This window comes from Pseudomonas gregormendelii (assembly GCF_017114825.1).
Taxonomy (GTDB): Bacteria; Pseudomonadota; Gammaproteobacteria; order Pseudomonadales; family Pseudomonadaceae; genus Aquipseudomonas; species Aquipseudomonas gregormendelii.
Map to the genome: position 1 here is coordinate 114,462 of NZ_JADEVO010000005.1, position 93,795 is coordinate 208,256.

At 60.3% G+C, this 93,795-nt stretch carries 81 protein-coding genes and 3 pseudogenes; 40 read left to right on the forward strand and 44 right to left on the reverse strand.

All coding sequences use genetic code 11. From position 1 onward, the window contains the following. Window positions 1–333 precede the first annotated feature (333 nt). Window positions 334–1,879: pseudogene (locus IMW75_RS05670) on the forward strand (BCCT family transporter). Window positions 1,880–1,923: 44 nt separating this feature from the next. Next, complete coding sequence (locus IMW75_RS27305; RefSeq protein WP_205940125.1) at window positions 1,924–2,283, forward strand: hypothetical protein; 360 nt, start codon at window positions 1,924–1,926, stop codon at window positions 2,281–2,283. Window positions 2,284–2,481: 198 nt separating this feature from the next. On the opposite strand, the gene choV is transcribed toward IMW75_RS27305, so the two are convergent. The 3 genes from choV to IMW75_RS05685 form a co-directional block, all read right to left on the reverse strand. Next, window positions 2,482–3,660, reverse strand: coding sequence for a choline ABC transporter ATP-binding protein (gene choV, locus IMW75_RS05675; protein ID WP_122841189.1), 1,179 nt, complete (start codon window positions 3,658–3,660; stop codon window positions 2,482–2,484). Continuing rightward, window positions 3,657–4,502, reverse strand: a complete 846-nt coding sequence (choW, locus tag IMW75_RS05680) for a choline ABC transporter permease subunit (RefSeq protein ID WP_045060006.1) — start codon at window positions 4,500–4,502, stop codon at window positions 3,657–3,659. Before choW ends, choV begins: the two co-directional genes overlap by 4 nt. 76 nt (window positions 4,503–4,578) lie before the next feature. Further along, window positions 4,579–5,529 carry a choline ABC transporter substrate-binding protein gene (locus tag IMW75_RS05685; RefSeq protein WP_205892071.1) on the reverse strand — a complete coding sequence of 317 codons (951 nt, stop codon included), beginning with the start codon at window positions 5,527–5,529 and terminating at the stop codon, window positions 4,579–4,581. A gap of 435 nt (window positions 5,530–5,964) precedes the next feature. On the opposite strand from IMW75_RS05685, the gene IMW75_RS05690 reads away from it, so the two are divergent. Both IMW75_RS05690 and gbdR read left to right on the forward strand, forming a co-directional pair. After that, on the forward strand, window positions 5,965–7,341 hold the full coding sequence (locus tag IMW75_RS05690; RefSeq protein ID WP_045059886.1) for an L-serine ammonia-lyase: 1,377 nt from the start codon (window positions 5,965–5,967) through the stop codon (window positions 7,339–7,341). 540 nt (window positions 7,342–7,881) lie between these two features. Next, window positions 7,882–8,985 carry a choline metabolism transcriptional regulator GbdR gene (gene gbdR / locus IMW75_RS05695; RefSeq protein WP_045059887.1) on the forward strand — a complete coding sequence of 368 codons (1,104 nt, stop codon included), beginning with the start codon at window positions 7,882–7,884 and terminating at the stop codon, window positions 8,983–8,985. An 89-nt stretch (window positions 8,986–9,074) separates the two neighbouring features. On the opposite strand, the gene IMW75_RS05700 is transcribed toward gbdR, so the two are convergent. From IMW75_RS05700 to choX, 5 genes are all read right to left on the reverse strand, one after another. Beyond that, the gene (locus IMW75_RS05700; RefSeq protein WP_045059888.1) at window positions 9,075–9,338 is read right to left on the reverse strand and encodes a hypothetical protein; all 264 of its coding nucleotides are present in this window, start codon (window positions 9,336–9,338) and stop codon (window positions 9,075–9,077) included. A gap of 466 nt (window positions 9,339–9,804) precedes the next feature. Then, window positions 9,805–10,281 (reverse strand): thioesterase family protein, encoded by a 477-nt coding sequence (locus tag IMW75_RS05705; RefSeq protein WP_205892072.1) that lies wholly within the window; start codon window positions 10,279–10,281, stop codon window positions 9,805–9,807. 147 nt (window positions 10,282–10,428) lie between these two features. Continuing rightward, window positions 10,429–11,394 (reverse strand): L-carnitine dehydrogenase, encoded by a 966-nt coding sequence (locus IMW75_RS05710; protein ID WP_045059890.1) that lies wholly within the window; start codon window positions 11,392–11,394, stop codon window positions 10,429–10,431. Window positions 11,395–11,534: 140 nt separating this feature from the next. Next, complete coding sequence (gene cdhC, locus IMW75_RS05715) at window positions 11,535–12,422, reverse strand: 3-dehydrocarnitine:acetyl-CoA trimethylamine transferase CdhC (RefSeq protein WP_205892073.1); 888 nt, start codon at window positions 12,420–12,422, stop codon at window positions 11,535–11,537. Between the two features lie 90 nt (window positions 12,423–12,512). After that, entirely contained in the window at window positions 12,513–13,457 is a 945-nt protein-coding gene (choX, locus tag IMW75_RS05720; RefSeq protein WP_045059892.1) for a choline ABC transporter substrate-binding protein, read from the reverse strand. Between the two features lie 207 nt (window positions 13,458–13,664). Here choX and IMW75_RS05725 point away from each other — a divergent pair, with 207 nt between their 5' ends. Next, entirely contained in the window at window positions 13,665–14,609 is a 945-nt protein-coding gene (locus IMW75_RS05725; RefSeq protein WP_205892074.1) for a GlxA family transcriptional regulator, read from the forward strand. Window positions 14,610–14,639: 30 nt separating this feature from the next. Here IMW75_RS05725 and IMW75_RS05730 read toward each other — a convergent pair whose 3' ends face one another. After that, window positions 14,640–15,056 (reverse strand): DUF3010 family protein, encoded by a 417-nt coding sequence (locus IMW75_RS05730; protein WP_045059894.1) that lies wholly within the window; start codon window positions 15,054–15,056, stop codon window positions 14,640–14,642. A 68-nt stretch (window positions 15,057–15,124) separates the two neighbouring features. After that, a complete protein-coding gene (locus tag IMW75_RS05735; protein ID WP_205892075.1) occupies window positions 15,125–16,039 on the reverse strand; it encodes a LysR family transcriptional regulator in 915 nt (304 codons plus the stop codon). A 182-nt stretch (window positions 16,040–16,221) separates the two neighbouring features. Between IMW75_RS05735 and IMW75_RS05740 the strand changes: the two genes are divergently transcribed. Next, on the forward strand, window positions 16,222–17,556 hold the full coding sequence (locus tag IMW75_RS05740; RefSeq protein WP_205892076.1) for a nucleobase:cation symporter-2 family protein: 1,335 nt from the start codon (window positions 16,222–16,224) through the stop codon (window positions 17,554–17,556). Window positions 17,557–17,618: 62 nt separating this feature from the next. Then, on the forward strand, window positions 17,619–18,128 hold the full coding sequence (locus IMW75_RS05745; RefSeq protein WP_045059897.1) for a nucleoside deaminase: 510 nt from the start codon (window positions 17,619–17,621) through the stop codon (window positions 18,126–18,128). Window positions 18,129–18,279: 151 nt separating this feature from the next. Here the strand turns inward: IMW75_RS05745 and IMW75_RS05750 are convergent, their stop codons facing one another. From IMW75_RS05750 to IMW75_RS05760, 3 genes are all read right to left on the reverse strand, one after another. Beyond that, on the reverse strand, window positions 18,280–18,603 hold the full coding sequence (locus IMW75_RS05750) for a helix-turn-helix domain-containing protein (RefSeq protein WP_045059898.1): 324 nt from the start codon (window positions 18,601–18,603) through the stop codon (window positions 18,280–18,282). Further along, window positions 18,587–18,841 carry a type II toxin-antitoxin system RelE family toxin gene (locus IMW75_RS05755; protein ID WP_045059899.1) on the reverse strand — a complete coding sequence of 85 codons (255 nt, stop codon included), beginning with the start codon at window positions 18,839–18,841 and terminating at the stop codon, window positions 18,587–18,589. Before IMW75_RS05755 ends, IMW75_RS05750 begins: the two co-directional genes overlap by 17 nt. Before the next feature lie 99 nt (window positions 18,842–18,940). Next, a complete protein-coding gene (locus IMW75_RS05760; protein WP_045059900.1) occupies window positions 18,941–19,342 on the reverse strand; it encodes a lysozyme inhibitor LprI family protein in 402 nt (133 codons plus the stop codon). A 247-nt stretch (window positions 19,343–19,589) separates the two neighbouring features. On the opposite strand from IMW75_RS05760, the gene IMW75_RS05765 reads away from it, so the two are divergent. From IMW75_RS05765 to etfB, 6 genes are all read left to right on the forward strand, one after another. Further along, window positions 19,590–20,567, forward strand: coding sequence for a dipeptidase (locus tag IMW75_RS05765; protein ID WP_008033250.1), 978 nt, complete (start codon window positions 19,590–19,592; stop codon window positions 20,565–20,567). Window positions 20,568–20,645: 78 nt separating this feature from the next. Continuing rightward, window positions 20,646–21,176 (forward strand): DUF5943 domain-containing protein, encoded by a 531-nt coding sequence (locus IMW75_RS05770; RefSeq protein WP_034116150.1) that lies wholly within the window; start codon window positions 20,646–20,648, stop codon window positions 21,174–21,176. Window positions 21,177–21,191: 15 nt separating this feature from the next. After that, entirely contained in the window at window positions 21,192–23,252 is a 2,061-nt protein-coding gene (gene dgcA / locus IMW75_RS05775) for a dimethylglycine demethylation protein DgcA (protein WP_045059901.1), read from the forward strand. Between the two features lie 142 nt (window positions 23,253–23,394). After that, a complete protein-coding gene (gene dgcB / locus IMW75_RS05780; RefSeq protein WP_205892077.1) occupies window positions 23,395–25,347 on the forward strand; it encodes a (Fe-S)-binding protein in 1,953 nt (650 codons plus the stop codon). Next, window positions 25,347–26,567, forward strand: coding sequence for an electron transfer flavoprotein subunit alpha (gene etfA, locus IMW75_RS05785; protein WP_205892078.1), 1,221 nt, complete (start codon window positions 25,347–25,349; stop codon window positions 26,565–26,567). Before dgcB ends, etfA begins: the two co-directional genes overlap by 1 nt. A gap of 15 nt (window positions 26,568–26,582) precedes the next feature. Continuing rightward, a complete protein-coding gene (gene etfB, locus IMW75_RS05790; RefSeq protein WP_205892079.1) occupies window positions 26,583–27,353 on the forward strand; it encodes an electron transfer flavoprotein subunit beta in 771 nt (256 codons plus the stop codon). A 695-nt stretch (window positions 27,354–28,048) separates the two neighbouring features. Here the strand turns inward: etfB and gbcA are convergent. Next, complete coding sequence (gene gbcA / locus IMW75_RS05795; RefSeq protein WP_045059905.1) at window positions 28,049–29,344, reverse strand: glycine-betaine demethylase subunit GbcA; 1,296 nt, start codon at window positions 29,342–29,344, stop codon at window positions 28,049–28,051. Window positions 29,345–29,639: 295 nt separating this feature from the next. Here gbcA and gbcB point away from each other — a divergent pair, with 295 nt between their 5' ends. Then, window positions 29,640–30,740, forward strand: a complete 1,101-nt coding sequence (gene gbcB, locus IMW75_RS05800) for a glycine-betaine demethylase subunit GbcB (RefSeq protein WP_045059906.1) — start codon at window positions 29,640–29,642, stop codon at window positions 30,738–30,740. Window positions 30,741–30,977: 237 nt separating this feature from the next. On the opposite strand, the gene IMW75_RS05805 is transcribed toward gbcB, so the two are convergent. Further along, window positions 30,978–32,018: a threonine aldolase family protein gene (locus IMW75_RS05805; RefSeq protein WP_045059907.1), complete on the reverse strand. Its 1,041-nt coding sequence runs from the start codon at window positions 32,016–32,018 to the stop codon at window positions 30,978–30,980. Between the two features lie 132 nt (window positions 32,019–32,150). On the opposite strand from IMW75_RS05805, the gene IMW75_RS05810 reads away from it, so the two are divergent. The 8 genes from IMW75_RS05810 (at window position 32,151) to fdhA (ending at window position 42,236) form a co-directional block, all read left to right on the forward strand. After that, window positions 32,151–32,867: a TraX family protein gene (locus IMW75_RS05810; RefSeq protein WP_205892080.1), complete on the forward strand. Its 717-nt coding sequence runs from the start codon at window positions 32,151–32,153 to the stop codon at window positions 32,865–32,867. A 282-nt stretch (window positions 32,868–33,149) separates the two neighbouring features. Then, window positions 33,150–34,403, forward strand: coding sequence for a serine hydroxymethyltransferase (glyA, locus tag IMW75_RS05815; RefSeq protein ID WP_045059909.1), 1,254 nt, complete (start codon window positions 33,150–33,152; stop codon window positions 34,401–34,403). A gap of 23 nt (window positions 34,404–34,426) precedes the next feature. Continuing rightward, entirely contained in the window at window positions 34,427–35,677 is a 1,251-nt protein-coding gene (locus IMW75_RS05820) for a sarcosine oxidase subunit beta (protein WP_007947735.1), read from the forward strand. A 14-nt stretch (window positions 35,678–35,691) separates the two neighbouring features. Then, window positions 35,692–36,021, forward strand: coding sequence for a sarcosine oxidase subunit delta (locus IMW75_RS05825; protein ID WP_192306643.1), 330 nt, complete (start codon window positions 35,692–35,694; stop codon window positions 36,019–36,021). Continuing rightward, window positions 36,018–39,035 carry a sarcosine oxidase subunit alpha gene (locus IMW75_RS05830; protein ID WP_205892081.1) on the forward strand — a complete coding sequence of 1,006 codons (3,018 nt, stop codon included), beginning with the start codon at window positions 36,018–36,020 and terminating at the stop codon, window positions 39,033–39,035. The genes IMW75_RS05825 and IMW75_RS05830 overlap by 4 nt, the downstream gene beginning before the upstream one ends. Before the next feature lie 145 nt (window positions 39,036–39,180). After that, window positions 39,181–39,813 (forward strand): sarcosine oxidase subunit gamma, encoded by a 633-nt coding sequence (locus tag IMW75_RS05835; protein ID WP_205892082.1) that lies wholly within the window; start codon window positions 39,181–39,183, stop codon window positions 39,811–39,813. Window positions 39,814–39,969: 156 nt separating this feature from the next. After that, on the forward strand, window positions 39,970–40,827 hold the full coding sequence (gene purU / locus IMW75_RS05840) for a formyltetrahydrofolate deformylase (protein ID WP_122841212.1): 858 nt from the start codon (window positions 39,970–39,972) through the stop codon (window positions 40,825–40,827). A 209-nt stretch (window positions 40,828–41,036) separates the two neighbouring features. After that, the gene (gene fdhA / locus IMW75_RS05845; protein WP_045059914.1) at window positions 41,037–42,236 is read left to right on the forward strand and encodes a formaldehyde dehydrogenase, glutathione-independent; all 1,200 of its coding nucleotides are present in this window, start codon (window positions 41,037–41,039) and stop codon (window positions 42,234–42,236) included. Between the two features lie 139 nt (window positions 42,237–42,375). Here fdhA and IMW75_RS05850 read toward each other — a convergent pair whose 3' ends face one another. Genes IMW75_RS05850 through IMW75_RS05860 form a run of 3 tightly spaced genes read right to left on the reverse strand, consistent with a single transcriptional unit; the run spans window position 42,376 to window position 44,341 of the window. Then, window positions 42,376–43,050, reverse strand: a complete 675-nt coding sequence (locus IMW75_RS05850) for an anti-sigma factor (RefSeq protein WP_205892083.1) — start codon at window positions 43,048–43,050, stop codon at window positions 42,376–42,378. Then, window positions 43,047–43,691, reverse strand: coding sequence for a sigma-70 family RNA polymerase sigma factor (locus tag IMW75_RS05855; RefSeq protein ID WP_045059916.1), 645 nt, complete (start codon window positions 43,689–43,691; stop codon window positions 43,047–43,049). Before IMW75_RS05855 ends, IMW75_RS05850 begins: the two co-directional genes overlap by 4 nt. 56 nt (window positions 43,692–43,747) lie before the next feature. Further along, window positions 43,748–44,341, reverse strand: a complete 594-nt coding sequence (locus IMW75_RS05860; RefSeq protein ID WP_082069185.1) for a fasciclin domain-containing protein — start codon at window positions 44,339–44,341, stop codon at window positions 43,748–43,750. 328 nt (window positions 44,342–44,669) lie between these two features. Between IMW75_RS05860 and IMW75_RS05865 the strand changes: the two genes are divergently transcribed. After that, window positions 44,670–45,227 carry a DUF2780 domain-containing protein gene (locus IMW75_RS05865; RefSeq protein ID WP_205892084.1) on the forward strand — a complete coding sequence of 186 codons (558 nt, stop codon included), beginning with the start codon at window positions 44,670–44,672 and terminating at the stop codon, window positions 45,225–45,227. Between the two features lies 1 nt (window position 45,228). On the opposite strand, the gene IMW75_RS05870 is transcribed toward IMW75_RS05865, so the two are convergent. Further along, the gene (locus tag IMW75_RS05870; RefSeq protein WP_045059917.1) at window positions 45,229–46,116 is read right to left on the reverse strand and encodes an acyltransferase; all 888 of its coding nucleotides are present in this window, start codon (window positions 46,114–46,116) and stop codon (window positions 45,229–45,231) included. Between the two features lie 311 nt (window positions 46,117–46,427). Between IMW75_RS05870 and rloA2 the strand changes: the two genes are divergently transcribed. Together rloA2 and IMW75_RS05880 are read left to right on the forward strand one after the other, a co-directional pair. Further along, window positions 46,428–46,934 carry a retropepsin-like aspartic peptidase RloA2 gene (gene rloA2, locus IMW75_RS05875; protein WP_045059918.1) on the forward strand — a complete coding sequence of 169 codons (507 nt, stop codon included), beginning with the start codon at window positions 46,428–46,430 and terminating at the stop codon, window positions 46,932–46,934. A 73-nt stretch (window positions 46,935–47,007) separates the two neighbouring features. Next, a pseudogene (locus IMW75_RS05880) lies at window positions 47,008–47,138 on the forward strand (two-component system response regulator CreB); the annotation flags it as partial. An 83-nt stretch (window positions 47,139–47,221) separates the two neighbouring features. Here the strand turns inward: IMW75_RS05880 and IMW75_RS05885 are convergent. The 8 genes from IMW75_RS05885 to IMW75_RS05920 form a co-directional block, all read right to left on the reverse strand. Beyond that, window positions 47,222–47,851 (reverse strand): glutathione S-transferase, encoded by a 630-nt coding sequence (locus IMW75_RS05885; RefSeq protein ID WP_205892085.1) that lies wholly within the window; start codon window positions 47,849–47,851, stop codon window positions 47,222–47,224. Window positions 47,852–48,236: 385 nt separating this feature from the next. Further along, on the reverse strand, window positions 48,237–48,416 hold the full coding sequence (locus IMW75_RS05890) for a hypothetical protein (protein ID WP_045059919.1): 180 nt from the start codon (window positions 48,414–48,416) through the stop codon (window positions 48,237–48,239). Further along, the gene (locus IMW75_RS05895) at window positions 48,413–49,543 is read right to left on the reverse strand and encodes a PepSY-associated TM helix domain-containing protein (RefSeq protein ID WP_205892086.1); all 1,131 of its coding nucleotides are present in this window, start codon (window positions 49,541–49,543) and stop codon (window positions 48,413–48,415) included. The genes IMW75_RS05890 and IMW75_RS05895 overlap by 4 nt, the downstream gene beginning before the upstream one ends. A gap of 71 nt (window positions 49,544–49,614) precedes the next feature. Further along, window positions 49,615–52,044 (reverse strand): TonB-dependent siderophore receptor, encoded by a 2,430-nt coding sequence (locus tag IMW75_RS05900; RefSeq protein WP_205892087.1) that lies wholly within the window; start codon window positions 52,042–52,044, stop codon window positions 49,615–49,617. A 148-nt stretch (window positions 52,045–52,192) separates the two neighbouring features. Then, the gene (locus tag IMW75_RS05905; protein WP_205892088.1) at window positions 52,193–53,158 is read right to left on the reverse strand and encodes a FecR domain-containing protein; all 966 of its coding nucleotides are present in this window, start codon (window positions 53,156–53,158) and stop codon (window positions 52,193–52,195) included. Beyond that, on the reverse strand, window positions 53,155–53,673 hold the full coding sequence (locus IMW75_RS05910; RefSeq protein ID WP_122841221.1) for an RNA polymerase sigma factor: 519 nt from the start codon (window positions 53,671–53,673) through the stop codon (window positions 53,155–53,157). The genes IMW75_RS05905 and IMW75_RS05910 overlap by 4 nt, the downstream gene beginning before the upstream one ends. A gap of 112 nt (window positions 53,674–53,785) precedes the next feature. Beyond that, on the reverse strand, window positions 53,786–54,493 hold the full coding sequence (locus IMW75_RS05915; protein WP_045059924.1) for a 3'-5' exonuclease: 708 nt from the start codon (window positions 54,491–54,493) through the stop codon (window positions 53,786–53,788). Next, complete coding sequence (locus IMW75_RS05920) at window positions 54,490–56,430, reverse strand: putative nucleotidyltransferase substrate binding domain-containing protein (RefSeq protein WP_205892089.1); 1,941 nt, start codon at window positions 56,428–56,430, stop codon at window positions 54,490–54,492. Before IMW75_RS05920 ends, IMW75_RS05915 begins: the two co-directional genes overlap by 4 nt. A gap of 249 nt (window positions 56,431–56,679) precedes the next feature. On the opposite strand from IMW75_RS05920, the gene IMW75_RS05925 reads away from it, so the two are divergent. After that, a complete protein-coding gene (locus IMW75_RS05925; RefSeq protein WP_045059926.1) occupies window positions 56,680–57,126 on the forward strand; it encodes a response regulator in 447 nt (148 codons plus the stop codon). A gap of 86 nt (window positions 57,127–57,212) precedes the next feature. On the opposite strand, the gene IMW75_RS05930 is transcribed toward IMW75_RS05925, so the two are convergent. Continuing rightward, window positions 57,213–59,390: a malate synthase G gene (locus tag IMW75_RS05930; protein ID WP_205892090.1), complete on the reverse strand. Its 2,178-nt coding sequence runs from the start codon at window positions 59,388–59,390 to the stop codon at window positions 57,213–57,215. A gap of 531 nt (window positions 59,391–59,921) precedes the next feature. Here IMW75_RS05930 and IMW75_RS05935 point away from each other — a divergent pair. Next, window positions 59,922–60,440, forward strand: coding sequence for a glycine cleavage system transcriptional repressor (locus tag IMW75_RS05935; protein WP_045059928.1), 519 nt, complete (start codon window positions 59,922–59,924; stop codon window positions 60,438–60,440). A gap of 215 nt (window positions 60,441–60,655) precedes the next feature. On the opposite strand, the gene rarD is transcribed toward IMW75_RS05935, so the two are convergent. The 5 genes from rarD to IMW75_RS05960 all read right to left on the reverse strand — a co-directional run bounded on the left by rarD (window position 60,656) and on the right by IMW75_RS05960 (window position 66,468). Continuing rightward, window positions 60,656–61,543 carry an EamA family transporter RarD gene (rarD, locus tag IMW75_RS05940; protein WP_045059929.1) on the reverse strand — a complete coding sequence of 296 codons (888 nt, stop codon included), beginning with the start codon at window positions 61,541–61,543 and terminating at the stop codon, window positions 60,656–60,658. 132 nt (window positions 61,544–61,675) lie between these two features. Next, a complete protein-coding gene (locus IMW75_RS05945) occupies window positions 61,676–62,650 on the reverse strand; it encodes a serine/threonine protein kinase (protein ID WP_045059930.1) in 975 nt (324 codons plus the stop codon). 213 nt (window positions 62,651–62,863) lie between these two features. Next, window positions 62,864–64,765 carry an alkaline phosphatase PhoX gene (locus IMW75_RS05950; RefSeq protein WP_205892091.1) on the reverse strand — a complete coding sequence of 634 codons (1,902 nt, stop codon included), beginning with the start codon at window positions 64,763–64,765 and terminating at the stop codon, window positions 62,864–62,866. A 58-nt stretch (window positions 64,766–64,823) separates the two neighbouring features. Then, the gene (locus IMW75_RS05955; RefSeq protein WP_045059932.1) at window positions 64,824–65,588 is read right to left on the reverse strand and encodes a TOBE domain-containing protein; all 765 of its coding nucleotides are present in this window, start codon (window positions 65,586–65,588) and stop codon (window positions 64,824–64,826) included. 136 nt (window positions 65,589–65,724) lie between these two features. Further along, window positions 65,725–66,468: a ComF family protein gene (locus IMW75_RS05960; protein ID WP_205892092.1), complete on the reverse strand. Its 744-nt coding sequence runs from the start codon at window positions 66,466–66,468 to the stop codon at window positions 65,725–65,727. A gap of 89 nt (window positions 66,469–66,557) precedes the next feature. On the opposite strand from IMW75_RS05960, the gene bioB reads away from it, so the two are divergent. The 10 genes from bioB (at window position 66,558) to IMW75_RS06010 (ending at window position 79,027) form a co-directional block, all read left to right on the forward strand. Next, window positions 66,558–67,613: a biotin synthase BioB gene (gene bioB / locus IMW75_RS05965; protein WP_045059934.1), complete on the forward strand. Its 1,056-nt coding sequence runs from the start codon at window positions 66,558–66,560 to the stop codon at window positions 67,611–67,613. Window positions 67,614–67,782: 169 nt separating this feature from the next. Next, window positions 67,783–68,961 (forward strand): 8-amino-7-oxononanoate synthase, encoded by a 1,179-nt coding sequence (gene bioF, locus IMW75_RS05970; protein WP_045059935.1) that lies wholly within the window; start codon window positions 67,783–67,785, stop codon window positions 68,959–68,961. Beyond that, window positions 68,954–69,685 carry an alpha/beta fold hydrolase gene (locus IMW75_RS05975; RefSeq protein WP_045059936.1) on the forward strand — a complete coding sequence of 244 codons (732 nt, stop codon included), beginning with the start codon at window positions 68,954–68,956 and terminating at the stop codon, window positions 69,683–69,685. Before bioF ends, IMW75_RS05975 begins: the two co-directional genes overlap by 8 nt. Next, window positions 69,678–70,490, forward strand: a complete 813-nt coding sequence (gene bioC, locus IMW75_RS05980) for a malonyl-ACP O-methyltransferase BioC (protein WP_045059937.1) — start codon at window positions 69,678–69,680, stop codon at window positions 70,488–70,490. The genes IMW75_RS05975 and bioC overlap by 8 nt, the downstream gene beginning before the upstream one ends. Further along, window positions 70,487–71,167, forward strand: coding sequence for a dethiobiotin synthase (gene bioD, locus IMW75_RS05985; RefSeq protein WP_045059938.1), 681 nt, complete (start codon window positions 70,487–70,489; stop codon window positions 71,165–71,167). Before bioC ends, bioD begins: the two co-directional genes overlap by 4 nt. 107 nt (window positions 71,168–71,274) lie before the next feature. After that, complete coding sequence (locus IMW75_RS05990) at window positions 71,275–71,571, forward strand: pyrroloquinoline quinone biosynthesis protein PqqE (RefSeq protein WP_205892093.1); 297 nt, start codon at window positions 71,275–71,277, stop codon at window positions 71,569–71,571. A 276-nt stretch (window positions 71,572–71,847) separates the two neighbouring features. Beyond that, a complete protein-coding gene (locus IMW75_RS05995; RefSeq protein WP_045059940.1) occupies window positions 71,848–73,653 on the forward strand; it encodes a phenylacyl-CoA dehydrogenase in 1,806 nt (601 codons plus the stop codon). A 230-nt stretch (window positions 73,654–73,883) separates the two neighbouring features. Further along, entirely contained in the window at window positions 73,884–75,173 is a 1,290-nt protein-coding gene (locus IMW75_RS06000) for a GGDEF domain-containing protein (protein ID WP_205892094.1), read from the forward strand. Window positions 75,174–75,263: 90 nt separating this feature from the next. Beyond that, a complete protein-coding gene (locus IMW75_RS06005) occupies window positions 75,264–77,060 on the forward strand; it encodes an acyl-CoA dehydrogenase C-terminal domain-containing protein (RefSeq protein WP_205892095.1) in 1,797 nt (598 codons plus the stop codon). 188 nt (window positions 77,061–77,248) lie between these two features. Further along, window positions 77,249–79,027, forward strand: a complete 1,779-nt coding sequence (locus tag IMW75_RS06010; RefSeq protein ID WP_205892096.1) for an acyl-CoA dehydrogenase C-terminal domain-containing protein — start codon at window positions 77,249–77,251, stop codon at window positions 79,025–79,027. Between the two features lie 238 nt (window positions 79,028–79,265). On the opposite strand, the gene IMW75_RS06015 is transcribed toward IMW75_RS06010, so the two are convergent. Then, the gene (locus tag IMW75_RS06015) at window positions 79,266–80,162 is read right to left on the reverse strand and encodes a LysR family transcriptional regulator (protein WP_045059944.1); all 897 of its coding nucleotides are present in this window, start codon (window positions 80,160–80,162) and stop codon (window positions 79,266–79,268) included. Window positions 80,163–80,331: 169 nt separating this feature from the next. Here IMW75_RS06015 and IMW75_RS06020 point away from each other — a divergent pair, with 169 nt between their 5' ends. Both IMW75_RS06020 and IMW75_RS06025 read left to right on the forward strand, forming a co-directional pair. Further along, window positions 80,332–81,615: an aspartate aminotransferase family protein gene (locus IMW75_RS06020; RefSeq protein ID WP_045059945.1), complete on the forward strand. Its 1,284-nt coding sequence runs from the start codon at window positions 80,332–80,334 to the stop codon at window positions 81,613–81,615. A 194-nt stretch (window positions 81,616–81,809) separates the two neighbouring features. Continuing rightward, complete coding sequence (locus tag IMW75_RS06025) at window positions 81,810–81,968, forward strand: YqaE/Pmp3 family membrane protein (RefSeq protein WP_033050408.1); 159 nt, start codon at window positions 81,810–81,812, stop codon at window positions 81,966–81,968. A 90-nt stretch (window positions 81,969–82,058) separates the two neighbouring features. Here the strand turns inward: IMW75_RS06025 and IMW75_RS06030 are convergent, their stop codons facing one another. The 10 genes from IMW75_RS06030 to IMW75_RS06075 form a co-directional block, all read right to left on the reverse strand. Next, a complete protein-coding gene (locus IMW75_RS06030) occupies window positions 82,059–83,888 on the reverse strand; it encodes a S9 family peptidase (protein WP_205892097.1) in 1,830 nt (609 codons plus the stop codon). Next, window positions 83,854–84,996 carry a pyrroloquinoline quinone biosynthesis protein PqqE gene (gene pqqE, locus IMW75_RS06035; RefSeq protein ID WP_163019526.1) on the reverse strand — a complete coding sequence of 381 codons (1,143 nt, stop codon included), beginning with the start codon at window positions 84,994–84,996 and terminating at the stop codon, window positions 83,854–83,856. The genes IMW75_RS06030 and pqqE overlap by 35 nt, the downstream gene beginning before the upstream one ends. A 4-nt stretch (window positions 84,997–85,000) precedes the next feature. After that, entirely contained in the window at window positions 85,001–85,276 is a 276-nt protein-coding gene (pqqD, locus tag IMW75_RS06040) for a pyrroloquinoline quinone biosynthesis peptide chaperone PqqD (protein WP_045059948.1), read from the reverse strand. Beyond that, window positions 85,273–86,025 carry a pyrroloquinoline-quinone synthase PqqC gene (pqqC, locus tag IMW75_RS06045; protein ID WP_045059949.1) on the reverse strand — a complete coding sequence of 251 codons (753 nt, stop codon included), beginning with the start codon at window positions 86,023–86,025 and terminating at the stop codon, window positions 85,273–85,275. Before pqqC ends, pqqD begins: the two co-directional genes overlap by 4 nt. Window positions 86,026–86,079: 54 nt before the next feature. Continuing rightward, complete coding sequence (gene pqqB, locus IMW75_RS06050; RefSeq protein ID WP_205892098.1) at window positions 86,080–86,991, reverse strand: pyrroloquinoline quinone biosynthesis protein PqqB; 912 nt, start codon at window positions 86,989–86,991, stop codon at window positions 86,080–86,082. Between the two features lie 76 nt (window positions 86,992–87,067). Next, window positions 87,068–87,142: a pyrroloquinoline quinone precursor peptide PqqA gene (gene pqqA / locus IMW75_RS06055; protein WP_009045898.1), complete on the reverse strand. Its 75-nt coding sequence runs from the start codon at window positions 87,140–87,142 to the stop codon at window positions 87,068–87,070. A gap of 156 nt (window positions 87,143–87,298) precedes the next feature. Beyond that, complete coding sequence (gene pqqF, locus IMW75_RS06060) at window positions 87,299–89,725, reverse strand: pyrroloquinoline quinone biosynthesis protein PqqF (protein ID WP_205892099.1); 2,427 nt, start codon at window positions 89,723–89,725, stop codon at window positions 87,299–87,301. Window positions 89,726–89,773: 48 nt separating this feature from the next. Then, on the reverse strand, window positions 89,774–90,568 hold the full coding sequence (locus IMW75_RS06065) for a carbon-nitrogen hydrolase family protein (protein ID WP_045059952.1): 795 nt from the start codon (window positions 90,566–90,568) through the stop codon (window positions 89,774–89,776). 11 nt (window positions 90,569–90,579) lie between these two features. Continuing rightward, the gene (locus IMW75_RS06070; protein WP_205892100.1) at window positions 90,580–92,277 is read right to left on the reverse strand and encodes a flavin monoamine oxidase family protein; all 1,698 of its coding nucleotides are present in this window, start codon (window positions 92,275–92,277) and stop codon (window positions 90,580–90,582) included. A gap of 214 nt (window positions 92,278–92,491) precedes the next feature. Next, window positions 92,492–92,953, reverse strand: coding sequence for an Lrp/AsnC family transcriptional regulator (locus IMW75_RS06075; protein ID WP_045059954.1), 462 nt, complete (start codon window positions 92,951–92,953; stop codon window positions 92,492–92,494). Window positions 92,954–93,212: 259 nt separating this feature from the next. On the opposite strand from IMW75_RS06075, the pseudogene IMW75_RS06080 reads away from it, so the two are divergent. Then, window positions 93,213–93,668 (forward strand): annotated as a pseudogene (locus tag IMW75_RS06080) (peptidase M41); the annotation flags it as partial. Window positions 93,669–93,795 lie beyond the last annotated feature (127 nt).

The following is a 93,795-nucleotide window of genomic DNA, read 5'->3' on the forward strand; positions in this document are numbered from 1 at the left end:
ATTGAAGGCCAGTCTATTTTGTTTTGATTGAACGTTCAATCAATAAAGAATAAGCTCTGCGACAAATCGTCGCTATTTACAGTTTTTTGCCTGCGTGTAAATGGCGATAAACCGACATCCAAAATCGCTCGAAACCTGTGCGCCCCGGTGCTTGGGGACTTTCAGGCATTTTCGGGGTGTCTTTATATCACCCGCTGGTCGGCTGCCAACTAACCGATTGGTCGGGTACCGCTTTGCCTTGTGTTCTTCTCTCGCACTGCCCGGAGCATCTGTGCCATGAGTTCTGCCTCTCTTATAAAGACCCCACCCGAGAAGGTGACGGTCAACGGTTGGGTGTTCTACACCTCTACCGCGCTGATCCTGTTGTTGACCGCCATTCTGATCATTGCCCCGCAAGAGGCCGGCAGAGTGCTCGGCGTCGCCCAGGCCTGGTTGTCCCGCAGCTTCGGCTGGTACTACATGGTGGTGATTGCCGCTTACCTGGTGTTTGTCATCGGCCTGGCGTTCTCGTCCTACGGCAAACTCAAACTGGGCAGCAAGGACGACACCCCGGACTTCAGCTATGGCGCCTGGGCGGGCATGCTGTTCTCGTCGGGTATCGGCATCTCGCTGTTGTACTTCGGTGCATCCGAACCGCTGGATCACTACTTCAACCCGCCGGAAGGCGTGGCCGGCAGCAACATGGCTGCACGTCAGGCGGTACAGCTGACGTTCCTGCACTGGGGCCTGCATGGCTGGGCGATTTATGCGCTGGTCGGCCTTGCCGTGGCGTATTTTGCCTACCGTCATAACCAGCCGCTGGCGCTGCGTTCGGCGCTGTATCCACTGGTGGGCGAGCGCTGGGTCAAGGGCGCGGCCGGTCATGCGGTGGATGGCTTCGGGATGTTCGTGACCCTGCTGGGCCTGGTGACCAATCTGGGGATCGGGTCTCTGCAAGTGTCGTCGGGCCTGGAAAACCTGTTCGGCATGGAGCACAGCAACACCAACCTGCTGATTGTGATCATCGTGATGAGCACCGTGGCGACCATTGCTGCCGTGTCGGGTGTGGAGAATGGCATTCGTCGGCTGTCCAACCTGAACATCATCCTTTTCAGCGGCCTGTTGATCTTCGTCCTGCTGTTCGGCCCGACGCTGCATCTGCTCAACGGTTTTGTGCAGAACATTGGCGACTACCTCAACGGCGTGGTGCTGAAAACCTTCGACCTCTATGTGTATGAAGGCGACGCTGACAAGACCGAGCGCTGGATGGGCCTGTGGACCCTGTTCTATTGGGCCTGGTGGATCTCCTGGGCACCGTTCGTGGGCATGTTCATCGCGCGTATTTCCCGTGGGCGCACGGTGCGTGAACTGGTGGCCGGCGTGTTGCTGATTCCCCTGGGCTTCACCCTGGCGTGGCTGTCGATCTTCGGTAACTCGGCCCTGGACCTGGTGATGAACCATGGTGCAGTGGAGCTCGGCAAGACCGCTCTGGAACAGCCGTCCATGGCGATCTACCAGCTTCTCGAGCACTACCCGGCGTCGAAAGTGGTGATCGGCGTGTCGATCTTCGTGGGTTTCGTGCTGTTCCTGACGCCGGCGGATTCCGGCGCGGTGATGATGGCGAACCTGTCGTGCAAGGGTGGCAACGTTGATGAAGATGCGCCGCACTGGTTGCGGATCTTCTGGTCTGCGGTGATCACGCTGGTGACCATCGGCCTGCTGTTCGCCGGTAACTTCGAAGCCATGCAAACCATGGTGGTGCTGGCTGGCCTGCCGTTCTCGGTGGTGCTGGTGTTCTTCATGTTCGGCTTGCACAAGGCCATGCGCCAGGACGTGCAAATCGAACAGGAGCAGGCGGAGCTCGCAGCCCGTGGGCGGCGCGGTTTCAGCGAGCGCCTGACCCAGCTGGACCTGCAACCGAACCAGTCGATCGTTCAACGTTTCATGGACAAACAGGTGACGCCGGCGCTGGAAGAGGCGGCGGTTCTGTTGCGTGGCCAAGGCCTGGATGTGCAGACATTGCTGGGCAAGGCCAAGCGCTGCATGGGCCTGCGGATCGAGATGGAAGAGGGTAACCCGTTTGTCTACGAAGTGAGCCTGGATGGCTACCTGGCGGCGGCAAGCGAGACGGTCTCGGCTGAAAGTGTCGATGAACCCCGGGCACGCTACTACCGCGCCGAGGTTTACCTGCACAATGGCAGCCAGGATTACGATCTGATGGGTTTCACTCAGGATCAGATCACCCGTGACGTGCTCGATCAGTTTGAAAGCCATCGGCAGCTCCTTGGCCGGGTCTATAGCTGAGTAGTCAAGTAAGCGGTGTTGCTGTCTGAAGCACCGCATCGGCTTTATCGCCAGCAGGCTGGCTCCCACAAGAGCATGCATTCCAATGTGGGAGCCAGCCTGCTGGCGATGGGCGCTTCTACTTCAACGACTGCATCACCCGATATCCCATAAACGAAAACGCCGCGATCCTCTCGCGGCGTTTTTGTGTCTGTTGTGTTACCCCAGGTTCTTGCCGAGCAGCGCGTGGTATAGCTCGCTGTCACCGAGGATCCCTACCACCTGGTTGTTGTCATGCAGCACCAGTTTGTTGCCGGTCTGGTAGCGAATCTGCAGCGCATCGCGCATGCCGATATTGGAGTCCACCAGGGTCGGCCGACGACCCAGGCCGTCCACTGCCTGCCCCGGTGCCCAGTTCTGCAGATCCAGGCTCGCACCGTTCTGGCGGGCGCCCTTGATGGTGTTGCCTTCGGCCAGGTCCAGCCATGAATCGCCGCCCGGGTCGAGGCATACCGAACCGTTTATGCGTTTGCACTTGTCCAGGGTGCGCATGAGGCTGCGGCCGCACAGCACGTTCAACGGGTTGGTGTGGGCGACGAAGGTGCGCACGTAATCGTCCGCAGGGTTCAACACGATCTCTTCCGGCTTGCTGTACTGGATGATCCGGCCGTCTTTCATGATCGCGATGCGACTGCCCAGCTTCAGGGCCTCATCAAGGTCATGACTCACGAAGACGATGGTCTTGCTGAGCTTGCTCTGCAGTTCCAGCAATTCATCTTGCAGGCCCTGGCGAATCAGCGGGTCGAGGGCCGAGAACGGTTCGTCCATCAGCAGAATGTCGGCGTCCATCGCCAGCGCACGGGCCAGGCCGACGCGTTGCTGCATGCCGCCGGATAGCTCGTCGGGCTTTTTATTGCGCCACTGGGTCAGGCCGACCAGCTCGAGTTTTTCATCGACCAGCTTCTTGCGCTCCTTCTCCGGACGCCCCTGCATTTCCAGGCCGAAGCTGATGTTTTCCCGCACCGTCAGCCAAGGCATCAGGGCGAACTTCTGGAACACCATGGCGATGCGCTTGGTGCGCATCATCTTCAGCTCTGCCGGGGTACAGGAAGCGATGTCGATCTGCTTGCCTTCGTGTTCAACGAACAGCTTGCCACGACTCACGGTATTGAGGCCGTTGATGCAGCGCAGCAGGCTGGATTTGCCGGAACCGGACAGGCCCATCAGTACGCAGATTTCACCTTTATCGACATCCAGGCTGGCTTTTTCCACGCCGACGATTTGCCCGGTTTTTTTCAGGATCTGGTCGCGGGTCATGCCCTGATCGAGCAGCTTGAGCGCCTCGCGCGGGTCCTTGGAAAAGATTACGTCGACGTCTTCGAAGCGTATAATGCTCATGCGTCACCCCCTACTTTAGCGTCGGGTTGTTTGCAGATACGGTCGAGCATGATCGCCAGCAGTACGATCGCCAGGCCCGCTTCGAAGCCCAGGGCGATATCAGCAGTGTTCAGTGCGTTGACCACGGGTTTGCCCAGGCCATCGGCGCCCACCAGTGCGGCAATCACCACCATCGACAACGACAGCATGATGCACTGGGTGATACCGGCCGCAATGCTTGGCATCGCGTGGGGCAGTTCAATCCGTGAGAGCAATTGACGACGCGAGCAGCCGAAGGCTTTGCCGGCGTCCATCAGTTCCTGTGGAACATCCCGGATACCGAGGTAAGTCAGGCGGATGGGCGCGGCGATCGCGAACACCACCGTGGAGATCAGCCCCGGCACCACGCCCAGCCCGAAGAGGGTCAGGGTAGGAATGAGGTAGACGAAGGTCGGCACGGTCTGCATCAGATCGAGCACCGGACGCATCATGGTGTAGAACATCGGCTTATGCGCGGCAACGATGCCCAGCGGCACGCCGATGACCACGCAGACCAGGGTGGCGAACAACACCTGGGCGAGGGTTTCCATGGTTTCCTGCCAGTATCCCAGGTTGAGGATCAGCAGGAAGGAGGCGATGACGAAAACTGTCAGTCCCCACTTTCGTTGAATGAAATGCGCAAGTAGTGCGATAAGGCCGATCAATGCCAGCGGGTTGAACCAGGTCAGCGCAAAAGTCACGCCGTGGATCATCGTTTCCAGAGACACGGCGATGGCGTCGAAGGTGTTGGCGCCATGTTGCGTCAACCATTCGACGAAGCTCGCAATGTACTGGCCTAGAGGGATTTTCTGATCAATCAGCATGGTATTGAACGTCCGCATGCAAGGAAATAACAGCCCGGGTGAGCACGCTCACCCGGCATAAACGATGCTCCTGAATTCAAGGCTGCGCGAGTTTGGCTTTCACGGCCTCCAGGCCTGGTTTACCGTCAATGGTGGTTACGCCAGCGAGCCAGGTATCGAGCACCTGTGGATTCTTTTTCAGCCAGGCCTTGGCAGCCGCGTCAGGCTTCATCTTGTCGTCCAGGACGTTGCCCATCAGCGTGCTTTCCATGTCGAGGGTGAACGCCAGGTTCTTGAGCAGCTGACCAACGTTGCTGCATTCCTGGGCGTAGCCCTTGCGGGTGTTGGTGAAGATGGTCGCCTGGCCGAAGTTGGGGCCGAAGAAATCATCGCCGCCGGTCAGGTACTTCATCTTGAAGCGCGTGTTCATCGGGTGTGGCTCCCAGCCCAGGAATATCACGGCGGTATTGCGCCGCTGCGCGCGATCAACTTGCGAGAGCATGCCTGCCTCGCTGGACTCGACGACCTTGAAGCCGGCTTCCTTGAGGCCGAAGGCGTTCTTGTCGATCATGCTCTGGATCAGACGATTGCCGTCGTTGCCAGGTTCGATGCCGTAGATCTTGCCATCGAGCTCTTTCTTGAACTTGGCGATGTCGGCGAAATCCTTCAGCCCCTTGTTATACAACTCTTCGGGAACGGCGAGGGTGTATTTCGCGTTTTCCAAGTTGGCGCGCAGGGTCTCCACGGTACCGGCATCACGATAGGCCTTGATGTCGTTCTCCATGGTTGGCATCCAGTTGCCCAGGAACACGTCCATGTTCTTGCCATCTGCCAGCGACTTGTAGGTCACCGGCACGGAGATCATTGTAGTTTTGGTCTTGTACCCCAGTGCGTCGAGCACGACGCTGGTGGTAGCGGTGGTGACGGTGATGTCGGTCCAGCCGACATCGGAGAAGTTTACGGTGCTGCACTGGGCCGGTTCTGCAGCTTGCGCCAGAACCGGCAGACTAAGCATGGCGGCCAACAACAACGACGGGGAACCTTTCATTGACTGACTCCTTGGTGTTTTTTTTGGCAGTGTTCCGACTGGACCACCGCACTTATAGGTTGCGGTTGGATGGCGTTTTCAGACAGCTCTACCTCGGCGCCTTGCAATCGAGTCGATACGATCATGTACCAGTGAAAATCTGACGCCTACAGGGTGCGTCGTAACCAGTACAGGGATGGTCGCATCCAGTGTCGGTGACGTCGTTTACAGCTTTTTTCTGCCCTGTTTGTACCTCTGCGCCGTAAAAAAACGGCGGAACCATAGCGTTGGCGACTCGCGGCGTTGGTGGACAAGAGTGCGTCGGTTCGAGACGTCGAACGACCGGGTAAAAGCCTGATGATGCAGCCACATCGGCGGATTGCAGCTTGAGCGTAGCAGCTCCGTCACTGGGCGCTTTTGCGTCTGGAGTTGGGCATATCCAGGAGTTCGGCAGTAATGGCTATCAGCGTTTTCGACCTGTTCAAAATCGGCATCGGCCCTTCCAGTTCGCACACGGTGGGGCCTATGCGCGCCGCCGCACTGTTCGTGCAGGGCCTGCGTGAGAAGGGGCTGCTGGATCAGGTCCGGCGCGTCGAAGTGCAGCTGTATGGTTCGCTGTCGGCCACCGGCATCGGTCACGGTAGCGACAATGCGGTGATCATGGGCCTGATGGGTGAGTGGCCGGACGCGATCGATCCGTCGCAAATCGGCATTCGTATCGCCACCCTGCGCGAAACCGACGAGTTATTGCTCGATGGTCATCTGCCGGTGCCGTTCATCTGGGCCCGGGACATGCGCCTGATCGATGAAAACCTGCCGTTCCATCCCAATGCCATGACGTTGGTGGTTGAAGGTGATACGGGAGAACTGCACCGCGATACCTACTATTCAGTGGGTGGCGGTTTTGTCGTGGATCAGGCACAGGCCAGTAGCGGCGTGGTGGATATGGACCGCACCGAGTTGCCTTACGATTTTTCCAGCGCGGTCGAGTTGTTGAGCTTGTGCCAGAAGCACAACCTGCGAGTTGCCGAACTGATGATGGCCAACGAAAAGGTCTGGCGCAGTGAAGACGAAATTCGTGCCGGCCTGATGAAGCTCTGGCGAGCCATGCAGGAGTGCGTCGAGCAAGGCCTCAAGCATGAAGGCATCCTGCCCGGTGGCCTGAATGTGCGACGTCGCGCCGCCAGGTTGCACCGCAGCTTGCAGGAGCTGGGCAAGCCGAATGTGATCGGCTCGACGCTGAGTGCCATGGAATGGGTCAACCTGTTCGCCCTGGCCGTCAACGAAGAGAATGCGGCGGGTGGGCGCATGGTCACGGCGCCGACCAACGGCGCGGCGGGGATCATTCCTGCGGTGCTGCATTACTTCATGAAGTTCAGCGAAGCGGTGACTGACGCCAATGTCGTCGACTATTTCCTGAGCGCGGCGGCTGTGGGGATCCTGTGCAAGAAGAACGCTTCCATCTCCGGGGCTGAAGTCGGCTGCCAGGGTGAGGTCGGTTCGGCCTGCGCCATGGCGGCGGCGGGGTTGGCGGAGATCCTCGGTGCCACGCCGGAGCAGCTGTGCAACGCGGCTGAGATTGGACTTGAACACAACCTGGGGCTGACGTGTGACCCCGTGGGCGGACTGGTGCAGGTGCCTTGCATCGAGCGTAATGCAATTGCCGCGGTGAAGGCGATCAATGCGGCGCAGATGGCGTTGCGCGGTGACGGGCAGCACTTTATCTCGCTGGACCGGGTGATCCGGACTATGCGTGATACCGGGGCGGACATGCATGACAAATATAAGGAAACCTCGCGCGGTGGATTAGCGGTCAGTGCGGTGGAGTGCTGATATCGGGTTGAACCCATCGCGGGCAAGCCCGCTCCCACAGGATTTGCTGTGCAACCAAGAAGTGGGGCACACCACAGATCCCTGTGGGAGCGGGCTTGCCCGCGATGTTGCCAGATCAGTCAAAACCGCGCGCAAAGTGAACACACCATCCTTGATACGCCACCTTTTAGCGCGTCGCTTACAGATAAGCGACTTCGACAGGATCAGGGATCCCAATCGTCGCTGACCGCCTGTCACCTGTGCTTGTGGTGACACTCTTTCAATACACGCCGCAGCGCTGTTCCCACAAGTGCTACCGATTTGCTCACACGCTAAGGGACAGAGCGCTTGATGCGATTGATGGCACTTATATCCCCCCACTCTACGTGGTCATATACAGACACATTCCGACGTCGTTTTCAGGAGTTATTGAACGCGCATTCAATTTTAGGCATGGCAATTGCTCTGTCATTACAAAGCCCGTCTCCCACGCGAGAATGATGGCAATAACAAGAGCCTCCGCCTGAGGCCATCACCCGCTTTGTGTGAGGAGATATTGCGATGACGACGTTCAACTCCGGGACTCAACCCCAGAACCGTGCGCCTCAATCCATCGGCTTTTTGCTGCTGGACAATTTCACGCTGATTTCTCTGGCGTCCGCAGTGGAACCACTGCGCATGGCCAACCAGTTGTCCGGTCGCGAGCTGTATCGCTGGACTACACTCACCGTCGATGGCGGGCAGGTCTGGGCCAGTGACGGCCTGCAGATCACCCCCGATTGCTCCATGCACAAGGCTCCCGCGCTGGACACCATCATTGTCTGCGGTGGTATCGGTATCCAGCGCACGGTCACCCGCGAACACGTTTCATGGCTACAGAGCCAGGCGCGCCAGTCGCGTCGTCTCGGCGCAGTGTGCACGGGTAGCTGGGCCCTGGCGTGCGCCGGGCTGCTGGACGGTTTTGATTGCAGCGTGCACTGGGAATGCCTGGCATCGATGCAGGAAGCTTTCCCGCGCGTGGCCATGAGCACCCGGTTGTTCACCCTCGACCGTAATCGCTTCACCAGCTCTGGTGGCACTGCGCCGCTGGACATGATGCTGCACCTGATCAGCCGTGATCACGGACGCGAACTGTCGGCCGCGATCTCGGAAATGTTCGTCTACGAGCGCATCCGCAATGAGCAGGATCACCAGCGTGTGCCGCTCAAGCACATGCTTGGTACCAACCAGCCGAAGTTGCAGGAAATCGTCGCGCTGATGGAGGCCAATCTGGAAGAGCCGATCGACCTGGATGAGCTGGCGGTATACGTCGCGGTGTCGCGTCGTCAGCTGGAGCGGTTGTTCCAGAAGTACCTGCATTGTTCGCCGTCGCGCTACTACCTGAAACTGCGCCTGATCCGCGCCCGGCAGTTGCTCAAGCAAACACCGATGTCGATTATCGAAGTGGCGTCGGTATGTGGCTTCGTGTCCACTCCGCATTTTTCCAAGTGCTATCGCGAATACTTCGGTATTCCGCCGCGTGACGAGCGTGTGGGTTCCAACACCACGCAGCAGGTAGCAATGATGCCGCTGCCGCAGGCACTGGTGCTGTCGCCATTGTCGGGGCCGTTGTCGGCATTGAGTCAGGCGCGTAATGAGTCGACTTTTGCCAGCGTAAGGCTCTAAACCGAGTCGCCTTCATCGCGGGCAAGCCTTGCTCCCACAGATTGCTGCTGTTATCTGTCGGAGCAAGGCTTGCCCGCGATGGCTTCCTATCAGGCGCTACGGCTCTGCTGATACGCCGCCAATGCTGGCAGCAATTGCCTGTCGATCGCCTGGCGCACAGCCGGCAGGATGGTAGCGCTGCTGGTATACATCTGCTTGACCATGGTCCGTAGCGTTATCGCCCGTTCATCGTTCAAACCGCGCACCGCGCATTCGCAAGCCTGCTCGGCTGTAGAGCCGCTGGGTACTTGAAAGCCCAATGACTTCAGCTGGCCCAACAGGTCTTCCTGGTCAATCAAATCGGCGTGCATCATGACGCAATCCTTCTTCAGGGAACGGTGTCGTATCTCGATTCTCATCGGGGGGCGCGGTGGCGGCAAGGGCGATTTTTCGTAATGGCCGCGATACCTATGAACAGGTCGTTTTCGGCTAATTGCGTTAAGAGAGGAGTCGGCACACTGGTTACAGCTGGCTTCACGAAGGTTGGTCACCCTCGCGCAACGGCTCCTCAACAGTACCCACCTCTGCCTCGATCCTGTCACGGCTTGATCGGGGTTTTTTTTGCCTGTGGATCAGCGAAGGATGTTGTGCCTGGGCTGATGCCTTCGCGGGCAAGTCGAACCGCCGCTCCCCAGGTTAAGAGTCGGCGCTCAAGTTTGTGGTCTCCGCGATCCTGTGGGAGCAAGGCTTGCCCGCGATGAACGATGACGCGGTTTCAGCGCTGCAATACTTCATTTCGGAAGTCGGCAAAAACGGCGTCGTTCAACGGCGATCTCCTGGTTATTTTTTTGCGGGTAATGCGATCACTCGACCAATGTACTGGGGCGGCGGCACGTCGGTTTGCCCGGCGACGAGGGCTTGAAGCCTGGCCAGGGTGTCTTCGCCGAAGGGCGCCGATCGGGGGCCAGCGAGGTCGACGTGCAGCAGCATTTGCTCATTACCCGCCAGCTCCTTGACATCACCCACTAGGTGCAGGCTGTGATAAAGGTGCAAGCGCTTGCTGTCGTGGCCGATGATCCGGGTGTGTACTTCGACCTCGGCGTCGAGCTTCACTTCGTGCAGGTAATTGAGGTGCAGTTCGAGGGTGAAGAGCGAGTTGCCGCTGGCTTCTCGGTGGCTGCTGTCCATGCCGAGGCGATCCATCAGGGCGTCGGTGGCGTAGCTGAAGATCAGCAGGTAGAACGCGTCTCGCAGGTGGCCGTTGTAGTCGACCCAGTCGGGGATGATTGTGGTTTGGTAGGTGGTGAGGGTAGGCATTGTTTCTGGTTCCGATGATGAGGGAGGCTGGGCTGGCCCCATCGCGAGCAGGCTCGCTCCCACACTAGGGGTTGCTCCCATAGCTGGCCAACCTGCAATCAGTGTGGAAGCGAACCTGCTCGCGATAGGGCCAGGCCTGCTGATGCTCTACTCGCTAAAAGCCATCCCGTGCTTCTGCTTGGTGGTTTTCACCGCTTCCAGCACCGCCAACAGGCAATCATCACGATAGCGCTCCAGCGCTGAAATGCTGTGGGTACCCAATTGATCACTGGTCCCGTCGACCACATCGTCAATCAACTTGTCGGTCAGTTCCGGCGCCGGCAGGTAGGTCCACGGCAACTGCAACGCCGGGCCAAACTGCGCCATGAAATGCCGCATGCCGGCATCGCCGCCTGCGAGGGTATAGGTCAGGAAAGTACCCATGAACGACCAGCGCAGACCCGCGCCAAAGCGAATGGCATCATCGATTTCACCGGTGGTCGCCACACCATCGTTCACCAGGTGCAGCGCCTCACGCCACAGCGCTTCGAGCAATCGGTCGGCGATAAAGCCGGGTACTTCCTTGCGCACATGCAGCGGACGCATGCCCAGGGATTCGTAGACTTTCATCGCCGCTTGAACAGCTTCCGGAGCCGTGTTTTTACCGCCCACCACTTCCACCAGGGGCAGCAGGTAAACCGGGTTGAACGGGTGGCCAACGACGCAGCGTTCCGGGTGGGTCGAACTCTCGTAGAACTCGCTGGGTAACAGGCCCGAAGTGCTGGAGCCGATCAAGGCGTCGGGTTTGGCTGCTGCACTGATCTTGCTGTGCAATTCGAGTTTCAGGTCCAGGCGCTCGGGGGCGCTTTCCTGAATGAAATCGGCATCGCGCACACACTCTTCGATGGTCGCGACAAAGCGCAGGCGATCCTGCGAAGCGCCGGGGGCCAGGCCTTGTTTTTCCAGGGCGCCCCAAGCGTTGGCGACGCGTTTGCGCAGGGCGGCTTCAGCACCAGGCGCGGGGTCCCAGGCCACTACGTTGAGGCCGTGGGCGAGGGCGCGGGACACCCAGCCGCTGCCGATGACACCGCTGCCCAGGGCGGCGAAGGTTTTGATTTCGGTGATGAACGTCATGGCGACTTCCTAAAAGAATTCGGTGATCCCTGCGGGAGCGGGCTTGCCCGCGATGACGGTATTCCTGCCGAAGAAAATGTATCGGTAGTACCGGCGCTATCGCGGGCAAGCCCGCTCCCACAGGTGAGGTGTGATTCGGCTCAGCCGCGCTTGGTCAGGCCCATTTTTGCCCGGCCTTCGGCTGGGGTCAGGACACGGGCGCCGAGGCGGCTGAGGATTTCGCTGGCGCGCTCCACCAACTGGCCATTGGTGGCCAACACGCCCTTGTCCAGCCAGATGTTGTCTTCCAGGCCGACCCGCACGTTGCCGCCGAGCAGTACCGCTTGCGCAGCCATCGGCATCTGCATGCGTCCGATGCCAAAGCCGGCCCAGACGGCGTTGGCTGGAAGGTTGTCGACCATGGCTTTCATGGTGGTGGTATCGGCCGGTGCGCCCCACGGAATGCCCAGGCACAGCTGGAACAGCGGATCATCGAGCAAGCCTTCCTTGATCATCTGCTTGGCAAACCACAGGTGCCCGGTGTCGAAGATTTCCAGCTCGGCCTTAACGCCCAACTCTTGTATGCGCTTGGCGCCCGCGCGCAGTTGCGCCGGTGTGGATACGTAAATGGTGTCGCCATCGCCGAAGTTCAGCGTGCCGCAATCCAGGGTACAGATTTCCGGCAGCAGCTCTTCGACGTGGGCCAGGCGTGTCAGGGGGCCGACCAGGTCAGTGTTGGGGCCGAATTCCATCGGGTTTTCGCCAGCGCCGATTTCCAGGTCGCCGCCCATGCCGGCGGTCAGGTTGACGATGATGTCGACGTCCGCTTCGCGGATGCGCTCCATCACTTCGCGGTACAGCGCCACATCCCGGCTGAACTTGCCGGTTTCGGGACTGCGCACATGGCAATGCACCACGGTGGCGCCCGCCTTGGCGGCTTCCACGGCCGCCGCTGCGATTTGCTTCGGGGTGACCGGTATGTGCGGGCTCTTGGCGGTCGTGTCGCCAGCACCGGTAAGTGCGCAGGTGATGATGACGTCGTGGTTCATGAGGCAGGTTCCTGTTCTTTAGGGGAATGGCGGGCGTGATGAGTCCGTTAGCAGCCCGTTGGGGGTTGCAATTGGGCGTTCAGTCAGGGTTTATTTACTGGTCAGTTTCAGGTTTTCAGCGGCCGGTTTGCCGTCGAAGGTGGTCACGCCTTCGAGCCAGCGCTGTTTGTCCTGGGGGTGATCATTGAGCCACTGTTTGGCCGATTCGAATGCGTCCTTGTGATCCAGCAGCGGCTGCATCATCCGGCTCTCGTCTTCGGCGGAGTAGGTCAGGTTACTGAGCAGGCGGCCGATGTTCGGGCATTGCTGGGCATAGTTCGGCGAGGTAACGGTCCAGACGGTGGCCATGCCTTCGTTCGGGCCGAGCGCATCGTCGCTGCCGGTGAGATAGGTCATCTGCACATTAACGTTCATTGGATGCGGCGCCCAGCCGAAGAACACCACGGCTTCCTTGCGCCGCACGGCACGATCCACTGCCGCGAGCATACCGGCCTCACTGGACTCGACCAGCTGGAATTTGCCCAGGCCGAACTGGTTCTTGGCGATCATCGCCTTGATCTGGGTATTGGCACCCGAGCCTGGCTCGATCCCGTAGATCTTGCCGCCCAGTTCTTTCTCGAACCTGGCGATGTCGGCGAAAGTCTTCAGGCCTTTGTCTGCCAGGTAGGTCGGCACGGCAAGGGTCGCGCGGGCGTCTTTAAGGCTTGGCGCATCAAGCACCTTGACCTGTTTCGCGTCGACGAAAGGAGTGATGGTCTGGGTCATCAGCGGGTTCCAGTACCCCAGGAACAAGTCCAGGCGCTGGTCGCGGATCCCGGCGAAGATGATTTGCTGGGACGCGCTGGTTTGTTTGGTGTTGTAGCCGAGGCCGTCTAGCAGCACCTGAGTCATGGCGCTGGTGGCGATCACGTCGGTCCAGTTCACCACGCCCATGCGTACGTTCTGGCAAGAAGCGGGTTCGGCCGCCATGACACTGGCGCTCAGGAAAGCGGTACCGCTCAGTGCAAGAACACAGCTGCTGATGAGTCGTTTCATGTCGGGTTCCTCGGCAGACGTTATTGTGGGTTCCGATGTCTATGTGCACCGGTGATGCCAAGTTACGCAGCTAAGACCCCGTCAACACGCACTACGGCGACCAGCTCTTGCACTGGAGCGACCTGCCCCTTGAATGCCGCTTGCAACTGGCGTATCAACGTCCACACGCTTCCCGCCCTCTCGTTACCTGCCAGTCGAGTGCGCTCCATGTCCCAGGATTTCTACTTCTTGTTGATGCCGGGTTTTTCGGCCATAGGGTTTATCTCGGCCATCGAGCCGCTGCGGGTGGCCAATCGCTTTCGCGGTGAACTTTATCGCTGGCATGTGCTGAGCGCAGATGGCGGTGCTGTTCTGGCCAGTAACGGCATGTCGGTCAACGCCGATGCCGCGCTGGAGCCGCTCGCAAAAGGGGCGACGTTGCTGGTAGTCGCCGGCTTCGAACCGCTGAAATTCGCCACGCCCGCGCTTGAGCACTGGCTGCGCCGGCTGGACAGCGACGGCGTGACCCTGGGCGCCATCGACACCGGCAGCTTCGTCCTCGCCGAGGCAGGGTTGCTTGAGGGCCATCGCCTGACCCTGCACTGGGAAGCCATCGACGCGTTCAAGGAGTCCTATCCGCTGCTCAGCGTCACCCAGGAGCTTTTCGAGATCGACCGCAGGCGCATTACCTCGGCGGGCGGCACGGCGTCAATTGACCTGATGCTCGATCTCATCGGCCAGGCCCACGGTCCGGAACTGGCGATTCAGGTCAGCGAACAATTCGTACTCGGTCGCATCCGCCCGCGCAAGGATCACCAGCGCATGGAAGTAGCCAGTCGGTACGGCATTCGCAACAAGAAACTGGTGCAGGTGATCGGCGAGATGGAACAGCACAGTGAGCCGCCGTTGAGTACGCTGGCCCTGGCCGAATCGATCAAAGTGACGCGGCGCCAGCTGGAGCGCCTGTTTCGCTTGCACTTGAATGACACGCCGAGCAATTTCTATCTGCGATTACGACTGGAAAAGGCCCGGCAACTGCTGCGGCAGACGGACATGAGTGTGCTGGAAGTGAGCATTGCGTGCGGGTTTGAATCGCCGTCGTATTTCACCCGCAGTTATCGGGCGAAGTTTGAGCGGTGCCCGCGGGAAGACCGACGTACCGCAAAAGCATGAACACAGAAAATGTAGGATCTGCGTGGGCTATTACTTCTTCATCAGCGCAGAACACGCCGCCTTGTACGCCTCATGCTGATATTTGTTCAGCGTCCCCGGCAGTTCAAAATTGTGCTTCTTGGCCTGGGCATTGATCGTCTGTGGCGACAGCAGCGTCACCTCACAACTGTCCAGCAACTGAAAAACTCCCTCGATCTTGAAGGTGGTCGGCCCACCGGCAAACTCGCCTTTCTTACTGCGCTTCTTGATCACGATCCGGTCGATTGAGTTCTCCCGAATGAACGATGCCACCTGTGCGGCAAACACTTTGACGTTGGCCGCTTCGTCGTCATCGTCCAGGGCAATTTTCTTGGTGGCCAGGGGCAGGTGGCTGAGCGCCTGATTGTCGAGGGACGCGACGGCGATGATGGCTTCACTGCCTTTGATTTCAATGCCGCAGATTTTCATTTCGTGCCCTTCTAAGTCGGTGAAGTGTGATGGTGGCGCAGCCTTGAGGTGAAGTCACGGCATGAGTGTTACAGGGTGGTGGACTGCCCCCGACGATCCAGTTCAAACACTTTGTTCTGTTGCAGGCGCGTCTTCAGCCAGCGTTCGGCTTTGCCCATCTTGCGTGTACGGGCCCAGAGCAGGTCAACACCCACATGCCAGTCGGTGTGGGGATACGCACCCAACTGCAGTTCGACCAGTTCGCCATTGGCCAGTTCACGCTGGATCAACTGGCGCGGCAACGTGGCCCAACCGAGGCCGGCACGGACCATTTCCAGCAGCGCCAGGTAGTTTTCGGCCTGCCAGATCCGAGTGGAACGCAGGTACTCGCTGCTGGGCAGCTTTTCGGCGTGTGCGCTAAACGCCAGGCGGCGGTGCACGTGCAGGTCTTCGAAGGTCACGCTGCTCAATTTCGCCAGCGCATGTGCGGGGTGACAGACGTGCAGCATGATCAGCTTGCCCATCTGCTGGAATTCGAGCTGCGGCGGGTACTGCGGCTGGGAGAAGGCGATCCCCAGCACGGCCTGGCCCTGGGCTACGAGTTCGCTGACATCCCCATATACAGGGTGCCTGATCACCAGATCGACATAGGGGAAAGCCTCTTCGAACTCCAGCAGCACCGGCATGACGGCGTTGTAGGGCGTTTCAATGGCCAGTGACACGTTGGGTTCGATCGCGTCGGACAGGCAATCCGCATGGGCCTGGAGGGTCAGGCAACGTTCCAGCACCGACTGCGCCTGCAACAACATTTTCTGGCCGGCCTGGGTCAGCACCGGGTTGCGATTCGAGCGATCGAACAGTTCCACGCCCAGGTCCTGTTCCAGATTGGAAATCGCCACGCTCACGGTTGATTGAGTCTTGCCCAGCTTGCGCGCGGCCGCCGAGAACGACCCGCTGTGCACGGCCTGGACGAATGTTTGCAACTGGTCCAGAGAGAACTGCATGGGCGTGACCTCAAGCGAATATATCTATCGTTAAAAACGATGGTTGCTCATTTGCTCCATCGTTTACAAGCAGAGAATATCGGACCTGAAACGACCTCTTCTGCTGCATCGATTTGCGCTGTGCCTGGCCTGTGGACGCCTCCCAGGACTACAAGAAAAAAGCACTTCAGGAGACATTCGATATGAGCAATTCACAGGTTCATCCGGTGGACGAAATCCTGCCGGTTCGCCAGTTGGTGACATTCGGTTTGCAGCATGTACTGGTGATGTATGCAGGTGCGGTGGCGGTACCACTCATACTGGGCAGCGCACTGGGGCTGACATCGGCGCAGATAGTGACGTTGATCAATGCGAATCTGCTGACGTCGGGCATCGCCACGATGATTCAGACCCTCGGCTTCTGGAAGTTCGGGGCGCGCCTGCCGCTGATACAGGGCTGTTCATTCATTGCGCTGGCACCAATGATCATGATCGGCAAGGAGTTCGGGCTCACTGAAGTGTTCGGCGCGGTGATCGCGGCGGGGGCGATCACCATTGCCATGGCGCCCGTGTTCAGTAGGTTGCTGCGGTTCTTTCCGCCCGTGGTGATCGGCAGCCTGATCACCATCATCGGCATTTCCCTGATGCCTGCCGCGGCAATCTGGCTAGGTGGCGGCAATCCTGATTCCGCAGATTTCGGTGCGCCATCGAACCTGCTGCTGGGGCTGGCCACGGTCATCGTTACATTGGTGATCTATGCCAGGTTTTCCGGCTTCATTGGCAACCTAAGCGTATTGATCGGCTTGTTCGTGGGCAGCCTGATCGCGGCAGCGTTCGGCATGACGCACTTCGGGCAGGTGAGCAGCGCAGCCTGGTTCGAGCTGAGCCCGCCCATGGCCTTCGGCATGCCGCAGTTTTCACCGATGCCGATACTGGTCATGACGTTGGCGATGTTGGTGATCATGGCCGAAACCACCGGTAACTGCCTGGCGATCGGCAAATTGACCGGCAAGACCACCACGCAAACAACTCTTGGCAATGCATTCCGTGCCGATGGGCTATCAACAATGCTCGGCGGGTTGTTCAACAGCTTCCCCTACAACGCCTTCACCCAAAACACCGGCCTAATTGCGCTCTCCAACGTCAAGAGCCGGTATGTCGTGGCTTCGGCGGGGGCAATCATGGTGCTGATGGGCCTGTTTCCCAAACTGGGTGCGCTGATCGCAGCGGTGCCGACGCCGGTGTTGGGCGGTTGCGCCGTGGTGATGTTCGGCATGACCACGGTGGCCGGTATCCAGGAGCTCTCACGGGTGACATTCGAGGGGACTCGCAACGCAATCATCGTTGCCGTATCGATAAGCGTCGGTGTGCTGCCGATGTCGTTCCCGGCGCTGTTCGAACACGCCAGCGGCACTCTCAAACTGGTACTGGAAAGCGGAATCTTCCTCGGTGCGATCACCGCGATTGTGCTCAATATCCTGCTCAATCCGCAGAGCAGGCGCGAGCCGGTGGCACCCGCCGCCGAGCTGGCCGACTGACAGGTGTTTAGCCCCTGGCCGACGCAGTCAGGGGCACAGTTGAACATAATAAGGAGTTTCACATGACAAGCTTCACTTGCGCTGTACCTGCCGGCATCACCGAGCTTGATCTGCAACTGCTGCGCCGCTCTCTCGAACTGGCAGAGGACTCGAAGGCCCGTGGTCGTCATCCGTTTGCTGCACTGGTCGCCGATGGGGCCGGTAACATCATTGCGGCGGCGGGCAATAATTCCATGCCGCCGGAAGGCGATCCCACCCAGCATGCCGAACTCGCTGCAGCCGCGCAGGCGGCCAAGCTGCTAAGCCCGGCAGACCTGGCACAATGCACGCTCTACACCAGTGCCGAACCCTGCTGCATGTGTGCGGGGGCGATTTACTGGACGGGCATTGGCCGAGTGGTCTACGCGCTGTCCGAGCATGCCTTGCTGGGGCTCACGGGTGGCCACCCGGAAAACCCGACGTTCTCGTTGCCGTGCCGGGAAGTGTTCGCGCGCGGCCAGCGACAGATTCCGACATTCGGGCCGATGTTGGAAGCAGAGGCTGCGCGCGCGCATGAAGGGTTCTGGACGTGACTGGGTAGGGCGGTTTTTGCTGAGTGGAGGCGGGGCTGCCTCCCTTGGCTTTGGGGTTTGATGCTGGGGTTTAATGGTGGAAAAGATCGCAGCCTCGTTGCACTCGACAGCTCCTACACAGCTCCTGCACCGCTTCTACGGAGGCAATTTCCTACAGTTCGAGTTGATCGGCGCCTATTCCAAATGCAGCGGCAATCTTTTCCCGGGTCGCCTTTCGAGGCTTGGCAACTGTCTCCTGCTGGGCGAAGGCCGGCTGAGAAATACCCATACGTTTGGCGACTTCGTCCTGGGTGAGGTTAAGGTGTTCACGCCAGGCGCGAATAGGCGTCGCTCCGTCAACGATACGACTGACTACCTCGTGAGGAATCAGATCGGGTTCAATTTTGCGTGCGACGTACTGGGCATAGGGAATGACGACGAAAGCGGGATTGCCATCCGCATCGTTGATGATTTGAACGTCAGTAGGTGCGTTCATCGCGTTTCTTGACCTCTTGAATACTGACCACTTTGATGACGCCATCCCAGTCGAACATGACGCGATAGCTACCCACTCGTAGTCGGTAGGCGTAGTCATGTCCCACCAGTGCTTTGACATTGTTCACGTCCGGCATGCAAGTCAGTAGCGTGACAGCATCACGGACTTTAACCTGATGGATGGAGTGCAATTTCAACAGCTGCTTAACGGCTTTGCGTGTCCAGTGGATGCTGTTCATTGGAAGAATATAAGTCTTTTATAAGACTATCAATCTTTACTTATACTCTCGCGAAGGCAAAGGCATCAACCGTGTCTGAATATTGCTCGGATTTCTAACTCACTCCTGCCCGATCGACTCCAAAAACTCCGACCTTTCATCACTCATGCGTGCAATGCAGTCATTTTGCGCAATGGTGAACGCCTTGCTGCCACTCGTCGCCGGGAACGCTTCGACTGCGCAATCGGCGTCTCGCGTCTTCAGCCATTGTTGCTGCGCCGCTTTGATTTTTGCGGTGATGTCTGCCAGCTGGGTCGGGTTCTTGCCGTAGAGTATTTGCATGCGCTCGGCCAGGGTCTGGTAGTTGTCCTTGAGCAGGTCTTCGGCGGCGGTTCGGCCATAGACCGAGCATTCGAGGGTCTGGACGTCGTTTTCGACAGCGTCGCAGGGGGTGGTCTCGGACTCTTCTTCCGCGTGTACGGCCGTGGCGATCAATGCCAGAACCAGAAAGATCATTTTCATTGCGCTGCCGTCCCTCATTCCAGTTGAGCCTCAGTGAAGCATCCAGTCGTGCAGCGGATTCTGGCTCAACCTGACGGGCTTGAACAGGCGGGCGAGCAGGGGTGGCGACGACCCTTTGTCGCGGATTGACGCTTTCGGCAATTCCCCTGTCGTTTTTGCACCCGGCTGTCCCGGTGCTCAGGCATATGCTGGCTCCAAAGCGCCGGCACACGATTCGGCGCATGAATCGACAATAGGGGACAGCCTGATGAGCCCAGCCGAACTGCACGCCGACAGCATCGTTATCGACGGGCTGATTATCGCCAAGTGGAACCGTGAGCTGTTCGAGGACATGCGCAAAGGCGGCCTGACGGCGGCCAACTGCACCGTGTCGGTGTGGGAGGGCTTCCAGGCCACCGTCAACAACATCGCCGCGAGTCAGAAGCTGATTCGTGAAAACAGCGACCTGGTCATTCCGGTTCGCACCACCGCCGACATCCGCAAGGCCAAGGAGCAGGGCAAGACCGGTATCCTCTTCGGCTTCCAGAATGCCCACGCCTTTGAAGACCAGATCGGCTATGTCGAGGTGTTCAAGCAGCTCGGCGTCGGTATTGTGCAGATGTGCTACAACACCCAGAACCTGGTCGGTACCGGTTGCTACGAGCGCGATGGTGGCCTGTCCGGTTTCGGTCGTGAAATCGTCGCCGAGATGAACCGAGTTGGCGTGATGTGCGACCTGTCCCACGTCGGTTCGAAAACTTCTGAAGAGGTGATTCTCGAATCGAAGAAACCCGTCTGCTACTCCCACTGCCTGCCGTCGGGCCTGAAGATTCACCCGCGCAACAAATCCGATGAAGAACTCAAGTTCATTGCGGATCACGGTGGCTTTGTCGGCGTGACCATGTTCGCGCCGTTCCTCGCCAAGGGCATCGATTCGACTATCGACGACTACGCCGAAGCCATCGAATACACCATGAACATCGTCGGCGAAGACGCCATCGGCATCGGCACCGACTTTACCCAGGGTCACGGCCAGGACTTCTTCGAGTACCTGACCCATGACAAGGGTTACGCCCGCCGCCTGACCAGCTTCGGCAAGATCATCAACCCGCTGGGCATCCGCACCGTCGGCGAGTTCCCGAACCTCACCGAAACCCTGCTCAAGCGCGGCCATAGCGAGCGCGTGGTGCGCAAGATCATGGGCGAGAACTGGGTCAACGTGCTCAAAGACGTCTGGGGCGAATAAGCCGCCGCACTTCTGAATCCTTACCTGCGGCCATCCGCGCCGCAGGCAACACCCCAATTTTTCTGGAGTTATGTTTCCATGGCCAAGATCGCCCCGCAATTGCCTATCGAAGTCGACAGCGAGACCGGTGTCTGGACCTCCGATGCCCTGCCGATGCTGTACGTGCCACGTCATTTCTTCGTCAACAACCACATGGGCATCGAGGAAGTGCTGGGCGCCGACGCCTATGCCGAAATCCTCTACAAGGCCGGCTACAAGTCCGCCTGGCACTGGTGCGAAAAAGAAGCCGAATGCCACGGCCTTGAAGGCGTCGCGGTGTTCGAGCACTACATGAAGCGCCTGTCACAACGCGGCTGGGGCCTGTTCAAGATCCAGGACATCGACCTCGATAAAGGCACCGCCAGCGTCAAGCTCGAGCACTCCGCATTCGTCTACGTGTACGGCAAGGTCGGGCGCAAGGTCGACTACATGTTCACCGGCTGGTTTGCCGGTGCCATGGATCAGATTCTGCAAGCCCGCGGCAGCCAGATCCGCACGGTTGCCGAGCAAGTCTACGGTGGCTCCGAAGAAGGCCACGACGACGGTTTGTTCACCGTCAAGCCGTTGTAAGTCGAGGAACCCGCCATGGCTTTCGAAGCAATGTTCCAGCCGATCCAGATCGGCAAACTGACCATCCGCAACCGCGTGCTCAGCACCGCACACGCGGAGGTCTACGCGACCGACGGCGGCATGACCACCGACCGGTACGTCAAGTATTACGAAGAGAAAGCCAAGGGCGGGATCGGCCTGGCCATTTGCGGTGGTTCTTCGGTGGTGGCCATCGACAGCCCGCAGGAGTGGTGGAGCTCGGTGAACCTGTCCACCGACCGGATCATTCCGCATTTCCAGAATCTTGCTGACGCCATGCACAAGCACGGCGCCAAGATCATGATCCAGATTACCCACATGGGCCGGCGTTCGCGCTGGGACGGCTTCAACTGGCCGACACTGATGTCGCCGTCCGGGGTGCGCGAGCCGGTGCACCGTGCTACTTGCAAAACCATCGAGCCGGAAGAAATCTGGCGGGTTATCGGCAACTACGCGCAAGCGGCACGCCGTGCCAAGGCCGGTGGCCTGGACGGCGTCGAATTGTCCGCCGTGCACCAGCATATGATCGACCAGTTCTGGAGCCCGCGCGTCAACAAGCGGACCGATGAGTGGGGTGGCAGCTTCGAGAACCGTATGCGTTTCGGCCTGGAAGTATTAAAAGCCGTGCGCGCCGAAGTCGGTCCCGATTTCTGCGTCGGCATCCGCTTGTGCGGCGATGAATTCCATCCGGATGGTTTGTCCCACGAGGACATGAAGCAGATCGCCAAGTACTACGACGACACCGGCATGCTGGACTTCATTGGCGTGGTGGGCTCGGGTTGCGACACCCACAACACCCTGGCCAACGTGATCCCGAACATGAGTTATCCGCCGGAGCCGTTTCTGCACCTGGCAGCCGGTATCAAGGAAGTGGTCAAGGCCCCGGTTCTGCACGCGCAGAACATCAAGGATCCGAACCAGGCGACGCGCATTCTCGAAGGCGGTTACGTCGACATGGTCGGCATGACCCGAGCGCACATCGCCGACCCGCACCTGATCGCCAAGATCAAGATGGGCCAGATCGACCAGATCAAACAGTGCGTCGGTGCCAACTACTGCATCGACCGGCAATACCAGGGCCTGGATGTGCTGTGCATCCAGAACGCAGCGACTTCCCGTGAATACATGGGCGTGCCGCACATCATCGAAAAGACTACCGGGGTCAAACGCAAGGTCGTAGTAGTGGGTGCCGGGCCTGCCGGTATGGAGGCAGCGCGCGTGGCCGCCGAACGTGGCCACGACGTGACCCTGTTCGAGAAGAAGGAATTCATCGGTGGGCAAATCACCACGGCGTCGAAAGCGCCGCAGCGCGACCAGATCGCCGGTATCACCCGCTGGTATCAGCTGGAACTGGCGCGTTTGAAAGTCGACCTGCGCCTGGGTGTGGCGGCCGATGCGCCGACCATTATGGATTTGCGCCCGGACGTCGTCGTGCTCGCCGTCGGCGGTCATCCCTTCCTGGAGCAGAATGAGCACTGGGGCGCGGCTGAAGGCCTCGTGGTCAGTAGCTGGGACATCCTTGATGGCAAAGTTGCGCCGGGCAAGAACGTGCTGGTGTACGACACTATTTGCGAGTTTACCGGCATGTCGACCGCCGACTTCCTCGCGGACAAAGGCAGCCAGGTCGAGATCGTTACCGACGACATCAAGCCAGGCGTGGCAATTGGCGGCACATCGTTCCCGACCTATTACCGCAGCATGTACCCCAAAGAAGTGATCATGACCGGGGACATGATGCTGGAGAAGGTCTACCGCGAAGGCGACAAGCTGGTGGCGGTGCTGGAGAACGAATACACCGGCGCCAAGGAGGAGCGGGTGGTGGATCAGGTAGTCGTGGAAAACGGCGTGCGCCCGGACGAAGAAATCTATTACGCGATGAAAGAAGGCTCGCGCAACAAGGGCCAGATCGACGTGGAAGCCCTGTTCGCGATCAAGCCGCAGCCTTGCCTGGAACAGAGCGGCGACGGCTACTTGCTGTTTCGCATCGGCGACTGCGTAGCCCAGCGCAACGTGCACGCGGCGATCTATGACGCGTTGCGGCTGTGCAAGGATTTCTAAGTTTTTGACGTCACCTGTGTAGGAGCTGCCGGAGGCTGCGATCTTTTGATCCTGTTTTCAAGATCAAGATCAAAAGATCGCAGCCTGCGGCAGCTCCTACGCCGAACGCGTTTCTCCAAGATGTACTGGTGGGAGCTTCACCATGTTGAACACCCTTCTTCCAATCCTGTTGTTTGCCGCCCTGGGCCTGGCTGTCCTTGGCGCGTTGCGGCGGGTGGCCATGTGGCGTCGGGGCCGGGCTTCGAAAGTTGACCTGATCGGCGGCCTGCTTGCCATGCCAAAGCGCTACATGGTCGACTTGCACCACGTGGTGGCGCGGGACAAATACATCGCCAATACCCACGTCGCCACCGCCGGTGGTGCGGTGGCTTCCGCCGTGCTGGCGATCCTGGTTCACGGTTTCGGCCTGCATAACCGCTTCCTCGGGTATGCACTGCTGCTGATGACTGCCGTGATGTTCGTGGGGGCAATTTTCGTCTACCTGCGCCGACGCAATCCTCCGGCCCGTTTGTCCAAAGGCCCGTGGATGCGCCTGCCGAAAAGTCTCCTGGCGTTCTCCGCTTCGTTCTTCCTGGTGACCCTGCCAGTAGCAGGCATCCTCCCGGAAAACTTTGGCGGTTGGATACTGGCGGCAATCCTGTTTGTCGGCGTGTTGTGGGGCGTCTGCGAGTTGTTCTTAGGCATGACTTGGGGCGGCCCGATGAAGCACGCCTTTGCCGGTGCTCTGCACCTGGCCTGGCACCGTCGCGCCGAGCGCTTTGGCGGCGGTCGCTCCACCGGGTTGAAACCGCTGGATCTGAACGATCCTACTGCGCCGCTGGGTGTGGAAAAGCCCAAGGATTTCACCTGGAACCAGTTGCTTGGCTTCGACGCTTGCGTACAGTGTGGCAAGTGCGAGGCCGCGTGCCCGGCATTTGCCGCCGGCCAGCCGTTGAACCCGAAAAAACTGATTCAGGACATGGTCGTTGGCCTGGCCGGTGGCACCGATGCCAATTTTGCCGGAAGCCCATACCCAGGCAAGCCCATCGGTGAGCACGCCGGCAATCCGCATCAGCCGATCGTCAACGGTCTGGTGGACGCCGAAACCCTATGGTCCTGTACCACTTGCCGCGCCTGCGTTGAAGAGTGCCCGATGATGATCGAGCACGTCGATGCCATCGTTGACATGCGCCGCCACCTCACCCTGGAAAAAGGCGCGACCCCGAACAAGGGCGCCGAAGTCCTGGAAAACCTGATCGCCACCGACAATCCCGGCGGCTTCGCCCCGGGAGGGCGGATGAACTGGGCAGCGGACTTGAACCTCAATCTGATGAGCGAGAAAAAATCCGTCGACGTGCTGTTCTGGGTCGGCGACGGTGCTTTCGACATGCGCAACCAGCGCACTCTGCGTGCGTTTGTCAAAGTGCTGAAAGCGGCCAAGGTCGACTTCGCCGTTTTGGGCCTTGAAGAACGCGACAGCGGTGACGTGGCACGGCGACTGGGCGACGAAGCGACTTTCCAGCTGTTGGCCAATCGCAATATCCAGACCCTGGCCAGGTACAGCTTCAACCGCATCGTCACCTGTGACCCCCACAGCTTCCACGTGTTGAAGAACGAGTACGGCGCCTTCGACGGCAACTACCTTGTGCAGCACCACAGCACCTACATGGCAGAAATCATTGGTGCCGGCGCCCTCAGCCTCGGCCAGCACAAAGGCAGCAGCGTCACCTATCACGACCCGTGCTACCTCGGTCGTTACAACGGCGAGTACGAGGCACCCCGTGAAGTGCTGCGTGCCCTTGGCATCGAAGTCAAAGAGATGCAGCGTTCAGGTTTCCGTTCCCGTTGCTGCGGCGGTGGTGGCGGTGCGCCGATCACCGACATCCCGGGCAAGCAACGAATCCCCGACATGCGCATGGAAGACATCCGCGAAACCGGCGCCGAGCTGGTGGCAGTCGGTTGTCCACAGTGCACCGCGATGCTTGAGGGCGTGGTCGAACCGCGACCGCTGATCAAGGACATCGCTGAACTGGTGGCCGACGCGCTGCTCGAAGAGGCGGCGCCGAACAAGCCCAATGCACCGGTGCAACATGAAGAACCTGCGGAGGCCCACTGATGAGCGACATTATCCGCCGCGATCCGCGCGCCGAATGGATCGCCCGCAACCGCTTGCACCCGCTGCACGCGGCCATGCAACCGGCGCAACACAGCTGGATGGGGCCTAACGGGGTCATCCGCAAGAACCCCCACGGCGTCGGCTTTATCGGGCCCAACGGGCTGAAGCGCATCGACCGCAGCGGGGCCCAGCAAGGTGGGGCGACCAAGCGTACCGCCGCTGTAGAAGTACAATTGCCGCTGCATCAGGTGCCTGCGCCGGCGTTCTATATTTGCGTGGTCCCGGACATGGTCGGTGGCCGCCTGAGCAGTCACGACCGTGACTTGCTGGGGCTGGCTCATCAATTGGCTGGCTCGGACGGCGCGGTGTTGGCGGTGGTGTTCGGTGAACACAAGGAAAGCACATTTGCCACCGCTGGCGTGGATCGCCTGTTGGTGCTGGACGGCGAGGAATTCAGCGGTTATGCACCGGAACAACGAGTGCAGGGCCTGCGGGCTGTGGATAACCAGTTCAATCCGCGTCACTGGTTGCTGCCTGACAGCCGTACCGGCGGCGGCGAACTAGGCCGTCGGTTTGCCGCAACCTTGGGTGAACGCCCGGCAACACGGGTGTGGCAGGTCAAGGATCAGGAGTGTATCGGCCGTGCCGGTGCTGGCCTGCAGGATCTTGCCCGGCCGGTTGCGCGCCTGATTCTGGCTGCCGTCGAATGCGCCGAGCCGGTCAGTGAAAGCCGTCATGAAGCCTTGCCGGTGGAGTTATCCACAGCCGTGGCGCGCAGCCTTTCGCGCATCGAAGATCTGGGCGCAGTGGCAGTCGACCCGGCAGCGATTCCCATGGCCGAAGCGGAATTCATCTTCTCTGGCGGTAACGGCGTCAAGGACTGGGGACTTTTCCACAGTACCGCCCAAGCGTTGGGCGCTACCGAAGGCGCATCGCGGGTAGCGGTGGACGACGGCTTCATGGCGCGCGACCGTCAGGTCGGTGCGTCCGGCACCTGGGTCACCGCACGGGTCTATGTAGCGGTGGGGATTTCCGGGGCGATCCAGCACCTGCAAGGCATCGGTGCCTGTGACAAGGTGGTGGCGATCAATCTCGACCCCGGTTGCGACATGATCAAACGGGCCGACCTGTCGGTGATCGGCGAGAGTGCCGAGATTCTACAAGCCTTGATCGATGCGGTAGCGGCTTACCGGAACGACGCCAAGCGCGATGCGGCTTAAGGGAAGGAAAAGGTCATGAGCACGAAAATCATCAGCCTGGTGTCCATCGGCGCCCACCCAACCTCCGGCCGGCCACGTCGCGCTGAGCAGGATGCGCGCGCGGTAGAACTGGGCTTGCAACTGGCTGGGGATAACTTGCAAGTCCTGCACGCAGGCGACGTCGCCGAGCCTGCCTTACGTGCCTATCTGGGTATGGGCCTTGAGCAACTGCATGTACTGGAACAACCGCAGGGCGCCGATGCATTGCCCGCATTGACCGCCTACTTGCGTGAAGCCGGCGCCCAGGTGGTACTCACCGGCAGCCAGGCGGAAACCGGCGAAGGGTCGGGCATGCTGCCGTTCCTGCTGGCGGAGAGTCTCGGCTGGCCGCTAGTCGTGGGGCTGGCGCAGGTTGAATCCATCGACGGTAATTGCGCAATGGTGCTGCAGGCATTACCGCGAGGCCAGCGTCGTCGCCTTAAAGTACGGCTGCCGTTTCTGGCCACTGTGGATAACGCTGCACCCAAGCCTCGCCAGAGCGCCTACGGCCCGGCGCGACGCGGCTTGTTGCAGGCGGACGAAGTCGAGGTATTCGACGATGAGTTACTCGCGGTAGCGACCCTGCAACCGGCCAAGCCACGGCCGAAACGCTTGAAGGTGATCAAGGCCAAAAGTGGCGCTGATCGCATGAAGGCCGCGACGGCCAAGGCCAGTGGCGGGGGCGGGCAGGTTTTGAAGGGATTGACTGCGCAAGCCGGCGCCGACGCGATCCTCAAGTTGTTGATCGAAGAAGGCGTCGTTCGCTAATGCTTGGCAGCCACTGCACCCGAGCCGTGAGCTCTGGGCCGGAGGATGCTGTGGCTTCAATACGTCAAACGATCCAGTTATTCCTGTGCTTTCAACTTGCCCACAATCGCTGTTGGTGCTTTTGTGGATAAGTTGTTTGCTGTCGGCTACAGGCCCCATAAATCGGGGTTCTCAAGAGTTTGATTAAAAAATAGCCAATCTCTCATTATCTACATGAATATCCTTCGAAATCCCTGATTTAGCGTGGTTTCCCCTGGTTTTCCACAGATCTCCAATAGTTGTCCCCGAAGTCTGTTGGCGCTTCTGTGGATAAGGTGTTTGCGATCCGCTGCGAGCCAGGCAGGGCGTGGCTTTGAAGCATTAGATCAAAAAATGATCAGTTGCTTCGATAAACGCATGTTTCGGATAAGTCACGGATTTTATTTAGTTTATACGGAAATGATTTCCGCCTATCCACAGTTGTCCCCAATTGCTGTGGGTGGAGATGTGGATAACTTGTTGGCGGAAGGCCACGAGCTGCGCACTGTATAGCTCTGAACGCAATTGATCATATTTCGTACAGTTATAACTTGAATCGGGTGTTGTCGTTAAAAGATCGCAGCCTGCGGCAGCTCCTACAGTTTGTTGTGTCCGATAAATTATCGGTGCACGCGTCACTGTAGGAGCTGGTGCAGGCTGCGATCTTTTGACTTTGATCAACCTTGAACGGGAACGCCTTTGAGATACGGCGCAGGCTCAGCCCCCAGATTGTTCAGCAGGCGTTCGCTGTACCAGTCCACAAAGTTCACCACACCGAACTCATAGGTCTTGGAATACGGCCCAGGCTGGTAAGCCGTGGAATTGATCCCGCGCTGGTTCTCTTCCGCCAGGCGACGGTCCTGGTCGTTGGTGGCATCCCAGACCTGGCGCATGCGATCAACGTCGTAGTCCACGCCTTCAACGGCGTCCTTGTGCACGATCCACTTGGTGGTGACCACGGTTTCCTGGGCACTGATCGGCCACACGGTGAACACAATGATGTGATCGCCCATGCAGTGGTTCCATGAGTGCGGCAGGTGCAGGATGCGCATCGAGCCCAGATCGGGGTTCTTGATGCGCCCCATGAGTTTTGCGCAGCCCTGTTTGCCGTCCAGGGTCATCGAGACGGTGCCCTTGAGCAGCGGCATGCGCACGATGCGGTTACGCAGGCCGAAGCTGGCATGCGCGTAAGGGATCTTCTCGGCTTCCCAGGCAGCGGCCGAGGCGGCCACGTGGTCCTTGAACCCCTGGTCGGCTCGCGGGTCGGTGACGTCGTCCCATTCCAGCAGGGTTTTGAGCAGTTCCGGGTGCGAGGCGTTGCAGTGGTAGCACTCGCGATTGTTTTCCAGTACCAGCTTCCAGTTGGCTTTTTCAACCAGGGTGGTGGTAATCGCCACCTTGGTGTTCTCCATGTCGTAGGGTTCCATGTAGTGGTTCAGCGTCGACAGGAAGTCATCGATGGCCGGCGGATTTTCCGCCAGGCTGATAAAGATGTAGCCGCCCGCAGTCTTCACGTTCACCGGCTTGAGGCCGTACTGCTTCATGTCGAAGTCGGCACCCATTTCGGTGCCCGCGAACAGCAGGCGGCCGTCCAGCTCGTAGGTCCACTGGTGGTAGTGACAGACCAGCTTGGCGACCTTGCCTTTTTCGCTGGTGCACAAACGCGAACCCCGGTGACGGCAGACGTTGTGGAACGCATGCACCACACCTTCGGCACCGCGGATCACGATGATCGGGTTCTTGCCGATCTGCAGGGTCAGGTAGTTGCCCTTGGTCGGGATCTCGCAGGTCATGCCGGCGATCAACCACTCCTTCTGGAAAATTTCCTGCATGTCGATATCAAACAGCCGCTCGTCAGAGTAAAACGGCTGCGGCAGCGAGAAAGTGCGCTCGCGCTCTTGCAGCATCTGTGCGGTGGCCTTGCGTGCGGGTTCCAGCGGATCGCCCAGGCTGATTTTTGCGGTGACGTCCATCAATTTGATCCTCAAGGCCATTCTGTGTGGCCGGCGAAAGTGGCTATGTGGCCGGTTTAGCGGGTTTGCTACGCAAGGTGTAAAGAATCTGTCTTTGTGTGGAGCGAGTGTGGGGCCGGCGCTGCCCAGAACCTTATCCATGGGCGACATGGCCCAATCTGTTCCCGACGCGCAACCCCCGGTAACCAAGGGCTGGTCGCGATAAGTATGTGAATGTCGCAGATAGGTAAATGGGTGGTTCGCGCTATACGCAGAATCGCCAACATAAGGCCGACCATCGGCGGTGGAGAACAGCATGTCCAACAGCTTCCTGAATCCGGTAACCACCCAGACCTGGGCCAATGGTCGACACATCGTCCGTTGCGTCAAAGTCATCCAGGAAACCTGGGACGTGCGCACTTTCTGCTTTATGGCAGACCAGCCGATCCTGTTCTTTTTCAAGCCGGGGCAGTTCGTTACCCTGGAGCTGGAAATCGAAGGCGTGCCGATCATGCGTTCTTACACCATTTCCAGCTCGCCCTCTGTGCCGTACAGCTTCTCCGTGACCATCAAGCGCGTGCCGGGGGGCAAGGTCTCGAACTGGTTGCACGACACTCTGCACGAAGGCCAGGAGCTGGCGGTGCACGGGCCGGTCGGGCTGTTCAACGCCATGGACTTTACCGCGCCAAAGGTCTTGTACCTCAGCGGTGGGGTCGGCATCACGCCAGTGATGTCCATGGCGCGCTGGTTCTACGACACCAACGGCAACGTCGACATGGTGTTCATTCACAGCGCCCGTTCACCCAAGGACATCATCTACCACCGTGAGCTCGAACACATGGCGTCGCGGATCGACAACTTCAGCCTGCACCTGATATGCGAGAAGCATGGTCTGGGTGAGCCTTGGGCGGGGTATCGCGGTTACCTGAACCACAAGATGCTGGAGCTGATGGCACCCGACTTCATGGAGCGCGAAGTGTTCTGCTGCGGCCCGACGCCGTACATGAATGCGGTCAAGCGCATGCTTGAAGCGGTCGGCTTCGACATGTCGCGTTATCACGAAGAATCCTTCGGTGCGACGCCACCGGAAGCCCGGGCGGATGCGGTGGAGCAGGCGGAAATTGCTGCCGACGCGCCGGAAGTTGATTTGGCGGATCTGCATCAGGTCGAATTTATCTCGTCCGGCAAGAGCATTCGTGTGGCACCCGGTGAAACCGTGCATGCGGCGGCGGCCAAGCTCGGTTTGCTGATTCCGAAGGCCTGCGGGATGGGTATTTGCGGTACGTGCAAGGTGTTGAAATTGGGGGGCGAGGTGGAAATGGACCACAACGGCGGAATTACCGAAGAGGACGAAGCGGAAGGGTTCATCCTGTCGTGCTGCAGCGTGCCGAAAGGGGACGTGCGCATTGAGTTTTAATCGGCGTTGGTGATGACTGCTGATTGACCCTGCGGAACATGGATGACGAAATCTGTAGGAGCTGCCGAGTGCAACGAGGCTGCAATCTTTTGATCTTGACTTTAAAATCAAAATCAAAAGATCGCAGCCTCGTTGCACTCGACAGCTCCTACGGCTCCTACGGCTCCTACGGCTCCTACGGCTCCTACGGCTCCTACAGGTGCGCAGGTCCACAAGCAGGTACTGCAGAGGGAAAGCTTAGCGGGACATGACCTCGCGAATGTCCGCCGCCAATTCACGTACCCGTTCCTCCTCGGTGTCCCACGAGCACATGAAGCGCGCGCCGCCGTTGCCGATGAAGGTGTAGAAGCGCCAGCCCTTGGCGGTCAGTGCGGCGATGGCTGGTTCCGACAGTTGCAGGAACACGCCGTTGGCCTGCACCGGGAACATCAGTTCCACTCCTGGAATATCGCTGACCAGCTCGGCCAGCAATTGCGCGCAATGGTTGGCGTGGCGGGCGTATTTGAGCCAGGCGTCGTTTTCCAGGATCCCGACCCAGGGGGCCGAGAGGAAGCGCATTTTCGAGGCCAACTGCCCGGCCTGCTTGCAGCGGTAGTCGAAGTCTTCGGCCAGTTTGTGGTTGAAAAACAGGATCGCTTCACCCACCGCCATGCCGTTTTTCGTACCGCCAAAGCACAGCACGTCGACACCGGCCTTCCAGGTCAGGTCCGCTGGAGAGCAGCCTAGAAAGGCGCAGGCGTTGGAGAATCGCGCGCCGTCCATGTGCAGGTTCAGGCCGAGCTCCTTGCAGGTGGCGCTGATGGCACGGATTTCTTCAGGGGTGTAGATGCTGCCGACTTCGGTGGCCTGGGTCAGGGTCACTACGCGGGGTTTTGGGTAGTGAATATCCTGGCGCTTGAGAGCGACTTCACGAATGGATGCCGGGGTCAGCTTGCCATTTTCGGTGCGCGCAACCAGCAGCTTGGAGCCGTTGGAGAAGAATTCGGGCGCGCCGCATTCGTCGGTCTCGACGTGGGCGGTTTCCGAGCAGATCACGCTGTGGTAACTCTGGCACAGCGACGACAGGGCCAGGGAGTTGGCAGCGGTGCCGTTGAAGGCGAAGAACACTTCGCAGTCGGTTTCGAACAGTTTGCGGAATTGATCGGACGCGCGTGCGGTCCATTCATCGTCGCCATAAGCGCGCTGGTGGCCGTGGTTGGCCTGCTCCATGGCAGCCCAGGCTTCAGGGCAGATACCGGAATAGTTGTCGCTGGCGAATTGTTGGCTCTTGTCGGTCATGGCCGGCTTCCGTGATCGAAGCTCTTATGGTGAAGAGCATTCGTGGTCAATGATGGTGCGCACTTTACCGAAGATCGTCCGGGGAGCACACGGGATGTTGCTTTCGAAAAAATACAGCGTTGGCGGACAATTATGCACATGACTCAGCGCGATGGTGCACTCGATCTGCTCAAGTGGCTGGCGCTTTTGAGCATGGTGCTCGATCACCTGCGATATGTCGGCGATTCCATTGATATCCTGTTTGCGCCGGGGCGATTGGCGTTCCCATGGTTCTGCCTGGCAATGGCTGCGAACCTGGCGCGGATGGGCGCATCCCGCGCCGGCACTCCGTGGCGGTATCTGTCGTGGTTGGTGGTGTTCAGCGCCATCAGCGAGATCCCGTATCGGCTCTTCATGCCGGCGCCCGACACGCTGAACGTGCTGCCCACGCTGGTACTAGGGTTGTTGGTGGCGCGCGGCTGGCAGCAGCAAACGCTGGAATCGCGTCTACTCGCGCTGGGTGCATTGGTACTGGCTGCATTGTTCCCGGAACGACTGATGTTCGGGTTCTTCGGCGTGCTGTTGCCGCTGGCGATGCTGCTGGTGATCAGGCGGCCCTGGTATTACAGCCTGTTGCCTGGGGTGGTGGGCCTGGCGGCGAATCAATGGCAGGTGCTGTATCCGGCGGCGCAGTTTGGCAATGTCGCCGCCATCTGGGGCATTGTCACTTGTCTGATCGCGCCATGGCTGGGGATGGTCTTGTTGCGACATGCCAAACATCTCAAGCCTGCGCCGATGCGACGCTGGGCGTATGCGTTGTATCCGCTGCATTTCCTTGTGCTGTTACTCGTCCGCGAAATCATCGCTTAACCCTGTGGGAGCTGGCTTGCCAGCGATAGCGGCGTCACATCCGGCATTGATGGTGGCTGACCCACCGCCATCGCTGGCAAGCCAGCTCCCACAGGGTTTTTCGTTGATTTGAGGATCGTGTTCGGCATGCCATTTCCGCCCATGTCGTAAACGCACCTTTGCGTGGCGTCCGTAGGCATTTGGCCTGTCTGCGCCGGTCATACCATCGCATCAAAGGGCACTGTCGCAACACCAGTGCCTCACCGAGACGAATGGCGCATAGATGCCGCTGGGAGAGACGCGATGTTCAGCAAGCAAGACCAGATCCAGGGTTACGACGATGCACTGCTGGCGGCGATGAATGCCGAGGAGCAACGTCAGGAAGATCATATCGAGCTGATCGCGTCCGAAAACTACACCAGCAAACGCGTGATGGAAGCGCAAGGCAGCGGCCTGACCAACAAATACGCCGAAGGCTACCCGGGCAAGCGCTACTACGGTGGCTGCGAGCACGTCGACAAGGTTGAAGCGCTGGCCATCGAGCGCGCCAAGCAACTGTTCGGTGCCGATTACGCCAACGTCCAGCCGCATTCCGGCAGCCAGGCTAACGCCGCTGTCTATCTGGCCTTGTTGAACGCAGGCGATACCGTGCTGGGCATGAGCCTGGCCCACGGCGGTCACCTCACTCACGGCGCCAAGGTCAGCTTCTCCGGCAAGCTCTACAACGCCGTGCAGTACGGCATCGACACCACCACCGGCCTGATCGATTATGACGAAGTCGAGCGCCTGGCGGTCGAGCACAAGCCGAAAATGATCATCGCCGGGTTCTCCGCCTACTCCAAGACTCTGGACTTCCCGCGCTTCCGGCAGATAGCTGACAAAGTCGGTGCCTATTTCTTCGTCGACATGGCGCACGTCGCCGGCCTGGTCGCTGCCGGGCTGTACCCGAACCCTCTGCCATACGCCGACGTCGTCACCACCACCACCCACAAGACCCTGCGCGGTCCACGGGGTGGCTTGATCCTGGCCAAGGCCAACGAAGAGCTGGAAAAGAAATTCAACGCTGCCGTGTTCCCCGGCGGCCAGGGCGGCCCGCTGATGCACGTGATAGCCGGCAAGGCCGTGTGCTTCAAGGAAGCGCTGGAGCCAGGTTTCAAGGCGTACCAGCAGCAAGTGATCGACAACGCCCAGGCCATGGCCGGCGTATTTATCAATCGCGGCTACGATGTAGTGTCCGGCGGCACCGATAACCACCTGTTCCTGGTCAGCCTGATTCGTCAGGGCCTTACCGGCAAAGAAGCGGATGCAGCACTCGGTCGCGCTCACATCACCGTGAACAAGAACGCTGTCCCGAACGATCCACAGTCGCCGTTCGTGACCTCTGGCCTGCGCATCGGCACTCCGGCGGTGACGACTCGCGGCTTCAAGGTGACGCAGTGCGTCACGCTGGCCGGCTGGATCTGCGACATCCTCGACAACCTCGGCGACGCCGACGTAGAAGCAAATGTTGCCCAGCAAGTGACGGCCCTGTGCGCGGACTTCCCGGTTTATCGCTGAGCGCGGTTTTGGAGTAAATGACTATGCAACGGTATTCGGGCTTCGGCCTCTTCAAACACTCCCTCAGCCATCACGAAAACTGGCAGAAAATGTGGCGCACGCCGACCCCTAAAAAGGTCTATGACGTGGTCATCGTCGGTGGTGGCGGGCATGGTCTCGCGACCGCCTACTACCTCGCCAAGGAACACGGCATCACCAATGTGGCCGTGGTCGAGAAAGGCTGGCTGGGCGGCGGTAACACCGCGCGCAACACCACCATCGTTCGTTCCAACTACCTGTGGGACGAGTCGGCGCACCTGTACGAACACGCGATGAAACTGTGGGAAGGCCTGTCACAGGACCTGAACTACAACGTGATGTTCTCCCAGCGCGGCGTCTACAACCTGTGCCACACCCTGCAGGACATCCGTGATTCCGAGCGTCGGGTCAGCGCCAACCGCCTCAACGGCGTGGACGGTGAACTGCTCGATGCCAAGCAAGTGGCCGACGAGATTCCATACCTCGACTGCTCGAAAAACACTCGCTACCCGGTGATGGGCGCCACTGTCCAGCGTCGCGGCGGCGTGGCCCGTCACGATGCCGTGGCCTGGGGCTTTGCCCGTGCCGCCGATGCACTGGGTGTGGACCTGATCCAGCAGACCGAAGTGATCGGCTTCCGCAAGGAAAACGGCGTGTGCATCGGCGTGGAAACCAACAAGGGCTTCATCGGCGCCAAGCGCGTCGGCGTGGTGACAGCCGGTAACTCCGGGCACATGGCAAAGCTGGCGGGTTTCCGTCTGCCGATCGAATCCCACCCGCTGCAAGCGCTGGTGTCCGAGCCGATCAAGCCGATTATCGACAGCGTGATCATGTCCAACGCCGTACACGGTTACATCAGCCAGTCCGACAAGGGCGACCTGGTGATCGGCGCCGGTATCGACGGCTACAACGGCTACGGCCAGCGCGGTTCGTACCCGGTGATCGAGCACACCATCCAGGCCATCGTCGAGATGTTCCCGGTGTTGTCCCGCGTGCGCATGAACCGGCAGTGGGGTGGCATCGTCGACACCACGCCGGACGCCTGCCCGATCATTTCAAAAACCCCGGTGCCGAACATGTTCTTCAACTGCGGTTGGGGCACCGGTGGCTTCAAGGCAACACCTGGCTCGGGCAACGTATTTGCCGCGAGCCTGGCCAAGGGTGAAATGCACCCATTGGCTGCACCTTTCTCCATCGACCGTTTCCACAACGGTGCGTTGATCGATGAACACGGCGCTGCTGCGGTTGCCCACTAACAGGAGAAATCCCCATGTTGCATATCTTCTGTCCTCACTGCGGCGAGCTGCGCTCCGAAGAGGAATTTCACGCATCCGGCCAGGCGCACATCCCGCGTCCACTGGACCCGAACTCCTGCACCGACGAGGAGTGGGGAGACTATATGTTCTTCCGCGATAACCCTCGCGGCCTGCACCACGAGCTGTGGATTCATGCCGCCGGTTGCCGTCAGTACTTCAACGCCACCCGCGACACCGTGACCTACGAAATTCTCGAAACCTACAAGATCGGCACCAAGCCACAATTCACCGACAAGACCGACAGCCCGAAAGCGGCCGCCACGGCTCTGGGAGAGAAGGTATGAGCCAGATCAATCGCCTGTCCAACGGCGGACGCATCGACCGCAACAAAGTGCTGAGCTTCACGTTCAACGGCCAGAGCTACAAGGGCTATGAAGGTGACTCCCTGGCCGCCGCGCTGATCGCCAACGGCGTGGATATCATCGGTCGCAGCTTCAAGTATTCCCGCCCACGCGGCATCTTCGCCGCAGGCGCTGAAGAGCCGAACGCAGTGCTGCAGATCGGCGCGACCGAAGCCACGCAGATACCTAACGTACGCGCCACGCAACAGGCCCTGTATCAAGGCCTGGTCGCCACCAGCACCAACGGCTGGCCAAGCGTGAACAACGACATGATGGGCATTCTCGGCAAGGTCGGCGGCAAGCTGATGCCGCCGGGCTTTTACTACAAAACCTTCATGTACCCGCAATCGTTCTGGATGACCTACGAGAAGTACATTCGTAAGGCCGCAGGTCTTGGTCGATCGCCGACCGAGAACGATCCGGACACCTACGACTACATGAACCAGCACTGTGACGTGCTGATCGTTGGCGGTGGCCCTGCTGGCCTGGCCGCGGCACTGGCGGCTGCGCGCAGCGGTGCCCGGGTGATCCTGGCCGATGAACAGGAAGAGTTCGGCGGCAGCCTGCTCGATTCCCGCGAAAGCCTCGACGGCAAGCCTGCCGTGGAATGGATCGCCAGCGTCATCGACGAACTGAAGAACACCCCTGACGTGCTGCTGTTGCCGCGTGCCACGGTCAACGGTTACCACGACCATAACTTCCTGACCATTCACGAGCGTCTCACCGATCACCTCGGCGACCGCGCTCCGATCGGCCAGGTGCGTCAACGCATTCACCGCGTCCGCGCCAAGCGCGTGGTGCTGGCGACCGGTGCTCACGAGCGTCCGCTGGTCTACGGCAACAACGACGTGCCGGGCAACATGCTTGCCGGTGCCGTCTCGACTTACGTTCGCCGGTATGGCGTCGCACCCGGCAAAAAGCTGGTCCTGAGCACCAACAACGACCACGCCTATCGCGTGGCGCTGGATTGGCTCGATGCCAGCCTGCAAGTCGTGGCTATCGCTGACGCGCGCAGCAATCCGCGCGGCGCGCTGGTGGAAGAGGCGCGCGCCAAAGGCATTCGCATCCTGACCGGCAGTGCCGTGATCGAGTCTCGCGGCACCAAGCGCGTGACTGGCGCGCGCATTGCTGCCATTGACGTCAAAGGGCACAAGGTCACCAGCCCCGGCGAATGGCTGGACTGCGACCTGGTGGTCAGCTCCGGCGGCTACAGCCCGGTGGTGCACCTGGCGTCGCACCTGGGAGGCAAGCCGACCTGGCGTGAAGACATCCTCGGTTTTGTACCGGGCGAGGCACCGCAAAAGCGCGTCTGCGTGGGCGGTATCAATGGCGTCTACGGTCTGGGTGATTCCCTGGCCGATGGTTTTGAAGGTGGCGCCCGTGCCGCCAGCGAAGCCGGTTTCGGGGTGGTCGAAGGTACTTTGCCTAAAGCCCTGAGCCGCCTCGAAGAGCCAACCCTGGCGCTGTTCCAGGTGCCCCACGAGAAGAATTCGGCCCGTGCACCCAAGCAATTTGTCGACTTCCAGAACGACGTCACCGCCGGTGGCATCGAACTGGCGACCCGCGAAGGTTTCGAGTCGGTTGAGCACGTCAAACGCTACACCGCACTGGGCTTCGGCACCGATCAGGGCAAGCTGGGTAACGTCAACGGCCTGGCCATCGCCGCCCGCTCGCTGAACGTCACCATCCCGCAGATGGGCACCACGATGTTCCGTCCCAACTACACGCCGGTGACTTTCGGTGCCGTAGCCGGTCGTCACTGTGGGCACATCTTCGAGCCTGTGCGTTTCACTGCATTGCATCACTGGCACGTGAAAAACGGCGCCGAGTTTGAAGACGTCGGCCAATGGAAACGCCCATGGTATTTCCCGAAAAACGGTGAAGACCTGCATGCCGCGGTCAAGCGCGAATGCAAGGCCGTGCGCGACAGCGTCGGTCTGCTGGATGCTTCGACCCTGGGCAAGATCGACATCCAGGGCCCGGACGCCCGCGAATTCCTCAACCGCATCTACACCAACGCCTGGACCAAGCTCGATGTGGGCAAGGCGCGTTACGGCCTGATGTGCAAAGAAGACGGCATGGTTTTCGACGATGGCGTGACCGCTTGCCTGGCCGACAACCATTTTGTGATGACCACCACCACCGGCGGCGCCGCTCGGGTACTGCAGTGGCTGGAAATTTACCAGCAGACCGAATGGCCAGGCCTGAAGGTGTACTTCACTTCAGTGACTGACCATTGGGCAACCATGACCCTGTCCGGCCCGAACAGCCGCAAGCTGCTCAGCCAGGTCACGGACATCGACTTGAGCAACGAAGCCTTCCCGTTCATGACCTGGAAAGAAGGCCTGGTCGGTGGCGTCCCGGCGCGGGTGTTCCGGATTTCGTTTACCGGCGAGCTGTCGTATGAAGTCAACGTGCAAGCCGACTACGCGATGGGCGTGCTGGAGAAAATCGTCGAGGCGGGCAAGCAGTACAACCTGACCCCGTATGGCACTGAAACCATGCACGTTCTGCGGGCCGAGAAGGGCTTCATTATCGTCGGCCAGGACACCGACGGTTCGATGACCCCGGATGACCTGAACATGGGCTGGTGTGTCGGTCGCACCAAACCGTTCTCGTGGATCGGCTGGCGCGGCATGAACCGCGAGGATTGTGTGCGCGATCAACGCAAACAGCTGGTTGGCCTGAAGCCGATCGATCCGACCAAATGGCTCCCTGAGGGTGCGCAGCTGGTGTTCAACACCAAGCAGGCGATCCCGATGAGCATGGTCGGCCACGTGACCTCCAGCTACGCGCACAACTCCCTGGGCTATTCGTTTGCCATGGGCGTGGTCAAGGGCGGCCTGAACCGCATGGGCGAGCGAGTGTTCGCCCCGCTGGCGGATGGCAGCGTGATCGAGGCGGAAATCGTTTCTTCGGTGTTCTTTGATCCGAAGGGCGAGCGCCAGAACATTTGATGACCTCGAGATCTGTGGGCGGGCTACCAATCGCTAGCAGGCTAGCTCCCACAGGGGAACGCGGTTGAATGTGGGAGCTAGCCTGCTGGCGATGACGGCAGTGCAGCCACCACAGGAACCAACAGAATTCAGGAACAGGTGCTTTATGACCGCAGCCAATGTGTACCAACAACGCCCAACCACCGGCGCCAAGGCCGAGTCGTCGTTGCATCATGCCGACCTCGCCAGCCTGGTAGGCAAGGGTCGCAAGAATGCCGGCGTGATCGTGCGTGAGAAGAAACTCCTCGGCCACCTGACCATCCGTGGCGATGGCCACGATGCCGCGTTTTCCGAAGGGGTGCACAAGGCCCTCGGCATTGAATTGCCGGGCGCTCTGAGCGTGATCGTCAAGGGCGAGACCAGCCTGCAGTGGATGGGGCCGGATGAGTGGCTGCTGATCGTGCCGACCGGTGAAGAATTTGCCGCCGAGCAAAAGCTGCGTGAAGCGCTGGGTGATTTGCACATCCAGATCGTCAACGTCAGCAGCGGCCAGCAGATCCTCGAACTGAGCGGCCCGAATGTGCGCCAGGTCCTGATGAAATCGACCAGCTACGACGTGCACCCCAACAGCTTCCCGGTGGGCAAGGCCGTGGGCACGGTGTTCGCCAAGTCGCAACTGGTGATCCGCCATACCGCCGAAGACACCTGGGAGCTGCTGATCCGTCGCAGCTTCTCTGATTACTGGTGGTTGTGGTTGCAGGATGCCGCAGCCGAGTACGGCCTTAGCGTCCAGGCTTGATCACAACCGCTCACCTGTAGGAGCGAGCGTGCTCGCGATGGACTTGAGGACGACGCGTTAACCCAGGCAGTACGCGTTATCGTTGGCGCCCATCGCGAGCAAGCTCGCTCCTACAGAGGTAGCGTCGTTTACCGATACCTCAGGAGTCACTGCACTATGAGCCGCGCCCCAGACACATGGATTCTGACCGCCGACTGCCCTAGCGTCCTCGGCACCGTGGACGCGGTGACGCGGTTTCTTTTCGAGCAGGGCTGCTACGTCACCGAGCACCACTCCTTCGATGATCGGCTCTCGGGACGGTTTTTCATCCGGGTGGAATTCCGTCAGCCTGACGGGTTCGATGAACAGTCATTCCGCGCCGGCTTGCAGGAGCGCGGTGAAGCGTTCGGCATGATCTTCGAACTGACTGCGCCGAACTATCGGCCAAAAGTGGTGATCATGGTGTCCAAGGCCGATCACTGCCTCAACGATCTGCTCTATCGCCAACGCATTGGCCAACTGTCCATGGACGTGGCCGCAGTGGTCTCCAATCACCCGGACCTCAAGCCGCTGGCCGACTGGCACCAGATTCCTTACTACCACTTCCCGCTCGACCCGAACGACAAGCCATCGCAAGAGCGTCAGGTGTGGCAAGTGATCGAAGAGTGCGGTGCGGAGTTGGTGATTCTTGCGCGCTACATGCAGGTCCTGTCACCGGAGCTGTGCCGCAAGCTCGATGGCAAGGCGATCAATATCCATCACTCCCTGTTGCCCGGTTTCAAGGGCGCCAAGCCGTATCACCAGGCCTACAACAAGGGTGTGAAACTGGTGGGCGCCACGGCGCACTACATCAACAACGACCTGGACGAAGGGCCGATCATTGCCCAGGGCGTGGAGGCCGTGGATCACAGTCACTACCCGGAAGACCTGATCGCCAAGGGGCGGGATATCGAAGGGCTGACCTTGGCGCGAGCGGTGGGTTATCACATTGAGCGGCGGGTGTTCCTGAACGCCAATCGCACCGTCGTTCTTTAAATCGCTATCGCTGGCAAGCCAGCTCGCACAGGGCTGAGGTCGCTCAGAAAATGTGCACAACCCTAACCTTGTGGGAGCGGGCTTGCCCGCGATGAGGCCCTCAAACACAACACAAGACACAAGACCCACAGGCAATAACCCGAGCAATCAACGCGCCGCCGCTACAAGGCGACGTGAGTGCTACATAAAAACAACAGCGAGGTGAAAGCATGTCTGGCAATCGTGGTGTGGTGTATCTCGGCGCTGGCAAGGTCGAAGTACAGAAAATTGACTATCCGAAAATGCAGGACCCGCGCGGCAGGAAGATCAACCACGCTGTGATCCTGCGCGTAGTGTCCACCAACATCTGTGGTTCCGACCAGCACATGGTACGCGGTCGTACCACCGCTCAAACCGGCCTGGTGCTGGGGCACGAAATCACCGGTGAAGTGATTGAGAAGGGCAGCGACGTCGAGAACCTGCAAATCGGTGACCTGGTGTCCGTGCCGTTCAACGTGGCTTGCGGGCGCTGCCGTTCCTGCAAGGAAATGCACACCGGTGTCTGCCTCAGCGTTAACCCGGCACGTCCGGGCGGTGCTTACGGTTATGTCGACATGGGCGACTGGACCGGCGGCCAGGCTGAATACGCCTTGGTGCCTTACGCCGACTTCAACCTGTTGAAACTGCCTGACCGCGATCGCGCGATGGAAAAAATCCGTGACCTGACCTGCCTCTCCGACATCCTGCCGACCGGTTACCACGGCGCAGTCACTGCCGGCGTTGGCCCGGGCAGCACCGTATACATTGCAGGCGCGGGTCCAGTCGGCCTGGCCGCTGCAGCTTCCGCTCGTCTACTGGGCGCCGCTGTGGTCATCATCGGCGACGTCAACACCGTGCGCCTGGCACACGCCAAGGCCCAGGGCTTCGAAATTGCCGACCTGTCCCTGGACACCCCGCTGCACGAACAGATCGCCGCATTGCTGGGCGAGCCTGAAGTAGACTGCGCCGTAGACGCCGTCGGCTTCGAAGCGCGCGGTCATGGCCACGATGGTGCGAAACACGAGGCTCCGGCCACGGTGCTCAACTCGTTGATGGGCGTGGTTCGTGTTGCCGGCAAAATCGGCATCCCGGGCCTTTACGTGACCGAAGATCCAGGTGCAGTGGATGCCGCAGCAAAAATGGGCAGCCTGAGCATTCGCTTTGGTCTGGGCTGGGCTAAATCCCACAGCTTCCACACCGGCCAGACACCTGTGATGAAGTACAACCGCCAGCTGATGCAGGCGATCATGTGGGACCGTATCAACATTGCCGAAGTGGTGGGCGTGCAGGTGATCAGCCTGGATCAGGCACCGGAAGGTTACGGCGAGTTTGATGCAGGTGTACCGAAGAAGTTTGTGATTGATCCGCACAAGTTGTTCAGCGCGGCGTAAACGGTTACGCAAAACAAAACGGCGACCTCAGGGTCGCCGTTTTTACATCAGAAGATCGCAGCCTTCGGCGGCTCCTATGCCGAACGCGTAACCCTGTAGGAGCTGCCGAAGGCTGCGATCTTTTGATCTTTTCGTTTGCTCACAACACCGCCAACGACCCTTGATACAACACCGGCCCCGTCGGCTGTCCGGTCGGCGAGCCCCCCTTGGGCTCCAGGCTCACCGCCAACGCAATCGGCTTGCCGATCAGCACCTTTTGCGCATCGCTCAGCTCAACCTTGCCCTTGCCACCCGCCGGAATCACGCCGAGGGAAATCGGTTTGCCATTCGCCGGTATCGCCCACAACTCCAGGCTGCGTCCCGGATCAACCGCAGCCAACGCCAGCGGCTCCACTTGCAGATAGTTGTCGTGGGCCTGAACCCTTAGCGCCGGTTGCGAATCGGCCGTCAGCAATGTCGCGCTGTACCGCGCTTCATCACGGTTGTAGAGCACGCTCAGGAACACGACGACCACCAGCGAACACAACGCCGCCGTCACCCGCATCCAGTTCCAGAAGGAACGCTTCTGTGGCACATGCAGTTTTTGTGGGTCGATGCGCGCCGTGAAGCCTTGCCACACGCGTTCCGGCACCGGTTGCTCGGGCAATGCTTCGGTCAGGCTGGCGAGACTGTCCTGCCAGTGCGCCAGTTCTGCGCGTAATGCCGCGTCTTCCAGCAGCAACTGTTCAAAGCGCCGACGAGCTGCTGCGGGCATCAAGCCAATGGCGTAGTCGGCGGCGAGGGCTCGGCGCAGGCTCGGGGTTTGATAGTTCATGATTCAAGGCACCTGCGCAGGCGCTCCATACCACGGCGGATCCAGGATTTGACCGAGCCCAGCGGCGCGGCCAGGTGTTCCGCCAGTTCCGAGCAGGACAGCCCTTGAAAGTAGGCGACGGTGATCGATTGACGCTGCATGCCGTCGAGGCTTTCCAGGCAGCGGTTCAAGGCATTGGCCTCGCGTGCGGTGTTTAATAATTCGTGGGCGGATGGACTTTCATCCACCAGCGCCTGTTCTTCGAGATCGGTCAACGGTCGGTCGCGGTGTTTGCGCAGCTGGTCGATGGCTTGATTGCGGGTGATGTTGACCATCCAGGTCAGCGGCGCCGACAGATGTGCCTCATAGCGCGAAGCGTTGTTCCAGATGCGCACGAAGCTTTCCTGCAGCACTTCTTCGGCCAGGTCTTGACGCCCCATGAACCGCAGGGCAATACCGTGCAAACGCGGGCCGACACTGCGGTAAAGCGTCTCGAATGCGCGGCGGTCACCCAGCGAACACTGGGCCAGAAGCTGCCTGAGCTGATCGGTGTCGGCAATGGAAATAACGGTTCTCCAATCAGTCGAGGTGGTGAGGTGAGGTTGCGTGCGGTGCCGGTTGCAGGCAGAGGTTAGTTCACAGCGCGCAGTTGTTCCATTCACGGGCAGACACCTCGGAAAAATCCGCCGACCCCGATGCGCAGGGCCGGCGGTACAACTCAACCTTTCGGCATCAGCACTTTGTCGATGACCTGAATCACGCCGTTTGACTGGTACACGTCGTAGGTGGTGATATCGGCGACATCACCTTTTTCATCTTTGATGGTGATGTTGTGCGGGCCGTTCATCATCGCCCAGAGCTTGCCGCCAGCGACGGTGGTGAGTTCGGTCTTGCCGCCACCGGCCTTGATCTTCTCGGTCAGGGTCATCATGTCGAGTTTTCCGGCGACGACGTGGTAGGTGAGGATTTTGGTCAGGGTGGCCTTGTTTTCAGGTTTGAGCAGCGTATCGACGGTGCCGGCGGGCAGGGCGGTAAAGGCCGAATTGACCGGTGCGAACACGGTGAATGGGCCTTTGCCTTTGAGCGTGTCGACGAGGCCGGCGGCTTTCACGGCGGCGACCAGCGTGGTGTGGTCTGAGGAGTTCACCGCGTTGTCGACGATGTCTTTGCTCGGCAGCATGCTTTGGCCGCCGACCATCACCGCGTCATGGCTCATGGTTGCCGCTTGCACGGTGTTCAGGACGGATCCGCCGCCAAGGGCCAGGGTCAGCAGGCTGGCAATCAACGGCGTTTTCATCGAAGTGCGTTTCATGGTAGTGATCCTTGAGGAGGGAATCGGCCAGGAATGTCTGTCCGTGCTTGATATACGCGGCCGGGTCTAGACTGGATGCACCACGAAGAAACTCTTTTTACGGGTCACAACGCCGGACCTTGTAGGAGCTGGCAAAGCCTGCGATCTTTTGATCTTGATTTTGGGCGGGCTTGAATGCGCTGAAGATCAAAAGATCGCAGCCTTCGGCAGCTACTACAGAAGCTGCGACAGGCTTACAGATGCGGGAACAATCCTCCGGGAAACCAGTCGAACGCACAGCTTTTCGCCGCTCATGGGTGGGCGGTTTATGCCTAAAGAGGTTGTCTCGATGAAGATTTCACGCGGTTTTGCACTGGCTTCGCTCATGACCCTGGCGGCCAGCCCGGTGTTCGCCGGGTTCACCCTGGACGATCTGACCAAAGCGGCGTCGAGCATGCAGGGCGGTGATGCGGCCACTAAAGCGGCGCCGACCTCGGAAACGGCGGGTCTGCTCGGCGCGCTGACTTCGCAGTTGAATGTAAAACCCGAGCAAGCCGTCGGTGGCGCCGCGGCGATGCTGGGCCTGGCGAAGAATCAGCTGAGTTCGACCGACTATTCCGAACTGGCCAAAAGCGTTCCGGGGATCGACAAGTTGTCGGGCGGTGGTGAGCTGGGCGCGTTGGCCGGTTTGCTCGGCTCGAACGGCAAGGCGGCAGGGCTGGACAATGCCTTGGGCACCGTCAAGGACACCAACGACCTGAACAATGCGTTCAGCGCCCTGGGCATGGACACCGGCATGATCGGCCAGTTTGCCCCCTTGATCCTGCAATACCTCGGTCAACAGGGCGTTGGTGGTTCGCTGCTGCAAAGCCTCGGCAGCATCTGGGGCGCAGGTACCGGCACCTGATTCAGCGGCGCCCGGCGCGCAAGGCGTCGATGCGCTGATCTTTTTCGATCCAGAGCTGGTTGACCCAGTTTTGGATTTTTTCGCGAAAAACCGGATCGTTTTCGTAATCGCCCTGCCACAGCGCGGGGTCGAGTTCGCGGGTGTTGATGTCGATGATGACCCTCGGCAAGTTGCCGCTGATCAGGTCCCGGAAGCCCGGGATTTTCTGCTGCGGATAGACCACGGTGACGTCGAGAATCGCATCCAGCTGCTCGCCCATCGCCGCCAGCACAAACGCCACACCGCCCGCCTTGGGTTTGAGCAGGTGGGTGAAGGGTGATTGCTGATGGGCGCTTTTCGCGGCAGTGAACCGGGTACCTTCCAGGTAATTGACCACCGTCACCGGCTGGCGCTTGAACAGCTCGCAGGCCGCCTTGGTGATTTTCAGATCCTGGCCGGCAAGCTCCGGGTTCTTTGCCAGGAAGGCTTTGGTGTAGCGCTTCATGAACGGGTAATCCAGTGCCCACCACGCCAGCCCCAGGAAGGGCACCCAGATCAGTTCTTTCTTGAGGAAAAACTTGAAGAACGGCGTGCGCCGGTTCAGCGTCTGAATCAGCGCCGGAATATCGACCCAGGATTGATGATTGCTGATCACCAGATAGGACGTGTCAGTGCGCAAGTTATCGCCGCCACGGATGTCCCATTGCGTGGGGATGCACAGCCGGAAGATCAGCTTGTCGACTTCCGCCCAGGTCTCGGCGATCCACATCACCGCCCCCGACGCGTAGTCGCGCAGGCGCCCGGGCAGCACCAGCTTGAGCAAGGCAAACACCATCAGCGGCCCGAACAGGACCAAGGTGTTGAGCAACAGCAGCAGGGTAACGAAACAGCCGGTGAGCAGTCGGCGCATAAGTCACTCTTGAAATCATTTGGGCGCGTCATGATAAGCAGCTTCGGGCGCGAGGCCAAATCGGTGATGACGAATGTTTCACCTGGCTGGCGGTATGCTTGACCTCATTAACGGTCCTCAGGTCTTGTGGTGATTGATCCGACCTCTTCTCGGGCAATCCCGCTTCCACAGTAGATTGAGGTGTGCAAGATTTTTTGAACCACCCAAAACCCTGTGGGAACGGGCTTGCCCGCGACGCGATCGTAAGAACGAACGAATTACCCACTGGCTGTCTAAAATTGCGCTGCCCACTTTTCAAGGATGCCCACTACGTGAAATCCCTCTTCGCCCTGCTGACCTTGGTGGCCCTGCCAGTGATGGCCGCCGAGCCGACCCTGTACGGTCGCTACGAATACATCGCGCTGCCGGAAATCGGCGGCGAAGTGCTCAAGGCCAAAATGGACACCGGCGCCCTGACCGCGTCGCTGTCGGCCAAAGACATCGAGACCTTCACCCGTGACGGTGATGAGTGGGTGCGTTTCCGCCTTGCGACCAAGGATGCGAGCAATAAGGTCTACGAGCACAAGATTGCGCGGATCAGCAAGATCAAGACCCGCTCGGAAGAGGATGCGGACGATGATGAGTCGGCGGCGCCGACCAAGCGTCCGGTGGTGGATCTGGAGCTGTGCCTGGGTAACGTCAAACGCACGGTCGAGGTCAATTTGACGGATCGCAGCAGTTTTAACTATCCGTTGTTGATTGGGGCAAAGGCGCTGCGTGAGTTTGGTGCGGCGGTGAATCCGGCTCGGCGTTTTACCGCGGATAAGCCTGATTGCTGAGCATTGGCTGCCGATTGACGTCGCATCAACCTGGTTCACCGTTCCCCCCACTTAACTGACGGGCCCGCACGCCATGCCCCATATCCTGATGGTCGAAGACGAAGCCGCCATTGCCGATACCCTGATATTCGCCTTGCAGGGCGAGGGCTTTATCTGATTTTCCTCTGCGCCCGAGATGCGGAAATCGATCGCGTGGTAGGGCTGTAAATCGGTGCCGACGATTACGTAGTCAAACCGTTCAGCCCCCAATCGGACCATCTTTTGAGGCCATTGCTTTGAACTGAAATTCAAACCTTGGGCATTGTGGCCAACATCGAAGGCCGCTGGCTCACCTCGAAATACCACGCCGCCAGCTGCGGATTAGGCTCGCGCCAAGCCAGGTCCGGATGGCGCAGATCCAGATAACCAAGGGCACAAGCCACACTGATCGCCGCCACATCAAAATGACTGGTCAGCTCGGCGATGGCCTCTGCTTCAAGCAATGCGAGCGCGCGGCGGATTTTGTCGCGCTGGCCGTCAAGCCAGGCATCCCAGTGTTTTTCCGGGGCGCGCAGGGCGACTTCGTAACGTGTGAGCACGGCGGCGTCCATGATGCCGTCGGCCATGGAGGCGAGCGTCAGGCGGCGCCAGCGGGCCGAGCCTTCGCGGGGGATCAGCGGATTGCCAACGTGCTGGTGATCGAGGTAATCGAGGATCACCCGGCTGTCGTGGATGAAGTTGCCGTCGGCCAGGCGCAGGGCGGGGATTTTGCTCAGGGGGTTGTCGTTGATCAGGCTCGGGTCTGGGTCGACTGGGGAGAGCACGCAGTTTTGCAGGGCGACTCGGTCCTGTTGACCGGTTTCGTGCAGCAGCACCATGACTTTGCGTACGAAAGGCGAGAGGGAGTTGTGGTAGAGGGTCATGGTCGGGGTGGACATGGCGGCGTCTCGGTCAGTGGTGGTGGCAGGCAGCGGTGGGAGCAAGGCTTGCCCGCGATGACGGTAGCACATCTGAAATTGATGTAACTGACGCACCGCCATCGGTATATCAGCCGAAACAGATGTCGACTGATATACCGCTTTCGCGAGCAAGTCCGCTCCCACAGGTTTTGCATTTTCAGGTGGCGGGCAACGAGGGGACCGTAGGAGCTGCCGCAGGCTGCGATCTTTTGATCTTGAAAATCAAAAGATCAAAAGATCAAAAGATCAAAAGATCAAAAGATCAAAAGATCAAAAGATCAAAAGATCAAAAGATCAAAAGATCGCAGCCTGCGGCAGCTCCTACGGGGACGTCGCGTTATCGGCATTATTGACGTTACCGGCGTTACCGGCGTTGCAGGAGGCCTCGCAGGGCGAAGGCGGCGGGAATGCCCAGGCCCAGCCAGCTCAAAGCATCCCACACGCCATCGCCCAGCAACGCCGCGAACAACCCGGCGGCGGTGAACAGGCCGATGACCGTGGGAATGGCAAAGACTTTCCAGAAATTCGACTGGCGCGGCCTCATGCTTGAGCCTCCGCAGTTTCAAGCACAGGCTTTGCCGCTTTGCGCCGCACGACCCACAGGTACACCCCGCTGCCGAGCACGATGATGGTCAGCACATCCAGGGTCGCCCACAGGATTTTCATCGGCATGCCGCCGTAATCACCAAAGTGCAACGGCTGCGACATGCCCATGACGTCCATGTACCACGGCCGCTCCGCCACGGCAGTGACTTGCAGGGTGCTGGCGTCAATCAGCACTGGCGTCAGCAGGTGGGAGGTCAGGTGCGTGTTGCCTTTCATGAATACGGCGTAATGATGCTCGCTGGAGAACCGCGTGCCGGGGAAGGCGATGAAGTCGGGTTGCATGTCCGGTGCGACCTCGCTGGCGATGTCCAGCAGGCGAGTCGGTGGCGCGAGCTGCGTCAGCACGGGTGCGTCGGCATAGGGCGCGATCATCGCGCCCAAGGCCTCATTGCGCCATGCCGCGATCAGCAGGTCGGCACAGGCGCTGATCACTCCGGTGACACCGACCACCAGCATCCAGGTCAGGGCCACGACGCCGATCAGGTTATGCAGGTCGAGCCAGCGCAGGCGTGTGGATTTATCCTGGCGCACGGTGGCGAATTTCAACCGGCGCATGAATGGCAGGTACAGCACTGTCCCGGACACGATGGCTACCACGAACAGAATGCCCATGAACGCCAGCAACAGCTTGCCCGGCAGGCCGGCGAACATGTCCACGTGCAGTCGCAGCATGATCATCATGAAACCGCCGTTCGCCGAAGGCATTTCCAGTGCTTCACCGGTGCGGGCGTCGAGCATGAAGGTATGGGACGAATTCGGCTCGGTTCCGGCAGTGGCCGCCATGATCGCGAACGCGGCATTGGGGTCTTCTTCGTCGAAACCGAAGTACTGCATGACTTCGCCCGGCCGATGTTTTTCCGCCGCCAGCACCAGTTGCTGCAAGTTCAGCCGCGCAGTGCCGGCGGGCATTTCCTTGAGCTCGGGTGCATCGCCCAGGAGATGGTCGATCTCGTGGTGAAAAATCAATGGCAAGCCGGTTACCGCCAGCATCAGCAGGAACACGGTGCAAATCAGGCTGGTCCAGGTATGGACGAAGGACCAGCGGCGGATCGTTTTACTCTTCATTTGCAGCCCTTCAGAAATACCAAAGCCGTCCTCGAAGGACGGCCCGGTGTTGGGTGTGTCAGGTCAAGCGTTTACCACTTGTAGGTCGCACTGGCGACGACACTGCGCTGGTCGCCGTAGTAGCAATAGAAACTGTCACAGGTGGAGATGTAATCCTTGTCGAACAAGTTGGTGGCGTTCAGTGCCAGGGACGCGCCTTTGAGGCTGTTGTCCAGGCGGCCGAGATCGTAGTGGACAGCGGCGTCGAACACGGTGAAAGCGTCCGCCTTGCCCAGCTCGGTGTTGGCCTGGTCGCCATAGGTATTACCGGTGTAGCGAACGCCGCCGCCTACGCCGAAGCCGTCGAGCACACCGGTGTGCCAGGTGTAGTCGGTCCACAGCGAAGCCTGCTGGTTGGGCATCAGTTGCAGGCGATTGCCCTTGAACGCGCCGTCCTGTACCTCGGATTTGGCCAGGGTGTAGGCCGCGATGACCTTGAGGTTTTCGGTCACGTCGGAGACGGCTTCCAGTTCCAGCCCTTTGACTTTCACTTCGCCGGTCTGGCTGGTGATCGAGACATTATTGGAGTTGGTGGTGGTGACGGAGACGTTCTTCTGCGTCAGGGTATACACCGCAGCGGTCAGCAGGGTGTTGCTCCCAGGCGGTTGATACTTGATACCCAACTCCCATTGCTCGCCTTCGGTAGGCTTGAACGAATCGGTGGGCGAGGCCGTGGCGTTGCTGGTCGGCTGGAACGATTCGGCGTAGGACAGGTAGGGCACGATGCCGTTGTCGAACACGTAGCTGATGGCCGCATTGGCGCTGAATTTCTTGTCGCGCTCGGTGTTGGTGGCATCACCTTTGTTGAAAAAATTGGTACCGGTGTGCACCCAGTCTTCACGACCGCCCAGCGTCAGTCGCCATTGATCGATGTACATCTGGTCCTGCACATACAGGCCGGTCTGGTAGGTCTTCTGATCGTAGTCGTAGAACGCATCGGAACGCGGCGGGCGCACGATGGGCAGTCCATAGACGGGATTGTTGACGTTGGTGGTCAGGCCATCACCGAAAATCGAGGTGTAGTTGGTGTTGGTGCGCTGGTGATCGAGGCCGATCAACAAGGTGTGACCTACATCACCCGTGGCGAAATCGGCCTGGAAGTTGTTGTCCACGGCGAACTGGCTGATGTCCTCGTCGACGCTGGTGCTCGAACGGCCGACGTTGCCTTGGGCGTCCACCTGGGTGAACGGGTAGGCGCCGGGGGTGAGCGCCTGGAACGACAGGTCCGATTTGGTGTAGCGCAGGTTCTGTTTGAACTGCCAGACATCGTTCAGGCGATGCTCGAAGGCATAACCCAAGGCGTAGTAGGTGCGGTCGTAGTATTCCCAGTCTGGATCACCGAGGTTCTTGTGATGGGAAATGTCACCCAGTGGCGAGTGGATTTTGGTGCCCTGAATCGGCAGGAACTGGCTGGTGATGCCGGTATCGTCGCGGGTGAACTGCGTCAGCAGGGTGAATTTGGTGTCATCGTCGATGTTCCAGGTCAGGCTGGGCGCAATGTTGTAGCGCTTGTTATCGACGTGGTCGATCTGCGTGCCACTGTCGCGGACCACTGCGCTTAGGCCGTAGAGGAACCGACCGTCTTCGTCGATCTTGCCGGTGCTGGCAAAGTTGATCTGGCGATGATTGTCACTCCCATATTCCACCTGGATTTCACTGCTCGACTCGGCGCTGGGGCGGCGGCTGACCATGTCCAGCATGCCGCCCGGTGGGGTCTGGCCATACACGGAGGAGGCCGGACCGCGCAGCAGGGCGAGTCGATCGAGGTTCCAGGTTTCCTGTTTCGGGTTGGCGTATACGCCTTTTGGCAGCGGCAGGCCGTCGAGGAACTGGGTCGGTTCGAAGCCGCGTACACGCAACCAGTCGGCACGGGTGTCGCTGCCGTAGCTGCTGGCGACGATGCCGGGCATGTAGCGCACGGCGTCATCAATATTCTGTACGTTGCGGTCGTCCATCTGCTGGCGAGTGACGACCGAGATCGAGCGCGGTGCTTCCACCAGGGCAGTGTCGGTCTTGGTGCCGGCAGCAGTGCGAGTGGCGAGGTAGCCGCCAACCGGGCCCCAGGCGCTCTCGGTGTTTTCCACTCCTGTCACATTGGTCGTCGGCAGGGCCATCACGCCCTCAGGCACGGCCACCAGGCTGAACGTGCCCGCGCTGCTTTGCTCCAGTTGCAAGCCGGTGCCACGCAACGCTTCGCGCAAGGCGCCGGTGGCGTCGAACTGGCCCTGGACGGGTGCAGAGGTTTTACCGGCGGCAAGCGAGGGGTTCAGCGACAGCGCAAGGCCCGCCTGGCTGGCGATCTGGTTCAAGGTGCTGGCCAGGGGAGCCGCCGGCAAGTTGTAGGCGCGCACGCTGGAGGCCTGCTCGGCGGCCAATAGCGGGCCGCTGGCCAGCGGGGCGCTGAGGGCAATGGCCACGGCCAACAGGCTGGGGCGCAACAAGGTGTCTAGCGTACGGGACATAAAGCGGCTCCTGAAAGGGAATACTTCTCAATTGCCTAGGTGCCGAACGAAATTCCAAAAGTGATAGGGCCAGGTGAAAATAATTTTGATTCAGGTTTTGCAGTGAATCTCCTGGCCTCCTCGCGAGCAAGCCTTGCTCCCACAGGTTTCAAGGCTCAGCCTTCGCCACCGTCACCCACCACTGCGTGTGCTGCTCAATCTGCACTGGCAGTGTTGGCAGCAATGCGCGCAAGGCCTTGTCGGTATCCTTCAACGGGAAACTGCCGGTGATCCGCAGGTCTGCAATTTCGGGCGCTACGCCCAGATAACCCGGCCGGTAACGACTCAGTTCATGCACCAGGTCTTCCAGGCGCGCGTTGTCCACCACCAGCATGCCGCGAGTCCAGGCGTCGGCGCCGGGCTTGAGCGCGACGACCGGGCCCAGGCCGTTGTTGCGCATCAGCACCTGCTGGCCTTCGCGCAGAATCTGTTCGTCGCGACTCGCCTGCGGGTGGGCGGCCACTGCGGATTTCAACACGCTAAGGCGTGTGCCATCCTCTTCGCGCTTGACCAGGAACCGCGTTCCCAGTGCGCGCAGGCTGCCTTCGCGGGTTTCGACGATAAACGGCCGGGCATCGCCGTGGCCGGTTTCAACGAGGATTTCGCCGTCCTGAAGAATCACCCGACGCTGCGTCTCGTCAAACCGCACGTCCACGGCGCTATGGGTGTTCAGGTTGATCACGGTGCCGTCGCTCAGGCGCAAGGTGCGCTGCTCGCCAGTGGCCGTGCGCTGATCGGCCAGCCAATAGTCGAGCGGCAAGTAACGCTCTCCCGCAAACAATGCCAGGCCAATCACCGCCACGATGCTGGCCAGGCCGCTGCCCAGCTTGCGCACGCGTCGGCGGATGCCCTCACGCGATTGCAGCAACGCGGCGCGGGCCGGGCCACTGGCGACACTGAAACGCTGGTCAAGCATGCCCAACTGACGCCAGGCGCGCGCGTGCTCTTCGTGGGCGGCGTGCCATTTGGCGAACTCTTCGCGCTCCACCGGGTTGGCGCAATCCAGTGACAGCTGCCAGGCAATCGCCGCGTCCAGTACCTGGGCCGAGACCGGTTTGGAGCTCACGGGGCTCATGCTGGCTCACCGTACAGCGCGATGTAGCACTGGCGAATGCCCTGGGCCAGGTATTGCCTGACCCGGGGTACCGACACCCCGAGACGCTGGGCGATTTCTGCGTGGCTGAGGCCGTCGAGACGGTTATACAGAAACGCCGCACGCGCCTTGCTCGACAGTTTGCCGAGCAGGCGATCGATGTTTTTCAGGTCTTCGAGAATGAGTTGCTGCTCTTCCACCGAGGGGTGTTCGCCCTCGGGAATGAGCATCAGCTCGGTCAGGTAGGCTTGCTCCAGGGCGGCGCGGCGGAAGTAGTCGAACAGCAGACCCTTGGCGATTGCCACCAGAAACGCCCGGGGTTCGCGGGGCTCGTGCAGTTCGCCACGCCCCAGCAGTCGTACGAACGTGTCCTGACTGAGGTCTTCGGCCCGTTGCGGGCAGGCAACGTTGCGGCGCAGCCAAGCCAATAGCCAGCTGCGGTGGTCGCGATATAGCGCACCGACGAGCTCACTGTGAGGGCTTTGGACTGACGGCACGCAGCATCACCGATTGGGAAGAGTTAACTAACGAGAATTGTTCGCGATTGTGGCAGAGGCGGGGGAGGTAAGCAATTGGCGCTGGTCGGGTGGTTTAGTCAGGCGCCGTCTATCAGAAGGAGGGAGACTGCTGCCGCCGCTTCCACTGACTCAGCCGCTGCTGCAGATTCAACGGGCTGTGAATCTGCTGCTGCCGTGCCCGGCTGAACAGGATCAGTGCCAGTTCGGCGGTGGCCAGTGCGTCGGCACTGGCGTTATGGCGCTCGAACACTTCGAGTTTGAACCAGTCTATCCACTCGTCCAGTCCGGCCTCGCGGATAGGCGCCTGGGGGCACAACAGCGGGGCGATGTCTGCCACATCGAGAAAGGTATTCTGCAACTTGTACCCCAGATGATCCTTCAGTGCCCGGCCGAGCATGTGCTGATCGAAGGGGGCATGAAAAGCCAGCACCGGGCTGTCCCCCAGGAACTCCATGAACTCCAGCAACGCCTGCGCCGGATCGCTGCCCGCCGCAATGGCGCTTGGGCCAAGGCCATGGATCAGCACACTGGGGGCCAGTTTCATGTCGGCGCATTGCAGGGTTCGTTCGAACTGCTGACTGAAGTCGATGGCCCCGTCCTCGATCACTACCGCACCAATCGACAACACCCGATCCTTGTTCAGGTTAAGCCCCGTGGTTTCCAGGTCCAGCACCACCCAGCGTTGTTCGCGAAGGCTGCATTCGCTCAGCCCTATCGCCGGCGGCAAGCGACCCAGACGTTGCAATATTTCGCCAGACAGCGCGGGGCCGGCGGGGCGCAACCAGGAAAACAGGCTCACAACTGATACCTCACTGTGAGGCTGCTTTGCAGACGCTGGGCCTGGCGCAGGGATTCACGCAGGATTCGCCGATCCAGCTGATTGAGGCTGTCGGGGTCGACCCGGTTGGAGTAGGGCAGGTTCTCCCGGGTCTGTAGCTGATGCTGCTGCATGCGGGTTTGCTGGATGAAATGATAGGCCTCTTCGTAGGCCGCGCCGTCCAGCCGGTCGATGACCTCTTTATCAACCAGTTGGCGAAAGCGTTCCAGGGTGTTGTTGGTCTCGATTCCGTTGGCCAGCGCCAGCAATCGGGCGCCGTCGACGAAGGGCGTAAGGCCCTGGACTTTCAAATCCATCGTGGCTTTCTCGCCATGTTTGCGTGCCAGCACGAATTCGCGGAAGCGTCCTACAGGTGGGCGGTTGCGCAGGGCATTGTCGGCCATCATGCGCTGGAACAAACGATTGTCGGCGACCTGGTCGAGAATGCCCCTGCGCAATTGTTCACAGCCTTGCTCATCGCCCCAGACCACGCGCAGGTCGAAATAGATACTCGAGCCCAGCAGGTTTTCCGGCGTGGCCTCGCGGATGAACGCCGAGAAACGTCGCGCCCATTCAGCCCGGGACAAACACAGCTCGGGGTTGCCGGCCATGATGTTGCCCTTGCACAGGGTAAAACCGCACAGCGCCAGGCTCTGGTTGATCTGTTGGGCGATGGGTAGCAATTTGCCGCGAATTTCTGCCGCATGGGCGGCGTCCCTCGCCTCGAACAGAATGCCGTTGTCCTGGTCGGTGTGCAGCGTCTGCTCGCGACGGCCTTCGCTGCCGAAACATAGCCAGCTGAATGGCACGCCCGGGTCGCCTTTCTCGGCCAGTGTCAGTTCGATCACCCTGCACACCGTGTGATCGTTAAGCAGGGTGATGATATGGGTGATCTGGGTGGAAGACGCGCCGTGGGCCAGCATGCGCTCCACCAGTTGGCCGATCTCGCCGCGCAGCGCCACCAGGCTTTCCACGCGCTGGGCACTGCGGATAGTCCGCGCCAGGTGCACCAGATCGACCCGCTGCAGGGAAAACAGGTCACGTTCCGACACCACACCGCACAGGCGGTGGTCCTTGACCAGGCAGACGTGGGCAATGTGCCGCTCGGTCATGGCGATCGCTGCATCAAATGCACTGTGGTCCGGGGTTAAAAAGAATGGTGCGCGGGTCATGTGCCGTTCTATGGCTTCATTGAAGTCGTTGGTGCCGCCTGCCACCACGTGCCGCAAGTCGCGCAGGGTGAAAATCCCCAGCGGCGCCTTATCGCCATCGACCACCACAATGCTGCCGACCTGTTGTTCATGCATCAGGGTCACGGCTTCGCGCAGTGGCGTGACCGGGCTGCAGGTCACTGGATGACGCATGGCCAACTCGCCCAGGCGGGTATTGAGCGAGTATTGGGTGCCCAGGGTTTCCACGGCTTTTTGCTGGACTTGCTGGTTGACCTGATCCAGCAGGCTGCTGACGCCACGCAGGGCGAAATCGCGAAAGGTGTGGGAAAGCGCGAACAGTTTGATGAACGCCAGCTTGTTCAGTTGCAGGCAGAAGGTGTCTTCAGCCGCCAGGTGCTCGGTACGAGTGGCCCGCTCACCCAGCAACGCTGCGAGAGGAAAGCACTCGCCGGTGGTGATTTCGAAGGTGGTTTCGGTGCCGCCTTTGGCGGTGTGCGGGCGCTCACCCACGACGCGGCCTTGTTTGACGATGTAGAAGTGTTCAACAGGGCCATCGTCAGGCTTGATGATGCTCTCGCCGGGTCCGTAAAAGCGCAGCTGACATTGCTCGACCAGGTACGCCAGGTGAGCGTGTTCCATGTGATTGAACGGCGGGAAGCGCTGAAGGAACTGCAAAGTGCCCTGGATGTTTTGCAACACCGCAGTCTTCCCTGCCTGGGTGAAGGCGTCCACTTTACTCATAACCATTACCGCAGTCGTTTGGAATTATTGTTGTCGGATGACTTCAACATGGTCGGCCCATGGGCGCAGGGTGCCCATTGGACGTAAGTCTAGGTAGGCAACGACCGGATTAACTATCGGAAGAGTCCGACGTAACGTTGGGAAAAATCTCACTCCCCACCTATTGGAAATAAATCCGACGAAGTGCACATTGAACCGCTGGCTGGCGATGTCTCACGAGTGGGCCAGGAACGATTTGTAACCTTTGAGAAAGCCATGTCCGACCAAGATATCCTGAGTGACGCCGAGCGCGAGGCGCTAAGTGCGGTCATGCTCGAACCCGATCTACCGCCCCAGCGTGTGTTGATCGTCGATGATGACAAAGATGCACGTGAATTATTGTCGGAGATCCTGGCGCTGGATGGTATTCGCTGCCTGACCGCAGCCAGCGGTGAAACCGCACTGAAGATGCTGGACGAGAAACCCTCGATTGGCCTGGTGATCACCGATTTGCGGATGGGGCATGTCGATGGCCTGGACCTGATCCGCCAGGTTCGTGAATCGGTGCGGGCGGCGATGCCGATCATCATTGTGTCCGGCGATGCCGATGTGAAAGACGCCATCGCAGCGATGCACCTGAGCGTGGTGGACTTTCTGCTCAAGCCCATTGATACCGTGAAGCTGCTGGGTTTGGTGAAGCACGAGTTGGGATTGGAGCCATAGTCAACTCCCACAAACTATCTCATTCATATGCAAAAAGGCCCTGATCCGAAGATCAGGGCCTTTTTTTGTTCGCCGCTAGCGTTTACTCAGAGGCCATTGGCAGCCTTGAACTCACGGCGACGACGGTGCAGGACCGGCTCGGTGTAGCCGTTCGGCTGCTTCGTACCTTCCACCACCAGTTCGACCGCCGCCTGGAAGGCAATGTTGCTGCCGAAGTCCGGAGCCAGTGGGCGGTACAGCGGGTCGTTGGCGTTCTGACGGTCAACCACCGGCGCCATGCGCTTGAGGCTTTCCATCACTTGTTCTTCGGTGACGATGCCGTGACGCAGCCAGTTGGCGATGTGCTGGCTGGAGATACGCAGGGTCGCACGGTCTTCCATCAGGCCGACGTCATTGATGTCCGGCACCTTGGAGCAACCTACGCCCTGATCAATCCAGCGCACCACGTAGCCGAGAATGCCCTGGGCGTTGTTGTCCAGTTCGTTCCTGATCTGCTCCGCAGTCCAGCTCGGGTTCACGGCAAGCGGAATGGTCAGGATGTCGTCCACCGAAGCGCGGGCACGCTTGGCCAGTTCGGCCTGACGAGCGAACACGTCGACCTTGTGGTAGTGCAATGCGTGCAACGCCGCTGCGGTTGGTGACGGTACCCAGGCGGTGTTTGCACCGGCCAGAGGGTGAGCGACTTTCTGTTCAAGCATCGCCGCCATCAGGTCGGGCATTGCCCACATGCCTTTACCGATTTGCGCACGACCTTGCAGGCCGGTGCTCAAGCCAATATCGACGTTCCAGTTCTCGTAGGCGCCGATCCATTTTTCAGCCTTCATGTCGGCCTTGCGCACCATCGGGCCGGCTTCCATGGAGGTGTGGATTTCGTCGCCAGTGCGGTCGAGGAAGCCGGTGTTGATGAACACCACGCGCTCGGCGGCTGCCTGGATGCATGCCTTGAGGTTGACCGTGGTGCGGCGCTCCTCGTCCATGATCCCGACCTTGAGGGTGTTGCGCGGCAGGTCCAGCACGTCTTCGATGCGACCGAACAGCTCGTTGGTGAACGCGGCTTCTTCCGGGCCGTGCATCTTCGGCTTCACGATATAGACCGAGCCCGTGCGGCTGTTCTTGCGCGAATTGTTGCCGTTGAGGCTGTGAATCGCGGCCAGGCACGTTACCAGGCCGTCGAGAATGCCTTCCGGCACTTCGTTGCCGTCCTTGTCGAGGATGGCGTCGATGGTCATCAGGTGACCCACGTTACGCACGAACAACAGGGAGCGGCCATGCAGGCTCAGTTCCTTGCCGTCGACGCCGGTGTAGGTGCGGTCGGCGTTCATGGTGCGGGTGAAAGTCTTGCCGCCTTTGGCAACTTCTTCCGCCAGGTCGCCCTTCATCAGGCCGAGCCAGTTGCGGTAGATCACCACCTTGTCGTCAGCATCGACAGCCGCTACGGAGTCTTCGCAGTCCATGATGGTCGTCAACGCGGCTTCCATCAGGATGTCTTTGACGCCGGCCGCGTCCGTCTGGCCGACGGGGGTGCGGGCATCGACCTTGATTTCGAAATGCAGGCCGTTGTTCTTCAGCAGGATCGCGGTGGGTGCCCCGGCATCGCCATGGAAGCCGATCAGCTGAGCGTCGTCGCGCAGTCCGGAATTACTGCCGCCTTTGAGGGCGACCACCAGTTTGCCGTCAACAATCTTGTAGCTGGTGGAGTCTACGTGCGAGCCGGCAGCCAGGGGGGCCGCTTCGTCGAGGAAGGCGCGGGCGAAGGCAATGACCTTGTCGCCGCGGACCTTGTTGTAGCCTTGGCCTTTTTCCGCACCGTCGGCTTCGCTGATGGCATCAGTGCCGTAAAGCGCGTCGTACAGCGAACCCCAGCGGGCATTGGAGGCGTTGAGCGCGAAGCGCGCGTTCATCACCGGCACCACGAGTTGCGGGCCGGCCATGCGGGCGATTTCGTCATCGACGTTTTGCGTCGTTGCCTGGAAATCGGCCGCTTCTGGCAGCAGATAACCGATGTCTTGCAAGAAGGCTTTGTAGGCCACGGCGTCATGTGCATGGCCGGCACGCGCTTGGTGCCAGCCATCGATACGAGCCTGGAAATCATCGCGTTTGGCGAGTAGGGCTTTGTTCTTCGGCGCCAGGTCATGAATGACCTTGTCGGCACCGGCCCAGAACTTATCGGCGGTGAGGCCGGTACCGGGAATGGCTTCGTTGTTCACGAAGTCGAACAGGACTTTGGCGACCTGCAGGCCACCGACTTGAACGTGTTCAGTCATTGCTTGCCTCACTCTGCTCAGCTATTTCGCTTTTCAGCTCTTCAATTATGACAATGAAGCCTCTGGCCATTTAAACCACAAACCCTGGCGCCAGTACATGCCCTTGCGGGCGGCTGGGGTTGGTCCAATCAACGGCTTGAAGCCTTGCTGATGGGGCTTTCAGGGGTTGCGACTGCGCCTTGGCAGACATCGATCCAACGTTATGTAGTGCGCGCTGCGGCATACTACATGATGAATTGCGGTTGTGAAAATTAGACTAATTGCGTCGTTCTGCGACCCCATGACGCATTGCGGTCGCGACGGGGAACGGGATGTTCTCAAAAAAGTGATGGATTGTTCCAGCTAAATATAAAAAGTTGTACACGATTTGTGGTTTGCAGGTTTTTCGAGGGTCACCCAATCGCCAGCAGGCTCGCTCTCACAGGACGCAATCCGTGTGGGAGTGAGCCTGCTCGCGATGACGGCAGACGATTCAACACAGAATCTCCCCTTGCCTATACTTCCTTTTCTATAACAAAAGAGGGCTGCGCCATGGACCACCTCGTACTCACAGTTTTCGCTCCGGACAAGCCTGGGCAGGTCGAGCGCATCGCCCAGTGCATTGCCGAGCACGGCGGTAACTGGCTGGAAAGCCGAATGTCGCGGATGGCCGGGCAGTTCGCCGGGATCCTGCGGGTGGGGGTGCCGGCCGAAGCCTATGACGAATTGGTCGATGCGCTGCAAGCCTTGTCCGCCCACGGGATCCGTGTGCTGATCGCCGAAAGTGGCATTGAACAGTCCTGCACCTGGAAGCCGATCGCCATGGAGTTGGTGGGCAATGATCGTCCGGGGATCGTGCGCGACATCACTCGCCTGCTCAGCGAGCAGGGCGTGAATCTCGAGCGGCTGGTTACCGAGGTACGTCCTGCACCCATGAGCAGCGAACCGCTGTTCCACGCCGAAGCGATTCTGGCGGTGCCGCTGACGCTTTCGCTTGATGTATTGCAGTCGCGCCTGGAAACGTTGGCCGATGATCTGATGGTGGAACTGGTGCTGCGCAGTGAGGCTTGAGAAGGTTATCCAAGTTAAACGTGCACCTGCCTGTGGATAACCTGTAGAGACAGCCCGCCAGCCCAGGCGGGCCGGGCCTCTTCAAGAGTTGATCAAAAAACCAGCAGTTTCAATCACTTGCGCACAATCGCAGGGGATCACGCTGTGGATAACCTTGGGGCAGTTGGTTGCAGGCCACGAGCGTCGTGGCCTGCAGAGGTTTGAGTGTTTTTTGATCAGCTGCGCCGGCGCAAATTTATCACGGCATCGACGCTGTAAACCGCCAGGCCTGCCCAGATAAAGATGAAGGCCACCAGGGTGCTGGAAGACAGGTGCTCATCAAACAACAGTACCGCCTGCAGTAGCACCAGCGTTGGCGCCAGGTACTGGAGAAATCCCAGGGTTGTGTAGGGCAAGTGGCGTGCGGCGGCGTTGAAGCATACCAGCGGTATCAGCGTCACCGGCCCGGCAGCCACCAGCCACCAGGCTTCGGACGTGGTCCAGAACTGTGCTTGCGCACTGCTCGCCGCGGGGTTGAACAGCAGCCATGCAACGGCGATTGGCACCAGCATCCAGGTTTCCACCACCAGGCCGGGCAGGGCCTTGACCGGCGCCTGCTTGCGAATCAAGCCGTAGAAACCGAAGGTCAATGCCAGTACCAGCGACACCCAGGGCAGGCTGCCGACTTGCCATACCTGTTGTGCCACGCCAGCCGCCGCGAGGCCCACCGCCAGCCACTGCATGCGTCGCAGGCGCTCGCCGAGGATCAGCATGCCCAACAGCACGTTTACCAGCGGGTTGATGTAGTAACCCAGGCTGGCTTCGAGCATGCGCCCATTGTTTACCGACCACACGTAGGTCAGCCAGTTGGCCGCAATGAGCGTACCGCTCAAGGCCAGTATCGCCAGCCGTTTAGGGTTGTCACGCAATTCGCGCCACCAGCCTGGGTGCTTCCAGACCATCAGCAGCAAGGCGCCGAATAGCGCCGACCAGAGCACGCGGTGGATGATGATCTCCACGGCGGGGACGCTGGCGATGGCTTTGAAATAGAGCGGGAAAAGTCCCCAGATGATGTAGGCACTCAGGCCCAGGATGTACCCGCGACGCGGGTTGGCGGCTTGCATGCAGAATCCTTGCTTAGGCAGCTAACAAAGAGGGGATTGTAGGGCGGTTGTATAGATGTGTCCTGTCGGAAAACAAAAAGATCGCAGCCTTCGGCAGCTCCTACAGCTGCCAGAGGCTGCGATCTTTTAATCTCAAAAAAGCTTCAGCGGTTCTTCGTTGAGCGCCGACAGTTGTTCACGCAGTGCCAACACCTGATCGCCCCAATACCGCTCAGTGCCGAACCACGGGAAGCTGTGGGGGAACGCCGGGTCATCCCAGCGCCTGGCCAGCCAGGCGCTGTAGTGCATCAGGCGTAGCGCGCGCAACGGTTCGATCAGCGCCAGTTCCCGTGGATCGAAGTCGTGGAACTCGTTATAGCCGTCCATCAGTTCTGACAACTGGCCGAGGCATTCCTGGCGATCGCCGGCAAGCATCATCCAGATGTCCTGCACTGCAGGGCCCATGCGGCAATCATCGAGGTCGACGATGTGAAACATCTCGTCTCGACACATCATGTTGCCGGGGTGGCAATCGCCGTGCATGCGGATGTTCTGGTGTGGAGTGGCCTTATAGACCTCTTCAACGCGCTTGAGCAGGTCCCTGGCCACTGACTCATAGGCGGGCAGCAGGCTCTTGGGAATGAAATTACCTTCAAGCAACGTCGCCAGCGAGGCATGGCCGAAGTTCTGCACGCCCAATGCTTCGCGATGTTCGAACGGTTTGGTCGCGCCCACGGCGTGCAGACGCCCGAGCAATTGACCCAGGCGGTACAGCTGGTCGAGGTTGCCTGGCTCCGGCGCGCGGCCCCCACGGCGCGGGAACAGGGTGAAACGAAAACCGTTGTGCTCGTGCAGGCTGGCACCGTTATGAATCATTGGCGCCACCACGGGCACATCGCATTCGGCGAGCTCGAAGGTGAACTGGTGCTCTTCAAGAATCGCTTCGTTGGTCCAGCGCTGTGGGCGGTAGAACTTGGCGATCAGCGGTTCACCGTCTTCGATGCCGACTTGATAGACACGGTTTTCGTAGCTGTTGAGGGCCAGGATGCGGGCGTCGCTGAGAAAACCGATGCTTTCGACGGCATCGAGCACAAGATCTGGGGTGAGGGTTGCAAACGGGTGGGCCATGCTGACTCCTGCGCGCAGCAGGCTGCCGCGTCCGGCCAAGCATGGTAGCGCAGACGGGGCTTGTTTAGGGGGTGGGGTTGAGATGTGTGTCGTCCGGGCGGACGCCTTCGCGGGCAAGTCGAATCGTCGCACCGCCGCTCCCACAGGGTTGGCGCCGACTCTAAAGTGGCGCATGGAGCTGTGTGAGCAAGGCTTGCCCGCGATGAAGTTTTATCAGGCGCCGACCACGCCGCCATCTTCACGGCTGATAGCCATTACCGAAGACCGTGGCTTACCGTTCGGCAGATGCTCGGGAAAGGTCGAACCGCCGTTCTCCCCCGGATGCTGGATGCCGACAAACAGGGTTTTATGGTCTGGCGAGAAGCTGATCCCGGTGACTTCGCAGCCGACCGGGCCCACCATGAACCGGCGGATTTCGCCCGTCACCGGGTCGGCGCAGAGCATCTGGTTGTTGCCCATGCCCGCGAAGTCGCCGGCATTGCTTGAGTCGCCATCGGTGAGAATCCACAACCGGCCGGCATCGTCGAATCCCAGGCCGTCCGGGCTGTTGAACATGTTCTGCGGCGTGATGTTCGACGAGCCACCCTTTGGCGTACCGGCATGAACGCCCGGATTGCCGGCAACGACGAACAGGTCCCAGGCAAAACTGTTGGCGCCGTGATCATCGCGATCGGTGCGCCAGCGCAGGATCTGCCCGTAGACATTCTTCTCCCGCGGGTTAGGGCCGCCCACCGGCTGGCCCTCTTCGCCACGCTTGGCATTGTTGGTCAGAGTGCAGTAGACCTGGCCGTCCTTGGGGCTGACGACGATCCATTCCGGGCGGTCCATGCGGGTGGCATGGACCACGCTGGCAGCCAGGCGTGCATGGATCAGCACGTGCGCCTGGTCGGCAAAACCGCTACTGGCATCGATCCCGTTCTTGCCGTGGGTCAACTCGATCCACTCGCCATGACCTTTTGGATGATCTGCATGGCTGTCGCCAGCGTCGAACCGTGCGACGTACAAGGTGCCGTGATCCAGCAAGTCGCGGTTGGCCTTGGCATCTGCATGATTGATCTTGTCGCGGCTGACGAACTTGTAGATGAACTCGCCGCGCTCGTCATCGCCCATGTAGACCACGGCGTGACCGTCGGCAGTTTCTGCCAGCGCAGCGTTTTCATGCTTGAAGCGGCCTAGGGCAGTGCGCTTCTTCGGCGTCGATTGGGGGTCGAACGGGTCGATCTCCACCACCCAGCCGTGACGGTTGAGCTCGTTGGGATTCTTCGCCATGTCGAAGCGCGGGTCGTGGGGGTGCCAGTTGATTTCCTTGCTGGCGGCGACCACGCCATAGCGTTTTTGCGCGGCATCGAACGGCTGCCCGGCGTCGCTGCTGCCAAAGCAGTCAGTGAAGTTTTCTTCGCACGTCAGGTAAGTGCCCCATGGCGTCTTGCCGTTGGCGCAGTTCTGGAAAGTACCGAGGACATGTTTGCCCTGTGGGTCTGCGCTGGTTTTCACCAGCGCATGCCCGGCTGCAGGACCGCTCAGGTCGATGGGCGCGTTGCCATGGATGCGCCGGTTGTAGCGCGAGCCCTGGACGAAGTGCCATTGGTCGCCCTTGCGCTGCACTTCGATCACCGACACGCCTTCGCAGGCCAGGGCTTTGTGCACGTCGGCCGCCGATTGCGGCATGCCACCGTGGGGGTAGAGATAGCGGTAGTTGGTGTATTCGTTGTTGATCGCCATCAGCGCGCGGTCTTTTTCTCCGGGAAACTCGAAGAGGCTCATGCCGTCGTTGTTGTCGCCGAACTGCAATTCCTGTTGCTCGGCGGTGCCGTTGCCGCTTGGATCGAAGGCCGGGCCATCCTTGTGCAGCGGCTGTCCCCAACTGATCAGCACCGAAGACCGGTAGCCCGGAGGCAGGCTGATGGCGTCGTTGGTCGCGGCAGGGATGCTCTCGAAACCCAGAAGCTGGCTGGTGCCGGCGCTGACGCTGGCGGCCAGGACGCTGCGGCTCAGTAGGCTACCGCCCATGAACATGGCCGCGCCGCAGAGCGCTCCTGCGCTGATAAAGCCGCGGCGGCTGAGGCCGACCATTTTTTCGAGGTCAGTGGACTGGTTTTCTTCTAGTAGGTTCACATCAGGCTCCCTGCAGGATTTTGCAGCCACCTTAAGGCGCATTAATGACGCTAATGTTTCAGAGCGGTGTACCCAACAGTACGTTGGAGGGAGCAAATTGCACCTGTACCGGTTTGCCGACGTCCAGGACCAGTGTTCGCAGGTGTAGCGGCTCGGCCAGCGCGCAGAGGGTCTGGCCGTTGGGCAGGCTGATGCGCACTTCACTCGGGCCGTCCTCGGCGTCGATTATTGCTTCGATCCTGCCCTGCAGGCAGTTGGTGCCGGGTGTCGACTGTTGATCCATGCCCAGCAACTCAAGCCAGCCGGCCTTGATCAGCGCCACCACCTCGGTACCGGTCTGCAGTTCCAGGCGCAGGGTGCTGTCGTGAGTGATCTGCGTGTCGATGACCAGCCCTGCGGCCAACTCCAGGCGGATCCGGTCATTGCGCCCCTGGGCGGTGATCGCAACGACTTTGCCGTGCAGTTGATTGCGCGCGCTGGTCCTGAGCATCAAGCGACCGAGCAGGTTCAGGTCGCTGGCTTCCTCAGCCGTTTCCAGCACCTGGGCCTGCACGACCTGGAGCTTCTGATACAGGCGCAACACCCGCTCACCTTCACTGGAAAGCCTGGCGCCGCCACCGCCCTTGCCGCCGACGCTGCGTTCCACCAGGGGTTTTTGCGCCAGGTTGTTCAGCTCATCGATGGCGTCCCAGGCAGCCTTGTAACTGAGCCCGGCGCTTTTCGCCGCGCGGGTGATCGAGCCCTGTTCGGCGATGTGCTGCAGCAGGGCGATGCGCTGCGGGCGTCGAACGATGTGCTGGGATAATAACGTTGGCAGTGACATGGCAGGGCGCTTTGGTTGTGGCGACTTGCAGGACGTTGGCGCCTGGGCGCCTGGTAGTCAAGCCTGTGGACTGCGTCATCGTCCATCGCGGGCAAGCCTTGCTCCCACAGGATTCGCCCCAAAGGTTGGGGGGCGGTCAAGCCTTGCTCTCAGAGGGTTTTGGGGTGCGCGCCAGGCAGTAGACGTCTACCTGGGTAGCGCCGGCTTCCATCAACAGGCGCGCGACGGCCTGGGCGGTAGCGCCGGTGGTCAGCACGTCGTCGACCAGTGCCAGGTGGCGGCCCTTGATTGAGGCATCGAGGGTCAGGGCGAAAGCCTCACGCAAGTTCTTTTTCCGGGCATCAGCCTTCAGGTCCTGCTGCGCGCTGGTGTCCTGAACCCGCAGCACCAGCTTCTCGTCGCAGGGGATTTGCAGTAGTTCACCCAGCCAGCGAGCCAGCATCGCCGCCTGATTGAAGCCCCGCTGGCGCAAGCGCCGGGTAGCAATGGGAACCGGCACCAGCGCGTCCGGGCGCTGCATGCCTTCGTCAAAGCGATGCTGCAGGTATTGTGCGAGAAGTTCGCCGAGCAGGCGCCCATATGGCCATTTTGCGCTGTGTTTGAAGCGGGTGATCAGGCTGTCCACCGGGAAGTCATAAAGCCAGGGCACTGCGACCTGTTTAAAGGCTGGCGGTTGCTTCATGCACTGCCCGCAGGTCATGCCTGGCGCGAACAAGGGCAGTGCGCAGGTCTGGCATTGATCGCCCAGCCATGGCAGCTCGGTTTCACAGGCCATGCAGATCGGGGCGGTCTCTTCGACATCTTCCTGGCACAGCAAACAAGACTGTTTGTTTTTTAACCAGATGTAAACCTGTCCATCGTAACGTGGTTGACAGCGCATCGCTCTTCCTTAAATATGCCGAACATCCGTGTCGCGCCTGTGGTTATTCCATAACCGGCGCCTGCCAAGCATAAAACAAGGAAACGCCCATGAGCGCCAGCACCACTGCAAACCTGCGTCATGATTGGTCTTTGGCCGAAGTCAAAGCGCTCTTCGTGCAGCCATTCAATGACCTGCTGTTCCAGGCGCAGACGGTGCACCGCGCGCATTTCGACGCCAATCGCGTCCAGGTTTCCACGCTGCTGTCGATCAAGACGGGTGCCTGCCCGGAAGATTGCAAATATTGTCCGCAGTCGGGTCACTACAACACCGGGCTGGAAAAAGAAAAGCTGATGGAAGTGCAGAAGGTCCTCGAAGAGGCCGCTCGCGCCAAGGCCATCGGATCGACGCGATTCTGCATGGGCGCGGCCTGGAAGCATCCGTCGGCCAAGGACATGCCCTATGTGCTGGAGATGGTCAAAGGTGTGAAAGCCATGGGCCTGGAAACCTGCATGACCCTGGGACGTCTCGATCAGGACCAGACCGAGGCGCTGGCCCAGGCTGGCCTGGACTATTACAACCACAACCTCGACACGTCGCCGGAGTTCTACGGCAGCATCATCACCACCCGCACCTATGGCGAGCGCCTGCAAACCCTGGCCTATGTGCGTGATTCGGGGATGAAGATCTGTTCCGGCGGAATCCTGGGCATGGGCGAGTCCCTCGATGACCGCGCCAACCTGCTGATCCAGCTGGCCAACCTGCCGGAGCATCCGGAGTCGGTGCCGATCAACATGCTGGTGAAAGTTGCCGGCACGCCGCTGGAAAATGCCGAGGACATCGACCCCTTTGACTTCATCCGCATGCTGGCGGTCGCGCGCATCCTCATGCCGCAATCCCACGTGCGCCTGTCTGCGGGCCGTGAGGCGATGAACGAGCAGATGCAGGCCCTGGCATTTTTCGCCGGCGCCAACTCGATTTTCTACGGCGACAAGCTGCTGACCACTGCCAACCCGCAGGCTGACAAGGACATGCAGTTGTTCTCGCGCCTGGGGATACTGCCGGAAGCACGTGAAGAACATGCCGATGAGGTGCATCAGGCGGCGATCGAGCAGGCGCTGGTGGAGCAGAAAAGTAGCGAGCAGTTCTATAACGCGGCCGTTTGAAGATCCCGCTGCCGCTGATTGGAATACAAACCCTGTGGGAGTGAGCCTGCTCGCGATACGTTAGACCAGTCGGCATCGATATTGAGTGTTCTGGCCTCATCGCGAGCAGGCTCGCTCCCACAGGGGGTGTGCTCACATTGTTTTATGTGATTTGACCTCCGAGGCCTGCATGTCTTTTGATCTCGCCGCACGCCTGGCAGCCCGTCGTGCCGAAAACCTCTACCGCCACCGCCCGCTGCTCGAAAGTCCCCAGGGCCCGCAAGTGGTGGTCGATGGTCAGCCGTTGCTCGCCTTCTGCAACAACGACTACCTTGGCCTGGCCAATCACCCCCAAGTGATTGAAGCCTGGCGTGCTGGCGCGTCCAAGTGGGGCGTGGGGGGTGGGGCCTCGCATCTGGTGATCGGTCATAGCGGGCCGCACCACGCACTCGAAGAAGCCTTGGCTGACCTGACTGGTCGCCCCCGCGCCTTGTTGTTCACCACCGGTTACATGGCCAACCTGGGCGCAGTGACCGCGTTGGTGGGGCAGGGCGATACAGTGCTGCAAGACCGCCTCAATCATGCGTCATTGCTGGACGCCGGCCTGCTGTCCGGCGCGCGCTTCAATCGTTACCTGCATAACGACCCGACAAGCCTGGCCAAGCGGCTCGAAAAAGCCACCGGCAATACCCTGGTGGTTACCGACGGCGTGTTCAGCATGGACGGCGATATCGCCGACCTGCCCGCCCTGGCGCGTGAAGCCCGGGCCAAGGGCGCGTGGTTGATGGTCGACGATGCCCACGGTTTTGGGGCGATGGGTGCCAACGGCGGTGGGATCGTCGAGCATTTCGGCCTGAGCCAGGAGGATGTTCCGGTGCTCGTCGGCACGCTGGGCAAGGCCTTCGGCACAGCGGGAGCCTTTGTTGCCGGCAGCGAAGAGCTCATCGAAAGCCTGATCCAGTTCGCGCGCCCCTATATTTACACCACCAGTCAGCCTCCCGCCCTGGCATGCGCCACCCTCAAAAGCCTCGAGCTGCTGCGCAGCGAACACTGGCGGCGGGCGCACTTGAAGACGTTGATCGGCCAGTTCCGCCAGGGGGCGCAGCAGATCGGCCTGGAGTTGATGGACAGCTTCACGCCGATCCAGCCGATCATGATCGGTGACGCCGGACGTGCGGTTCGCCTGTCACAGATGCTGCGCGAGCGCGGCCTGATGGTGACTGCAATTCGCCCACCCACTGTGCCTGCCGGCAGCGCCCGGTTGCGCGTGACCCTGACCGCTGCGCACAGCGAAGCGCAGGTGCAGCTATTGTTAAACGCACTGGCAGATTGTTTTCAACAATTGGGAGCTGAGCCAAGCCATGCGTAATCGACTGATTCTGCTGCCAGGCTGGGGCCTCGGAATTTCGCCCCTGGAACCGTTGGCTGCGGCGTTGCACGGGCTGGATGAACACCTGAATGTCGAGATCGAGCCGCTGCCGGAGCTGGAGTCGAGTGATCTCGACGACTGGCTGGATGAACTCGACTCCACCGTACCTCAAGACGCCTGGCTGGGCGGCTGGTCGCTGGGCGGCATGCTGGCGGCCGAGTTGGCCGCCAGGCGCGGTGATCGCTGTTGCGGCCTGCTGACGCTGGCAAGCAATCCTTCGTTCGTTGCCCATGAACAATGGCCCAGTGCGATGCCCGGTGAGACTTTTGATGCTTTTTTGGCCGGTTGCCGCGACGATCCGCGAACGACCCTCAAGCGTTTTTCGCTGCTGTGCGCCCAGGGCGCCGAGGACTCGCGCGGTCTGTCACGGCTTTTGCTGGGCGGTGCTCCGCACAGCTCGCCAGCAGTGTTGATGAGCGGCCTGGAGTTGCTGGCGCAACTGGATACCCGCCAGGCATTGCAAGCTTTTCGCGGTCCGCAGTTGCACCTGTTCGCCGGCCTGGACGGGCTGGTACCCGCTGAAGCGGCAGGCGACTTGCTGGCGCTGCTGCCGGATGTCGAAATCGGTCTGATTGAACAGGCCGGTCACGCTTTTCTTCTGGAGGACCCGCACGGAGTGGCCGGGGCGATCCAGGCCTTTTTGCATGAGAGCGGCGATGACTGATTTGTCCCTTCCCAACCTGTCTGGCGGTTTGCCGGACAAGCGCCAGGTGGCGGCCTCCTTTTCCAGGGCCGCGGGCACCTACGACAGTGTGGCCGAATTGCAGCGCGATGTTGGCAGCGAGTTATTGCGTCGCTTGCCGGAAGATTTTTCTGCGGGTCGCTGGCTGGACCTGGGCTGTGGCACTGGCTACTTCAGTCGTGCACTGGGCGAACGCTTTACCGGCGCGCAGGGTGTGGCGCTGGACATCGCCGAGGGCATGCTCGCGCACGCTCGGCCTCTGGGTGGTGCAACGCATTTCATCGCCGGGGACGCAGAGTGCCTGCCGCTGCAGGATGCGAGCTGTGACCTGATCTTCTCCAGCCTGGCGGTGCAGTGGTGCGCAGACTTCGCCTCGGTGCTCAGTGAAGCGCGGCGGGTGCTCAAACCGGGGGGCGTTTTCGCGTTTGCTAGTCTGTGTGTGGGCACGTTGTTCGAGTTGCGCGACAGCTGGCGCCGGGTGGACGGCATGGTGCACGTCAATCGCTTCCGCGAACTGGGCATCTATCAGCATTTGTGCGCCGACAGTGGATTGCGTGTCGCGAGCTTGCAAACCCGTGCGCATGTACTGCATTACCCGGATGTGCGCAGCTTGACCCATGAGCTCAAGGCGTTGGGTGCACACAATATCAATCCGGGTCGGCCCGGTGGTCTGACCGGTCGGGCGCGGATCCTCGGCTTGATCGAGGCTTATGAGCAGTTTCGTCAGGCCGAAGGTCTGCCGGCGACTTATCAAGTGGTCTACGCGGTGCTGGAGAAACCCTTATGAGTGCAGCCTATTTCATTACCGGTACGGACACCGATGTGGGCAAGACCACCGTAGCCGCAGGCTTGCTGCATGCCGCGCGGTCGGCGGGCATGAGCACGGCAGCGGGCAAGCCGGTGGCCTCCGGCTGTGATGTGACACCCAAGGGGTTGCGCAATGCCGATGCCCTGGCATTGCTGGCAGAATGTTCCTTGCCGTTGACCTATGTGCAGGTCAATCCGGTCGCGTTCGAGCCCGCCATTGCCCCCCACCTGGCCGCCCGCGAAGCGGGCGTGGCATTGACCGTGCAATCGCTGTTCATTCCCATGCAGCAGATTCTGGACATGCAGGCGGACTTCACCTTGATCGAAGGCGCCGGCGGCTGGCGGGTGCCGCTGGCGGACCAGGATAATCTGTCGGACCTGGCGAAGGCGCTGAACCTGCCGGTGATCCTGGTGGTGGGTGTGCGCCTGGGCTGCATCAATCACGCGCTTTTGACAGCCGAAGCGATCGCCCGCGACGGCCTGCAGCTGGCGGGCTGGGTGGCCAATATCATCGATCCGAAGACTTCGCGCCTGGAGGAAAATCTCGCGACACTGGCCGAGCGAATCCCTGCGCCTTGCCTCGGCCGGGTCCCAAAACTCAAGCTGGTGAGCGCTGAAGCCGTGGCCGAGCATCTGCAGCTGGATCTGCTGGACTAGGTTTTGCCTATGACAAGGCACTGTGCCATTAGTGTTTTTGTCGGGTCTTTTGCCGGCAGGTCTGCTTCAATGAGGGTTGTTGATCCTTCACAAGGACGGATTCTGCGATGGAAATCTCAGGTAACAGCGCTTTTTATGCCGGGCTGGGTACGGTTCAAGCCGCGCAGAACCGCATCGACCAGGCTGCCGGGCAAATTGCCAACACCAGCCTCGAGCGGTCGGCGCTCAGTCAGTCTTCCGAACTCCAGGCCGGGCGCCTGCGTTCGGTCGATAGCAGTCAGCAGTCGGATGTGGCCAGCAACCTGATCGAAATGTCCCAGGGCAGGCTTCAAGCTGAACTGGGTGTGAAGGTGGCCAAGGCTTCCGATGAAATGCTCGGAACGTTGATCGATACTTATGCCTGAATCGCCTCTCCTGCTACAAGCCTGACGCCGCGCCTCCGTGCGGCGTTTTTGTGCGTAAGTCCTTCTCCCTCAGCTAATCTTTCATATACCCCGCTGCATGCGCCAGCGGCCGGATTCGGCTGCGTGTTGAAAATGTCGCAGCCATGATGACGAACGGCAAAAGATCGGCGCTTGACAAGTTTTGGTCGTAAACGTATGTTTCAAACAACTGTTTGACCGCCACAAGAAATCAACGCGGTCGTTCATCCCCGGTTACATCAGCAGAGGTTTATCGCTATGCCTGACTACAAGGCCCCCTTGCGTGATATTCGCTTCGTTCGTGACGAGCTGCTCGGCTACGAAGCGCACTATTCGAGCCTTCCGGCTTGCGCAGACGCGACTCCGGACATGGTTGACGCCATTCTCGAAGAGGGCGCCAAGTTTTGTGAGCAGGTATTGGCTCCGCTGAACCGCGTGGGTGACACCGAAGGCTGCACCTGGAGCGAGTCCGGCGTTAAGACCCCGACTGGCTTCAAAGAGGCTTACAAGCAATTCGTCGAAGGCGGCTGGCCGAGCCTGGCTCACGACGTGGCGCACGGTGGCCAAGGCTTGCCGGAGTCACTGGGCCTGGCAGTCAGCGAAATGGTTGGCGAAGCGAACTGGTCGTGGGGCATGTACCCGGGCCTGTCCCATGGCGCGATGAACACCATTTCCGAGCACGGCACGCCTGAGCAGCAAGAGGCTTACCTGACCAAGCTGGTGTCTGGCGAGTGGACCGGTACCATGTGCCTTACCGAACCACACTGCGGTACCGACCTGGGCATGCTGCGCACCAAGGCCGAACCTCAGGCCGACGGTTCCTACAAAGTCTCCGGCACCAAGATCTTCATCTCGGCCGGCGAACACGACATGGCCGACAACATCGTCCACATCGTGTTGGCACGCCTGCCGGATGCACCGGCTGGCACCAAGGGCATTTCGCTGTTCATCGTTCCCAAGTTCATGCCGAACGCTGACGGTTCGATCGGCGAACGCAACGCTGTGACCTGTGGTTCCCTGGAACACAAGATGGGCATCCACGGTAACGCCACCTGCGTGATGAACTTCGACGCGGCCACCGGCTTCCTGATCGGCCCGGCGAACAAAGGCCTGAACTGCATGTTCACCTTTATGAACACCGCACGCCTGGGTACCGCGCTGCAAGGTCTGGCACATGCCGAGATCGGCTTCCAGGGCGGCCTGAAATACGCTCGCGATCGCTTGCAAATGCGCTCGCTGACTGGCCCGAAAGCACCGGAAAAAGCTGCTGACCCGATCATCGTGCACCCTGACGTGCGTCGCATGCTGTTGACCATGAAGGCCTTCGCTGAAGGTAACCGTGCAATGGTTTACTTCACTGCCAAACAGGTCGACATCGTCAAATACGGCGTAGACGAAGAAGAGAAGAAGAAAGCCGACGCACTGCTGGCGTTCATGACCCCGATTGCCAAGGCCTTCATGACTGAAGTCGGTTTTGAATCGGCCAACCACGGCGTACAGATCTATGGCGGCCACGGCTTCATCGCCGAGTGGGGCATGGAGCAGAACGTTCGCGACAGCCGCATTTCGATGCTGTACGAAGGCACCACCGGTATCCAGGCCCTCGACCTGCTGGGCCGTAAAGTGCTGATGACCCAAGGCGAAGCCCTCAAAGGTTTCACCAAGATTGTCCACAAGTTCTGCCAGACCAACGAGGGCAACGAAGCCGTCCAGGAGTTCGTCACCCCGTTGGCTGCGCTGAACAAAGAGTGGGGCGAGTTGACCATGAAGGTCGGCATGGCCGCCATGAAGGACCGCGAAGAAGTCGGCGCTGCTTCGGTGGATTACCTGATGTACTCCGGTTACGCCTGCCTGGCCTACTTCTGGGCTGACATGGCGCGCCTGGCTGCCGAAAAACTGGCTGCCGGCACGTCCGACGAGGCGTTCTACACCGCCAAGCTGCAGACCGCGCGCTTCTACTTCCAGCGCATCCTGCCGCGTACTCGTACGCACGTGGCAACCATGCTGTCGGGTGCTGGCAACCTGATGGACATGAAAGAAGAGAACTTCGCACTGGGCTACTAAGCCTCGGGCGGGTCCGACAAAACCGCTGCTTCCTCGGAAGCAGCGGTTTTTTTGTGCCTGTCATTTGCCGGGAGCAGCCAGGCGACGCATAAATATTTGCCCCGATCCATCAAGAAATGCACCTTTGGAGCCGTTATAGAAGATGGCCATATGACATCCCTTTCGGCGCTGTGTTTTACTGCAATCATTCACGCGCACTGCCATCAACCTTAACAGGCTGGAACTTACCCTTGCCGCGTCCATCCGCTGTACGTCTCAGCCATTTCCTGCCTTCATTGCTGCTCTTGATTGCGGGGCTCTCGGCTGCTTACGTCAAGGATCTCAACGTCTTTTTCACTTCGCTGTTCAATGTGTTGCCAACCCTGGTATTGCTGCTCGGCGGCGCCTATTGCGCGGTCTATCGGCGCCAGCGCGAATTGTTCCTGATGTTGACGGTGTACATCGCCTACTATCTGCTCGACACCCAGACCGACTACTACCGCGACAACGGCAAAGTCCGCGATGATGCGGCGGTGGTGTTTCATCTGTGCTGCCTGTTACTGCCGCTGCTGTTCGCAATCTTCGCCGCCTGGCAGGAGCGCACTCATCTGTTCCAGGACATGCTGGCGCGCTTCGCGGTGTTACTGGCCGTTGGCAGTGTCGCGCTGGCGCTGGAGCAAAGTTATCCCCAGGCCCTGCTAATGTGGCTGGCGGAAATTCGCTGGCCCGCCGTGCACGGCGCCTGGATGAGCCTGATCCAGTTGGCCTATCCGGTGTTTATCGCGGCTTTCCTGCTGCTGGCGTGGCAATACTGGCGTCATCCCAGGCCTCTGCATGCCGCGCAATTGGTCGGCCTGCTCGGCCTGTTCTGGATGTTGCCGGAGACGTTCATCCTGCCGTTCACCCTGAACATCATGTGCAGCCAGGTGATGCTGATGATCGCGACGGCGGTGGCCCATGAAGCCTATCAAATGGCCTTTCGCGACGAGCTCACCGGCCTGCCGGGTCGGCGCGCCTTGAACGAACGCATGCAACGCCTGGGGCGCAATTATGTGCTGGCGATGAGCGACGTCGATCACTTCAAGAAATTCAACGATACCCATGGCCACGATGTCGGCGATCAGGTGCTGCGGCTGGTGGCCAGCAAGCTGTCCAGGGTCGGCGGTGGCGGGCGGGCGTATCGTTATGGTGGAGAGGAATTTGCCGTGGTGTTCGCCGGGAAAACCCTGGAGGAATGTTTGCCGCATCTGGAGTTCATCCGCGAATCCATCGCCACCTACAATATCCATCTGCGTAACCAGGACAGCCGCCCCCAGGATGATCAACAAGGACGCCAGCGGCGTGCGGGGGCGAGCGCGTCGAGTGTGTCGGTGACGGTCAGCATCGGCGTGGCCGAACGGCTGGAGCAGCGCACGCCAGATCGCGTGCTCAAGTCGGCGGACGAAGCGCTTTACAGCGCCAAGGGCGCGGGACGCAACTGCGTCGTGGTCTTTGGGCAGAACCGCCGGGGCGCGGTGCGCATGGAAGCCGCTACGGATTGAGTGATGATGGCGCATTCAGCGTCTGGACTGTGATTGTCCGGCGGGTTCGGCGGCAGTAGGTTGCAATGATCTGCTGCCGGAGAAATGACCATGCCCGAGTACAAAGCTCCCCTGCGCGACATGCGCTTTCTGATCGACCACGTCTTCGACTTTCACAGCAACTACGCGGCCCTCGGCGCCACTGACGCCAGCCCGGACATGGTCAGTGCGATCCTCGAAGAGGGCGCGAAGTTCTGCGAGAACGTGCTCGCACCGCTCAACCGCAGCGGTGACGAAGAAGGCTGTCATTTCGACAAGGGTGTGGTGACTACGCCGGCAGGCTTCAAGCAAGCCTTCGCGCAATACGTTGAAGGTGGCTGGCACGGCCTGGCGGCGGATCCGGCGTATGGTGGCCAGGGTTTGCCCAGCTCCCTGGGGCTGGTGATCAGCGAGATGGTCGGTTCCAGCAATACGTCCTGGGGCATGTACCCGGGGCTGACGCACGGCGCCATGTCGGCGATTCACGCCCACGGCACTCAAGAGCAGAAACAGACCTACCTGAGCAAACTCACCGCAGGCCAGTGGACCGGCACCATGTGCCTGACCGAAGCCCACTGCGGCACGGACCTGGGCATCATCAAGACCCGCGCCGTGCCTGCAGAGGATGGCAGCTATGCAGTCTCTGGCAGCAAGATCTTCATTTCGGCCGGCGAGCATGACCTGAGTGACAACATCATTCACCTGGTACTGGCGAAGCTGCCGGATGCACCCGCCGGCACCAAAGGGATCTCGCTGTTCATCGTGCCCAAGTTCCTCCCCGATAGCCAAGGTGAAGCCGGCGAGCGCAACGGCGTCACCTGCGGTTCTATCGAGCACAAGATGGGCATCAAGGCCTCGGCCACCTGCGTGCTGAACTTCGATGGCGCCACGGGTTACCTGATCGGCGAGCCGAACAAGGGCCTCAACTGCATGTTCACCATGATGAACCACGCCCGTCTAGGCACTGGCATGCAGGGGTTATGCCTGGGAGAAGCGAGTTTTCAGGGCGCCATCAAGTACGCCAACGATCGCCTGCAGATGCGCTCGCTGACCGGACCGAAAGCACCGGACAAGCCCGCCGATCCGATTATCGTGCACCCCGATGTGCGCCGCATGCTGCTGACCATGAAAGCCTTCAACGAAGGCAATCGGGCACTCACCTATTTCACCGCGCAGTTGCTGGACGCCGCGCACTTGAGCGCGGACGCAACGGCGCGACAGGACGCCGAGGACTTGCTGGCGTTCCTGACACCCATCTGCAAAGCCTTCATGACCGATACCGGCCTGGAGGTGACTAACCTCGGCATGCAGGTGTACGGCGGCCACGGGTTTATCCGCGAGTGGGGAATGGAGCAGTTGGTGCGGGACTGCCGCATTGCGCCGATCTATGAAGGCACCAACGGCATCCAGGCGCTGGACCTGCTGGGGCGCAAAGTGCTCGGCAGCCAGGGCAAGTTGCTGCGGGGCTTCACCAAGGTCGTGCACAAGTTCTGCGTCGCCAACGCCGCGCATCCTCAGTTGTCCAGCTACGTGGCGCAGTTGAACGATTTGAACCGGCAATGGGGCGAGGTGACCACCCAGGTGGGCATGGCCGCCATGAAAAACCCCGACGAAGTCGGCGCCGCCTCTGTGGATTACCTGATGTACAGCGGCTACATCATCCTTGGCTATCTGTGGTTGCGCATGGCGCTGGTCGCGCAGGCGCAGCTGGACGAGGGCGGCGGCGATGCCGATTACTGCCGGGCTAAACTGGCCACCAGCGAGTTCTACTTCAAGCGCCTGCTGCCACGAACAACGGCTCACCGGGCGGCTATCGAGGCGGGTAGCGATTGCCTGATGAAATTGCCGGCGCAATTGTTTGCGCTATAAGTCGTAAAGATCGCAGTCTTCGGTAGCTCCTGCGGGGGCCGGGTGGTGGCTGCGACGTGGTTTTCGGTGACCAAAAATTACAAAATAGTCACAAGCTGACGCTATGTGTCGTAAAAGTTGTTGGGGTACACTCGATTCAACCGAAATACTTTCCGTGAATCAACTGTAAAGATCCTGCGAGGTTTGCCATGGCTGACTACAAAGCGCCCCTGCGCGATATGCGCTTCGTTCTCAATGAAGTGTTCGAGGTCGCCAAACTCTGGGCCGAGTTGCCTGCGCTGGCCGACACCGTCGACGCGCAAACCGTAGAGGCCATTCTCGAGGAAGCCGGCAAGGTCACCAGCAAAAGTATCGCACCGCTCAGTCGCGCGGCCGATGAAGAAGGTTGCCATTGGGCGGACGGTGCTGTCACCACGCCGGCAGGTTTCCCCCAGGCTTATCAGACTTACGCCGAAGGCGGTTGGGTCGGTGTAGGCGGTGATCCGGCCTACGGTGGCATGGGCATGCCCAAGGCGGTGTCTGCTCAGGTCGAAGAGATGGTCAACTCTGCCAGCCTGTCTTTCGGCCTGTACCCGATGCTGACCGCCGGCGCCTGCCTGTCGATCAATGCCCATGCCAGCGAAGAGCTCAAGGCCGCCTACCTGCCGAACATGTACTCCGGTGTCTGGGCAGGCTCGATGTGCCTGACCGAACCGCACGCCGGTACCGACCTGGGGATCATCCGCACCAAGGCAGAGCCTCAGGCCGACGGTTCATACAAGGTCAGCGGCACCAAGATCTTCATCACCGGCGGCGAACACGACCTGACCGATAACATCATCCACCTGGTGCTGGCCAAACTGCCAGACGCACCTGCGGGGCCCAAGGGTATTTCCCTGTTCCTGGTGCCCAAGTTCATGGTCAATGCCGATGGCAGCCTGGGCGCGCGCAACCCGGCCAATTGTGGGTCGATCGAACACAAAATGGGTATCCAGGCCTCCGCGACCTGCGTGATGAACTTCGACGAAGCCGTGGGTTATCTGGTCGGGGAGCCGAACAAAGGCCTGGCTGCGATGTTTACCATGATGAACTACGAGCGCCTGGGCGTCGGCATTCAAGGGCTGGCCACTGCCGAACGCTCTTACCAGAACGCCGTTGAATACGCTCGCGACCGCCTGCAGAGCCGCTCGCCGACAGGTGCGCAAAACAAGGACAAGGTGGCTGACCCGATCATCGTCCACCCGGACGTGCGGCGCATGCTGCTGACCATGAAAGCCTCGAACGAAGGCGGCCGTGCGTTCTCCACCTATGTGGCCATGCAGCTCGACACCGCCAAGTTCAGCGAGGAGGCGGTCACCCGCAAGCGCGCAGAAGACCTGGTGGCGCTGCTGACCCCGGTCGCCAAGGCGTTCCTGACCGACCTGGGGCTGGAGACTACCGTGCACGGCCAGCAGGTCTTTGGTGGCCATGGCTACATTCGCGAATGGGGCCAGGAGCAACTGGTGCGCGACGTGCGCATCACGCAGATCTACGAAGGCACTAACGGCATCCAGGCACTGGATCTGGTCGGCCGCAAGATCGTCGGCAGCGGCGGGGCGTTTTATAACCTGTTCGCTGACGAGATCCGTCACTTCACCGCGACGGCAAGCGCCGACCTTTCGGAGTTCACCAAGCCGCTCAACGATGCTGTGACAACGCTCGACGAGCTGACTGCCTGGCTGCTGGATCGTGCCAAAAGCAACCCGAATGAAATTGGCGCCGCCTCGGTCGAGTACCTGCAGGCATTTGGTTATGTGGCCTACGCCTATATGTGGGCGCTGATGGCCAAGGCCGCGTTCGGCAAGGAAAACCAGGATGATTTCTACGCGAGCAAACTGGGCACTGCGCGTTTCTACTTCGCACGTCTGCTGCCGCGTATTCATTCGTTGAGCGCTTCGGTGCAGGCGGGCAGCGAGTCGCTGTTCCTGCTGGATGCAGCACAATTTTAAAGATGTAACGTCATGTAAGCATTTGCTTACACGACGTGCTGCCGATCTGCCCTATGCGAAAATTGGATCCAGAGCTAATCTACTTCACATGGACGTCGCGCAGGAAGCGCAAAGCAACAACACGGACACGTAGGATTCTGCCAGGACGGCGGAGCGAAATGGATGTCAGGGAAACAGTCTGCAAAGCCCCGCTTCGGCGGGGTTTTCTTTGTCCGCAAGAAAATGCCGGCCTGCGCGCCTAACGCTCGGCCGGACCATTGATGACCTCTTCCAGCAGTGTACGCAACAAGGCCAGCGAGGCTTGTTGACGCTGCACATCGCGACACACCAAGCCTACTTTCAACGGCACCCGCGGCTCGGTCAACGGTTTCCATAGCAGTTCGTCGTTGCCCAGGGCCTTCTGTGAGCGTCCCGGAAGTACCGTGGCCAGGCGGGTGTGCGGCAGACTGTCGAGAATCCCCGCCATATTATTCAGTTCCGCCTGCACTTGCGGACGCCGCCCGAGATTGGCTAGCTGTGTCTGCCAGATCTGCCGCACCTGAAACTCCTCCCCCAGCAACAACATTGGCAGTTCGGCGGCTTGGCTCATCGAGACTTTCTTGAATTCACGCAACGGGTGATCCGCCGGGATGACCAGCGTCAGTTCATCTTCGTACAGCAATACCCCGTGCAAACCAGGCTGGCGGGGCGGCAGGTAGCTGATGCCGATATCCAGCGATCCATTGAGCAAGCGTCGTTCTATTTCCAGGCCGGTCAATTCATAGATCTGCACCACCAGATGCGGTTGGGCCTTGCGCACCCGTTCGAGCATCTGCGGCACGAGGCTGGTGTGGACGGTCTGCAATACGCCGATGGCCAGGGTACGCAGGGCCTGGCCCTTGAAGTTGCCCAACGCTTCGCGCGCGCGCTGCAAGCCATCGAGCAAGGGCAAAGCGTGGTTGTACAAGGTATGAGCGGCCAGGGTCGGCAGCAGGCGCTTGCTGCTGCGTTCGAAGAGGCTGACGTCGAGGTTTTCCTCAAGGTGACGGATCTGCTGCGACAGGGCGGGTTGGGAGATGGCCAGTCGCTCCGCCGCCCGGCCCACATGACCTTCTTCGTAGACCGCGACGAAATAGCGCAGTTGCTTGAAATCCATAAGTAACTCTTATCGAAAGTACTGCTAAATCGAAATGGTCGAATGTCGCCCATCCGCCTAGTCTAACCGCAATGAGAGGGCTTACAGGGCCAACGCGGACGATGAACACCGATTACATTGAAGTCATTTACATAGGCAATGCAAAAAACCTCCACCGAGGTGAAATCTGATGAATCTGTTCAAAATGCGTCGTGGTCTCCCGGACCTTGACGACCTCGCCCTGGACGCGATTGCGCCATCTACAACGGTTAACCCCTCCCGCGAGTACCTGATGCCCAGCGTCGAGCGCCCTCAGCAAGTATTCGTGCGCGGCCAGGGCTCCTGGCTGTGGGACAGCGCCGACCGGGCGTATCTGGATTTCACCCAGGGACGAGGTGCCAACAGCTTGGGGCATAGCCCTTCAGCGCTTGTGAGTGCGATTGCCGAGCAGGCGCAGGCGCTGATCAACCCCGGCTTTGCTTTGCACAACCGCGGCATGCTCAGCCTCGCCGCACGACTGTGCCAGCTCACCGGTAGCGACCAGGCGTACTTGCTCAACACCGGCACCGAAGCCTGCGAAGCGGCAATCAAGCTGGCGCGTAAATGGGGGCAGCGGCACCGTGCCGGAGCCTCGCGCATCATCGTGGCCAGCAATGCTTGCCATGGCCGCAGTCTCGCGACTATTTCGGCGTCGGACAGCTCGACGCTGACCAATCGGTTCGAACCGCAACTTCCAGGCTTCAGTCACGTTCCGTTCAACGACCTCGCGGCTCTGCATGCGGCTGTCGACGCCAGAACGGTGGCGGTTATGCTTGAGCCGATCCAGAGCGAAGCAGGCGTCATCCCGGCCACCGCGAATTACCTCAAGGGCGTCGAGCGTTTGTGCCGCGAGCTGGGTATTTTGCTGATCTTCGATGAAGTGCAGACCGGTCTAGGCCGATGCGGCCAGCTACTCGTGGAACAATCCTGTGATGTCCGTGCCGATATCGTCGTGCTGGGCAAAGGCTTGGGCGGGGGAGTACCGCTGGCCGCTTTACTCGCCCGAGGTACTGCCTGTTGTTTCGACCGGGGTGAGCTGACGGGGACCCATCATGGTAATGCGCTGATGAGCGCTGCGGGCCTGGCAGTAATGGATGCGCTGCAGGAACGTGGATTTCTCGAGCATGTCGTCACGGTCGGCCAGCACTTGCGCGAAGGCCTGGCGCGTCTGGCGCACCGTTACGGCCACGGCGAACTGCGCGGGCAAGGGCTGCTTTGGGGGTTGGATCTGTCCGACGACTCGGCCGAGGCAGTGGTCAAAGCCGCGCTGTACGAAGGCTTGCTGATCGACGCCCCGCAACCGGCTTGCCTGCGCTTCACCCCGGCACTCACGGTGAGCAAAGCCAACGTTGACGAGATGCTCCTGCGCCTGGCCCGTGCGTTCTCTCGCGTTCGCACCGCGCAACTGCAGTGCCGCAAAGGGATTGCCGTCTGACCAGACCCTTCCTGCAGGAATTTCCGAACCGTCTCGCGGTATAACGCATCGCCCCAGGCCTGATTTTTTTGGCGTGGGGCGTTTTTTTTGCCTGTATGGATGCGCTAAGCGTGGGAAGCAGTGAACCCTGACGAACGGCGCGGGTCGATTAGGTGTGCGGCTCACCGGAGCCTACTTCAATCAGGAGCTGACCCATGGATATCATTCGAATCATCATCGCCATTCTGTTGCCGCCACTGGGTGTGTTCCTGCAGGTGGGTTTTGGCGGGGCATTCTGGCTGAACATTCTGCTGACGCTGTGCGGGTATATTCCAGGGATCGTGCATGCGGTTTATATCATCGCCAAGCGTTGAGATGTGTTGCGTCAGTTATATTGCAATCGCCAGCCAACTAGCGCCTACAGGTGTAGGCGCTAGCTGGCTGGCGATGCTGGCACTGCGGTGTCAGCACTTGTCCAGCCCCAGCACCCGCCGATAGAACAACCACTCCTGCTCCAGCGCGTGCGCCTGGTTGCTCGCCTTGCGAAAGCCGTGGCGCTCGTCCGCGTAGTAATGCGCTTGCACCACAATGCCGTTGTCCTGCAACGCCTTGACCATGTCACGGGTCTGCTGCGGTACCACCACGGCATCCAGTTCACCCTGGAAAAAAATCATCGGCACACCAATGTTGCTCGCATGCAGCAAAGGGGTTCGTGCGGCGTAGCGTTCGGCATCCTGCACCGGGTCGCCAATCAGCCAATCCAGGTAGTCACCTTCGAACTTGTGAGTGGCGCGGCCAAGGGCCACCGGGTCGCTCACGCCGTAAAGACTGGCGCCTGCGCGGAAGACGTGGTGAAAAGCCAGCGCACACAGGGTGGTGTAGCCACCGGCGCTGCCGCCGCGGATGAATGCCTGGTCACCTTCAATCAACCCGCTGTCGGCCAGATGGGAAACGACGGCACAGGCGTCTTCGACGTCCACTTCGCCCCAACTCAAATGCAGCGCCTGACGATAGGCTCGTCCATAACCGCTGCTGCCACGATAATTCAGATCGGCCACGGCGAAGCCGCGTTGCGTCCAATACTGGATTCGCGGATCGAGCATCGGATAGCAGGCGGAGGTTGGGCCACCGTGGATGAACACTACCAGCGGCGGCTTCGCCTCAGCGCTCATCGCCGGATAGAAGAAGCCATGGGCTTCACCCGTTCCGCTGGGGTAACGCAGGGTTTGCGCAGTGCTGATCTGATCGGCAGGCAGTGGCGCGATGCCACCGGCCAGCACGTTGAACTCGCCGGTGGCGCGATCGATGGCAATCACGGCTGATGGGCTGACCGGCGAAGCCGCGATGCAATAGATGAATTGCTCATCAAGGGCGAGATGCCGAAAGCGACTGTAGCCGCCCGTGAAATCTTTATCTTGATTGCCTGCCAGGCCCAGCTTGCCAAAACCTTCTTCGGTCCAGCTTGCCAGGTAGCTGTCGTCGGCCAGGGGCAGCCATGTACAGCCACCGAGCTGCCACGGCGCGGGGGCGTGATCGGCAGCGGCTGCGGGAAGTGGGTGAAGCCCGTCTTCGGCCTCGACCCAGGGCTGCCAGTAGCCGGCGCGATCGGTCAGGCAGGACAGGCGACCACGGGTATCGAAGCGCGGTTGCTGGAGTGATTCGTCGTTGCGCTGACCAGCCACGCAGCGCGGGCTGTTGAAACCGCCATCACTGTCGCGCTCGGCGACCATCAATCGGGTAGCGGTCCAGGGTTGATGCGGTCGGCTCCATTCGATCCACGCCAGGCGCCGGGCGCCTTTGCTCAGAGTTGGCGCGGCGTAGAAGTCGGCACCTTCTGCCAGCAGGTGACGGCTGCCGTTGGCAATATCGATGGCGACCAGTCGATGGCGGTCCCGGTGCTCCTCGACGGCCAGGACCTGGCCATCGGCGAACTGCAGGTCACCGTAACGGCATTCACCTGAAGTCAGCCCAACCGGGGTTTCACCGGCCAGCGACTGTCGATACAGTTGCTGGTCAGCCTCGTTGACGAAAACAATCCCGTCATCGGTCAGGCAGAACGCGCCGCCGCCATATTCGTAGACACGACTGCGCACGCTGAACCCGGCAGGCGTCAGGCAGCGGGCCTGACTATTGCGCCAATGCCAAATGCGACACGCGCCATCCTCAGGACGGTACTCGTTCCAGAACAAACCCTGGGAGCCGAGCTGCAGCTCCGCAAAGTCGACACCGGCGGCGACGGCCCTGGCGGCGCTGAAAGGCTCAGCTTTTGGCGATGAGGCGTGAGTTTCGTTCATTGCGAAAGGCCAGTTGTTCAATGGTTTGGGTCGCGTGCTCGGCTTCTTCGCGGGCCTTGAGAATCACGCCGTGGTGTTGCGACTTGCTGCAAACCGGGTCGGCATTGCTCGCGTCTCCGGTGAGCATGAAGGCCTGGCAGCGGCAGCCGCCGAAGTCCTTTTCTTTCTCGTCGCACGAGCGGCACGGTTCAGGCATCCAGTCGTAACCGCGAAAACGGTTGAAGCCGAACGAGTCGTACCAGATGTGCTGCATGCTGTGATCGCGCACGTTGGGGAACTGTACAGGCATTTGTCGCGCGCCGTGACAGGGCAGGGCGGTGCCGTCCGGGGTGACCGTCAGGAAGATACTGCCCCAGCCGTTCATGCAGGCTTTCGGACGTTCTTCGTAGTAGTCCGGCGTGACGAAGATCAGCTTGCACGGATGCCCTTCGGCCTCCAGTTTGGCCCGGTATTCGTTGGTGATGCGCTCGGCACGCACCAGTTGTTCCCTGGTTGGCAACAGGCCGACCCGATTGAGCTGCGCCCAGCCGTAGAACTGGCACGTTGCGAGCTCGACGAAATCGGCCTCGAGGGCGATGCACAGCTCGATGATGCGGTCGATCTTGTCGATGTTGTGCCGATGGGTCACGAAGTTCAGCACCATCGGGTAGCCATGGGCTTTCACTGCCCGGGCCATTTCCAGCTTCTGCGCGAAGGCCTTTTTCGAGCCGGCCAGCAAGTTGTTCACTTGCTCGTCGCTGGCTTGGAAACTGATCTGAATGTGGTCCAGTCCAGCCTTCTTGAAGTCGCTGATTTTCTGCTCGGTAAGCCCGATGCCTGAGGTAATCAGGTTGGTGTAAAAGCCCAGTTTGCGCGCTTCGGCGATCAGTTCGGCGAGGTCCTGGCGCACCAGGGGTTCACCGCCGGAAAAGCCCAGCTGCGCGGCGCCCATTTCCCGCGCCTCGCGAAATACCTTGATCCACTGCTCGGTGCTCAGCTCTTTGCCCTGCTCGGCGAAATCCAGGGGATTGGAGCAGTAGGGGCATTGCAGGGGGCAGCGATAGGTCAGCTCGGCCAGGAGCCAGAGAGGCAAGCCGATTTCAGGCTTGGGCGGTAACTTGTCCGACACGCCGTCAGGCAAGTTCGATCCAGTGCTGAGCACGGGCGACCTCCATGAATTGCTCAATGTCTTCACTAAGCTCGGGCACACCCGGGAACTGTGCGTCCAGCTCGGCGATGATCGTTGCCACGTCGCGCTCGCCGTCGATCAGGCCGCCAATCAGGGCGGCGCTGTCGTTGAGTTTGATCATGCCTTCGGGGTAAAGCAGCACGTGGCCTTTCTGCGCTGGTTCATATTGGAAACGGTAGCCCGGGCGCCAGGTGGGGGTTTTGCTGCGATCAAAACTCATAAGATGATTCCTTTATGCCAGACCCGTTGTGCGGTCACGCTGTGATACGGCGGGCGGTTCAGTTCGTAGGCCATGCTCATGGCATCGAGCATGCTCCAAAGAATGTCCAGTTTGAACTGGAGAATTTCCAGCATGCGCTCCTGGCCTTCCCGCGTCGTGTAGTGCTGCAGGGTAATCGCCATCCCGTGCTCGACATCGCGGCGTGCCTGGCCCAGGCGGGTACGGAAATATTCGTAGCCGGCAGGGTCGATCCACGGGTAGTGCTGCGGCCAGCTGTCGAGGCGCGACTGGTGGATCTGCGGTGCGAACAGTTCAGTCAAGGAACTGCTGGCGGCTTCCTGCCAACTGGCTCGGCGGGCGAAATTGACGTAAGCGTCCACGGCGAAGCGCACGCCGGGCAACACCAGTTCCTGGGAGCGCAGCTGGTCCGGATCGAGGCCAACGGCCTGGCCCAGGCGCAACCAGGCTTCGATCCCGCCGTCTTCACCGGGGGCGCCGTCGTGGTCGAGCAGGCGTTGTATCCACTCGCGGCGGATTTCGCGGTCCGGGCAGTTGGCGAGGATCGCCGCATCTTTGAGGGGGATGTTCACCTGATAGTAGAAGCGGTTGGCGACCCAGCCCTGAATCTGCTCGCGGCTGGCGCGACCTTCGTACATCGCCACGTGGTAGGGGTGGTAGATGTGGTAGTAGGCGCCCTTGGCGCGCAGGGCGGCTTCGAATTCGGTGGGGGACATCGGGGTGTCGGGCATTTCGGTTCTCCGGTGTTCGGTGGTGTCCGGGCTTGCCCGCGATGGGGCCGTCAGCTACAGCACAATACTCATGCCGTCATAGGCCACTTCAACCTTGCGCCGAACCAGCTCGGCACGCTGCGGCGAATCTTCATCGAGAATCGGGTTGGTGTTGTTGATGTGAATAAGCACCTTGCGCTGATCAGGCAGCTGTTCCAGCACTTCGAGCATGCCCCCCGGGCCGTTTTGCGCCAGATGGCCCATTTCCCGACCGGTGCGAGTACCAACGCCGCGACGCTGCATCTCGTCGTCATCCCACATCGTGCCATCGACCAGCACGCAGTCGCTGGAGGCCATGATCTCCAGCAACGGCGCATCGACCTTGCCCAGGCCTGGCGCATAGAACAGCTTGCCGCCGGTGTTCAGGTCTTCGACGATAAGGCCGATGTTGTCACCCGGATGCGGGTCGAAGCGGTGTGGCGAGTAAGGCGGTGCCGCACTGCGCAAAGGCAGCGGAGTGAAGCGCAGGTTCGGGCTGGAGGGGATACTGAAGCTGTCGTCGAGCTCGATGCGGTTCCAGCTCAACCCGCCGTTCCAGTGGGTCAGCATGGTGAACAACGGAAAACCTGTGCTCAGGTCCTCATGAACCATGTCCGTACACCACACCTGGTGCGGGCAACCTTCGCGCAGGCTGAGCAGGCCGGTGGTGTGGTCGATCTGGCTGTCCATCAGGATGATCGCGCTGATGCCCGTATCGCGCAGTGCGCGGCCCGGTTGCATCGGGGCGAAGCTCTGGAGCTGGGCGCGGATGTCCGGCGAGGCATTGCACAGCACCCAATTGACGCCGTCATCGGATATCGCGATGGACGACTGGGTACGCGCGGTGGCCTTCAGGCTGCCGTCGCGAAAGCCTGCGCAGTTCGCGCAGTTGCAGTTCCACTGGGGGAAACCACCGCCAGCGGCGGAACCTAGAATCTGGACAAACATGGCCGCTCCAACATTTCAAATCCGAAAAATAAAAACGCCCCGGTGAACCGAGGCGCTGAACCGCGAGAACAACTTATTAGCGGCTGGCGAAGTACATGGTGACTTCAAAGCCGATACGCAGGTCGGTGTAAGCAGGTTTGGACCAGGACATGGGAGTGCTCCTTCAGGTGGTTGGGACAGTTGAGATCTATACATATAGTCCACCTCCAGCTGGAGATGTTCAGATAGTTAGGTGGCTATGTTACTCAAAATTACAGAACTCTTGCCCGTGAAACTTTGAGAAAGCTCTTTGCAGCCTCGGTAATGATCATTTTGCCACTTGCCAGGGCAGGCCGGGAGACACAGCGCTGGCCAGGCAGCGCCACCCGCCGGAGGCCTCATCAAGACTGCGGGCTGCATCTAGCAGGCCCTGTGAGTCTGTCGTTAAAAGTGCCCGCTGCAACTGCTCCAGGTAATCCGACGAGCGGCCGCCCAGTTTGCCCTGCCACAACAGTTCGCTGGCCTGGGACTGCTCCAGTGCAGTGATGTCAAACTGAGCCGCCAAGGCCTGGCGCTGGGTGTCGATGACTGCCTCGTCGATGCCCTCAAGCATCGCCGGCAGGTCGCTGATGAAGGCCTCGATGTGCTTGAGCAGCTCATGCGCAACGACGCTCGGCGATTGCACCCCGAAGACGATGCCCACCTGGCCATGCAGCTGCCGCAGCGCACTGAACACCGCATAACCCAGCTGCTGTTCCACGCGAAGGCGCTGGTAGAAGGGCGTCTGGCACATGTGCGCGAGCAGGCGCCAGGCCGCCTCGTCAGCGATCTGCCGGGTAGCGACCGGACAGAACAGCAGCAGAGCGTGTTCACTGGAGGCTGTATCGATCTTCGTCCACAGGTGCTGGGTATTGATCGAAGCGGGTGCGGTCAATTGGGTGTCCGCCACGCCTGGCACGCGACTCAAGGGCAGGCCCATTGCCGCCTGGGTCTGGCTGGAAAGACCGGTGGCCAGCCCGTCCCAGCGGGCTCCCGCCCAGAGGTGCTGCAGGTCTGCCGATTCCTCGACTGGCTCCAGGCATTGCCCGGGCAACGCCTCGAGCAACTGTCGAATAGGCATCAGCGCCAGGCGCTTGGGCAGTTCCCGTGGAACATCGGTCTCGGCCTTTGTCAGTTCTTTCAGCGCATGCTCGAGGATGATCGGCATGGGGTCCTGCAGGCCGGTCATTTTCAGTAGCCATTGATTGCCGCAGGCACTGAAGGAGCAATCCACACCCGCCTGGCGTGCGTCTTCACGCAAGGTCAGAAGACGCTGTTCCAGGTTTGCCTGAAGCTCAGGCCGAGGGCTGGCTGCCAGCCGCCAGCGCAGATGGATCGCGCCTTCATCCGTATTGTCCGGCAACGCCTGGCTGAACTGCATGGGCGATTGTTCGCGGCGACTGCGCAAGCGATCCTGGGCAAAGGTACGCAGGCCGCGATGCTTGCTGGTCTGCCCACGAATCAGTCCGGCGCTGGGCGCTGCAGTTTCTGTTTGCAGGAACGGGTTGGGAAGTGGCAGTTGCCATGGCCCGCTGAACTTATCCACAGCGCCGATTTGAGCGAGGATTTGCTCAAGCGCGAGCGCTTCGTGGTCGCTTGTCCCGGCCTGTTCGCTGTCCAGTTGCGCCAGGCGCAGGGCGCTGCTGATTCGCTGCTGGCGTTGCAGCAGGGCGCTGAATTCGTCGCGCCATTGCGGCTGATGCTGCTGGGCGGCAAAAAAGCCCAGCCAGTTCTGCAGTTGCTCGCGAAGCACGAGCACCTGGTGCGGTTGAGTGGTCGTGAAGCCCAGGTGCAGCAACGCTTGTCCGGCGAATTGATACAGCGGCCTGGCGGTCAATTGTTCCGCCAGCCCAGCCTTGCGCAACTCTGCGAGGAACCCTGCGGGTTTGACCGCGTTTAACCAGTGACACAGGAACGCCAGCGCTTCGCGGGACGAACCAGGCAGTGCCTCGAACGCGAACAGCAGATCCACACGTCCTTCACCGGCCTGTTGATAACTGTTGCTTGATGATTGCATCAGGGCGGCAGGCGCTGTTTGCGGGGCTTTTTCACCTTTGGCAACAGGTTGGGCGAACACCTCGGCCAACGCCTTCAAATCCTCGAGACTTTGCGGCCCCGCCAGGCTCAATGTCATTTGCCCGGCTTGATAGAAATGCTGATGGAAGTCCTGCAGCGCGCGCTGAAACTCAGGCCGCTCGACCGCCAGGCTGTCGCGATTGCCCGCATGGAATCCCCGCAACGGGTGAGTGGCCGACAGTCCTTCGAACAGCGCATGTTGTTGTTGCGCCGTCGCGTCCTGGGACCAGGCGACATATTCCGCGTGCAGCACTTCGCGTTCGCGCAACTGTTCGTCCAGGTTCATACGCGGGTGAGCGAGCATGTCCGACAGGCGCTCCAGCCCACCGCTGAAAAGTGCTGGCGGCAGTTCGACGAAAAAGTCGGTGGTACGTTCGTTGGTGCGCGCATTGACCTGGCCGCCATGCCCTTGCACGTAGGCCATCAAGCCCTGGCCTGCGGGAAAACGCTCGGTGCCCAGAAAAAGCAGGTGTTCGAGAAAATGCGCCAGCCCAGGCCACGCCAGAGGCACGTCGTGACTGCCCGCATTCACCCGCAGCACAGCGGCGCAGCGCTTGAGATGCGGCGCGTGGCGCAGCGTCACCCGCAGGCCGTTGGCCAGGGTTTCAGTGTGGGGACGGGAGGGATTCGACGCAGGCATGAGCACTTCCAGTACAGAGAAGCGCTAATGCTAGCGGATAACGGTGGATCAGCGCTTGTTCAGGTCGCCATAAAGCTCGGGACGACGATCGATCAGGTAACGATTGGCCGCCCGGGATTGGAGCATCAACTGGCGATCCAGCTCGCCGACGATCAAGGCTTCATCCAGACCGGCCTGGGCCACGCGGCTACCATCCGGTGCGGCAATGCTGCTCTGGCCGCAGTAGTGAATGTCGCCTTCTGCCCCGCAGTAATTGGCATAGGCCACGTAGCACTGGTTCTCGTAGGCCCGGGAGCGGACCGTGACGTCGGCGATGAAGTCGTAAGGAATCATGTTCGCCGTCGGTACCAGGATCAACTCGGCACCTGCCAGGGCCAGGCGTCGAGCATTTTCCGGGAACTCCAGGTCGTAGCAGATCAGAAAGCCGAGCTTCCAGCCGTTGAGCTCCACCACCGGGAAGTCGTTGCCGCCGGCATTGAACATAGAGTGATCGAGGTCGCCGAACAGGTGCGTCTTGCGGTAGTTGCACAGGCGCTCACCGTGGGCGTCGATCAATTGCACCGAGTTGTAGATCTGCCCGTCCTCGGTGCGCTCGGGATAGCCATACAGGATGGCAATGCCGGCGGTTTTAGCGATGCGCGCGATTTGCTGCGCCGATTCACCGTTGTGCACTTCGGCCAGTACGCTGACGGCATCGATGCCAATGTTGTAGCCGGTCAGGAACATCTCCGGCAATACCAGCAAATCTGCACCCTTGGCCTCCAGTGCCAGTTGATGCAGACGCTGCAGGTTGCCGGCGACATCCAGTGGTAGTGGCGGGCATTGGTATAGAGCTACGCGCATTTGAACTCCTTTTACTCGGGCAGGGCGATCGGACCGATCTCGTTGAACACATCTCCTGGACCCGGGTTCTCGGCGTGAGTTTCACCGCCGAAGTGTTTCATGATGCCCCACACCGCATTGAGCGAGGTCTGCACAGCCCCTTCGACCCACGCCGGCGTCCACGACACGTCATCGCCGGCGATGAAGATTCCGCGCTGCTCAGCGGGCATGTCATCCTGCATGAAGTGGGCATACATGCGCTGGTTGTAGCGGTAGTGACCGGGCAGGGCGCCTTTGAATGCGCCGAGGAAATGCGGGTCGGCTTCCCAGGACACGGTAATCGGGTCGCCAATGATGCGCGCGGCAATGTCGACTTTCGGGTAGATCTTCTTCAGGGAGTCCAGCGCCAGCTTCACGCGCTTCTCCACCGGGTGCGGGAGCATCTTCAGGGCATCGCTCATCCATGAGTACGAGAGGCAAATCACCCCAGGCTTGTCGACGCCATTTTCATACTGGCCGTTGTCGAACAGGTAGGTGCCTCGGGTCAGGCGGTCGGTGAGCGTCATGCTCATCAGGTCGCGACCGGTCTGCGGGTCCTTGTCCTTCCAGAATGGCCGGTCGACCATCACAAAAGTTTTCGAGGATTGCATGTAGCGGGTGCGGTCCAGGGCCATCCACATTTTCTGCGAGAACAGGCTTTCGTCGCACTCGATCTGGGTGGTCAGCAGCCAGCTCTGGCAGGTGGTCAGCACCGCTGCGTACTCGCGGGAGTCGCCATAATTGTCGGTGACGGTGAAGCGCCCGTTCGGCGCGTGGGCAATCTTCTTCACCCCCGAACGCGGAGCGCCGCTGTGCAGTGAACTGAGGCTGGTGCCCTGGGGCCAGTGCACGCAGCGTTCCGGCACATGGCGCCAGATGCCCAGCGGTACCTGTTCCACGCCGCCCACCACCAGGTGCTGGTGGTCGTCGCAGTTGGTCATGACCACGCGGAAGATTTCCAGCATCGAGTTGGGGAAGTCCGAATCCCAGCCGCCTGTCCCGAAGCCGACCTGGCCAAACACTTCCCGGTGGTGGAACGACAGTTTGGCGAATGCCTTGGAAGTGGCGACGAAGTCGTAGAAGGTCCGGTCATCCCACAGCGGCACCAGGGTGTTCCACAGCTCCTTGAGGCGCGGTACGTCGCGGTCGCGGATGGCTTGCTGGATATCTGAAAACTGCGAGCCGGCTTCCAGCGCATCCGCCCATGCGTCAGCCACTTCCTGGAACAGAGCAGGAAGGTCCGCGAGTTTCTGCGCGTAATGAGTTTTGCCTTCCAGATCGATCACCGTGCTGCCTGACGCCGGGGTCAGCGGGTTCGGGAACGGTTTGGTCTGCAGGCCGAGCTTGTCGACATAGTGGTAGAACGCCGTGGACGACACGGGAAAACGCATGCCGCCCAGCTCGGCCACGATGCCGTCAGCGCCGTTGAAAGCCTGGGAGCGCAAACGCCCGCCCATTTTCGAGGCTTCATAGACAACGGGCTTGAGGCCCAGCTTCATCAGCTCATAGGCCGCCACCAGGCCGGCGATGCCCGCACCGACGATCGCTACCTCGGCACCGTGATTGTGTTCAGGAATACTGCCCAGGCCGGCCGGATGTTCGATCCAGTCGTCAAAGGCAAACGGGAAGTCCGGGCCAAAGATGGTGACTGGTTTCTTACCGTCTGCAGGATGGCGATTGTTCTTGTTCATGGCTGACCTTGCTGGCGACCCGACGCGGAATGCGCATCTGAGTATAGGAAAAGATGCCAGCCATTCTAGAGCGCGTCGAATACGTTAATAAGACGCAATGTGTCGTCGTTTTGCTGGTTTACCGATCAGAATGACGAATTAAATAGGCATATCGACCATCGGTGCGGCAAAGATTGCCGGCGATGAGGCCAGCAGGATCACCCCTGTCCGAAACTCATACCGGCTGCCCGCGATCAATCTTGCTGCTCAAAATGATTGAAGTCGTGGTTTTCTCCACCCCATCCACACTGCCGATCTGATCCAGCAACTGATCCAGCTGCTCCGGCGAATCCGTCCGCAACCAGGCGACATAATCAAATTCACCACTGACCGCACACAGTTGCTGGACCTGCGCCATCGCACTGAGACGGCGCAGCACTTCCTTGCCCGAACGCGGTTGCACGGTGATCCCCACATACGCCTGAAGCCCGCCGTCAACCAATCGCTGGCCCAGACGCACGCCATAGCCGGTGATGACCTTGGCCTTCTCCAGCCGTGCCAGCCTTGAAGTCACTGTAGTGCGGGCAATGCCCAGTTGCCTGGCGAGCATGGCCACGCTTTCGCGGGCGTTGATCTGCAGCGCGGCGATCAATTGGCGGTCGATTTCGTCAAGGACAGGCGGGCGAATGTCGGGCAAGGGGCGTCTCCAGCGGCATGGATCATTGGGGCTGCATGTTACAGGCCCGCCACACATCGCGGATGTTTGATCCAGGCTCAACACTGTTCCGATGAAGACGGTGCAGCACACCGGCCCGCTGGTCATTCGCATGCAACTGCCGATCCCGCTCGGCGTGCCCACTCTGGGCGCCTCCCTGGCTACCCAATCCGGCCTGCTGGATGGACAGCTGCCGCCGCTCGTAGTCGAATGCACTGTCCAGGGATGCGAGGCGATGAAAATGACCAGCAAGTTGCCCCCGGTCATCCGGGAACGCGCACTGCAGATTGCGCATCACGAAATGGGGCACTACGTAGTGGCCCGAGCGTTGGGGTTTGCAACAGGTGGAGTGACCTTGTCCGTGATCATGGACTTGCGCCACCAAGGCGGTGCTTCGATCACCCTGGCGCGCCCGATTGCCTCCATGGAGGCGATGAAGACGCATCTGGAGGCCAGGGTGATGGTCCTTCTGGCTGGGGCCATGGGGCAGACCTTGTCTTCAACTCATTCGATTGCCAGGCGGGTCGACAAGGCGCAAGCCGTAGGCATTCTCAAGGGCGCGCAGGGCGCTGAGCAGGACTACGCAAAAGTCAAAGAGCTTCAGCATCTGCTGCGCAATATAGCCTGCCCTGACACCCATCCAGTGTCATCCGACCAGGTAGCGGCGCAGCTCAAGGTGATAACAGACGACTTGTGGTGTTGCCGCTGACCGAAAACTGACCCAGTAGGGGCTGTTCTGCCGACTGAAAACTGACCCAGGTGTTCAACTGCTTCTGCTCACTTTTTGAGCAGGAGAACACAGGGTGATCAGCATGGAAATGTTG

What these genes read in the sequence shown, in the direction of transcription:
- IMW75_RS05825 (WP_192306643.1), top strand. Translation starts at nt 35,692, where the DNA reads ATGTTGCATATCTTCTGTCCTCACTGCGGCGAGCTGCGCTCCGAAGAG.
- IMW75_RS06030 (WP_205892097.1), bottom strand. Translation starts at nt 83,888, where the DNA reads ATGAACGAAACTCACGCCTCATCGCCAAAAGCTGAGCCTTTCAGCGCC.
- IMW75_RS05925 (WP_045059926.1), top strand. Translation starts at nt 56,680, where the DNA reads ATGTCCGACCAAGATATCCTGAGTGACGCCGAGCGCGAGGCGCTAAGT.
- IMW75_RS05905 (WP_205892088.1), bottom strand. Translation starts at nt 53,158, where the DNA reads ATGAGCCCCGTGAGCTCCAAACCGGTCTCGGCCCAGGTACTGGACGCG.
- IMW75_RS05920 (WP_205892089.1), bottom strand. Translation starts at nt 56,430, where the DNA reads ATGGTTATGAGTAAAGTGGACGCCTTCACCCAGGCAGGGAAGACTGCG.
- IMW75_RS05810 (WP_205892080.1), top strand. Translation starts at nt 32,151, where the DNA reads ATGCACATGACTCAGCGCGATGGTGCACTCGATCTGCTCAAGTGGCTG.
- IMW75_RS06005 (WP_205892095.1), top strand. Translation starts at nt 75,264, where the DNA reads ATGCCCGAGTACAAAGCTCCCCTGCGCGACATGCGCTTTCTGATCGAC.
- IMW75_RS05760 (WP_045059900.1), bottom strand. Translation starts at nt 19,342, where the DNA reads ATGAAAATGATCTTTCTGGTTCTGGCATTGATCGCCACGGCCGTACAC.
- IMW75_RS05945 (WP_045059930.1), bottom strand. Translation starts at nt 62,650, where the DNA reads ATGGCCCACCCGTTTGCAACCCTCACCCCAGATCTTGTGCTCGATGCC.
- fdhA (WP_045059914.1), top strand. Translation starts at nt 41,037, where the DNA reads ATGTCTGGCAATCGTGGTGTGGTGTATCTCGGCGCTGGCAAGGTCGAA.
- glyA (WP_045059909.1), top strand. Translation starts at nt 33,150, where the DNA reads ATGTTCAGCAAGCAAGACCAGATCCAGGGTTACGACGATGCACTGCTG.
- IMW75_RS05935 (WP_045059928.1), top strand. Translation starts at nt 59,922, where the DNA reads ATGGACCACCTCGTACTCACAGTTTTCGCTCCGGACAAGCCTGGGCAG.
- choW (WP_045060006.1), bottom strand. Translation starts at nt 4,502, where the DNA reads ATGCTGATTGATCAGAAAATCCCTCTAGGCCAGTACATTGCGAGCTTC.
- gbdR (WP_045059887.1), top strand. Translation starts at nt 7,882, where the DNA reads ATGACGACGTTCAACTCCGGGACTCAACCCCAGAACCGTGCGCCTCAA.
- choX (WP_045059892.1), bottom strand. Translation starts at nt 13,457, where the DNA reads ATGAAACGACTCATCAGCAGCTGTGTTCTTGCACTGAGCGGTACCGCT.
- pqqF (WP_205892099.1), bottom strand. Translation starts at nt 89,725, where the DNA reads ATGCCTGCGTCGAATCCCTCCCGTCCCCACACTGAAACCCTGGCCAAC.
- gbcA (WP_045059905.1), bottom strand. Translation starts at nt 29,344, where the DNA reads ATGGACGTCACCGCAAAAATCAGCCTGGGCGATCCGCTGGAACCCGCA.
- gbcB (WP_045059906.1), top strand. Translation starts at nt 29,640, where the DNA reads ATGTCCAACAGCTTCCTGAATCCGGTAACCACCCAGACCTGGGCCAAT.
- bioC (WP_045059937.1), top strand. Translation starts at nt 69,678, where the DNA reads ATGACTGATTTGTCCCTTCCCAACCTGTCTGGCGGTTTGCCGGACAAG.
- IMW75_RS05955 (WP_045059932.1), bottom strand. Translation starts at nt 65,588, where the DNA reads ATGTCACTGCCAACGTTATTATCCCAGCACATCGTTCGACGCCCGCAG.
- IMW75_RS05890 (WP_045059919.1), bottom strand. Translation starts at nt 48,416, where the DNA reads ATGAGGCCGCGCCAGTCGAATTTCTGGAAAGTCTTTGCCATTCCCACG.
- IMW75_RS05860 (WP_082069185.1), bottom strand. Translation starts at nt 44,341, where the DNA reads ATGAAACGCACTTCGATGAAAACGCCGTTGATTGCCAGCCTGCTGACC.
- IMW75_RS05835 (WP_205892082.1), top strand. Translation starts at nt 39,181, where the DNA reads ATGACCGCAGCCAATGTGTACCAACAACGCCCAACCACCGGCGCCAAG.
- IMW75_RS05830 (WP_205892081.1), top strand. Translation starts at nt 36,018, where the DNA reads ATGAGCCAGATCAATCGCCTGTCCAACGGCGGACGCATCGACCGCAAC.
- rarD (WP_045059929.1), bottom strand. Translation starts at nt 61,543, where the DNA reads ATGCAAGCCGCCAACCCGCGTCGCGGGTACATCCTGGGCCTGAGTGCC.
- IMW75_RS05820 (WP_007947735.1), top strand. Translation starts at nt 34,427, where the DNA reads ATGCAACGGTATTCGGGCTTCGGCCTCTTCAAACACTCCCTCAGCCAT.
- bioB (WP_045059934.1), top strand. Translation starts at nt 66,558, where the DNA reads ATGAGCGCCAGCACCACTGCAAACCTGCGTCATGATTGGTCTTTGGCC.
- IMW75_RS05885 (WP_205892085.1), bottom strand. Translation starts at nt 47,851, where the DNA reads ATGTCCACCCCGACCATGACCCTCTACCACAACTCCCTCTCGCCTTTC.
- bioF (WP_045059935.1), top strand. Translation starts at nt 67,783, where the DNA reads ATGTCTTTTGATCTCGCCGCACGCCTGGCAGCCCGTCGTGCCGAAAAC.
- IMW75_RS05975 (WP_045059936.1), top strand. Translation starts at nt 68,954, where the DNA reads ATGCGTAATCGACTGATTCTGCTGCCAGGCTGGGGCCTCGGAATTTCG.
- IMW75_RS06025 (WP_033050408.1), top strand. Translation starts at nt 81,810, where the DNA reads ATGGATATCATTCGAATCATCATCGCCATTCTGTTGCCGCCACTGGGT.
- cdhC (WP_205892073.1), bottom strand. Translation starts at nt 12,422, where the DNA reads ATGAACCACGACGTCATCATCACCTGCGCACTTACCGGTGCTGGCGAC.
- IMW75_RS05700 (WP_045059888.1), bottom strand. Translation starts at nt 9,338, where the DNA reads ATGATGCACGCCGATTTGATTGACCAGGAAGACCTGTTGGGCCAGCTG.
- IMW75_RS05755 (WP_045059899.1), bottom strand. Translation starts at nt 18,841, where the DNA reads ATGAACAGCATCCACTGGACACGCAAAGCCGTTAAGCAGCTGTTGAAA.
- IMW75_RS05870 (WP_045059917.1), bottom strand. Translation starts at nt 46,116, where the DNA reads ATGCGCCGACTGCTCACCGGCTGTTTCGTTACCCTGCTGCTGTTGCTC.
- IMW75_RS05960 (WP_205892092.1), bottom strand. Translation starts at nt 66,468, where the DNA reads ATGCGCTGTCAACCACGTTACGATGGACAGGTTTACATCTGGTTAAAA.
- pqqC (WP_045059949.1), bottom strand. Translation starts at nt 86,025, where the DNA reads ATGCCCGACACCCCGATGTCCCCCACCGAATTCGAAGCCGCCCTGCGC.
- IMW75_RS05990 (WP_205892093.1), top strand. Translation starts at nt 71,275, where the DNA reads ATGGAAATCTCAGGTAACAGCGCTTTTTATGCCGGGCTGGGTACGGTT.
- IMW75_RS05730 (WP_045059894.1), bottom strand. Translation starts at nt 15,056, where the DNA reads ATGAAAATCTGCGGCATTGAAATCAAAGGCAGTGAAGCCATCATCGCC.
- IMW75_RS05745 (WP_045059897.1), top strand. Translation starts at nt 17,619, where the DNA reads ATGACAAGCTTCACTTGCGCTGTACCTGCCGGCATCACCGAGCTTGAT.
- IMW75_RS06015 (WP_045059944.1), bottom strand. Translation starts at nt 80,162, where the DNA reads ATGGATTTCAAGCAACTGCGCTATTTCGTCGCGGTCTACGAAGAAGGT.
- IMW75_RS05710 (WP_045059890.1), bottom strand. Translation starts at nt 11,394, where the DNA reads ATGACGTTCATCACCGAAATCAAAACCTTCGCCGCCCTGGGCAGCGGT.
- IMW75_RS05805 (WP_045059907.1), bottom strand. Translation starts at nt 32,018, where the DNA reads ATGACCGACAAGAGCCAACAATTCGCCAGCGACAACTATTCCGGTATC.
- IMW75_RS05895 (WP_205892086.1), bottom strand. Translation starts at nt 49,543, where the DNA reads ATGAAGAGTAAAACGATCCGCCGCTGGTCCTTCGTCCATACCTGGACC.
- IMW75_RS05725 (WP_205892074.1), top strand. Translation starts at nt 13,665, where the DNA reads ATGTCCCAGGATTTCTACTTCTTGTTGATGCCGGGTTTTTCGGCCATA.
- IMW75_RS05995 (WP_045059940.1), top strand. Translation starts at nt 71,848, where the DNA reads ATGCCTGACTACAAGGCCCCCTTGCGTGATATTCGCTTCGTTCGTGAC.
- dgcA (WP_045059901.1), top strand. Translation starts at nt 21,192, where the DNA reads ATGGCTTTCGAAGCAATGTTCCAGCCGATCCAGATCGGCAAACTGACC.
- IMW75_RS06020 (WP_045059945.1), top strand. Translation starts at nt 80,332, where the DNA reads ATGAATCTGTTCAAAATGCGTCGTGGTCTCCCGGACCTTGACGACCTC.
- pqqD (WP_045059948.1), bottom strand. Translation starts at nt 85,276, where the DNA reads ATGAGTTTTGATCGCAGCAAAACCCCCACCTGGCGCCCGGGCTACCGT.
- bioD (WP_045059938.1), top strand. Translation starts at nt 70,487, where the DNA reads ATGAGTGCAGCCTATTTCATTACCGGTACGGACACCGATGTGGGCAAG.
- IMW75_RS05735 (WP_205892075.1), bottom strand. Translation starts at nt 16,039, where the DNA reads ATGCAGTTCTCTCTGGACCAGTTGCAAACATTCGTCCAGGCCGTGCAC.
- IMW75_RS05685 (WP_205892071.1), bottom strand. Translation starts at nt 5,529, where the DNA reads ATGAAAGGTTCCCCGTCGTTGTTGTTGGCCGCCATGCTTAGTCTGCCG.
- IMW75_RS06070 (WP_205892100.1), bottom strand. Translation starts at nt 92,277, where the DNA reads ATGAACAAGAACAATCGCCATCCTGCAGACGGTAAGAAACCAGTCACC.
- IMW75_RS05900 (WP_205892087.1), bottom strand. Translation starts at nt 52,044, where the DNA reads ATGTCCCGTACGCTAGACACCTTGTTGCGCCCCAGCCTGTTGGCCGTG.
- IMW75_RS05765 (WP_008033250.1), top strand. Translation starts at nt 19,590, where the DNA reads ATGAGCCCAGCCGAACTGCACGCCGACAGCATCGTTATCGACGGGCTG.
- pqqB (WP_205892098.1), bottom strand. Translation starts at nt 86,991, where the DNA reads ATGTTTGTCCAGATTCTAGGTTCCGCCGCTGGCGGTGGTTTCCCCCAG.
- IMW75_RS05850 (WP_205892083.1), bottom strand. Translation starts at nt 43,050, where the DNA reads ATGAACTATCAAACCCCGAGCCTGCGCCGAGCCCTCGCCGCCGACTAC.
- IMW75_RS05770 (WP_034116150.1), top strand. Translation starts at nt 20,646, where the DNA reads ATGGCCAAGATCGCCCCGCAATTGCCTATCGAAGTCGACAGCGAGACC.
- IMW75_RS06065 (WP_045059952.1), bottom strand. Translation starts at nt 90,568, where the DNA reads ATGCGCGTAGCTCTATACCAATGCCCGCCACTACCACTGGATGTCGCC.
- IMW75_RS06010 (WP_205892096.1), top strand. Translation starts at nt 77,249, where the DNA reads ATGGCTGACTACAAAGCGCCCCTGCGCGATATGCGCTTCGTTCTCAAT.
- IMW75_RS05740 (WP_205892076.1), top strand. Translation starts at nt 16,222, where the DNA reads ATGAGCAATTCACAGGTTCATCCGGTGGACGAAATCCTGCCGGTTCGC.
- IMW75_RS05690 (WP_045059886.1), top strand. Translation starts at nt 5,965, where the DNA reads ATGGCTATCAGCGTTTTCGACCTGTTCAAAATCGGCATCGGCCCTTCC.
- purU (WP_122841212.1), top strand. Translation starts at nt 39,970, where the DNA reads ATGAGCCGCGCCCCAGACACATGGATTCTGACCGCCGACTGCCCTAGC.
- IMW75_RS05705 (WP_205892072.1), bottom strand. Translation starts at nt 10,281, where the DNA reads ATGCCTACCCTCACCACCTACCAAACCACAATCATCCCCGACTGGGTC.
- IMW75_RS27305 (WP_205940125.1), top strand. Translation starts at nt 1,924, where the DNA reads ATGGACAAACAGGTGACGCCGGCGCTGGAAGAGGCGGCGGTTCTGTTG.
- IMW75_RS05865 (WP_205892084.1), top strand. Translation starts at nt 44,670, where the DNA reads ATGAAGATTTCACGCGGTTTTGCACTGGCTTCGCTCATGACCCTGGCG.
- etfB (WP_205892079.1), top strand. Translation starts at nt 26,583, where the DNA reads ATGAGCACGAAAATCATCAGCCTGGTGTCCATCGGCGCCCACCCAACC.
- IMW75_RS05930 (WP_205892090.1), bottom strand. Translation starts at nt 59,390, where the DNA reads ATGACTGAACACGTTCAAGTCGGTGGCCTGCAGGTCGCCAAAGTCCTG.
- choV (WP_122841189.1), bottom strand. Translation starts at nt 3,660, where the DNA reads ATGAGCATTATACGCTTCGAAGACGTCGACGTAATCTTTTCCAAGGAC.
- dgcB (WP_205892077.1), top strand. Translation starts at nt 23,395, where the DNA reads ATGTTGAACACCCTTCTTCCAATCCTGTTGTTTGCCGCCCTGGGCCTG.
- etfA (WP_205892078.1), top strand. Translation starts at nt 25,347, where the DNA reads ATGAGCGACATTATCCGCCGCGATCCGCGCGCCGAATGGATCGCCCGC.
- IMW75_RS05750 (WP_045059898.1), bottom strand. Translation starts at nt 18,603, where the DNA reads ATGAACGCACCTACTGACGTTCAAATCATCAACGATGCGGATGGCAAT.